The sequence below is a fragment of the Pseudomonas sp. IT-P176 genome (assembly GCF_949767245.1).
Classification (GTDB): domain Bacteria; phylum Pseudomonadota; class Gammaproteobacteria; order Pseudomonadales; family Pseudomonadaceae; genus Aquipseudomonas.
On sequence record NZ_CATKPN010000011.1, the window covers coordinates 57672 to 169457 of the forward strand.

At 61.8% G+C, this 111786-nt stretch carries 113 protein-coding genes, 2 tRNA genes and 1 pseudogene (2 of these 116 running past the window's edge); 53 read left to right on the plus strand and 63 right to left on the minus strand.

The features are described 5' to 3' along the window. The 6 genes from pheT to thrS form a co-directional block, all read right to left on the minus strand. Positions 1-1644: the 5' portion of a phenylalanine--tRNA ligase subunit beta gene (pheT, locus tag ACM6IP_RS00300; RefSeq protein WP_159994800.1), read on the minus strand. The gene continues 735 nt to the left of window position 1, outside the view; only the first 1644 of its 2379 coding nucleotides appear in the window; its start codon is at positions 1642-1644; its stop codon lies beyond the left edge, outside the window. A gap of 26 nt (positions 1645-1670) precedes the next feature. Then, positions 1671-2687 (minus strand): phenylalanine--tRNA ligase subunit alpha, encoded by a 1017-nt coding sequence (pheS, locus tag ACM6IP_RS00305; protein ID WP_095169243.1) that lies wholly within the window; start codon positions 2685-2687, stop codon positions 1671-1673. A 109-nt stretch (positions 2688-2796) separates the two neighbouring features. After that, entirely contained in the window at positions 2797-3153 is a 357-nt protein-coding gene (gene rplT / locus ACM6IP_RS00310) for a 50S ribosomal protein L20 (protein ID WP_003174975.1), read from the minus strand. Between the two features lie 28 nt (positions 3154-3181). Continuing rightward, the gene (gene rpmI, locus ACM6IP_RS00315) at positions 3182-3376 is read right to left on the minus strand and encodes a 50S ribosomal protein L35 (protein WP_002553160.1); all 195 of its coding nucleotides are present in this window, start codon (positions 3374-3376) and stop codon (positions 3182-3184) included. A gap of 60 nt (positions 3377-3436) precedes the next feature. Beyond that, positions 3437-3988: a translation initiation factor IF-3 gene (infC, locus tag ACM6IP_RS00320; protein ID WP_172435341.1), complete on the minus strand. Its 552-nt coding sequence runs from the start codon at positions 3986-3988 to the stop codon at positions 3437-3439. After that, positions 3988-5910 carry a threonine--tRNA ligase gene (thrS, locus tag ACM6IP_RS00325; RefSeq protein ID WP_095169244.1) on the minus strand — a complete coding sequence of 641 codons (1923 nt, stop codon included), beginning with the start codon at positions 5908-5910 and terminating at the stop codon, positions 3988-3990. The genes infC and thrS overlap by 1 nt, the downstream gene beginning before the upstream one ends. Before the next feature lie 385 nt (positions 5911-6295). Between thrS and ACM6IP_RS00330 the strand changes: the two genes are divergently transcribed. Then, a complete protein-coding gene (locus tag ACM6IP_RS00330) occupies positions 6296-6592 on the plus strand; it encodes a hypothetical protein (protein WP_095169245.1) in 297 nt (98 codons plus the stop codon). 296 nt (positions 6593-6888) lie between these two features. Further along, positions 6889-7101 carry a cold-shock protein gene (locus tag ACM6IP_RS00335; RefSeq protein WP_003179963.1) on the plus strand — a complete coding sequence of 71 codons (213 nt, stop codon included), beginning with the start codon at positions 6889-6891 and terminating at the stop codon, positions 7099-7101. A gap of 73 nt (positions 7102-7174) precedes the next feature. On the opposite strand, the gene ACM6IP_RS00340 is transcribed toward ACM6IP_RS00335, so the two are convergent. Together ACM6IP_RS00340 and ACM6IP_RS00345 are read right to left on the minus strand one after the other, a co-directional pair. Further along, positions 7175-7489 carry an I78 family peptidase inhibitor gene (locus ACM6IP_RS00340; protein ID WP_414860677.1) on the minus strand — a complete coding sequence of 105 codons (315 nt, stop codon included), beginning with the start codon at positions 7487-7489 and terminating at the stop codon, positions 7175-7177. A 170-nt stretch (positions 7490-7659) separates the two neighbouring features. Beyond that, positions 7660-7965: a hypothetical protein gene (locus ACM6IP_RS00345; RefSeq protein ID WP_166590579.1), complete on the minus strand. Its 306-nt coding sequence runs from the start codon at positions 7963-7965 to the stop codon at positions 7660-7662. Between the two features lie 132 nt (positions 7966-8097). Between ACM6IP_RS00345 and ACM6IP_RS00350 the strand changes: the two genes are divergently transcribed. Then, positions 8098-8310, plus strand: a complete 213-nt coding sequence (locus ACM6IP_RS00350) for a hypothetical protein (protein WP_095169248.1) — start codon at positions 8098-8100, stop codon at positions 8308-8310. A gap of 32 nt (positions 8311-8342) precedes the next feature. Here the strand turns inward: ACM6IP_RS00350 and ACM6IP_RS00355 are convergent, their stop codons facing one another. From ACM6IP_RS00355 to ACM6IP_RS00390, 8 genes are all read right to left on the minus strand, one after another. Then, entirely contained in the window at positions 8343-9371 is a 1029-nt protein-coding gene (locus ACM6IP_RS00355; protein ID WP_095169249.1) for a nucleoside hydrolase, read from the minus strand. 36 nt (positions 9372-9407) lie between these two features. After that, positions 9408-9812 carry a D-ribose pyranase gene (rbsD, locus tag ACM6IP_RS00360; RefSeq protein WP_095169250.1) on the minus strand — a complete coding sequence of 135 codons (405 nt, stop codon included), beginning with the start codon at positions 9810-9812 and terminating at the stop codon, positions 9408-9410. Continuing rightward, entirely contained in the window at positions 9809-10726 is a 918-nt protein-coding gene (rbsK, locus tag ACM6IP_RS00365; protein WP_414860678.1) for a ribokinase, read from the minus strand. Before rbsK ends, rbsD begins: the two co-directional genes overlap by 4 nt. 23 nt (positions 10727-10749) lie before the next feature. Beyond that, positions 10750-11769 carry a LacI family DNA-binding transcriptional regulator gene (locus ACM6IP_RS00370; RefSeq protein ID WP_414860679.1) on the minus strand — a complete coding sequence of 340 codons (1020 nt, stop codon included), beginning with the start codon at positions 11767-11769 and terminating at the stop codon, positions 10750-10752. 2 nt (positions 11770-11771) lie between these two features. Further along, positions 11772-12749, minus strand: a complete 978-nt coding sequence (locus ACM6IP_RS00375; protein ID WP_095169253.1) for an ABC transporter permease — start codon at positions 12747-12749, stop codon at positions 11772-11774. Continuing rightward, positions 12746-14299 (minus strand): sugar ABC transporter ATP-binding protein, encoded by a 1554-nt coding sequence (locus ACM6IP_RS00380; protein WP_414860680.1) that lies wholly within the window; start codon positions 14297-14299, stop codon positions 12746-12748. The genes ACM6IP_RS00375 and ACM6IP_RS00380 overlap by 4 nt, the downstream gene beginning before the upstream one ends. A gap of 57 nt (positions 14300-14356) precedes the next feature. Then, complete coding sequence (locus tag ACM6IP_RS00385) at positions 14357-15313, minus strand: sugar ABC transporter substrate-binding protein (protein ID WP_095169255.1); 957 nt, start codon at positions 15311-15313, stop codon at positions 14357-14359. Between the two features lie 161 nt (positions 15314-15474). Then, on the minus strand, positions 15475-15921 hold the full coding sequence (locus ACM6IP_RS00390; RefSeq protein ID WP_095169256.1) for a hypothetical protein: 447 nt from the start codon (positions 15919-15921) through the stop codon (positions 15475-15477). 345 nt (positions 15922-16266) lie between these two features. Between ACM6IP_RS00390 and ACM6IP_RS00395 the strand changes: the two genes are divergently transcribed. The 3 genes from ACM6IP_RS00395 to ACM6IP_RS00405 all read left to right on the plus strand — a co-directional run bounded on the left by ACM6IP_RS00395 (position 16267) and on the right by ACM6IP_RS00405 (position 18517). Next, entirely contained in the window at positions 16267-17355 is a 1089-nt protein-coding gene (locus tag ACM6IP_RS00395; RefSeq protein ID WP_095169257.1) for an asparaginase, read from the plus strand. Positions 17356-17544: 189 nt separating this feature from the next. Continuing rightward, positions 17545-17823, plus strand: a complete 279-nt coding sequence (locus ACM6IP_RS00400) for a DUF1654 domain-containing protein (RefSeq protein ID WP_320334549.1) — start codon at positions 17545-17547, stop codon at positions 17821-17823. Positions 17824-17827: 4 nt separating this feature from the next. After that, positions 17828-18517 (plus strand): endonuclease, encoded by a 690-nt coding sequence (locus ACM6IP_RS00405; RefSeq protein ID WP_095169259.1) that lies wholly within the window; start codon positions 17828-17830, stop codon positions 18515-18517. Positions 18518-18556: 39 nt separating this feature from the next. Here the strand turns inward: ACM6IP_RS00405 and ACM6IP_RS00410 are convergent, their stop codons facing one another. Both ACM6IP_RS00410 and ACM6IP_RS00415 read right to left on the minus strand, forming a co-directional pair. Continuing rightward, positions 18557-19468 carry a siderophore-interacting protein gene (locus ACM6IP_RS00410; RefSeq protein ID WP_414860681.1) on the minus strand — a complete coding sequence of 304 codons (912 nt, stop codon included), beginning with the start codon at positions 19466-19468 and terminating at the stop codon, positions 18557-18559. Between the two features lie 72 nt (positions 19469-19540). Next, a complete protein-coding gene (locus ACM6IP_RS00415; protein WP_414860682.1) occupies positions 19541-19906 on the minus strand; it encodes an SPOR domain-containing protein in 366 nt (121 codons plus the stop codon). A 247-nt stretch (positions 19907-20153) separates the two neighbouring features. Here ACM6IP_RS00415 and csrA point away from each other — a divergent pair, with 247 nt between their 5' ends. Then, positions 20154-20345 (plus strand): carbon storage regulator CsrA, encoded by a 192-nt coding sequence (gene csrA, locus ACM6IP_RS00420; RefSeq protein WP_008057174.1) that lies wholly within the window; start codon positions 20154-20156, stop codon positions 20343-20345. Positions 20346-20502: 157 nt separating this feature from the next. Here csrA and ACM6IP_RS00425 read toward each other — a convergent pair whose 3' ends face one another. Then, positions 20503-20958: a DUF2214 family protein gene (locus tag ACM6IP_RS00425; RefSeq protein ID WP_159994786.1), complete on the minus strand. Its 456-nt coding sequence runs from the start codon at positions 20956-20958 to the stop codon at positions 20503-20505. A gap of 208 nt (positions 20959-21166) precedes the next feature. Between ACM6IP_RS00425 and ACM6IP_RS00430 the strand changes: the two genes are divergently transcribed. Further along, positions 21167-21307, plus strand: a complete 141-nt coding sequence (locus ACM6IP_RS00430) for a hypothetical protein (RefSeq protein ID WP_159987304.1) — start codon at positions 21167-21169, stop codon at positions 21305-21307. Positions 21308-21626: 319 nt separating this feature from the next. Here the strand turns inward: ACM6IP_RS00430 and ACM6IP_RS00435 are convergent, their stop codons facing one another. Next, positions 21627-22271: an FMN-dependent NADH-azoreductase gene (locus ACM6IP_RS00435; RefSeq protein WP_414860683.1), complete on the minus strand. Its 645-nt coding sequence runs from the start codon at positions 22269-22271 to the stop codon at positions 21627-21629. Between the two features lie 97 nt (positions 22272-22368). Here ACM6IP_RS00435 and ACM6IP_RS00440 point away from each other — a divergent pair, with 97 nt between their 5' ends. Continuing rightward, complete coding sequence (locus ACM6IP_RS00440) at positions 22369-23226, plus strand: LysR substrate-binding domain-containing protein (RefSeq protein ID WP_414860684.1); 858 nt, start codon at positions 22369-22371, stop codon at positions 23224-23226. 17 nt (positions 23227-23243) lie between these two features. Here the strand turns inward: ACM6IP_RS00440 and ACM6IP_RS00445 are convergent, their stop codons facing one another. Beyond that, the gene (locus ACM6IP_RS00445; RefSeq protein WP_401128297.1) at positions 23244-23648 is read right to left on the minus strand and encodes a hypothetical protein; all 405 of its coding nucleotides are present in this window, start codon (positions 23646-23648) and stop codon (positions 23244-23246) included. A gap of 205 nt (positions 23649-23853) precedes the next feature. Between ACM6IP_RS00445 and ACM6IP_RS00450 the strand changes: the two genes are divergently transcribed. After that, entirely contained in the window at positions 23854-24381 is a 528-nt protein-coding gene (locus ACM6IP_RS00450; protein WP_414860685.1) for a GNAT family N-acetyltransferase, read from the plus strand. Between the two features lie 84 nt (positions 24382-24465). On the opposite strand, the gene ACM6IP_RS00455 is transcribed toward ACM6IP_RS00450, so the two are convergent. Then, a tRNA-Val gene (locus ACM6IP_RS00455) sits at positions 24466-24542 on the minus strand. 183 nt (positions 24543-24725) lie between these two features. Between ACM6IP_RS00455 and ACM6IP_RS00460 the strand changes: the two genes are divergently transcribed. Further along, positions 24726-26009 (plus strand): NAD(P)/FAD-dependent oxidoreductase, encoded by a 1284-nt coding sequence (locus tag ACM6IP_RS00460; RefSeq protein ID WP_414860686.1) that lies wholly within the window; start codon positions 24726-24728, stop codon positions 26007-26009. Positions 26010-26050: 41 nt separating this feature from the next. Here ACM6IP_RS00460 and ACM6IP_RS00465 read toward each other — a convergent pair whose 3' ends face one another. The 3 genes from ACM6IP_RS00465 to ACM6IP_RS00475 all read right to left on the minus strand — a co-directional run bounded on the left by ACM6IP_RS00465 (position 26051) and on the right by ACM6IP_RS00475 (position 29134). Then, entirely contained in the window at positions 26051-27259 is a 1209-nt protein-coding gene (locus ACM6IP_RS00465) for a DSD1 family PLP-dependent enzyme (protein ID WP_414860726.1), read from the minus strand. 71 nt (positions 27260-27330) lie between these two features. Continuing rightward, positions 27331-28662 (minus strand): D-arabinono-1,4-lactone oxidase, encoded by a 1332-nt coding sequence (locus ACM6IP_RS00470; RefSeq protein ID WP_414860727.1) that lies wholly within the window; start codon positions 28660-28662, stop codon positions 27331-27333. 85 nt (positions 28663-28747) lie between these two features. Further along, positions 28748-29134, minus strand: coding sequence for a c-type cytochrome (locus ACM6IP_RS00475; RefSeq protein WP_401128252.1), 387 nt, complete (start codon positions 29132-29134; stop codon positions 28748-28750). A 421-nt stretch (positions 29135-29555) separates the two neighbouring features. Between ACM6IP_RS00475 and ACM6IP_RS00480 the strand changes: the two genes are divergently transcribed. After that, on the plus strand, positions 29556-31181 hold the full coding sequence (locus tag ACM6IP_RS00480; protein WP_414860687.1) for an NADP-dependent glyceraldehyde-3-phosphate dehydrogenase: 1626 nt from the start codon (positions 29556-29558) through the stop codon (positions 31179-31181). 30 nt (positions 31182-31211) lie between these two features. Then, the gene (locus ACM6IP_RS00485; RefSeq protein ID WP_414860688.1) at positions 31212-32291 is read left to right on the plus strand and encodes an FUSC family protein; all 1080 of its coding nucleotides are present in this window, start codon (positions 31212-31214) and stop codon (positions 32289-32291) included. A 7-nt stretch (positions 32292-32298) separates the two neighbouring features. Here ACM6IP_RS00485 and ACM6IP_RS00490 read toward each other — a convergent pair whose 3' ends face one another. Then, on the minus strand, positions 32299-33192 hold the full coding sequence (locus tag ACM6IP_RS00490; protein ID WP_414860689.1) for a DMT family transporter: 894 nt from the start codon (positions 33190-33192) through the stop codon (positions 32299-32301). Between the two features lie 132 nt (positions 33193-33324). Here ACM6IP_RS00490 and ACM6IP_RS00495 point away from each other — a divergent pair, with 132 nt between their 5' ends. Together ACM6IP_RS00495 and ACM6IP_RS00500 are read left to right on the plus strand one after the other, a co-directional pair. Then, entirely contained in the window at positions 33325-33762 is a 438-nt protein-coding gene (locus tag ACM6IP_RS00495; protein ID WP_095169274.1) for an Lrp/AsnC family transcriptional regulator, read from the plus strand. A 57-nt stretch (positions 33763-33819) separates the two neighbouring features. Further along, positions 33820-34149 (plus strand): YceK/YidQ family lipoprotein, encoded by a 330-nt coding sequence (locus ACM6IP_RS00500; protein ID WP_159994760.1) that lies wholly within the window; start codon positions 33820-33822, stop codon positions 34147-34149. 65 nt (positions 34150-34214) lie between these two features. Here the strand turns inward: ACM6IP_RS00500 and ACM6IP_RS00505 are convergent, their stop codons facing one another. Further along, positions 34215-34886 (minus strand): Bax inhibitor-1/YccA family protein, encoded by a 672-nt coding sequence (locus ACM6IP_RS00505; RefSeq protein WP_095169276.1) that lies wholly within the window; start codon positions 34884-34886, stop codon positions 34215-34217. Between the two features lie 124 nt (positions 34887-35010). On the opposite strand from ACM6IP_RS00505, the gene ACM6IP_RS00510 reads away from it, so the two are divergent. The 6 genes from ACM6IP_RS00510 to ACM6IP_RS00535 all read left to right on the plus strand — a co-directional run bounded on the left by ACM6IP_RS00510 (position 35011) and on the right by ACM6IP_RS00535 (position 39492). After that, positions 35011-35098 (plus strand) — tRNA-Ser (locus ACM6IP_RS00510). A gap of 292 nt (positions 35099-35390) precedes the next feature. After that, positions 35391-36035: an NAD-dependent DNA ligase gene (locus ACM6IP_RS00515; protein ID WP_095169277.1), complete on the plus strand. Its 645-nt coding sequence runs from the start codon at positions 35391-35393 to the stop codon at positions 36033-36035. Positions 36036-36097: 62 nt separating this feature from the next. Then, positions 36098-36301 (plus strand): hypothetical protein, encoded by a 204-nt coding sequence (locus ACM6IP_RS00520; protein ID WP_095169278.1) that lies wholly within the window; start codon positions 36098-36100, stop codon positions 36299-36301. Positions 36302-36618: 317 nt separating this feature from the next. Next, the gene (gene msuE / locus ACM6IP_RS00525; protein WP_095169279.1) at positions 36619-37182 is read left to right on the plus strand and encodes an FMN reductase; all 564 of its coding nucleotides are present in this window, start codon (positions 36619-36621) and stop codon (positions 37180-37182) included. Beyond that, entirely contained in the window at positions 37154-38380 is a 1227-nt protein-coding gene (locus ACM6IP_RS00530; protein WP_371917596.1) for an acyl-CoA dehydrogenase family protein, read from the plus strand. Before msuE ends, ACM6IP_RS00530 begins: the two co-directional genes overlap by 29 nt. 8 nt (positions 38381-38388) lie before the next feature. Then, positions 38389-39492 carry a sigma-54 interaction domain-containing protein gene (locus ACM6IP_RS00535; RefSeq protein WP_095169281.1) on the plus strand — a complete coding sequence of 368 codons (1104 nt, stop codon included), beginning with the start codon at positions 38389-38391 and terminating at the stop codon, positions 39490-39492. A 50-nt stretch (positions 39493-39542) separates the two neighbouring features. Here the strand turns inward: ACM6IP_RS00535 and sfnG are convergent, their stop codons facing one another. Next, positions 39543-40643 carry a dimethylsulfone monooxygenase SfnG gene (gene sfnG, locus ACM6IP_RS00540; RefSeq protein WP_414860690.1) on the minus strand — a complete coding sequence of 367 codons (1101 nt, stop codon included), beginning with the start codon at positions 40641-40643 and terminating at the stop codon, positions 39543-39545. 393 nt (positions 40644-41036) lie between these two features. Between sfnG and ACM6IP_RS00545 the strand changes: the two genes are divergently transcribed. Both ACM6IP_RS00545 and ACM6IP_RS00550 read left to right on the plus strand, forming a co-directional pair. After that, the gene (locus ACM6IP_RS00545; protein ID WP_095169283.1) at positions 41037-42269 is read left to right on the plus strand and encodes an acyl-CoA dehydrogenase family protein; all 1233 of its coding nucleotides are present in this window, start codon (positions 41037-41039) and stop codon (positions 42267-42269) included. A 223-nt stretch (positions 42270-42492) separates the two neighbouring features. Beyond that, positions 42493-43170 carry an SOS response-associated peptidase family protein gene (locus ACM6IP_RS00550; RefSeq protein WP_095169284.1) on the plus strand — a complete coding sequence of 226 codons (678 nt, stop codon included), beginning with the start codon at positions 42493-42495 and terminating at the stop codon, positions 43168-43170. Positions 43171-43181: 11 nt separating this feature from the next. Here the strand turns inward: ACM6IP_RS00550 and ACM6IP_RS00555 are convergent, their stop codons facing one another. Continuing rightward, positions 43182-43631, minus strand: a complete 450-nt coding sequence (locus ACM6IP_RS00555) for a GNAT family N-acetyltransferase (RefSeq protein ID WP_095169285.1) — start codon at positions 43629-43631, stop codon at positions 43182-43184. A 145-nt stretch (positions 43632-43776) separates the two neighbouring features. On the opposite strand from ACM6IP_RS00555, the gene ACM6IP_RS00560 reads away from it, so the two are divergent. Both ACM6IP_RS00560 and ACM6IP_RS00565 read left to right on the plus strand, forming a co-directional pair. Continuing rightward, a complete protein-coding gene (locus tag ACM6IP_RS00560) occupies positions 43777-44493 on the plus strand; it encodes an SOS response-associated peptidase family protein (RefSeq protein WP_401128183.1) in 717 nt (238 codons plus the stop codon). Positions 44494-44589: 96 nt separating this feature from the next. Further along, a complete protein-coding gene (locus ACM6IP_RS00565; protein WP_095169287.1) occupies positions 44590-44772 on the plus strand; it encodes a hypothetical protein in 183 nt (60 codons plus the stop codon). A gap of 98 nt (positions 44773-44870) precedes the next feature. On the opposite strand, the gene ACM6IP_RS00570 is transcribed toward ACM6IP_RS00565, so the two are convergent. Continuing rightward, the gene (locus tag ACM6IP_RS00570) at positions 44871-45059 is read right to left on the minus strand and encodes an SPOR domain-containing protein (protein WP_159994750.1); all 189 of its coding nucleotides are present in this window, start codon (positions 45057-45059) and stop codon (positions 44871-44873) included. Between the two features lie 353 nt (positions 45060-45412). Between ACM6IP_RS00570 and ACM6IP_RS00575 the strand changes: the two genes are divergently transcribed. Next, complete coding sequence (locus ACM6IP_RS00575) at positions 45413-45841, plus strand: GNAT family N-acetyltransferase (protein ID WP_414860691.1); 429 nt, start codon at positions 45413-45415, stop codon at positions 45839-45841. Positions 45842-45987: 146 nt separating this feature from the next. On the opposite strand, the gene ACM6IP_RS00580 is transcribed toward ACM6IP_RS00575, so the two are convergent. The 7 genes from ACM6IP_RS00580 to ACM6IP_RS00610 all read right to left on the minus strand — a co-directional run bounded on the left by ACM6IP_RS00580 (position 45988) and on the right by ACM6IP_RS00610 (position 57705). Next, on the minus strand, positions 45988-47517 hold the full coding sequence (locus ACM6IP_RS00580; protein ID WP_414860692.1) for a DHA2 family efflux MFS transporter permease subunit: 1530 nt from the start codon (positions 47515-47517) through the stop codon (positions 45988-45990). A gap of 66 nt (positions 47518-47583) precedes the next feature. Next, positions 47584-48786 carry an HlyD family efflux transporter periplasmic adaptor subunit gene (locus ACM6IP_RS00585; RefSeq protein ID WP_414860693.1) on the minus strand — a complete coding sequence of 401 codons (1203 nt, stop codon included), beginning with the start codon at positions 48784-48786 and terminating at the stop codon, positions 47584-47586. A 15-nt stretch (positions 48787-48801) separates the two neighbouring features. After that, complete coding sequence (locus ACM6IP_RS00590) at positions 48802-50277, minus strand: efflux transporter outer membrane subunit (RefSeq protein ID WP_414860694.1); 1476 nt, start codon at positions 50275-50277, stop codon at positions 48802-48804. Next, positions 50274-50747, minus strand: coding sequence for a MarR family winged helix-turn-helix transcriptional regulator (locus tag ACM6IP_RS00595; RefSeq protein WP_095169293.1), 474 nt, complete (start codon positions 50745-50747; stop codon positions 50274-50276). The genes ACM6IP_RS00590 and ACM6IP_RS00595 overlap by 4 nt, the downstream gene beginning before the upstream one ends. A gap of 846 nt (positions 50748-51593) precedes the next feature. Continuing rightward, positions 51594-55265, minus strand: a complete 3672-nt coding sequence (locus ACM6IP_RS00600; RefSeq protein ID WP_414860695.1) for a translocation/assembly module TamB domain-containing protein — start codon at positions 55263-55265, stop codon at positions 51594-51596. Next, positions 55262-56989, minus strand: coding sequence for an autotransporter assembly complex protein TamA (locus ACM6IP_RS00605; protein WP_414860696.1), 1728 nt, complete (start codon positions 56987-56989; stop codon positions 55262-55264). The genes ACM6IP_RS00600 and ACM6IP_RS00605 overlap by 4 nt, the downstream gene beginning before the upstream one ends. Before the next feature lie 65 nt (positions 56990-57054). After that, the gene (locus ACM6IP_RS00610; protein ID WP_095169296.1) at positions 57055-57705 is read right to left on the minus strand and encodes a GNAT family N-acetyltransferase; all 651 of its coding nucleotides are present in this window, start codon (positions 57703-57705) and stop codon (positions 57055-57057) included. A 174-nt stretch (positions 57706-57879) separates the two neighbouring features. Here ACM6IP_RS00610 and xthA point away from each other — a divergent pair, with 174 nt between their 5' ends. Next, the gene (gene xthA, locus ACM6IP_RS00615) at positions 57880-58692 is read left to right on the plus strand and encodes an exodeoxyribonuclease III (RefSeq protein WP_095169297.1); all 813 of its coding nucleotides are present in this window, start codon (positions 57880-57882) and stop codon (positions 58690-58692) included. 79 nt (positions 58693-58771) lie between these two features. Further along, positions 58772-60109, plus strand: coding sequence for a substrate-binding domain-containing protein (locus ACM6IP_RS00620; RefSeq protein ID WP_414860697.1), 1338 nt, complete (start codon positions 58772-58774; stop codon positions 60107-60109). Between the two features lie 22 nt (positions 60110-60131). On the opposite strand, the gene cobF is transcribed toward ACM6IP_RS00620, so the two are convergent. Together cobF and ACM6IP_RS00630 are read right to left on the minus strand one after the other, a co-directional pair. Next, positions 60132-60890: a precorrin-6A synthase (deacetylating) gene (cobF, locus tag ACM6IP_RS00625; RefSeq protein WP_414860698.1), complete on the minus strand. Its 759-nt coding sequence runs from the start codon at positions 60888-60890 to the stop codon at positions 60132-60134. After that, positions 60887-61474, minus strand: a complete 588-nt coding sequence (locus tag ACM6IP_RS00630) for a histidine phosphatase family protein (protein WP_414860699.1) — start codon at positions 61472-61474, stop codon at positions 60887-60889. Before ACM6IP_RS00630 ends, cobF begins: the two co-directional genes overlap by 4 nt. A 195-nt stretch (positions 61475-61669) precedes the next feature. Here ACM6IP_RS00630 and ACM6IP_RS00635 point away from each other — a divergent pair, with 195 nt between their 5' ends. Genes ACM6IP_RS00635 through ACM6IP_RS00645 form a run of 3 tightly spaced genes read left to right on the plus strand, consistent with a single transcriptional unit; the run spans position 61670 to position 64093 of the window. After that, positions 61670-62686 (plus strand): arginine N-succinyltransferase, encoded by a 1017-nt coding sequence (locus ACM6IP_RS00635; RefSeq protein ID WP_414860700.1) that lies wholly within the window; start codon positions 61670-61672, stop codon positions 62684-62686. A 31-nt stretch (positions 62687-62717) separates the two neighbouring features. Continuing rightward, a complete protein-coding gene (gene astA / locus ACM6IP_RS00640; RefSeq protein WP_414860701.1) occupies positions 62718-63818 on the plus strand; it encodes an arginine N-succinyltransferase in 1101 nt (366 codons plus the stop codon). Positions 63819-63841: 23 nt separating this feature from the next. After that, the gene (locus ACM6IP_RS00645; protein WP_414860702.1) at positions 63842-64093 is read left to right on the plus strand and encodes a helix-hairpin-helix domain-containing protein; all 252 of its coding nucleotides are present in this window, start codon (positions 63842-63844) and stop codon (positions 64091-64093) included. Positions 64094-64246: 153 nt separating this feature from the next. Here ACM6IP_RS00645 and ACM6IP_RS00650 read toward each other — a convergent pair. Next, positions 64247-66118, minus strand: a pseudogene (locus ACM6IP_RS00650) (RHS repeat-associated core domain-containing protein); the annotation flags it as partial. Positions 66119-66290: 172 nt separating this feature from the next. Then, on the minus strand, positions 66291-67175 hold the full coding sequence (locus ACM6IP_RS00655; protein ID WP_414860703.1) for a LysR substrate-binding domain-containing protein: 885 nt from the start codon (positions 67173-67175) through the stop codon (positions 66291-66293). 148 nt (positions 67176-67323) lie between these two features. On the opposite strand from ACM6IP_RS00655, the gene ACM6IP_RS00660 reads away from it, so the two are divergent. Genes ACM6IP_RS00660 through ACM6IP_RS00670 form a run of 3 tightly spaced genes read left to right on the plus strand, consistent with a single transcriptional unit; the run spans position 67324 to position 69922 of the window. Further along, entirely contained in the window at positions 67324-68022 is a 699-nt protein-coding gene (locus ACM6IP_RS00660; protein ID WP_095169306.1) for a CoA transferase subunit A, read from the plus strand. 38 nt (positions 68023-68060) lie between these two features. Beyond that, positions 68061-68720, plus strand: a complete 660-nt coding sequence (locus ACM6IP_RS00665) for a CoA transferase subunit B (RefSeq protein ID WP_414860704.1) — start codon at positions 68061-68063, stop codon at positions 68718-68720. Between the two features lie 20 nt (positions 68721-68740). Then, a complete protein-coding gene (locus ACM6IP_RS00670) occupies positions 68741-69922 on the plus strand; it encodes an acetyl-CoA C-acetyltransferase (protein WP_414860705.1) in 1182 nt (393 codons plus the stop codon). 466 nt (positions 69923-70388) lie between these two features. Here ACM6IP_RS00670 and ACM6IP_RS00675 read toward each other — a convergent pair whose 3' ends face one another. Beyond that, positions 70389-71264, minus strand: coding sequence for a LysR family transcriptional regulator (locus ACM6IP_RS00675; RefSeq protein ID WP_414860706.1), 876 nt, complete (start codon positions 71262-71264; stop codon positions 70389-70391). A 133-nt stretch (positions 71265-71397) separates the two neighbouring features. Between ACM6IP_RS00675 and ACM6IP_RS00680 the strand changes: the two genes are divergently transcribed. Beyond that, on the plus strand, positions 71398-72291 hold the full coding sequence (locus ACM6IP_RS00680; protein ID WP_095170983.1) for a DMT family transporter: 894 nt from the start codon (positions 71398-71400) through the stop codon (positions 72289-72291). A gap of 28 nt (positions 72292-72319) precedes the next feature. On the opposite strand, the gene ACM6IP_RS00685 is transcribed toward ACM6IP_RS00680, so the two are convergent. Beyond that, on the minus strand, positions 72320-72853 hold the full coding sequence (locus tag ACM6IP_RS00685) for a DUF4174 domain-containing protein (RefSeq protein ID WP_095171069.1): 534 nt from the start codon (positions 72851-72853) through the stop codon (positions 72320-72322). A 521-nt stretch (positions 72854-73374) separates the two neighbouring features. Between ACM6IP_RS00685 and ACM6IP_RS00690 the strand changes: the two genes are divergently transcribed. Beyond that, a complete protein-coding gene (locus tag ACM6IP_RS00690; RefSeq protein ID WP_414860707.1) occupies positions 73375-74421 on the plus strand; it encodes a class I SAM-dependent methyltransferase in 1047 nt (348 codons plus the stop codon). A gap of 50 nt (positions 74422-74471) precedes the next feature. Here ACM6IP_RS00690 and ACM6IP_RS00695 read toward each other — a convergent pair whose 3' ends face one another. After that, positions 74472-75257, minus strand: coding sequence for a sulfite exporter TauE/SafE family protein (locus tag ACM6IP_RS00695; protein ID WP_095170987.1), 786 nt, complete (start codon positions 75255-75257; stop codon positions 74472-74474). A gap of 153 nt (positions 75258-75410) precedes the next feature. After that, positions 75411-76148, minus strand: a complete 738-nt coding sequence (locus ACM6IP_RS00700; protein WP_414860708.1) for a tellurite resistance TerB family protein — start codon at positions 76146-76148, stop codon at positions 75411-75413. Positions 76149-76342: 194 nt separating this feature from the next. On the opposite strand from ACM6IP_RS00700, the gene ACM6IP_RS00705 reads away from it, so the two are divergent. The 6 genes from ACM6IP_RS00705 to ACM6IP_RS00730 all read left to right on the plus strand — a co-directional run bounded on the left by ACM6IP_RS00705 (position 76343) and on the right by ACM6IP_RS00730 (position 81738). Then, positions 76343-77128 carry an ABC transporter substrate-binding protein gene (locus tag ACM6IP_RS00705; protein WP_095170990.1) on the plus strand — a complete coding sequence of 262 codons (786 nt, stop codon included), beginning with the start codon at positions 76343-76345 and terminating at the stop codon, positions 77126-77128. A 273-nt stretch (positions 77129-77401) separates the two neighbouring features. Then, positions 77402-78091, plus strand: coding sequence for an ABC transporter permease (locus ACM6IP_RS00710; protein ID WP_095170992.1), 690 nt, complete (start codon positions 77402-77404; stop codon positions 78089-78091). 16 nt (positions 78092-78107) lie between these two features. After that, positions 78108-78803 (plus strand): ABC transporter permease, encoded by a 696-nt coding sequence (locus tag ACM6IP_RS00715; RefSeq protein WP_401128135.1) that lies wholly within the window; start codon positions 78108-78110, stop codon positions 78801-78803. A 9-nt stretch (positions 78804-78812) separates the two neighbouring features. After that, positions 78813-79925, plus strand: coding sequence for a succinylglutamate desuccinylase/aspartoacylase family protein (locus ACM6IP_RS00720; RefSeq protein ID WP_414860709.1), 1113 nt, complete (start codon positions 78813-78815; stop codon positions 79923-79925). Positions 79926-79942: 17 nt separating this feature from the next. Then, positions 79943-80707 (plus strand): ABC transporter ATP-binding protein, encoded by a 765-nt coding sequence (locus tag ACM6IP_RS00725; RefSeq protein ID WP_401128130.1) that lies wholly within the window; start codon positions 79943-79945, stop codon positions 80705-80707. Between the two features lie 122 nt (positions 80708-80829). Beyond that, positions 80830-81738: a MurR/RpiR family transcriptional regulator gene (locus ACM6IP_RS00730; protein WP_095170999.1), complete on the plus strand. Its 909-nt coding sequence runs from the start codon at positions 80830-80832 to the stop codon at positions 81736-81738. Here the strand turns inward: ACM6IP_RS00730 and ACM6IP_RS00735 are convergent. From ACM6IP_RS00735 to ACM6IP_RS00745, 3 genes are all read right to left on the minus strand, one after another. After that, complete coding sequence (locus tag ACM6IP_RS00735; protein WP_095171071.1) at positions 81735-82046, minus strand: AzlD domain-containing protein; 312 nt, start codon at positions 82044-82046, stop codon at positions 81735-81737. The two genes, ACM6IP_RS00730 and ACM6IP_RS00735, sit on opposite strands and share 4 nt — an antisense overlap. Continuing rightward, entirely contained in the window at positions 82046-82744 is a 699-nt protein-coding gene (locus ACM6IP_RS00740) for an AzlC family ABC transporter permease (RefSeq protein WP_159994701.1), read from the minus strand. Before ACM6IP_RS00740 ends, ACM6IP_RS00735 begins: the two co-directional genes overlap by 1 nt. 403 nt (positions 82745-83147) lie before the next feature. Then, positions 83148-84719, minus strand: coding sequence for a murein L,D-transpeptidase (locus tag ACM6IP_RS00745; RefSeq protein ID WP_401128126.1), 1572 nt, complete (start codon positions 84717-84719; stop codon positions 83148-83150). A gap of 145 nt (positions 84720-84864) precedes the next feature. On the opposite strand from ACM6IP_RS00745, the gene ACM6IP_RS00750 reads away from it, so the two are divergent. Both ACM6IP_RS00750 and ACM6IP_RS00755 read left to right on the plus strand, forming a co-directional pair. Next, entirely contained in the window at positions 84865-85578 is a 714-nt protein-coding gene (locus ACM6IP_RS00750) for a murein L,D-transpeptidase catalytic domain family protein (RefSeq protein WP_095171006.1), read from the plus strand. Positions 85579-85631: 53 nt separating this feature from the next. Next, positions 85632-86033: a hypothetical protein gene (locus tag ACM6IP_RS00755; protein WP_166592355.1), complete on the plus strand. Its 402-nt coding sequence runs from the start codon at positions 85632-85634 to the stop codon at positions 86031-86033. A 3-nt stretch (positions 86034-86036) separates the two neighbouring features. On the opposite strand, the gene ACM6IP_RS00760 is transcribed toward ACM6IP_RS00755, so the two are convergent. The 3 genes from ACM6IP_RS00760 to ACM6IP_RS00770 all read right to left on the minus strand — a co-directional run bounded on the left by ACM6IP_RS00760 (position 86037) and on the right by ACM6IP_RS00770 (position 88613). Beyond that, on the minus strand, positions 86037-87137 hold the full coding sequence (locus ACM6IP_RS00760; protein ID WP_414860710.1) for a polyamine ABC transporter substrate-binding protein: 1101 nt from the start codon (positions 87135-87137) through the stop codon (positions 86037-86039). Between the two features lie 89 nt (positions 87138-87226). After that, positions 87227-88042, minus strand: a complete 816-nt coding sequence (locus tag ACM6IP_RS00765) for a carbon-nitrogen hydrolase family protein (RefSeq protein WP_414860711.1) — start codon at positions 88040-88042, stop codon at positions 87227-87229. A 121-nt stretch (positions 88043-88163) separates the two neighbouring features. Then, on the minus strand, positions 88164-88613 hold the full coding sequence (locus ACM6IP_RS00770; protein WP_414860712.1) for a thioesterase family protein: 450 nt from the start codon (positions 88611-88613) through the stop codon (positions 88164-88166). A 224-nt stretch (positions 88614-88837) separates the two neighbouring features. Between ACM6IP_RS00770 and ppnN the strand changes: the two genes are divergently transcribed. Continuing rightward, a complete protein-coding gene (ppnN, locus tag ACM6IP_RS00775) occupies positions 88838-90211 on the plus strand; it encodes a nucleotide 5'-monophosphate nucleosidase PpnN (RefSeq protein WP_095171014.1) in 1374 nt (457 codons plus the stop codon). Between the two features lie 31 nt (positions 90212-90242). Here ppnN and thpR read toward each other — a convergent pair whose 3' ends face one another. From thpR to ACM6IP_RS00790, 3 genes are read right to left on the minus strand one after another with little or no spacing between them, the layout of a single operon-like run. After that, on the minus strand, positions 90243-90779 hold the full coding sequence (gene thpR / locus ACM6IP_RS00780) for an RNA 2',3'-cyclic phosphodiesterase (RefSeq protein ID WP_414860713.1): 537 nt from the start codon (positions 90777-90779) through the stop codon (positions 90243-90245). A 3-nt stretch (positions 90780-90782) separates the two neighbouring features. Beyond that, complete coding sequence (locus ACM6IP_RS00785) at positions 90783-91358, minus strand: YceI family protein (protein WP_414860714.1); 576 nt, start codon at positions 91356-91358, stop codon at positions 90783-90785. Between the two features lie 19 nt (positions 91359-91377). Further along, positions 91378-91923, minus strand: a complete 546-nt coding sequence (locus ACM6IP_RS00790; RefSeq protein ID WP_095171025.1) for a cytochrome b — start codon at positions 91921-91923, stop codon at positions 91378-91380. Positions 91924-92088: 165 nt separating this feature from the next. Between ACM6IP_RS00790 and ACM6IP_RS00795 the strand changes: the two genes are divergently transcribed. After that, positions 92089-92766, plus strand: a complete 678-nt coding sequence (locus ACM6IP_RS00795; RefSeq protein ID WP_095171027.1) for a type 1 glutamine amidotransferase domain-containing protein — start codon at positions 92089-92091, stop codon at positions 92764-92766. Between the two features lie 96 nt (positions 92767-92862). Then, positions 92863-93804 (plus strand): class I SAM-dependent methyltransferase, encoded by a 942-nt coding sequence (locus ACM6IP_RS00800; RefSeq protein WP_320334072.1) that lies wholly within the window; start codon positions 92863-92865, stop codon positions 93802-93804. A 17-nt stretch (positions 93805-93821) separates the two neighbouring features. Here the strand turns inward: ACM6IP_RS00800 and ACM6IP_RS00805 are convergent, their stop codons facing one another. The 3 genes from ACM6IP_RS00805 to ACM6IP_RS00815 form a co-directional block, all read right to left on the minus strand. Further along, complete coding sequence (locus ACM6IP_RS00805; protein WP_320334071.1) at positions 93822-96386, minus strand: EAL domain-containing protein; 2565 nt, start codon at positions 96384-96386, stop codon at positions 93822-93824. A 505-nt stretch (positions 96387-96891) separates the two neighbouring features. Continuing rightward, positions 96892-97584 carry a GNAT family N-acetyltransferase gene (locus ACM6IP_RS00810; protein WP_414860715.1) on the minus strand — a complete coding sequence of 231 codons (693 nt, stop codon included), beginning with the start codon at positions 97582-97584 and terminating at the stop codon, positions 96892-96894. Positions 97585-97630: 46 nt separating this feature from the next. Further along, the gene (locus ACM6IP_RS00815; protein WP_159994687.1) at positions 97631-98155 is read right to left on the minus strand and encodes a DUF3087 domain-containing protein; all 525 of its coding nucleotides are present in this window, start codon (positions 98153-98155) and stop codon (positions 97631-97633) included. 190 nt (positions 98156-98345) lie between these two features. Between ACM6IP_RS00815 and ACM6IP_RS00820 the strand changes: the two genes are divergently transcribed. Continuing rightward, positions 98346-98663, plus strand: coding sequence for a DUF2388 domain-containing protein (locus ACM6IP_RS00820; protein WP_095171038.1), 318 nt, complete (start codon positions 98346-98348; stop codon positions 98661-98663). A gap of 180 nt (positions 98664-98843) precedes the next feature. On the opposite strand, the gene ACM6IP_RS00825 is transcribed toward ACM6IP_RS00820, so the two are convergent. The 5 genes from ACM6IP_RS00825 to ACM6IP_RS00845 form a co-directional block, all read right to left on the minus strand. Beyond that, complete coding sequence (locus tag ACM6IP_RS00825; RefSeq protein WP_414860716.1) at positions 98844-99539, minus strand: tRNA (adenine(22)-N(1))-methyltransferase; 696 nt, start codon at positions 99537-99539, stop codon at positions 98844-98846. Between the two features lie 17 nt (positions 99540-99556). Then, positions 99557-100105: a cupin domain-containing protein gene (locus ACM6IP_RS00830; protein WP_027618083.1), complete on the minus strand. Its 549-nt coding sequence runs from the start codon at positions 100103-100105 to the stop codon at positions 99557-99559. Between the two features lie 201 nt (positions 100106-100306). Continuing rightward, positions 100307-101587, minus strand: a complete 1281-nt coding sequence (locus ACM6IP_RS00835) for an NAD(P)/FAD-dependent oxidoreductase (RefSeq protein WP_414860717.1) — start codon at positions 101585-101587, stop codon at positions 100307-100309. A gap of 57 nt (positions 101588-101644) precedes the next feature. After that, a complete protein-coding gene (locus ACM6IP_RS00840; RefSeq protein WP_414860718.1) occupies positions 101645-103135 on the minus strand; it encodes an aldehyde dehydrogenase in 1491 nt (496 codons plus the stop codon). A 143-nt stretch (positions 103136-103278) separates the two neighbouring features. Further along, positions 103279-104655, minus strand: a complete 1377-nt coding sequence (locus ACM6IP_RS00845) for a glutamine synthetase family protein (RefSeq protein ID WP_095171042.1) — start codon at positions 104653-104655, stop codon at positions 103279-103281. A gap of 280 nt (positions 104656-104935) precedes the next feature. Here ACM6IP_RS00845 and ACM6IP_RS00850 point away from each other — a divergent pair, with 280 nt between their 5' ends. The 5 genes from ACM6IP_RS00850 to ACM6IP_RS00870 all read left to right on the plus strand — a co-directional run bounded on the left by ACM6IP_RS00850 (position 104936) and on the right by ACM6IP_RS00870 (position 110054). Continuing rightward, the gene (locus ACM6IP_RS00850; protein ID WP_414860719.1) at positions 104936-105697 is read left to right on the plus strand and encodes a gamma-glutamyl-gamma-aminobutyrate hydrolase family protein; all 762 of its coding nucleotides are present in this window, start codon (positions 104936-104938) and stop codon (positions 105695-105697) included. Between the two features lie 236 nt (positions 105698-105933). Continuing rightward, the gene (locus ACM6IP_RS00855) at positions 105934-107076 is read left to right on the plus strand and encodes an ABC transporter ATP-binding protein (protein ID WP_095171046.1); all 1143 of its coding nucleotides are present in this window, start codon (positions 105934-105936) and stop codon (positions 107074-107076) included. Between the two features lie 29 nt (positions 107077-107105). After that, positions 107106-107987, plus strand: a complete 882-nt coding sequence (locus ACM6IP_RS00860; protein WP_174244614.1) for an ABC transporter permease subunit — start codon at positions 107106-107108, stop codon at positions 107985-107987. Beyond that, positions 107984-108868: an ABC transporter permease subunit gene (locus ACM6IP_RS00865; RefSeq protein ID WP_095171050.1), complete on the plus strand. Its 885-nt coding sequence runs from the start codon at positions 107984-107986 to the stop codon at positions 108866-108868. Before ACM6IP_RS00860 ends, ACM6IP_RS00865 begins: the two co-directional genes overlap by 4 nt. 88 nt (positions 108869-108956) lie before the next feature. Next, entirely contained in the window at positions 108957-110054 is a 1098-nt protein-coding gene (locus ACM6IP_RS00870; protein ID WP_095171052.1) for a polyamine ABC transporter substrate-binding protein, read from the plus strand. A gap of 316 nt (positions 110055-110370) precedes the next feature. Here the strand turns inward: ACM6IP_RS00870 and ACM6IP_RS00875 are convergent, their stop codons facing one another. Then, positions 110371-111786 carry the 3' portion of a DNA polymerase II gene (locus ACM6IP_RS00875; RefSeq protein WP_414860720.1) on the minus strand. 948 nt of this gene lie beyond the right edge of the window, so the window shows 1416 of its 2364 coding nt (coding positions 949-2364); the start codon falls outside the window, past its right edge; it ends in the stop codon at positions 110371-110373.

Genomic DNA, 111786 nt, shown 5'->3' on the forward strand with positions numbered 1-111786 from the left:
CAAGGACGAGCGCATGGCTGCCATGTCGTTGGAGATCGGGTTGGCCAGCAGCAGCGGTTCAACGCCCGGATTGAACAGTTCGAACTGTTTCGGATCGATGAAGCTGTAGGTGATCGCTTCCTGATAACCACGGGCTACCAGTAGACGACGCAACTCAGGCAGGTCGCTACGGGCTTCGGCCTTGGCTTGTGGTGCCAGGCGCGCTTGCGGGTAACGGACCGGCAGGCGGTTGTAGCCGTACAGGCGGGCCAGCTCTTCGATCAGGTCGACTTCCAGGCTGATATCGAAGCGATGGCTTGGCACTTCAACGCGCCACTGCCCTGCCCCGTCCGCCGCGATAGTCAGGCCCAGGGCGCTGAGCAGCCGCTCGACTTCGACCGGATCCATTTCCATGCCGAGCATCTGGGTGATGCGCTGGGCACGCAGGGTGATCGGCGCGATTGACGGCAGGTACTGCGCGTTGACGGTCTCGATGATCGGGCCGGCATCGCCGCCGGTGATGTCCAGCAGCAGGCCAGTGGCGCGCTCCATGGCTTCACGGGCCAGTTGCCAGTCCACGCCGCGCTCGTAGCGGTGCGAGGCATCGGTGTGCAGGCCGTAGGAACGGGCCTTGCCAGCAACCGCGATTTGGTCGAAGAACGCGCTTTCCAGGAAAATGTCCCGCGTCGTGGCGGATACGCCACTGTGCTCGCCACCCATCACACCGGCGATTGCCAGGGCACGGGTATGGTCGGCGATGACCAGGGTGTCGGCGCGCAGGCTGACTTCCTGACCGTCGAGCAGGACCAGTTTTTCGCCTTCTTCAGCCATGCGCACGCGGATCCCGCCGTTGATTTCGGCAAGATCGAAGGCATGCAGCGGTTGGCCGAGCTCGAGCATCACGTAGTTGGTGATGTCGACGGCGGCATCGATGCTGCGCACATCGGCGCGGCGCAGACGCTCGACCATCCACAGCGGCGTTGGCTTGGACAGGTCGACGTTACGGATTACCCGGCCCAGGTAACGCGGGCAGGCGGCGGGTGCCAGCACTTCTACCGAGCGCACTTCGTCGTGCACGGCAGGCACGGCAGCCACCACTGGACGGGTTACCGCAGCGGCGTACAGCGCGCCCACTTCACGGGCCAGGCCAGCCAGGGACAGGCAGTCGCCGCGGTTCGGGGTCAGGTCGACCTCGATGCTGGCGTCTTCCAGGCCCAGGTAGACCCGGAAGTCTTCGCCTACCGGCGCATCGGCCGGCAGTTCCATCAGGCCGTCATTGCCCTCGCCCACCTGCAGTTCGGCTTGCGAGCACAACATGCCGTTGGACTCGACGCCACGCAGCTTGGCTTTCTTGATCTTGAAGTCACCTGGCAGTTCGGCACCGATCATGGCGAACGGAATCTTCAGGCCCGGGCGCACGTTCGGCGCTCCGCACACGACCTGGAAGGTTTCGGCACCGTTGCTGACCTGGCACACGCGCAGCTTGTCAGCGTCCGGGTGTTGCTCGGTGCTCAGCACCTCGCCCACTACGACGCCATTAAACACACCGGCGGCCGGGGTAACGCTATCGACCTCAAGACCGGCCATCGACAGACGAGCAACCAGCTCGTCGCGACTTACCTGCGGGCTTACCCAGCCGCGCAGCCATTGTTCACTGAATTTCATCCTGCTCTCCTAAAAATTCGTTACGACTAGCGAAATTGCGCAAGGAACCGCAAGTCGTTGTCGAAGAACAGACGCAAGTCGTTCACGCCGTAACGCAGCATGGCCAGACGCTCCACGCCCATGCCGAAGGCAAAGCCTGAGAACTCTTCCGGATCAATGCCGGACATGCGCAGCACGTTCGGGTGCACCATGCCGCAGCCCATCACTTCCAGCCAGCCGGTCTGCTTGCAGACGCGGCAGCCTTTACCGCTGCACATCACGCATTCCATGTCGACTTCAGCGGATGGCTCGGTGAACGGGAAGTACGAAGGACGGAAACGCACGGCCAGTTCTTTTTCGAAGAACACCCGCAGGAACTCTTCGATGGTGCCTTTGAGGTCGGCGAAGTTGATATCGCGATCGACCAGCAGGCCTTCGACCTGGTGGAACATCGGCGAGTGGGTGATATCCGAGTCACTACGGTACACACGGCCTGGGCAGACGATGCGGATCGGCGGCTGTTTCGACTCCATGGTGCGGACCTGTACCGGCGAGGTATGGGTGCGCAACAGCATGTTGGCGTTGAAATAGAAGGTGTCGTGCATCGACCGGGCCGGGTGGTGGCCTGGGATGTTGAGCGCCTCGAAGTTGTGATAGTCGTCTTCGACCTCAGGGCCTTCGGCAATGCCGTAGCCAATGTGGGTGAAGAACTGTTCGATACGCTCCAGAGTCCGGGTAACCGGATGCAGACCGCCTGAGGTCTGGCCGCGGCCAGGCAGGGTCACGTCAATGGACTCGGCGGACAGTTTGGCAGCCAGGTCGGCGGCTTCAAACAGCACCTTGCGCGCATTGAGAACCTCTGTGACACGCTCCTTGGCAACGTTGATCAGGGCGCCGACTTGCGGACGCTCTTCTGCCGGCAAATTCCCCAGGGTCTTCATCACCTGAGTCAATTCGCCCTTCTTGCCAAGGTAGTGAACCCGGATTTGCTCCAGGGCATTGATATCTTCAGCGCTTTGCACAGCCTCTAGTGCTTGAGAGACGAGCGCATCCAGGTTTTCCATGTACAGACTCCAGATACAAAATAGGGGAAGAGCTTGAAGGCTCTTCCCCTATTTATGACGTTTACCACCTTGGGCTACAGGAGTAACCCAGGGTGACTGTCGGGGGTACTTAAGCCAAGGTGGCTTTAGCTTTCTCGACAATCGCAGCAAACACCGCTTTTTCGTTCACGGCCAGTTCAGCCAGAACCTTACGGTCGATTTCGATGGACGCTTTTTTCAGGCCAGCGATGAAACGGCTGTAGGACAGACCGTTAACACGAGCACCAGCATTGATACGAGCGATCCACAGAGCGCGGAACTGACGTTTTTTCTGACGACGGTCACGGTAGGCGTATTGGCCAGCCTTGATTACCGCTTGCTTGGCAACACGGAATACGCGTGAACGCGCGCCGTAGTAGCCTTTAGCAAGTTTCAGAATTTTTTTGTGACGCTTACGGGCAATGACGCCACGCTTTACACGAGCCATGAGTTACTTCCTCTATTCTTGACTAAAATTAACGAAGGCGCAGCATGCGCTCGACTTTTGCCACGTCAGACGGATGCAGCAAGCTGCTACCGCGCAGTTGACGCTTACGCTTGGTCGACATTTTAGTCAGGATGTGGCTCTTGAAAGCGTGCTTGTGCTTGATACCGTTAGCAGTTTTCAGAAACCGCTTAGCAGCACCACTTTTCGTTTTCATTTTTGGCATGTTCGGATACTCCGCATTCAGTTGATAAACATAATCAGAAGGCCTGCCGTGCCCTGATGATTACTTCTTCTTTTTCGGGGCGATGACCATGATCAGTTGGCGTCCTTCCATCTTAGGATGCTGTTCGACCGAACCGTACTCGAGCAAGTCACCTTCAACTCGCTTGAGGAGTTCCATCCCCAGCTCCTGGTGGGCCATCTCACGGCCGCGGAATCGCAAGGATACCTTGGCCCTGTCCCCATCACTCAGGAAACGTACCAGGTTGCGCAGTTTTACCTGGTAATCCCCTTCCTCCGTCCCTGGACGAAACTTGATTTCTTTAACCTGGATCTGCTTCTGGTTTTTCTTGGCCGCAGCAATCTGCTTCTTCTTTTCGAAGATCGACTTGCCGTAGTCCATCAGCTTGCAGACAGGAGGTACTGCATCGGCGGAAATTTCCACCAAATCGAGCTTGGCTTCTTCAGCCTTAAGAAGCGCGTCTTCAATTGACACAATCCCAAGCTGCTCGCCCTCAGCCCCAATTAACCGAACCTCGCGTGCCGAGATATTCTCGTTGATCGGGGCTTTCGGTGCAGCTCGTTTATCTTGTCTCATTTCACGCTTAATAATAATTACTCCGAATCTGGGCGACCACGCCGGGAAACCGCTTGCGCGAGAAACTCAGCGAACTGGGCGACGGGCATCGAGCCCAGGTCAGCACCTTCACGAGTACGCACAGCGACAGTCTGCATCTCGACTTCCCGATCTCCGATAACCAAGAGATAGGGAACCTTGAGCAAAGTATGCTCGCGGATTTTAAAGCCGATCTTTTCATTTCTCAAGTCGGACTTGGCACGAAAACCGCTTTGATTGAGAGTTTTTTCAACTTCAGCGGCAAAATCTGCCTGTTTATCAGTGATATTCATGATCACTGCCTGGGTCGGAGCCAGCCACGCAGGGAACGCGCCCTCGTAATGCTCGATCAGAATCCCGACAAATCGCTCGAAGGAACCCAGGATCGCCCGGTGCAACATGACCGGGTGCTTGCGACTGTTGTCTTCGGAGACGTATTCGGCTCCCAGACGGATCGGCAGGTTAAAATCGAGCTGCAAGGTACCACATTGCCAGACGCGACCGAGGCAATCTTTTAGCGAGAACTCGATCTTCGGACCGTAGAACGCACCCTCACCCGGCTGCAGATCGTACGCAAGGCCCGCGCTGTCTAGCGCTGCGGCCAGTGCCGACTCGGCGCGATCCCACAGCTCGTCGGAACCGACGCGTTTTTCCGGACGAGTGGACAGCTTCATTTCGACTTCGGTGAAGCCGAAATCGCGATAAACGTCCATGGTCAGCTTGATGAACGCAGCGGACTCGGCCTGCATCTGCTCTTCGGTGCAGAAGATATGGGCGTCGTCCTGAGTGAAGCCGCGCACCCGCATGATGCCGTGCAGCGCACCCGATGGCTCGTTCCGGTGGCAGGCACCGAACTCGGCCAGGCGCATCGGCAACTCGCGGTAGCTCTTCAGGCCCTGGTTGAACACCTGCACGTGGCATGGGCAGTTCATTGGCTTGATGGCGTAGTCGCGGTTTTCCGACTGGGTGGTGAACATGTTGTCGGCGTAGTTGGCCCAGTGCCCGGATTTCTCCCACAAGCTACGGTCAACGACCTGTGGAGTCTTGATCTCCAGGTAGCCGTTGTCGCGCTGCACCTGGCGCATGTACTGCTCGAGCACCTGGTACAGGGTCCAGCCGTTCGGGTGCCAGAACACCATACCCGGTGCTTCTTCCTGGAGATGGAACAGGTTCAAGCGCTTGCCGATCTTGCGGTGGTCGCGTTTCTCGGCTTCTTCGATGCGCTGGATGTAGGCCGCCAGTTGCTTCTTGTCAGCCCAGGCAGTGCCGTAGACGCGCTGCAACTGCTCGTTCTTGGCATCACCGCGCCAGTAGGCGCCGGACAGCTTGGTCAGCTTGAAGGACTTCAGGAAGCGGGTGTTCGGCACGTGCGGGCCGCGGCACATGTCGACATATTCTTCGTGATAGTACAGGCCCATGGCCTGCTCGTTCGGCATGTCCTCGACCAGGCGCAGCTTGTAGTCTTCGCCACGCTGGGTGAACACGTCGATCACACCGGCACGCGGGGTGACTTTCTTGATTACGTCGTAATCTTTCTCGATCAGCTGGTGCATACGCTGTTCGATGGCCGCCAGGTCGTCCGGGGTGAAAGGACGCTCGTAGGCGATATCGTAATAGAAGCCTTCGTCGATGACCGGACCGATCACCATTTTCGCCGTCGGGTACAGCTGCTTGACCGCGTGGCCAATCAGGTGCGCGCAAGAGTGGCGAATAATCTCCAGCCCCTCTTCATCTTTGGGCGTGATGATTTGCAGGGTGGCGTCGCTGTCGATGACATCACAGGCGTCGACCAGCTTGCCGTTGACCTTGCCGGCCAGGGTGGCCTTGGCCAGGCCAGCACCAATGGATGCCGCGACTTCAGCTACGGATACCGGATGATCGAACGAACGTTGACTGCCGTCGGGAAGAGTAATAGTGGGCATGGCGCCTCCTCTCCTAGTGGTGACCCCTACCAAAGGTCACGTGGGTTGGGATGAGCAGCCAGTACGCGATTCAGTCCAGGCCATCCAATGATGAACGCCTGCCTTACAGCGGCAGGAGCCTTGCGGCCAACCGGGAACCGAACCAGAGTGACTGGAGATCAAATCAGGGTTCTTCGGGTATCAACCGCGCCTGGCGAATACATCGTCCAGGGCCTGAAAATTCCCAAGCGTGGGATGCTAGCACAGATGAACGGTCATCGCCGCGCGCTTGTTGCGTTGCCGCGGATTTGCGCGGATTTGCCGCCACAAGTGAACTTGAGATGTACGAACCCCCTCAAATGCCCTGAGAATCGCGACACCTTACTGACCCACAGGAGTTTCCGTCATGCGCCTTATCCGTCTTTTTGCCCTTGCCGCGCCATTGGCCATGCTGCTTCCGCTGAGCGCCCAAGCAGCCTGGCCTGCAGGCGCGCGTGATGCCTTCATGAAGGATTGCACCCCGGCTGCCGCCCAAACCATCGGCGAGGCAAACGCGAAGAAACACTGCGCCTGCGGTGCCGACGAGTTGAACAAGAAGTTCACCACCCAGGAAATCACTCAACTGATGAGCAAGCAGACCCCGCCTTCACCTGAACTGGTGAAAAAGGCGCAAGTCGCAATTGCCGCCTGCAAGGCCCAGTAAACAGCGTTTCGAGGGGGTGTTTTTACCCCGAAAAGTGGCCTGAAACGGCGAAAAAACTGCCAGAACCAACAATTTATGCAGGTTTTACAGCTTTTTTTATCGCTTTTATTTTTGGCTGAAACCCTTGTAAACCGGGGCTTTCAGGCAATTTCAGCGAGAAAGAAAGCGCAACGGCAGAGCAAACCGTGCTGCTGGGGGGGTTCCAAGTCGAACATTTCGACTATGATACCCCGGTGTGCCCAGTTGGCCTGAGCAGCACAGTACTACTGAAAATATATGTTTCTTGGAGATACACCATGTCTAATCGCCAAACCGGCACCGTTAAATGGTTCAACGATGAAAAAGGCTTCGGCTTCATCACTCCTCAAGGTGGCGGTGACGACCTGTTCGTACACTTCAAAGCTATCGAAAGCGACGGTTTCAAAAGCCTGAAAGAAGGCCAAACCGTTTCCTTCGTGGCTGAGAAAGGCCAAAAGGGTATGCAAGCTGCACAAGTTCGCCCAGAGTAATTTCCCGGCGCACTAAAAAAACCCCGTCCATGTGACGGGGTTTTTTATGGGCGTTATTCCAGCCGCTGCGCTGTCAGCCGCAGTTGACCCGGGTAATTACCAGGCTAGCATCGGTGTTCAGGTTCAAGCGATCGGAACGGTATTCCAGGGTGATCATGTCGTTTGGCCGCAGGATCCGCGCGCTCTGTGAGCCGGAACGGGTGCGAGCCTCTTCGAGCAATTGTGGCGAAGCTTTCTTGCCGATGGTGAATTCGGCGGCTTTGGCCTCACAGCGACCGGTGCCCGCCCCTGCCACTACGGGGTCTTTTGCCGACTCGGTGGTGCTGCTGCAACCTGCCAACATGACCGCGGCCAGCACAGTACCCAATGACGCGAGCTTCCAAGGCATGAAGCCTCCTTACAATAATTAAGCTGAATTCGTGCGACAACCGACCACCATTGAGACGTTTGGTTCATGGTTGCGGCCATCACCTTGCCCTCAAACGCGTCGAGCGCGCAAGTTTGCCCGAGCCATCGCGCGCCGCTCAGCGCACAATCGTCACTGAATATGAACAGGTTTCAATAGACGTCGATGTAGTCGTAGGGCGGATTTGGCCAGTTCTCCTTCAGCGCGTTGAAGATCTGCATGACCCACACTTCATCGCTGGCGGCGATTCGTCCGACGTAACCCGAGCCCTTGGCCCAGGTCTCCAGGCGAAACAGCAGGCCGTCGATCTCGCTGCCGCCGACAACGCCCGAGGAAATGTAGGCGATACCGCCCTTGGTCACCCGCAATTGGGTGTGCTCATCGTCGCTGGCAGCCGCGAGCAACTGGCGTACCGCCTCCAGGCTCAAGCCGTCCGGGGTGTTCAAATCAATCTGCACAGCAGGGTCCTTGGACAGTAATCGAAGACCAAGTGTCGCATAGCCCTCCTTTGATGCCTAAGTCGGAGTGCCAAATGCGCGGCAAAATGGTTAACTCCTCTCTCAGACTTTTCCGACTTCACGAGCGCCATCATGACCACCGTAAGTATCGACGCCGACATCAAAGCCAAATGGCCACAGGGCCATAGCTCCTACAGCCCTGGCAGTCCGGAAGAGCTTGCAATCATCAGTATCGATCTACTGGTCAAGGAACTGGGGGCCGACGCGGCCCACACCTTCATCGCCCAGATTTTCGAGAAGTACCCTTCCGAGCACAAGGGCAGCAGCGCCTTGGAGCGCGAGTAACCCCCACAGGCTGGTACCCACGGGGACAAGCCTTATTTCAGGCGCGCCAGGCGCTCGGTCAGCAGGTCGAAGAAGCCCTGGGCATCGCCGCTTTCCACCCAGAAGGCATTTTTTGGCGCCTTGAGGCCGTCATACCAGTCGACGATGGTCTGGCCGAAGGTCGGGCCTTCGCGGCTGTCGACCACGACATTCACGGCGCGCCCACTGAACAGCTCAGGCTTGAGCAGGTAGGCGATCACGGTAGCGTCATGCACCGGGCCGCCTGTCATGCCGTAATGCTCCATGTCGCCCTTGACGTATTCATTGAGAATATCGCCCACCAGCTTGCTGGCCTTATTGTTCAGCGCGGCAATCTGCTGCAGGCGCGCCTCGCTGGTGAGGATCTTGTGGGTCACGTCCAGCGGCAGGTAGGTCAGCTTCACGCCGCTCTTTTGCACCACCTCGGCCGCCTGCGGGTCGGCGAACAGGTTGAACTCGGCCACCGGGGTGATGTTGCCGCCATTGAAGTGGGCACCCCCCATCACCACCACTTCCTTGATGCCCTGCGTGATGTCCGGAGCCTGGATCAGTGCCAGTGCCAGGTTGGTCTGCGGCCCCAGCATGGCGATGGTAATGCTGTGAGGCTTGGCGGCACGCAGGGTGTCGATCAGGTAGTTGACCGCATGGCCTTCGGTCAGCCCGGCCTTGGGCTCATGCACCGCCACCCCCGACAAGCCTTCCTTGCCATGAATGTCCTCGGCATAGATCGGCGTGCGCAGCAGCGGCTTCGGCGCGCCGGCATACACCGGCACCTCTTCGCGCCCTGCCCACTCCCGGGCCAGCCGCGCGTTGCGCGAGGTCTTGTCCAGGCGCACGTTACCGGCAACGGTGGTCAGGGCGCGAATGTTCAGCTCCTCGGGCGATGCCAGGGCAAACAGCAGCGCCACCACATCGTCGGCACCCGGGTCGGTGTCGATGATCAGGTCAATCCGGGGTGCCGCGTGAGCAGCTGTAGCGGTAAGCAAGGACAAAAGCAGCAGGCTCCTGAGCACATGATGAATCTGTTGAGCATAGCGGTGCATGGCGCACTCCTTGTGCGTGAATGAAACGGATCAGGTTCAGAACGTCACCCCGGCCACCAGCACGATGTTGCTGTACGGCTGGCATTCGCCGGTGCGCACAATCGCCCGTGCCCGGCGGCTGAGTTGCTTGAATTCTTCGTGACTGAGCAAGCGCCGCTCGCCGATCGCTCCCTCGGCCGTCAACGCCTCGAGCACCGGCAGTGCCAGCGGCTGCTTGAGCAGGATTTCTTCGGCCAGCACGTGGCTTTCGACCTGCATCTCGCTGAGCACCACCTTCAAGGTGCTGACAAAATCAGGAATGCCCTGGGTCAGGGCCAGGTCGATCAATTCGACACCGGGCGGCACCGGCAGACCGGCATCGCCGATCACCAGCATGTCGCCATGTCCCAGCGAGGCGATCAGCCGTGACAGGGCGACGTTGAGCAGTGGGGTCTTTTTCATGGCGCGACAAATCCTTGAACGTCGGACAGGCGAGGAATCGAAGGTTGCGCGCCGGCACGGGTCACCGACAGCGCAGCCGCCACCTGACCAAAACCAATGGCCTCGGCTTCGCTTTTGCCGCTGGCCAATGCCGCGGCAAAACCACCGACAAACGTGTCGCCGGCTGCCGTGGTGTCGAGCGCCTTTACCCGCGGTGCCGGGAAGTGCTGAAAACCCTGGCCATTGGCAAACAACGAACCCTCGGCGCCGAGGGTGATGATGACCTTGCCGGCCCCCATGGCGATCAACTGGGTAGCCGCGGCCTTGGCCGTTTGCAGAGAATCCACGGGCAGCCCGCTGAGCGCCGCGGCTTCGCTCTCGTTGGGAATCAGGTAGTCGATGCTCGCGTACCACTCCGCCGGCAGCGCACCGCTGGCCGGTGCCGGATTGAGGATCACCGTCTTGCCCAGTTCGCGACCACGGCGCAGCACATGCCCCACCGTTTCATACGGCACTTCCAGCTGACAGATCAGCACATCGGCCGCCTGCAGGACCGCGTCAAACTGCTCGACCACGGGCGGCGTCAACGCGCCATTGGCACCGGCTACTATCACGATTGCGTTCTGACTGAGGTCGTCGACCACAATCAGTGCCACGCCACTGCTACCCTCGACAGTGCTGAGCGCCTGGCAATCAATCTGCTCGGCCAGCAAAGCCTCGCTCAGCTCCCTGCCATAGGCATCGCTGCCAACACAGCCGACCATCGCCACCTGCGCGCCCAGGCGTGCCGCGGCCACCGCCTGGTTGGCGCCCTTGCCGCCCGAGACCGTGGCGAACGACTGCCCGATCAAGGTTTCGCCGCCACGGGGCAAGCGCGGCGCACGGGTCACCAGGTCCATGTTCAAACTACCTACAACCACTACTTTCGCTGGCATGTATCGATACTCATCAAGTCGCTTCAGCGCAAAGAGTCGAAGACGCCGGACAACGGCGCAGTCGACTCTCGCAGGACAATGCTGGGCGTCACGATCTGCTGATCGGTCGCCAGTTGGGGGGCCGCGATCCGGCGCAACAGCACTTGCGCCGCCATCTCTCCCAGTTGCAGGATCGACTGGCCGACCGTGGTCAGCGCCGGATAGACGTAGCGGCTCATTTGAATGTCGTCGAAACCGATCACCGACAGCTCGCTCGGCACCCGGATGTTGCGTTCAGCAGCCGCGCGCAGCACGCCGATGCCCATCATGTCGTTGCCGGCGAATATCGCCGTCGGTGGGTTGCTCGTCAGCAGCGTAGCCGCCGCGTTGTAACCGCCGGTGCTGGTGAAGTCACTTTCGAGCATGCGCTCGGTCGGCACCTGCACCCCCGCCTCTTTCAACGCCCGGCAGAAACCGGCCAGGCGCATCTGGGCGACGCTGGTGTGCGCCGGACCACCGATGCAGGCGATGTCACGATGGCCCAATTGCAGCAGGTGCTGGGTTGCCAGGTAGGCTCCGTACTCGTGATCGATGCGCACCAGGTCCGCATCCAGCCCTTCCAACCCGCGGTCGACAATTACCATCGGCGTACGCACGCCCGCCAGGCCCTGGGCCAGCCCGCTGTCACCACCGGCGGAGGCGACGATCAGGCCGTCGATGCGCTTTTCCAGAAGCACCCGCAGGTAGCTGCGCTGCTTGTCCGGGTTATCGTCGGAATTGCACAGAATCACGCAGTAGCCATTACGCTCGCAGTAGTCCTCGATGCCCCGGGCCAATTCCGCGAAGTACGGGTTGAGGCTGTTGGGCACCAACAGGCCGATGGTCGCGGTGGTCTTGGCCTTGAGCGAGCGAGCCACGGCGCTGGGCACGTAGTCCAGGCGCTGGATCGCCGCCTCGACTTTCAGCCTGACCTCCTCGCTCACCGGACGGGTCTTGTTCAGTACATGCGACACCGTGGTGTAGGAAATCCCCGCGAGCGCCGCCACATCCTTGATCGTTGCCATGCTTAGCTCCGGCGCCGGGCGCGTTGGCTGCGATAGGTGTCGAGCACCACCGCAATCACGATCACGGCACCGGTAATGATGCGCTTGGTCGGTTCAGTGGCGCCAATCTGCGCGAGCCCTGCTGCCAGTACGGAAATGATCAGCACGCCGAAGAAGGTACTGATCACCGAACCGCGCCCGCCCATCAGGCTAGTCCCGCCGATCACCACGGCCGCGATGACTTGCAGCTCCAGGCCGGAACCGGCATTCGGGTCAGCCGCCTCCAGGCGCGAGATCTGGAACAGCGCCGCGACTCCAGCCAGCAACCCCATCAGGCTGAACACCAGAATCTTGTACGGCTTGGGATTGATCCCCGCCAGGCGCACTGCCTCTTCGTTGGTGCCGATGCCAATCAGGTAGCGCCCAAACACGGTACGAGTCAGCACCGCCTGGGCGATGAAGATGATCAGCAGGGCGATGATGAACGACGGCGAGATACCAAAGGCTATTGGATTGGACAGCCAGGCGAAGGCATCGCCGATGTAGGCGGTACGCGAGCCGGTCATCTGGTAGGCCACGCCGCGGGCCATTTCCAGCACCCCCAGCGACACGATGAACGAGGGAATGCGCCAGGCTACGGTGATCGAGCCGGTAATGGTCCCGGCCAGTGCCGCAGCGGCCATGCCCAGCAGCGCTGCCGGCAGGACACTCCAGCCCCAGCCGAGGATCGCCACGCTGACCGTGGATGCCGCCAGGGCCAGCACCGAGCCCACCGACAGGTCGATCCCGCCGATGATCAGCACGAACGTCATGCCGACCGCCAACACCATCAAGTCGGGAATCTGGTTGGCCAGGGTGCTGAAGGTGTCGTACGACAGGAAATGACTGCTCAATGCCGAGAACAGCGCAATCATCGCCAGCAAGGCACCTGCCAGGCCCAGATAGGTACCCAGGCCGTAAAAGTTGCCACTACGTTTGCCAGCGGACACTGCAGTTTTCATGGAAGATCCCTAGGCGCTGCTTCGTTGAGCAACGCATCACGTTTTTGGTAGCCGGCAAAAGCGGCGGCAAGCAAATCATCCTGGCTCCAGCTGTCGCGCTCGAAGGTCTCGACCAGCCGCCCCGCCGACAACACGCCGATACGGTCACAAATCAGCATCAGTTCTCGCAGGTCGCTGGAAACCACCACCAGCGCCTTGCCTTGACGCGTCAGGTCGCCGAGCAAGGCGTAGATATCAAACTTGGCCCCGACGTCGATACCGCGAGTCGGCTCATCGAACATCAACACCGTACACTCGCGCTCGAGCCAGCGGCCGATCACCACCTTCTGCTGGTTACCGCCGGACAGTTCGCCCACCAGTTGGGTCGGGCTGGAACTGCGAATGCGCATGGCATCGATCTGCCGTTGTGCCAGCGCGGTCTCTGCGCCCGGGTTGACGATCCCGCCCCTGGAAATCTCCGGCATGTTGCCCAAGGCGATGTTGGCACTGATCGACTGCGTCAGCAGCAGGCCCTCGCCCTTGCGGTCCTCGGTGATCAGCGCGATCCCGTGGCCCACCGCATCGGCCGGCGAGCGGATGTTCACCACCTGCGCAGGAGACCCCAGGGCCACCGTGCCGCTGTCCGCCGCGTCGGCGCCGAAAATCAGGCGCAGCAGCTCGGTACGCCCGGCCCCGATCAAGCCGGAAATGCCGAAGATTTCCCCGGCGCGCACCGTGAAAGACACATCCAGCACCTTGTCCGCCCGACTCAAGCCATTGACGGTGAGCGCCGCGGCCCCCATCTGCCGAGGCCCCAGGTCAATGTGCTCACCCAGCTCGCGGCCGACCATCAGGTTGACCAGTTGCTCGCTGTTGTAGTTGGCCATCGGCTCGACGCAGACCAGTTGGCCGTCGCGCAACACCGCAATGCGCTGGGCCACCCGTGCCAGCTCTTCGAGCCGATGGGAGATATAAATGATCGCCACGCCCCGGGCTTGCAGGCGACTGATCTGTTCAAACAGCATCTCGACTTCACGGGCCGTCAGCATGGCTGTCGGCTCGTCGAGAATCAGCACATGGCAGTCGCCGATCAGGTTGCGGGCGATTTCGACCATTTGCTGATGACCAATGCCCAGCTCTCCCACCAGCGTGTCCGGGTCGATTGCATCGAGGCCGACCTGCGCCATGGCCTCGATCGCCGCACTGCGCAGGCGCTTGCGACTGATCCAGCCGCCGTTGCTGGGCAGGTTGTCGAGAAACAGGTTTTCCGCCACCGACAAGGTCGGTAGCAGGTTGAGCTCCTGCATGACCATGCGGATCCCCAAGGCTTCGGCCTGGGCACGACTGCCCGGGCGATACTCCTGGCCCTGGAACTGCATATGCCCGGTAGTCGGGGTGACCAGGCCGCCGATAATCTTCGACAGCGTGCTTTTGCCGGCACCGTTCTCACCGGTCAGCGCCAGCACTTCGCCGCGCATCAGCGTCAGGTCAATGCCGGCCAACACCGGTTGCGCATACGTCTTGCCGATACCGCTGACCGCAAGGACCGCGCTCGAGGCACTCACTGACATAACAAACTCTCCATGCGCTCGCCCGCACGGGCGAGCGCCATTGTGATGCCAGACAGGTTATTGGGTGACCAGTTCAACCGGCGTTTCGATCACGCCTTGTGGGCCACTGTCGACCTTTTCGCCCTTGAGGATCTTCAGCGCGGTTTCGATGCCAAACACCGCCTGTTTCGCTGCGAACTGGTCGGCGGTGGCCAGGACACGACCGTCCTTGAGCATCGGTTTGATGGCATTGATGTTGTCATAACCCACCACTTGCACCTTGCCCGCCTTGCCGGCTGCTCGCACTGCGGAAACGGCGCCTACCGCCATGCTGTCGTTACCGGCCAGCAGGGCCTTGATCTGTGGGTATTCGCTGAGCATCGAGGAGGCAACCTGATTGCCCTTGTTGATCTCCCAATCACCGGATTGCAGAGACACCACCTTGATCTGCGCCGCCTCCATCGCATCCTTGAAGCCCGCGGTCCGTGCCTGGGCGTTGGTGGTGGTGGAAACCCCTTCGATGATGCCGACTTCGTCACCGGCCTTGAGTTGCTTGGCCAGGTATTCCCCAACCAGGCGTGCGCCCTTGCGGTTGTCCGGACCGACAAAAGGCACGCTGATGTTCTTGCTCTTGAGCACATCCGGGTCGAGCTGGTTATCAATGTTGATCACGGTGATACCGGCGTCGACGGCCTTCTTGATCACCGGCACCATCGCCTTGGAGTCGGCGGGTGCGATCACCAGCGCATTGACCTTGGAAACGATCATCTGCTCGACAATACGAATCTGGTTAGCGGTGTCGGTTTCGTCCTTGATCCCGTTGGAGACCAGGTCAAAATCGCCAGGGTGTTGTTTCTGGTAGGCCTTGGCGCCATCTTCCATGGTCAGGAAGAACTCGTTGGCCAGGGATTTCATGACCAGGGCGACCTTGGGTTTTTCAGGGGTGTCGGCGAAAGCCGAAGAGAGGGGCACAGCGGTGGCGGCGGCAGCCAGCATAGCGACAGCAAGAAGACGTCCAGCGAATGGCAGCTTCATGGGTTCACTCCGATCTTATGATTATTGTGAGCAACGCGCGCATCGCCCGCAGCACCACAGCCATTGCTGTTCTTCACAGGCACCGCTGCGCAAACGTTTGCGTAGACCGAACTATGCGAACCCTGCCGCTATTTGTCAACGACTGGCCAAGGCCTGGACACTCAAGCGGTGGTGTTGACCAACCCGCCCGACGAACCTTTGCCCAGCTCCTTGGCCAGGGCCGCCGCAGTTTGCATCAGGGCTGCGCTGGTTGAGGCAATCTGCCCTTGAATGCCCGCGACCATCGTCGCCTTGGCTTCAGGCGCCAGATTGGACGCAGCCTGGGCAGCAGCCAACTGCTCCTGTTGCTTTTGCAATAACGCCTGCAACTCCTTCATGCGCTTTTGCAGGGCTTGCACCAGGACATTGCCACCGGACTCTGCGGAGGACGGACTTGGCTCGGCCTGTTGCCTGGAGCTGACCACTGGTTTGCCAGCGCCCTCCTCCTCGACCGGCAGCACTTCGCCCGAGGCGTTTGCCAGTGCCTTGTCGGACGTCTGGACAATCACCAGGGGTTTGTCGCTGACACGAACCGTCAGGCCAGGGGTTGAACCGATTGCAATGGTCATCTGAGCTCCTTGGAAAAATGATCCTTCAAGGAACATCGGCCGGCGCAGCGTTTTCTTGAGTGCCATCCATTGCCAGTGACGTAGGAAGATTACCCAAACTCAGTAGGACTTTTCGGACAACCGAACGCCGTTCGCAGATTTCGTCGGAATTCCGGACACGCCTCGTTACATTGCCCTCAAGAATCTATATTTAATCGTTACAAATCAATTACTTATAAGTTTATTGAGTCTTCTTCACGGCTGGTACAAATCCTGCTCTAACCCCCTACCCCCGGCATACAGATCGGCCTGGGGGAATCTAGATGAACCTGCATCAGCACCGTCATCACTATTAGAGAGAAAATAATGAAATCTGCCTTCAACACCCTTGTTCCGGGCGCCTTGGCCCTCCTGCTGCTTCTGCCGACAGCCCTGCAGGCAAAAGAAGTCGCCAACCAGCAAAAACTGGCGAATGTGGTGATCCTCGCTACCGGCGGCACCATTGCCGGCGCTGGCGCCAGTGCCGCCAACAGCGCGACCTACCAGGCCGCCAAAGTCGGGATCGAGCAACTGATCGCCGGCGTACCCGAGCTGAGCCAAGTGGCCAATGTTCGTGGTGAGCAAGTGATGCAAATCGCCTCCGAGAGCATCACCAATGAAAACCTGCTGCAACTGGGCCGCCGCGTGGCCGAGCTGGCTGACAGCAAGGACGTCGACGGCATCGTCATCACCCACGGCACCGACACCCTGGAAGAAACCGCCTACTTCCTCAACCTGGTGGAAAAAACCGACAAGCCAATCGTCGTGGTCGGCTCGATGCGTCCAGGCACTGCCATGTCGGCAGACGGCATGCTCAACCTGTACAACGCCGTCGCGGTAGCCGGCAGCAAGGACGCACGCGGCAAGGGCGTGCTGGTGACCATGAACGACGAGATCCAGTCGGGTCGTGATGTCAGCAAAATGGTCAACATCAAGACTGAAGCGTTCAAGAGCCCATGGGGCCCGCTGGGCATGGTCGTCGAAGGCAAATCCTACTGGTTCCGCCTGCCGGCCAAGCGCCACACCATGGATTCGGAATTCGATATCAAGACCATCAAGAGCCTGCCTGACGTAGAGATCGCCTACTCCTACGGCAACGTCAGCGACACCGCGTACAAGGCCCTGGCTCAATCCGGCGCCAAGGCGATCATCCACGCCGGCACCGGCAATGGCTCGGTATCTTCGCGTGTCGTGCCGTCCCTGCAAGCCCTGCGCAAGGATGGCGTGCAGATCATCCGTTCTTCCCACGTCAATGCCGGCGGTTTTGTCCTGCGTAACGCAGAGCAGCCAGACGACAAATACGACTGGGTCGTGGCGCATGACCTGAACCCGCAAAAAGCCCGGATCCTGGCCATGGTTGCCCTGACCAAGACATCCGACAGCAAAGAGCTGCAACGGATGTTCTGGGAATACTGATTGATTGCGTGCGACCCGCCCGGGTTGCACGCTTGCCCTCCTGACTCGCCCGCCCGGGCGAGTCAGCGCCAACCCTGGCGCCAGCACTGCAAAAAAAACCTGCGGACGCACACTAAAACGCAAAACCTGTGGTCTGAGAGATCTTCTTGATTTTAAGCAGTTGCGAAAATGCTTACAGTTAAATACTGTATGCACGTACAGCTTAATAAGGACTACCCCGTGGCCACCTCCCAAGCAAACAGCAACCCACCTGGTTCTTACGAACGCATGGGTCTACGCATTCAAAAAATCATCAATTCGCCGAACGCACAAAAAGCCAAGGCTGCACTGATCTTCCGTCTCCCCGATGAGCCGATTGATGAGTGGGAACGCCTGCTTGAGGAAATCGCCGAGAACGACAACGTCACCCTCGCCCACCGCGACGACGGTGGCGTGCAGATTTTCTGGGTAGTGCCGAAGGAAGATTGAGTCGATGATGGTTCGTTGTTTTGCTTTGCTGCTACTCCTGGTGGCGGCCAGCGCACACGCGCAGGCGCCACGTACGTTTAACGAAGCGAAAAAGATCGCCTGGACGCTCTACGCGCCGCAGTCCACCGAGTTCTACTGCGGCTGTAAGTACACCGGCAATCGGGTCGACCTCGCGGCCTGTGGCTACGTGCCACGGAAAAACGCCAACCGCGCGGCACGTATTGAATGGGAACACATAGTGCCGGCCTGGCAGATCGGCCATCTGCGTCAGTGCTGGCAGGAAGGCGGACGGCAGAACTGTACCCGCCATGATCCGACCTACCAGCGCGCCGAGGCCGACTTGCACAACCTGGTGCCCAGCATCGGCGAGGTCAACGGCGACCGCAGCAATTTCAGTTTCGGCTGGCTGCCGGTAAAAAGCGGGCAATATGGTTCGTGCCTGACCCAGGTCGACTTCAAGGCCAAGAAGGTCATGCCGCGCCCCTCCATCCGCGGCATGATCGCCCGCACCTACTTCTACATGAGCAAGCAGTACGGCTTGCGTCTGTCCAAGCAGGATCGGCAATTGTACGAGGCCTGGAACAAGACCTACCCGGTGCAAGTCTGGGAGCGCCAGCGTAACCAGAAGGTGGCTTGCGTCATGGGTCGCGCCAACGAGTTTGTCGGCCCGGTAGACATGAAGCTCTGCAGTTAAGACGAGGCCCGGGGCATAGCGCCCCGGGCCCCTGACAAGCTAGCTTCCAGCCTTGTTGTAACGCCAGTACCCCATGAGGTTGAGCATTTGCCGAGGAATCTGCCGCTCACCGACCAGGTACTTGCGCACACTCATGACAGCAGCACTCTCCCCAGCGATCCAGGCATAAAAAACAGCACCCTGGGCGGAACCGGTTTCCCAGAGAATCTCCTGGTCGATATCGATGTCGGGCAATGCCCCAGGGTCGCCAACTGCTGAATTGAAATCCGGTAGTTGGGCGCTCTGCACGGCCTCAACCATCAGCATGCCCGCAGCGCCAGACGCACGCTCATCACGGATCAGCCATTGCACCTCGAGCCCCGGCCACTGGGGCACCGGCAACCGGTCAGCGGCCGCCTGCACTTCGAAAAACGCCTGAGTCGCGGGCGGCGCGTGCTGCCCGGCCAACTCTTCAAGTATGCCCAGTGCCGCTGGCAGTGCGGTGGCATCGGCCATCAGCAGCAACTGCCCCAGCTCCATGAGCGGCTTCCATTCGAAACCACCGGTTTGCTCGGCGCTGAAACGCCGGTCAGGTGCCACGATCTGCAGGCTCGCGCCCGGCTGGGCATACAGTGCCCAGCGTGAAGCCGGACCTGTTTCGCCATGCAGGACAAAGTCGATATCCACCTCGCCCTGCGCAGGACGCAGGTGGCGAATGGTGTAGGTGCGCATCGCCGGGCGTTGCGCCAGAGGCAGGGAGCGGTAGCCGGTGTGCCAGTCCGCATCATGGGCCAGCCTGGCAAGGCTGCCATCGGCGGCCGGGAAAAACAGCTTTACCCGCTGGTCCGGCGCCCAGGTGGCCATGCCGGCCACCATGGGGCCGGCCAGCGTCACGCGCATCAGATGCGGGCTCAGCACCTGCTTTCGTTGCAGGACGGCGTCGAACACTGTGTAAGGGGCAGCGCGGGCCATGGGGACCTCCCTGAGGGTGATGAGTCGTTATCCCCTATAGACGGATAACGTCACTCACCCTTTAGGCAGGCATTACTTGACGCTGTTGTGCTCGATGACCAGGGTCTCGATGTTCTGTTTCTTCGCCTTGACCAGGGCGGCGGCCACCTGGGCCTGGCGTGACTCAGCCTCAGCCTTGGAATTGAATGGCCCTACCAGCACACGTTGTTTGCCGTCTTGCGTGACGACGTAGGAAACAAAGCTATGCTCGATCAACCACCCGGTCAGATCGCTGACAGCCTGCGGAGTCGAACCTTGCACCAACACATCCCACTGCGGCACAGCGACCTCTGCCGGACCGGCCACAACCGCCGCCTGGGGCTTCTTCGGCCCTTGCCCGGCCTGCTCACCGCACCCGGTCAGCGCCAATACCGCGATCACCCACATCAATTTGCGCACAGCTTTTCCCCCTGAATGCCAAAGGCGCAGATCTTATCACTCAAAAATGCCTCTCAACCCAAGCAAACAGGGGATAAAACAACGAGAATGATGATTGCAGCCTCTGTATAGTCGCACCCCGGGAATTAATGCAGCGTCTACGCGTCAGAAAGAAGCACCCAAACCGTGACACTTCGCACTAATCTATACGTATTACCGACATCTGCACGTGTGTCAGGTGCCCTACAAAGCTATCAAGGAGAAGATCATGCTGATACTCACCCGCAAAGTCGGTGAAAGCATAAACATCGGTGACGACATTACCATCACCATTCTGGGCGTTAGCGGCCAGCAGGTCAGAATCGGCATCAATGCCCCGAAAGACGTTGCGGTGCATCGAGAAGAAATCTACCAGCGCATCCAGGCAGGCCTGACTGCCCCGGAAAAACCGCAAACCTGAGCCTGAACAGCAATCAGTAGCCAGCCTGCTTTTTAGAGTAATGGCTGGCTAAAGATTCTGCGCCTCACCAACAACGTCGATACTAACGGGATCTCCCCAGACGACGCTGTCAGCCGATTCTCTTTTCTCCCGTCGAAACCGACGCCCGCCCAAGCCGTCAGCCGAACGTCACTGCGCGTGCCATGCCCGTGGCTGCTACCACCATCAACACAATCAACAACGCCTCGACATGACAGATACGGGCAAACAGCGCTGTGCGCCCGACATCGATCGGAGCCTGCCGGCCCAATGCGATCCGCCATTTGATCAACGCCAGCATGGGCGCAATTTCCAGCAGCAAAATGATGATGAACAAACTCATTTTCAGGTGGAACAACGGCTGGTGCAGATAGTAGTCCGTGCCCTTTTCGTAGCCGCCAAAGGCCCGCAACCCTCCCGTCAGCAACAGGACGATCGCCGAAACGCCCCAGAAGTTGTCGGCCAGCAACACGCTGCGGGCCCCGCCGCCATCGGCCGTCACTCGTCGAAAAGCCGTGGCACGGGCCAGCACCGCCCACAACGCGAGGCCATAGGCCAATAGATGAACCGCCGCAAGCAACCAGTGAACAGCCATGGGTTTGACTCCCCTTTCAGGACGGAAAAAACAGCTGCGTCAGTAGTAGTTCATCGCGCCGGACTTCGCTTGCCAGGCGCTAATCGCAGCCCGATTTAAATCAACACCAAAGATAAATCCCTCCGAACAAAACGACTTGTCCTACATCCTGAGATGGCGTAATGGAACTACGATTGCCGGACCACCCCTGCAAGGATTTGCAACACTTGTGATCATCTACGCTGCCACCGCATTTTCCACCCTGGTTGTCATCACGCTCGGCATGGCCGCCTGTGGCTGGTACCGCCATCTGCATCATCACGAATACGAGCCGCTGCCTTCCAGCAGCGAACAGGTAAACCTTCGGTAAAAACGGTTGCCCATCGGAATTTCAGCCCACGACCTTGATCTAGTGGCAAGTTGCCGCTATTGCTTAGACTCACGTTCACGCGGGTCAGAGGAGGCGAGCATGGTTCCAAGATTTGTTGTAGTGCCGGCGATTCCTGCCCAGACCCAATCCTTGCGCACAGGCAAACGCTCCTACTGCAAGGCATCCCCCACAGGATTTAACCTCTACGACAACCGGGACAAGCTGCGCTTGCAACACACCTACCCCAGCCGCTTGGAGGCCGAGGCCGCATGCCAGCGACTCAACGCCGAACGCCTACCGCACCTGACGTCAGTGCCCCTTAACTGTGACAAAGGCTGTCCGCCAAACGCCTGACCTGCTCAGTCGCAGCCTCGCGAGCCGGTAAATCCTGCGCCTCGCCCAAGATGGTTTTCTCGATAATCACTGCGTGGGAATCACTGATCCCGATAAATTGCAGCCAAGCCGCCACGTAAGGCTCCTGGAAGTCGAAGTACTGTGCCGGCGTGCTCGACTGCGACGAAAAATCCAGGCCGCGGGCGTAGACCACCACAGCCTTCTTGTTATGCAGCAAGCCATACAAGCCACGCTCGGGGTCGAACCCGAACAACAGGTCTTTCTGCGACACCAGGTCGATGAAGTGCTTGAGCTTGTAAGGGATACTGAAATTCCACAACGGCACGGACAGGACCAGCAGGTCTGCACGATGCAGCGGCTCGGCCAACGCCCTCAAGGTACTCCAGGCGGCTTGCTGCGCGGGCGTCAAGGCTGTGCCCGCGAGCCCGGCGTACTTGGCGTCCATGGCATGCTGGTCAAACTCCGGGAGTGCCATGGCCCACAGGTCGAGGGTGACGATTTCGGTGTCCGGGTGATGCTCCTGATAACGCGCGATGAAACTGCGGGCAACCTGCAGGGATGCCGAACGCTGTTTACGGGGCGAACACTCAATATGTACAAGCCTAGCCATGGATGACCTCGAGGATGGGAATCTGGAGGGCATTGCAACATAGCGCCACTTGAAATATAAATCGTGATTAATTGCTCAATTGATCACGAATAGAACTATGTTCGACATCCTGCTACTCAAGACTTTTGTCACTGTGGTCGATGAAGCCGGCTTCAGCCGCGCCGCCGACAAACTGAACCTGACCCAGTCCGCGGTCAGCGGTCATTTGCGACGCCTGGAAGAGCAGATCGGCAAACCGCTGCTCAAACGCACTACCCGCTCCCAGCAATTGACGCCCGACGGCGAACGCCTGATCGGCTATGCCCGCACGATCCTCGCGCTGAACCGGGACGCCTGGGCGGAGTTGACTCGCACGCCCTTTCACGGGCGACTGCGAATCGGGCTGTCCGAGGATTTTGTCGAGGCGCGACTGTTGCGCACGCTGCAAGCTTTCGCCGCACAGTACCCGGGCCTGGAAATCGACATCCAGGTGGGCATCCCCGGCACCTTGCTTAACCAGATGAAGCAAGGCCATCTGGAGTTGGTGATCGGCTCGGTCTGTGAAACCGACGAGCCGGGCCAACTGCTGTGGCAAGAACCCCTGGTGTGGGCAGGTCCGGCGCAGCCTGTGACCTCGCTACCCAGCCCCCTGCCCCTGGCGCTCTTCCCAGAGCCGTGCCCTTATCGCGAGGTGGCGCTGACGCGCCTGGCCCAGGCGGGCATCCCCCAACGTACGGCAATGTCCTGCACCAGCACTGCCGGATTGCGAGCTGCGGTGTTGGCAGGTTTTGCGCTGGCACCGATGGCGGCCAGTCAATTGGGCCAGGGGCTGACGGCGCTGGGTGCCGAGCATGGCTTGCCGGACTTGCCTGATGCGCAGTTCCGGCTGTTTGCCGCGCCTGAAGCGGATCAACCGATAGTGGCCGCGATATCGGCACTGATTGTCGAATATTGCGCGACGCGAAGGGAACCGTAACAGCCCAGGCTTGAGCCCTACAGGGTGATCGACGTTGCCGGATAAAACAGCGTATTGAGCACTAACAGGATCATCCAGAAACCAATCTCCAGGGTTTCGGTAATGGGCTGGATACGCTTCACCGCACCATACACATGCACCACGAACATCAGCGTGAACACCACAAACAGCATGTCAAACGCATAGCTGAAACTGGTGCCGGTAGTTGCAGAACGCAACATCGCCACTTCCACCACCAGGATGAACGCCCCCAGGCAGCGGCCAAAATAGATCGTCAGGTGCTGCTGCTCGGGAATCGTCCAACGCATCGCCCGAGCCCAGGCAATGGGCGCGATAAAGATCGGCAGGGCAAAAAACAGCGTGGTGACGATCATCAAGGTGGTGATGTAGTGCTGACTGTATTGCGCGTAGTGACCGAGCATGGCGGACTCCTTTTCCTTGAGGGCAGCCTCTGCGGGCTGAAGCGCAGAATTGCAGCCACCAAGACGGGCGTCCAATGTGAAGTGGTCGCTCAAGACCAAAGAGAATGGGCTTGGGTAGAAGGGATTAGTACTGAAGTCGCTCGCTCTTGTATTCGTCTGCCTCTCCCGGTATTGATCAGTATCAACCCAATGCAGGAAGCAGGCAGTGATCACCATTCGAGAAGCCACCAGGGAAGACATCCACGTACTTCGCAACCTCGGTATCGAGACGTACCGAGAGCACTTTTCTGACCTGTGGACCGCCGCAGGAATGCAGCACTTCCTCAACGAGGACTTCTCAATCTGCGAACTTGAGAAATCCATCGAAGAACCCACCCACTACAACTGGCTCCTGGTATTCGACGAGGAAGGCCGAGCCATAGGTTTTTCAAAGGTCAACTGGTCCAGATCGATCCCTGTGTCTGGCGAGATTGGTGCTGAACTGCAGAAAATTTACTTCCTCAAGTCTCAGGCGGGCAAAGGCTACGGCAAGCAGCTTCTGCAGTTCATTCAGCAGTCAGCAAAAACCCGCAAGGAAAGCGCCCTATGGCTGGATGTGCTGAAGTCCAACAGCCATGCCCAGCGTTTTTATGAAAGTTGCGGATTTCAGGTACTGGGCGAAATTCCCTTTCGTACTGACAAGGCTGACATCGGGATGGTGGTGATGTGCTGCGCGCTTTATCAGTCGGAATGACTAGCTGGCATTAATCGCAGCCAACAAAAAAGGGCCCACCTTTCGGTGAGCCCTTCTAGACCGCCCAGCAGAGCGGATTTTGTTTGGTAGGCGCGATTGGACTCGAACCAACGACCCCCACCATGTCAAGGTGGTGCTCTAACCAACTGAGCTACGTGCCTGCTGTGAGGCGGCATTCTACGGAATTGCGCAGGGGTGTCAACACCTTTTTTTCACCTAACCCTATGAATATGCAAAATATTTAATTTTGCTGCGGCAAACCGGGGTTTGCGCCCGCTGGCAGTGGATTTTTAACTCAGGTAGGATCGCTGCATTCGTAAAATATATTAAACAGAGGCTTCGGGATGGCGAACACTCCTTATCCGCAATCCTATTACGCTGCGTCTGCCAACCCTGTGCCGGCGCGCCCTGCGCTGCAAGATGAGGTAGAAACCGACGTCTGCGTGATTGGCGCGGGCTACACCGGGTTGTCCAGCGCGCTGTTCCTGCTGGAGAGCGGGTTTCGGGTGACGGTGCTGGAGGCTGCCAAGGTCGGTTTTGGCGCCTCGGGTCGCAATGGCGGACAGATCGTCAACAGCTATAGTCGCGACATCGATGTGATCGAACGCAGTGTCGGCCCCAAGCAGGCGCAATTGCTGGGGCAAATGGCTTTTGAAGGTGGGCGGATCATTCGTGACCGTGTCGCCAGGTACCAGATCCAGTGCGACCTCAAGGATGGCGGTGTGTTTGCCGCCATCACCGGCAAACAGATGGGTCACCTGGAGGCGCAGAAACGTTTGTGGGAGCGCTACGGCCACAGCCAGCTCGAACTGCTCGACAAGACCCGCATCCGCGAAGTCGTGGCCTGCGAGCAGTATGTGGGCGGCATGCTCGACATGAGCGGCGGCCACATCCACCCGCTCAACCTGGCGCTGGGCGAAGCCGCTGCCGTCGAATCCCTGGGCGGCTCGATTTATGAGCAATCGCCGGCGGTGCGTATCGAGCGCGGTGCCAACCCGGTAGTGCACACGCCGACGGGCAAGGTGCGAGCCAAGTTCATCATCGTTGCCGGCAATGCCTACCTGGGCAACCTGGTCCCGGAGCTCGCCGCCAAATCGATGCCCTGCGGCACCCAAGTGATCACCACCGAACCCTTGGGCGAAGCCCTGGCCAACAGCCTGCTGCCCCAGGACTACTGCGTCGAAGACTGCAACTACCTGCTCGACTACTACCGCCTCACGGGGGACAAGCGCCTGATTTTCGGTGGCGGCGTGGTCTATGGCGCGCGGGATCCGGCGAACATCGAGGCGATCATCCGGCCGAAAATGCTCAAGGCCTTCCCCCAACTCAAGGACGTAAAGATTGACTACGCCTGGACCGGTAATTTCCTCCTGACCTTGTCACGCTTACCTCAGGTCGGGCGCCTGGGCGACAACATCTACTACTCCCAAGGCTGCAGCGGCCACGGCGTCACCTACACCCACCTGGCCGGCAAAGTGCTGGCCGAGGCCTTGCGTGGCCAGGCCGAGCGGTTCGATGCCTTCGCCGACCTGCCGCACTACCCCTTCCCCGGCGGCCAGTTGCTGCGCACCCCGTTCGCCGCACTGGGTGCGTGGTACTACGGCCTGCGCGATAAGTTCGACTTCTGATCCCACCCTACGGGCGCGGCTTTATAGCTGCGCCCAGGCGTTCAGGAATATACCGGCCAAGTCTCGACGATCTTGCCGCCACGCACCGCCAGCAAATCGCCAAACTGCAGCAACACCGACTCGGTCTGGGTTGGTCGCAGGAACACCTGGTCATCTACTGCCAGGCCCACCGCCTGCGAGCCATTGACCATTTCCTGATTTGAACTGCGCCCGTACAGCCCGTTGCTCTGCAACCCGGCCGGCGATTCGAACTCGGCCATCCAGTTACCGCCATAGATGAAGTAGGTCTCACGCTGGTTGATGTCCCACCACGACAACAGCCTGGACTTGCCGTCCAGTGCGGGAATCTGCACCGCCCCCGTACGCTTCAACACCGGGGTCGCGATCCAGGTCGCCGGCACGTGCTCGACCAGCGAGGGCAAATCGTAATGGGTCGGCTTGAGCATCGCCGTACCCACCGACACCTCGCTGCTCAGCGACTCCTGCTGATGCATGCGATAGCTGGGACTGCCCGCGGTATTGAGCGTCAGGTCCGGGCGCCAGAGGTCGGCAAACTGTTGCCGAGTGAAGTCGACGTAGCCGTTGTACTGAGTCATGACCTTGGCAAACAGCTCATCGGCACTGCCGAGGATGCCCGGCACCCCCATGCCGACAAAGGGGTCGTAGCCCATGAACCCGGCAAACTGCAGGTGCTGCGCGTTGGCACGGATCAGCCCCAGCATCTGCCCCAGGGTGGCCGTGTCTGCCACGCCGCCGCGATGCAGGCCGACATCCAGCTCGATGTTCACCCGCAATTGGGTACCCAATCCCCGGGCCAATGCCAGGTACTGTTGCAGATGCTCCGGAGTATCGAGCAACCATTGCAACTGCCGCGCCGGATCGAACGCGCCTTTGTGGGCTTGATAGAACAGCTCGGCCGAACGCACCGGCAGCGGCTTGCCCAAGAGGATGTCGGACTCGGGGAAAACCAGTGCATCATGATTGAGAAACGGCTGATGAAACGACATCAGTCGCTGGGTTCCCGCGCGCTTGCAGATGTAGGCCAACAGCCCCGGTGACGGCAGGGATTTCTCCACGAGGCGCAGGTGCTTGCCACCGCGCTTGACCGACTGCATCACCACATCGATGTTGTGGTCCAGGCGATCCAGATCGATCAGCAGCACCGGGCGCATCGGGCCGTGCTCCTTCAACTGCTGATTCAGGGCCCTGAAGTACTCGGAATAGGCGCTGCCCCGGTCGCCGGGGCGCAGCAACACACCCACGCCCAACAGCAACACGCCAAGCCCTGCGGCCCCAGCGAGGAAATTGCGTCGATCGATGCTCATCCACTGACTCCCAGGATCGATGACAAATGCGCGTTGAGGAACTTGCCGCCAGGGTCTAACGCATCGCGAACCTCACGAAACTCCTGCCAGCGCGGGTACAGCGCTTGCAGGTTACGCGCGTTCAAACTGTGCAACTTGCCCCAATGCGGGCGGCCGGCGTACTTCCAGAAAATCGGCTCGATGGCCGCGAAGAAGTTGTGATGGTCCATCTGGTAATGCTGATGCACCGAGATCGAACAACTGTCGCGCCCCTCGAACATGCTCAGAGGGATGTCATCCGCTTTGACGTAGCGGTACTCGATGGGAAACCAGGTGCGCAGGTCCTTGTCCGTGATCAGTTTGATGATCTCGCGCAGGCAGGCCGGGCCATGTTCGGCCGGCACCGAGTACTCCATTTCGTTGAAACGTACCGTGCGCACATTGGCATAGATGTCGAAGGAGTCACCGACCCGATCATCAAAATTGGCAATGTGCCGCAGACTATTGAGCAAGGTACGACGGGCATCAGGGAAATCACTGACGTACTTGTCGAACTTCTCGATGAGGTTGACGAATTCATTGCCCCCCTCCTCCTCGGCACTGATCGGCGGGGTCACAGGATCGGTGGTTTCGTTGAGGGCCATCGACAAGGCGTAGTCCGAATGGGTGACCACCAGCATTTCCCAGTGCTGGTTGTCGCGGGTGTGTTTTTCCACGTCCTCCAGCAGTTCTTCAGTCTTGGCGATCCACTGGTGTTCGCGCAGGCGGTAGGCGGGGCGATTCTGCATGCGGATCTTGCTGACCACCCCCAATGCCCCCAGCGACACCCGCGCCGCGTTGAATACCTGCGGGTTGTGGCTGCTGTCGCAGTCAAGCACCTCCCCCGTGGCCGTGACCAGTTGCAAACCGGCGACGTAGGCGGAATAGGAGGGAAACTGTTTGCCGGTGCCATGGGTCGAGGTGGAGATCGCACCTGCCAGGGTCTGGTAGTCGATATCGGCCATGTTGCTCAGGCCCTGGCCGACTTCCTTCAAGGCCAGGCCCATGCGCGACATCGGCGTGCCGGCGCCAAATTCGGCCTGCAGGGTCTGTGGATCATGATTGAGCAGGCCGCTGAAGTTGCTCAGCGACAACAAGGTGCCATCGGTGGGCACCAGGGCGCTGAACGAGTGCGCCGAACCCACCGGGCGAATCTTGCCCGGGGCGCGGCCGATCACCTGCACCAGTTCATCCAGATCCTTCGGCGCCAGGCGAGCCTCGGGCAGGCAGCTCTGGGCACCCGACCAGTTGCGCCAGGGAATCAGGCGTGGCGCGCGCACCAACTGTGCCAGCACCGGGTTGCTGCTCAAGGCCGTCAGGGCGCCGACCAGGCTGGCCCGCTGCAAAAGCTGGCGTCGTGTGAGGTCCATCGTCATCAATCCCACCTTGTGCTTTTTATTGGAGGTGTTGGCCGGACATGAAGCTGATCAGCGCCAGGAAATCGGCTTCGCTGCATTGCATGCACATGCCCATCGGGGGCATGCCGTTGTGGCCGTTGATGGTGTGATCCAGCAGGCTGTCCACGCCTTGTTGCAGGCGCGGCTGCCACGCTACCTGGTCGCCGGTCAGCGGCGCGCCCGAGGCCGGGTTGGCGTGGCACAACTTGCAACTGGTGTCGTAGGTGCGCGCCAACCCGGCATCGGCGGGCATGCTCGCGGCTGCGGCCACGCGATCAGGTGCGCTCTTTGGCTCCTCGCCGCAGCCACCCAGCCCCCCGAGCACCAGCACCAGCGCCGCCCCACGCCAGGAAAACCGCCACTCGGCTCGAATCAGTGCCCACATAAGTTTCCTCACTTGTTCTGCGCCGCGGCCTGGCGCATTTTTTGTTGTAAAGACCGGCCACTGAACACTAAGGCAGTCGCTGCCTGGGGTTGAGGGCATTGGGGGTCAACAAGGGGGCTTTCGAGGCCATGCGCGTCGAGCTGCCTCCGACCAAGGCGTGACGGTTTGTTACACCCGCAGCGCGCCAAATCGACTACTCTTGGGCCAGACGTTTACAGCCAAACCGCTCTAGAATGCACTTTAGCGGGGAGGTAGCCGACCTTGTAGCAGCTGGCGAAGCCTGCGTTCGAGTGCGCACGAAGTGGATTGATCACCAGCAGCTTGCTAGGCGTATAACCCATAGAGCGATATTTTGCCTGCACGCCGTCTGCCGACCCCAGGTCCTCAGCCAGCGTGCCCACATCCAGTACGGGGTAGTTTCATGAGCACACAAAACATTCTCAGCACACTGTTTCCTGCTCTCGCCGACATCCCCGAGCCGTACCGCCCAGGTGAACCGATCGAGCAACGCGAGTACCTGGTGGAGGGCACCCTGCGCACGTGGGACGGCCCACTGGCGGTGGTTCGCAGCCCGGTGTACCTGGACGTCGACGGGGTCGACGAACAAGTCATTCTCGGCAGCACCCCGCTGCTCGATGCCGAAACCGCCCTCACCGCCCTCGACGCCGCCGTGCGCGCCTACGACCGGGGCCAGGGCAGTTGGCCGACGATGCGCGTGGCCGAGCGGATCCAGCATGTGGAGGCGTTCCTGGGGCGCATGCGCGAACAGCGCGCGGCCGTGGTCAAGCTGTTGATGTGGGAAATCGGCAAGAACCTCAAGGACTCGGAAAAAGAGTTCGACCGCACCTGCGACTACATCGTCGACACCATCAACGCCCTCAAGGAGCTGGACCGTCGCTCCAGCCGCTTTGAACTGGAGCAGGACACCCTCGGCCAGATCCGCCGCGTACCTCTGGGCGTCGCCCTGTGCATGGGGCCTTACAACTACCCGCTCAACGAGACCTTCACCACCCTGATCCCGGCGTTGATCATGGGCAATACCGTGGTGTTCAAGCCCGCCAAGCTGGGAGTGCTGCTGATTCGCCCGCTGCTGGAAGCCTTCCGCGACAGCTTCCCGGCCGGGGTGATCAACGTGATCTACGGCAGTGGCCGCGAGACCGTCAGCGCGCTGATGGCCAGCGGCAAGATCGACATCTTTGCCTTTATCGGCACCAACAAGGCTGCCAGCGACCTGAAGAAGCTGCACCCCAAGCCCCACCGCTTGCGTGCCGCCCTGGGGCTGGATGCCAAGAACCCTGGCATCGTGCTGCCCGAGGTTGATCTGGACAACGCGGTCAACGAAGCCGTCACCGGCTCGCTGTCGTTCAACGGCCAGCGCTGCACCGCGTTGAAAATCCTGTTTGTGCATGAAGAGGTGGTCGACCGCTTCATCGAGAAATTCAACCACAAGCTCGCCACCCTCAAGCCCGGCATGCCATGGGAAAACGGCGTGGCACTGACGCCACTGCCGGAGTCGGGCAAGGTCGACTACCTGCACGGCCTGGTGGATGACGCCGTACGCAAAGGCGCCAAGGTGATCAACGCCAACGGCGGCCAGGCCCGTGGTTCGTTCTTCTACCCGGCGGTGCTGTACCCGGTGACCACCGACATGCGCGTCTATCAGGAAGAGCAGTTCGGCCCGGTGGTGCCTATCGTGCCTTATCGTGATCTGGATACGGTGATCGACTACGTCCTGGAGTCAGACTTCGGTCAACAGCTGAGCGTATTCGGCACCAACGCCGCCGAAGTGGGACGCCTGGTGGACACCTTTGCCAATCAGGTCGGCCGCATTAACATCAACGCCCAGTGCCAGCGTGGCCCGGACACCTTCCCGTTCAACGGAAGGAAGAATTCGGCTGAAGGCACGCTGTCGGTACACGACGCCTTGCGTACGTTCTCGATTCGTACCCTGGTGGCGACCAAGTTCCAGGAGAGCAACAAAACCTTGATCAGCGACATCATCCGCGGACGGGAGTCGAGCTTCCTGACGACCGACTACATTTTCTAGCACACGACTCAAGGACACCCCGGCAACCCGATGACCGCCTTTCGCTCACTGCGCCTGCCACCCTTGTTGCGGCGCCTGCTACGGCCCTTGCTGGACCCGTACCGGCGCTACCGCAACGCCCGGGTGATCCACGCCATCCGGGTCTCGCTGGGCCTGCTGGCGACCATCCTGCTGACCACGGGGATCAACCTGCCCCATGGCGAATGGGCGTCCGTCACCATGCTGGTGGTGATCGGTGGCCTGCAACACCACGGCAACATCGGTAAAAAAGCCGCCGAGCGCGCCTATGGCACATTGATCGGGGCCGCCGTGGGGTTGCTGCTGGTGCTACAGCAGGCCTGGCTTGGCCTGCCGTGGCTGACCTACTTCGGCATGTCGGTGGTCTGCGGCTTCTTCTCCTACCACGCCATTGGCAAGGGCGGTTATACCGCGCTGCTGTCGGCGATCACCGTGTTCATCGTCGCCGGCCACGGCGACAACCATGTCACCGATGGACTGTGGCGTACCGTGGATATCCTCATCGGCATCGTCCTGGCCCTGGCATTTTCCTTCGCCCTGCCGCTGTATGCGGTGTACTCCTGGCGTTACAAACTGGCTGGGGCACTGAGTGACTGCGCAAGCATCTACAGCCGGATCATCAGCGGGCAGTCGGTAACCGACGACCACTACCTCAAACTCCTCGGGCGCTTGAACGGCGTGATGGTGCAACTGCGCTCGCTGATGCCCTCGGTGTCCAAGGAAGTACGCATCTCCATGACCGAACTGGACGCCCTGCAACGCAACTTGCGGCTGTGCATCAGCACCCTGGAAATCCTCGCCAACACCCGCCCCGACACCCGCGATGAACACGCCATGGCGCAGATGCAACTGGCGCTCAAAGCCGAGCATCGCGAGATTCGCCGCCTGCTGATCGGCATGGCGCGCGCCCTGCAATCGGGCGCCACCGAGCGCCTTGAACGCAACAGCAGTGAGCCGCTGCTGCAAAACGCGATGGAGGCGCCGGTGTACAGCGCTCTGGACGGCTACCGGTTGTTGACCCGGCAACTGGCAAACAACCTCAACGAGATGCGCCAGCGCCTGGTCAAGTCGGCACCCCACTGGAAGATCTGAGAAGCGCTCAGGAGGTCACGGCTTTGCGAGTGGCGCTGCCCCAACCTTGTTGCATGCCGGCAGCCGCCAGCAGAATCGCCGCCACTCCGATCCATTGCAGCAGCTCCAGGCGATGACCAAAAGCCAGCCAGTCGACCAGAATGGCAGCGATCGGGTAGATGAACGACAGCGCTCCGGTCAACGCGGTCGGCAGCTTCTGGATCGCGCCGTACAACAGCACGTACATCACCCCGGTGTGGACAATGCCCAGGGTCAGCAGGCTGGCCCAGGCCGTCGAGTGTTGTGGCAACGCCGACCAATTGGCCCAGGGCGCCAGCAACAGCACGCCGGTGCAGACCTGGATCAGCGCAATCAAGTGCGGCGGCGTGCCGGTCAGGCGCTTGATGATCAGCGCAGCAAAGGCGTACAGCAGCGCCGCGCCCAACGCCAGGGCAATCCCCAGCAGGTACTGATCGCCGCCCGCGCCCTGCTCGCCATGGGCACTGACGATCGCCAGCATCCCGAGAAACGCCAGCCCCAGCCAGGACAGCTTTTGCAGGCTGATCTTCTCGCCGAGAAACAACACCGCCAGCCCCACCAGCATGAACGGCTGCACGTTGTACACCGCGGTGCCGATGGCAATCGAAGCCCGCGAGTAGGAAGCAAACAGCAGCACCCAGTTACCGACAATCGCCACCCCGCTGAGTACGGCCAACAGGAAGGTGGTGCGACTCAGCAGGCCCGGACGCAAAAAACCGAACATCGCGCAAATCAGCAACAGGGTCGCGGCGCCGAACACGCAGCGCCAGAACACCACATCCAGTACCGGCTGGCCGCTGACCAGCACGAACCAGCCGATGGTTCCGGAAATCAGCATGGCGGCGGTCATTTCCAGCGAGCCGCGGCGAAGGGTGTTGTCCATGATCAGGTTCCTCGTTGTGAGCGCAAAGTATGGCGCTGAGGTATCTGCCGCCTCCATGGCCAAATGCAGGCTAAACTGCGTATTCACCTTTTTTATCAAGGCAATTTTGAGTTATTGCCTAAGAGGCTTCAGATGACTGACGACATTGATCAACTGCTGATCAGCGCCCTGATGCAGGACTCCCGGCGCTCGCTCAAGGCCCTGGCGCAGATCAGCGGCCTGTCCTCACCCAGCGTCGCCGAGCGCCTGCGCCGCCTCGAAGAGCGCGGCGTACTCACCGGCTACACCGTCGAAATCGACCCCAAGAGTTTTGGCTACCAGTTGCAAGCCATCGTGCGCATCCGCCCACTGCCCGGCCAGTTGCAGCATGTCGAACGACAGATCCAGGCCATCCCCGAGTTCACCGAATGTGACAAGGTCACCGGCGACGACTGCTTCATCGCGCGCCTGCACGTGCGCTCGATGGAACAGCTCGACACCCTGCTCGACCGCCTCAACAGCTACGCCGAGACCAACACCGCGATCGTCAAGAAAACCCCGGTCAAACGCCGCCTGCCGCCGATGGCGTGAGTGTGGTCCGACGCACAACGGCGTAGAGTGCAATTTTTCCGGCGAAGGATTGGCGGCATGAAAATTCACGGCGTGCTCCTGGCAACGATGCTGCTGTCAGGCTGCGGAACGGTACAGACGGTGGTGCGCAGCGACGAAGCGGCGGCAGCCAGCCTCAAGGAACAGAAAAGCTACTGCGGCGCCGTACCCCGAATCTACAGCGGGGTGACTTATGACTTCTGCACTCTCTACGCACCGCTGAAGGAAGGCATCGACGCGCAAAAACACGACAACGGCACCATCATAGTGTTGATCGATGCGCTGATTTCCGGCGTGCTGGACACCGCCCTGCTGCCATACACCATCTACCGGCAACAGGCTGACGGCAGCATCATCGTCACCGAGTGAAGCCCGGCCGAATGCCAGGCAAAAAAAACCCGCCGAAGCGGGTTTTTTAGTATCAGGAGCGCCGATCAATCATCGCGGCTCATGATGCCGAACAGCTGCAACAAGCTGACGAACAGGTTGTAGATCGATACATACAGGCTGATGGTCGCCATGATGTAGTTACGCTCGCCGCCATGGATGATGGCGCTGGTCTGGAACAGGATGCAGACCGAGGAGAACAGCACGAAGCCAGCGCTGATCGCCAGTTGCAGGCCGCTGATCTGGAAGAACATGCTCGCCAGCACCGCGCCCAGCAGGACGAAGAAACCTGCTGTGATGAAACCACCGAGGAAGCTCATGTCCTTGCGGGTAATCAGCACATAGGCCGACAGGCCGCCGAACACCAGCGCAGTCATGGCGAAGGCCGAGCTGACCACTTCAGCGCCGCCCTGCATGCCCAGGTAACGGTTAAGGATCGGGCCGAGCAGAAAGCCCATGAAACCGGTCAGGGCAAAAGCCGACACCAGGCCCCAGGCCGAATCACGAAGTTTGTTGGTGAGGAAGAACAGGCCATAGAAGCCGATCAGCACCACAAAGATGTTCGGATAACCGACCCGCATCTGCTGCGCCACGAACGCCATCACACCGCTGAAGGCCAGGGTAAGGGCGAGCAAGCCGTACGTGTTGCGCAGGACGCGGCTAACCTCTAGCTGCTCAGCCTGCACGCTGTTATTAACTGCGTAATCCTGTTCGCGCATGGCGACACTCCTGTAGGTTTGAAACGTTCAGTCGCAAAGATCATAACAGACGCTCTGTAACTAGCTATGCAGAGAGTTTGACAGTGTGTTTCATTCGGGTATTATGGCGCCCGCAAAGCAGTTTGGAAGCGTGGCCGAGTGGTTTAAGGCAACGGTCTTGAAAACCGTCGATGGGCAACTATCCTAGAGTTCGAATCTCTACGCTTCCGCCACATTTATACGACAAAGCCCTGATTTTTCAGGGCTTTGTCGTTTCTGGGGTTTGGCTTTCCTGTCACCCCTGCGCTGATTTTCCCTGATGGAACAGCCAGAAATCATCGTTGATTCCCGGTCATCTCCCTGGCGTCCTGCCAATCGAACACCCATCCCAATCGCCCTGATTCATGACAACAAACTGAAGCGCGTAACATGCTATTAGAAACAAATCCGGCCGGGTTGATGCAGCCATCTGGCGCGGTGGATACTTAAAGCTCTCGCTGCACCACATCACGACAAGGAATTCAGATGACCGACATTCACGGCGAATTCGAGCGAAGCAAGTACTTCCATCGCTCGCGGATCGACAGGCGTTCAGCGGATGCACTCGTTGGCTTGGCAGCAGGCCTCGCCGCCGACGGCGTCGTATCGACCGCCGAAGGGCTGTTCCTCAGGGATTGGCTGGAAACGAATCTGGCCCACCTTGATGATCCGGTCATCAACCTGCTTTATTCACGCCTCGCCAATATGCTCCTGGACGGGGTGCTGGATGCAGATGAATCCCTTGAGCTAATCGGTCTGCTGCAAGGGTTTTCTGGCCTGAGCAGCGAAAAACCCAAGGCTGGCGATCACACCTTCACCCCGCCCAATGACCTCCCCTTCAATCACCCTGAACCCGCTATCACTTGGGACGGCAATTTGTTTGTTTTCACCGGAATCATGGCCTATGGACCGCGTAAAGACTGCCAGGTCCTGGTGGAGGAGCGTGGCGGCATTATTGGCGGCGGGGTCAGCAAGAAAATTCATTACCTGGTGGTTGGCAGTATTGGCAATGACCAGTGGCGCCATAGCACCTATGGGACAAAGATAATCAAAGCGGTCGAACTCAGAGAGGCCGGCTCCCCTATCGCCATCATCGGTGAGCAGCAATGGCAGCGTGCCCTTTTTGGCTGACGTATTGAGCTGGACAGTCCGACGCGATCTGCTGCAACGCGATGCCCTGCAAGGGTTCCTGAATGCCAAACAAACCACCGGAAAGCAAAGTGACAACAACCGCTGCCGACATTGAGCGATCTATCCAGGCCCTGAACAAAATGGCCGAACGTCTTTGGGGCGATGGCAGGGAGGCTGAGGCGAAAGCCCTTCTGGATGCATTGGACGCGCTGAACCGAGCCCTGGATCGAATAAGGATTGGCGAGAGTCGCAGAGTGCTTCATTGAGATTCCCCAGGATCAGCCCGTACTCGATCAATCGCGGTCCGAAAAGGGCCAATGCGGGCTTTAAGCTAATAACTAAAAAGTATTTATTGAGTGTTTTTTAGATCATCTACATTCCCCTCACGAGCTGCGCAATGTTGTCCCAGCAACAGCGATCCCCGCTGTTGCCAGGGCAACAGTCGCCCAACAGTTCGCTGCCCAAGCAACAGCAGTTGCCCTGTAAAAACACCATAAGCGTTTGATTTATATGATTATTCAAACCATGGAACGACTCTTGCTCTGACGGCTGTACATCCCCTACTCGCACAGGAACACAGCCCATGAGCACCCCACTAAAAGTCGTCGCCGTTTCCGGTGGTACCTTTCGCCCTTCGCGCACTCTGGTGCTGGTCCAGGCCATTGTTGCGGAGCTGGCTCGCTACCTGCCCATCGACAGCCGCATCATCGAACTGGGCGACATTGTCCGTCCGCTGGGCAGCGCCCTGTCCCGTCAGGAGCTGCCGGAAACCGTCGAGTTCGAGTTGCAAGCCATCGAATCGGCGGACCTGCTGGTGGTGGCGGCGCCGGTCTACCGTGGTTCGTACCCGGGCCAGTTCAAGCACCTGTTCGACCTGATTGGCCACGATGCACTGATCGACACCCCGGTATTGCTGGCGGCCACGGGTGGCAGCGATCGGCATGCGCTGGTAATCGATCACCAGTTACGCCCGCTGTTCAGCTTCTTCCAGTCCGTGACCCTGCCCTTGGGCGTGTATGCCTCGCAGGCTGATTTCAGTGACTACCAGATCACCAGTGAAGCGCTGAACACCCGCATCCGCCTGGCCGTGGAACGGGCTGCGCCGCTGTTCAGCGCCCATGCCGCCGACCTGCGCAAGACAGCCTGAGGAGCCGCTCGTGACCGCCATCAATCGATCTCGACTGCAAACCCCGCTGCAGATCGCCCGCACCCTCGCGGCCGAGTTTTCCCGCACCGCCGCCGAACGCGACCAAGTGGGTGGCACACCGAAGGCCGAGCGCGATGCGTTGCGCCGCAGCGGCCTGCTGGCGATGAAAATCGACCCGCAGTACGGCGGCCTGGGCGCCAGTTGGAGCGACACCCTGGAGGTGGTCCGCGAGTTCGCCAGGGTCGACAGTTCGATCGCCCATGTATTCGGCTTCCAACACCTGATGCTGGCCACGGTGCGCCTGTTTTCCCGGCCCGAACAATGGCAGCCGTGGTTCGAGCAGACCGCGCGCAACAACTGGTTCTGGGGCAATGCCCTGAACCCGCTGGACACCCGCACCCTGTCCAAACAGTTTGCCGGCTACCGCGAGTTCTCCGGGCGCAAGAGTTTCTGCTCCGGCTCCGCCGATTCGGAAATGCTGATTGCCTCGGCGCTGCATGAGTCCACCCACGGCAAGCTGTTGATCGCCGCCATCCCCAGTCATCGCACCGGTATCACCTTGCATGGTGACTGGGACAACATCGGCCAACGCCAGACCGACAGCGGCAGCGCCACCTTTGAACGGGTGCGCGTGGAAGAAAACGAACTGCTGCTCGATCCCGGGCCGCTGAGCACACCCTTTGCCTGCCTGCGCCCGCTGATTGCCCAACTGACCTTCACCAATATCTTCCTCGGCATCGCCGAAGGTGCCTTCGAAGAGGCGCGCAACTACACCCTCAAGGAAACCCGCCCCTGGTTCAAGGCCAGCGTCGAGCAGGCCAACCAGGACCCCTATGTGCTGCGCCATTACGGCGAGTTCTGGGTCGGGCTCCAGAGCGTGCGCCTGCTCACCGAGCGCGCCAACGCCTTGCTCGACCAGGCCTGGAGCAAAGAACAACGGCTCGACGCCGAGGAGCGTGGCCAACTGGCGCTGGCCATCGCTACGGCCAAGGTCGCCGCCACCCGCACTGGCCTGGACCTGGCTAGCCGCCTGTTCGAAGTCACCGGCGCCCGTGCCACCCACGCCGCGCTGCGCCTGGACCGGCATTGGCGCAACCTGCGCACCCAGACCCTGCACGACCCCGTGGACTACAAGCTCCACGAACTGGGTGACTGGGCGCTCAACACGGCCCTGCCCACTCCGACCTTTTACTCATAGGCCCGACCATGCAACTACTCACGCTGCCGCCCTCTCCTGCCCTGGCCACCTCGATACGCGCCACCGCGCAAGTGTTCGAAGACCCCAAATCACAGGCACTGCTGGCGCACCTGCAACAAGTCGCCCCCAGTGATGCCAGCGTGTTGATCATCGGCGAAACCGGGACCGGCAAGGAACTGGTGGCCCGTCACCTGCACAACCTCAGCGCCCGGCGCAACAAGCCGTTTATCGCGGTCAACTGCGGCGCGTTCTCCGAAAGCCTGGTGGAGGCCGAACTGTTCGGTCATGAAAAAGGCGCCTTCACCGGTGCCCTCAGCGCCAAGGCCGGCTGGTTCGAGGAGGCCAACGGCGGCACCCTGTTCCTCGACGAGATCGGCGATTTGCCGATGCCGATCCAGGTCAAGTTGCTGCGGGTGCTGCAGGAGCGTGAAGTGGTGCGCCTGGGTTCGCGTAAAAGCATTCCGATCGATGTGCGGGTGCTGGCGGCAACCAACGTGCAGCTGGAAAAAGCCATCAACGCCGGACACTTTCGCGAGGACCTGTACTACCGGCTGAACGTGGTCAGCCTGGAGCTGAGTCCACTGCGCGAGCGGCCCGGGGATATTCTGCCGCTGATCCGGCACTTCATCGCCGAATACAGCCGCCGCCTGGGCTACGGCGAAGTGGCGCTGGACAGCGAGGCCGAGCAGAAGCTGGTGGGCTACTCCTGGCCGGGCAATATCCGCGAGCTGGAAAACGTCATTCACCACACCCTGCTGATCTGCCGCAATCACCTGATCCGCGTCCACGACCTGCACCTGTCCAACTTGCGTATCGAGCGCCAGGACGCCAGCAGCAGCGCCACCGACGACAGCGCCGACGCTTTGTTGCAGCAAGCCTTCCAGCGCCTGTTCGAGGAAGAAAGCGGCGCCCTTCACGAGCGGGTCGAGCACGCGTTGCTGCGCGCGGCCTATCAGTTCAGCCACTACAACCAGGTGCACACCGCGAGCCTGCTGGGCCTGAGTCGCAACATCACCCGAGCCATGCTGATCAAGGTCGGTGAGTTGGTGGTCAACAAGCGCCGCCCGACCCAGGATGGCCAGGCGGTGAAAGTTGCCAACCTGTCGATCTGAGCCAGGCCACCGCGCTCATTCGGGCAAAACAATGCCGACTCTGGTGTCCTTTACGCCAATGCCGCGGCCTGGGGCGCGAGCGCCTCGCGCTCCAGCTCACGCACCAGCGGCAACACCTTGCGACCGAAGTACTCCACCTCTTCGTGAAAGTGCAGGAAACCACTGAGCACCAGGTCCACGCCCACGGCCTTGAGGGCGACGATCCGCTCGGCAATCTGCTGTGGCGTACCGATCAGATTGGTCTTGAAGCCATCGTTGTACTGCACCAGGTCTTCGAAGGTCGACTTGGCCCAGTTACCCTCGCCTTCGGGGCTGGAGGCACCGGCATTTTTCGCCTCGCCACCAAAACCGTTGACCGCTTCCGGGTCGGCCTTGGCGATGATTTCCTGCAATACCGCGCGCGCCTGCGCTTCGGTTTCACGGGCGATGACAAAGGCATTCACGCCGATTTTCACCGAGTGGCCATTGATCGCCGCCTTCGCGCGGATATCGTCGACCTGGGCCTTGATCCCTTCCACCGTGTTGCCGTTGGTGAAGTACCAGTCGGAGACACGCGAAGCCATGTCCCGCGCCGCGCGTGAGCTGCCCCCCTGGAAAATTTCCGGGTGCGGTTGCTGCAACGGCTTGGGTTTGAGCGTGTAGTTGTGGAAGCGGTAGAAATCACCGTGAAAACTGAAGTTGTCCTGGGTCCAGATGCCCTTCAGCGCCCGGATGAACTCTTCGGAACGACGATAGCGCTCATCATGGTCCAGCCACGGCTCGCCGATCGCGCGGAACTCGCCCTTGAACCAGCCCGAGACAATATTGACCGCCACCCGGCCATTGGTGAACTGGTCGATAGTCGCCAACTGTTTGGCCGCCAACACCGGACTCCAGGGACCCGGCAGGATCGCGGCGATGACCTTGAGCTTTTCGGTAGCGGCCAACAGCGCGTGGCTGATGGTCACCGATTCGTGCTGGTTTTCTGCGCCATAACCGGCGGTGAAGCGGATCTGCGACAAGGCGTATTCGAAGCCGGCCCGTTCGGCGATCTGCGCCAGCTTGCGGTTGTAGTCGATATCCCAACTGGTGCGCTGTTCGATCTTGCTGACCACCAGCCCGCCGCTGACATTGGGCACCCAGTAGGCAAATTTGATGTTGTCGTGGCTCATTGCATGTACTCCTGCTGGCAGAGGCCACCGCGGCACCTGCAACAGGACTAGAGCAGCAACCGTGCCACCTTAATTAACCATTATTAATCAAATAGTTATGTGTATTTTCTGCGAAAGCCAAGTGTCGCCCAGCGCACAGGCTGTTGATCAACTGTTGCGCGCACAACACTGGCGTGCGAAGCCCTGCGCCGCGATGCGCCCTGGTCGTTGTTGCCGGGCGGTCAGCACTTCAGCAAGTTGCCCGCCAGGCGACAGCCGTGAGCAGCGCAAATCCCGCCGAATCCCCTGTTATCGCGGGGTTTGCCACGCCAGGCACGACCTGTGCACTGGCAGCAGGACGCAACAGCTGCACTGCGTTGTTGCTTCTCTTGCCTTCGATTAAGGAACTGCCCCATGACCATCCAGCAGCAGCACCTGCCCCTTGCCAGTGGCGCCGACTACCAGGCCCTGGCCGAGCGCTTCCGACCGATCTTCGCGCGCATCGCTGCCGGCGCCCTGCAGCGCGAGCACAGTCGCAGCCTGCCCTTTGAGCCTGTGCAGTGGCTCAAGGAAGCCGGCTTTGGTGCCGTGCGCGTACCCGTGCAGTACGGTGGCGCGGGGGCGACCCTGCCGCAATTGTTCGAACTGCTGATCGAGCTGGCCGCCGCCGACTCCAACCTGCCCCAGGCGTTGCGCGGGCACTTCGCGTTTGTCGAGGACCGCCTCAACGCCCAGGCCGACACGCCGCAGGACCTCTGGTTCGAACGTTTTGTCCAGGGTGAGCTGGTCGGCAACGCCTGGACCGAAGTCGGCAGCGTGAAGATCGGCGAGGTCGGCACCCGCGTCTCGCGCCTGGGTGAGCAGTGGGTGGTCAGCGGCACCAAGTACTACAGCACCGGCAGCATCTTTGCCGACTGGATCGACCTCTACGCCCAGCGCGATGACAACGGTGCCGACGTGATCGCCGCCGTGCGTGTGCAACAGCCGGGCATCAGCCAGAGCGACGATTGGGACGGTTTTGGCCAACGCACCACCGGCAGCGGCACCTCAGTGTTCGTCAACGCAGTGGTGGAGCCCGAGAATCTGTTGGACTTCGCCACCCGCTTCAAATACCAGACGGCCTTTTATCAACTGGTGCTGCTGGCGGTCCAGACCGGTGCCGGGCGCGCCGCCGTGCTCGATATCAGCGAAGAAGTGCGCACCCGCAAACGCGTCTTCAGCACCGGCAACGCCAGCCACGTCAGTCAGGATGTCCAGGTGCAGCAAGTGCTGGGCAAGGCTTCGGCGCAGGTCTACGCCGCCCACGCCACCACCCTGCGCGCGGCGACGGCCTTGCAGTTGGCGTATGAAAGCCGCTTCGCCCAGGACCCGGTCGCTGAACGCGCCGCCAACATCGCCGCCGAACTGGAGTCGGCCCAGGCCCAGGTGGTCATCGCCGACCTGGTGCTGCGCGCCACCAGCGACCTGTTCAACGCCCTCAGCGCCTCGGCCACCAGCACCACCAAGGCCTTCGATCGACACTGGCGCAACGCGCGCACCGCCGCCTCGCACAACCCGCTGATCTACAAGGAACGGATCATCGGCGACTGGGAAATCAACGGCACCGAACCGCCGTACGTCTGGCAGATCGGTGCGGGGTCTAAATAAGACGGGGCTTGTAGGAGCAAGGCTTGCCCGCGATGGCGAACCTTCGTCTGCCATCGCGGGCAAGCCGCGCTCCTACAGAGGTGCGTTGCACCTAACTTACCCCACTGGTGAAGATTGGCCCTGGATTTGCAGTGACTGTAATCGTTATGACCCACTACCCGGTCAAGATCGGGAAAACAGCGGGTCTACTTCGGGCAGCTAGCATCCGACGGGCAGGTGAACTATGTGTGGTCATTTTGTTCAGCACGAGGGCATGGCGGCCTTCATCGCAGCGTTAAACCCCAAAGGCGCGGTGCCTACCGGCTACCAGAACCAGTCGCTGCGGCCATTCAACGTCGCGCCAGCCAAGTGCGCGCAGGTCCTGCACGGTTGCGAGGACGGGCTTCATATTGATGCCGTGCGTTGGGGTTGGGCGCCTTTTGGGGCACGCGGCAAGCAACCTGATTCAGTGCAGATGCCGGTGGAAACCGTTTCGACGCAGACCGATTTCAGGTTGCTCTGGCCCAATGGCCGGGCCGTAGTGCCCAGCGATGGCTGGTACGAGTGGGTGGATGATGCGCAAGCGCCGCATACCCCGCACCTGTATTTCATGCGCCTGCGAAGTCGTCAGCCGATGTTCTTTGCCGCACTGGCCCACATCCATCGTGGAGATGCACCGCACCAGGGGGGCGGCTTTGTGATCCTGACCACCGCTGGTGACACGCGCATAACCCGCATTCACCACCGCAGGCCACTGGTGCTGGCAGCGGACCATGCCAACGAATGGCTTGACCCGATGCTCTCGCCCCAGCGCGCCGAAGAAATCGCCAGGCACCATTGCCTGCCCTGTGCAGATTTTGAGTGGCTTCAGGTCAACCTGGCCCTGGACAACACCGCCAGTCATTTGCGCCGCTCCGCATGAGCCCGCCGGTGTCAGGCCAGTGGCCGGCGTTTTTCATAACGCACATCCCGGGCATCCACCCTGGCCACCACCGTCCAGCCCAGGCGCTGATAAAAGCCATTGGCGCGGATTTCCTGACGGCCATCGGTCACCAGGAAAATGCGCTCATGGGCCCGGAACAGTTCGGCTTCGGCGGCGGCCATCAACAGGCGCCCCAGGCCTCTATTTTCATAGGCCGGGCGGACAAACATGGCAAACACCTCGCCTTCGTCGCGGTCAATCATGGAAAACGCCACCGGCCGTTCATCGACCTCTGCGATCCACACACAAGGCCCCTCCTTGATCGCCGAATTCAACACTTGCGCGGTTATACCCAGCGCGTCCATCTGCTCCCGGCTCAAGTGGTTCTGCGCCACTGAAGTGCGAATCTCGAACAGGCTTTCGACATCCTCCACCGTGGCCATTCGCGTGCGCACACTCATCTGCCCATCTCCTGAAGATCGTGCGCCATTGTAGAAAGGCGCCGGGGGCGGGATAAACAGATTGATTGTTGGAGATCTGTAACCCAGGCCAAAACCCTGCGCTCGCCCTTGGACTAAGCTCAAAGCTCCAGCGGAGGGCTTTCCAATGTGCGGAAGACTTTCACAGTACCGGGGTATTCACGACTTTGTCGCAGCCCTCGGCATGCCCAACGCCCTGGTCAACACCCTGGGCGACGATGCACTGGCGCAGTACAACGTCGCGCCGACCACCCAGGTCGCCCTGATTCATCTCGAGGGAGAAACCCTGCACGCCGATCGCGTGCGTTGGGGATGGCGACCCCATTGGTCCACCGACCACTCCTTGCCAATCAACGCCCGGGTAGAAAAAGTGGCCCACGGCGCGTTCTTCCGGGCGATCTGGCCGCATCGCGCCATCACCCCCATCGACAACTGGTTCGAGTGGGTCTACGAAGGCGGTCCGAACAAACAGCCGTACCTGATCCGGCGCCGCGACCGGGCGCCGATCCTTTGCGCTGCCATTGGCCAATACCCGGCGGGCGGGCGCGAGCCGCGAGCCGATGACGGCTTTGTGATCATCACCGCGGACAGCGTGGGCGGCCTGGTCGACCTGCATGACCGGCGCCCGCTGGTGCTGTCACCGGAACTGGCCCGGGAATGGCTCAACCTGGGGATGCCCAAGGAACGTGCCGAGCAGATGGTGCTGCACGAAGCGGAGCCTGCCGAGGCCTTTGAATGGTTCAAGGTCGACAGTGCCGTGGGCAACGTGCGCAACCACCAACCGGGGTTGATCACGCCCATCGGCAAAGTCCTCAGGGGCGGCGATGAAAAGGGCAATGGCTGACCCGCCCGCGCCTGGCGAGTGACGGGATTCTCGACTAGCCTGTGCGCGGTATGCCCTGCAGCCCTTCTCGTGCACCATCTTGTCTGGGAGACGAAGATGAACCCGATTCAACAGGCCGAGCGGACCTATCGCACCTGGTCCAACCCGATTCTGCTGGAGCTCAAGGAACGCCAGCATCAACTGGCTCCCACCGACCGTCAGGCCCTGCAGAACGTGCTGATAGAGCGCCGACTGCTCGACACCGGCAACCCGACCGGCCCTGACCGGCGCAAATCATGATGTAGCTTCAACTGGCCGGTTCGCGATGGACTGCAGCACGCCGCGGGGATTGAACACGCCCGCGGGTTGCTTGAGGTCCATCGCGAGCCAGCGCGTGCCTAGCGGTTGGCAGTCGGTGCCGTGCGGGGTTTGTAGCCCGGCAGTGAGGCGGCGAATGCCAGCGCCTCTTCCCGGGTGGCAAAGGTGCCGATCCGGTCGCGCTGCGTGCAGACCCGCCAGGGGCCACTGTTGACACTCACCAGTTCATAACCGTTCATGTGCATTTTATTCAGCATGGGCATACTCATAGCCACCTCCATTGAAGTCGATAAGCCCGCACTCAACTTACACCCGACGCTTCTCGTCGTGGACACCAGCGGGTGAACGGTCGAGAGGCCGACGCACGAGCCATACCGCTTTGAGAGGGCCAGCCCGCCAAGGTGCTGGCCGGCGGACGAACGGTCGGGCAGATGAAAAATTCTTCACCCTGCCCGCCCAACTGGCCCCTTATAGTCAGCACGCACATCCAAGGAACATTCAGCCCGCATCCCCCCATGCGGGCTTTTTTTGCACGTAAAACGCCCTGGGCGACTTTCCTACAACCCGTTCCACACGCTAGGCTGCGCCTGCATCCCCCTTCCCCGACACAAGGACGTCGACCATGCCCGTGCGCATCGAAGTAACCCAAGACCCGCAACCCGCAGAACGCCAGGCCATTCTCGACCCGTTGCGCGCCCACAACATTGCCAATGCCGGTGACGGTCACTATCAGGAAATCGCCTTGCTGGTGCGCGATGAACACAGCGAAGCGATCCTCGGTGGGCTCTACGGGAAAATGTTTTACCAATGGCTGTTCATCGACCTGCTGTCCGTGCAGGAACAGCTACGTGGCCAGGGCATAGGCGCCCGGCTGATGCACATGGCCGAGCAACTGGCCCGGGACAAAGGCTGCATCGGCATGTACCTCGACACCTTCGAATTCCAGGCGCCTGGGTTCTACAGCAAACTGGGCTTCACCGAAGTCGGACAGATTGTCGACTATCCGCCGGGGAGCAAGCGCTACTTCTTCCAGAAGCGCCTGATCGACTGAGCCTCGCAAGCGCGGTGTGTCACGTACCATAAATGCTGGCTATGCCGGCCTTATAGCGGCATAGGTATCTACACAACTGTGGTGCGACGTTGTGTAGATACCGATACTCATCGTGGGCAAGCCGTGCTCCTACAGCGGTAAGCCGTTCAATGCCCACTCGCTTCGGGTCCGGCCTTCGCTGAAAACGGCGGTTTGGCCAGCCATACCAGCAGGATCAAGCCGACAAACCCCCAGCCCAGCAGCGTGAAGTAGTCCACGGTGGACAGCATGTAGGCCTGGCTGGTCAGGACCTGGTCGAGCTGGGCGTAAGCCGGGGTGCCGGCGCCCCCCAGGGTATTGAGGGCGTCGCGGGTGGCCGGGTCGAAGGTGCTCAGGTGTTCACTCAGGTAGGCGTGATGCTGGTCGGCCCGGCGGATCCAGATCCAGGTGGTCAGAGAGGCCGCGAAGCTGCCGCCCAGGGTCCGCAGGAAGGTCGCCAGTCCGGCGCCGTCGGCGATCTGCTGGGGTGGCAGGTCCGACATCAGGATACTCAGGGTCGGCATGAAGAATAGCGCCACGCCAATGCCCATGAACAGCTGCACCAGCGCTACGTGCTGGAAGTCCACCTCATTGGTGAACCCGGCGCGCATGAAGCAGCTCAGGCCAATCGCCAGGAACGCCAGTCCGGCCAGCAGGCGCAGGTCGAACTTGTGCGCGTACTTGCCGACAAATGGCGACATCAGCACCGGCAGGATACCGATCGGTGCCACCGCCAGGCCGGCCCAGGTCGCGGTATAGCCCATTTGGGTCTGCAGCCACTGCGGCAGGATCAGGTTGATGCCGAAGAACCCGGCGTAGCCCAAGACCAGCACAATGGTGCCAATGCGAAAGTTGCGATGGGCAAACAGCCGCAGATTGACCACCGGGTGCTTGTCAGTCATTTCCCAGATCACGAACACCGCCAGGGCAATCACCGAAATGGCCGCGCCAATCAGGATGAAATTCGACTCGAACCAGTCCAGGTCATTGCCCTTGTCGAGGATGATCTGCAATGCCCCCACGCCGACGATCAGGCTGATCAACCCCACGTAGTCCATCGGCTGGTGACTGGTGACCACAGGACGGGCCTTGAGCTGCTGGCGGACGACCATCACCGCGAAGATCCCGATGGGCACGTTGATGAAAAAGATCCACGGCCAGCTGTAGCTGTCGGTGATCCAGCCCCCGAGGATAGGCCCGGCAATCGGCGCCACCACCGTGACCATCGCCAGCAACGCCAGGGCCATGCCGCGCCTGGCCGGCGGATAGACTGCGATCAGCAAGGTCTGGGTCATCGGGTACAGAGGACCGGCCACCAGCCCTTGCAGCACACGAAAGCCGATCAACTCCGGCATCGAGGTGGAAATACCGCACAGGAACGAGGCCAGCACGAACAGGATGGTCGCCCACAGGAACAACTTGACCTCGCCAAAGCGCCGGCTCAGCCAGCCGGTCAGCGGCAAGGCAATCGCGTTGCTCACGGCAAACGAGGTAATCACCCAGGTGCCCTGCTCCGAGCTCACACCCAAGTTGCCGGAAATCGTCGGCAACGCCACGTTGGCGATGGTGGTGTCGAGCACCTGCATGAAGGTCGCCAGCGACAGGCCGATGGTCGCGAGCAGCAGGCTGGGCGGGGTGAAAGACGCGTTATTGCTCATCGCGAATCCTTTGAATCGAGGCAGGCGCTGCGCCCTGGAGGCGGCGCAGCGGTCGGATTGGCGAAATCAGCGTTGAGCAGTTTTACTCGCCACTGAACTGTTGTCGTGGATCAGGCGACTGATCAGCGCGTCGGCGTCGGCCAACTGGCGCTCATAGATGGAAGTACTGAACGAAGCCTTTTGCGGCGGTTGCTGCGCCAGCACCGGGCCGCTCTGGTCGCGCAGGTCGACCTTGACCAGGGTCGATAGGCCGACGCGCAACGGATGCTTGGCCAGTTGCTCGGTGTTGATGTGGATGCGTACCGGCACTCGCTGCACGATCTTGATCCAGTTACCGGTGGCGTTCTGCGCTGGCAACAAGGCAAACGCACTGCCGGTGCCCGCACCGAGGCTGTCGATGGTGCCGCTGTACTTCACATCGCTGCCATAGAGGTCGGCTTCGATGTCCACCGCTTGACCGATGCGCATGTCGCGCAGCTGGGTTTCCTTGAAATTGGCGTCGATCCACAACTGGTCGAGGGGGATCACCGCCATCAAGGCAGTGCCCGGCTGCACCCGTTGCCCCAGTTGCACGGTGCGCTTGGCCACGTAGCCGGTGACCGGGGCGATCAGGGTGCTGCGGGCCTTCGTCAGGTAGGCCTGGCGCAATTGCGCAGCAGCCGCCTGCACGTCCGGATGGGAGGACACCACGGTGTCGTCCACCAATGCGCTGCTGGTCTGGAATTGTTGCTGGGCATTGGCCAGGGCGTTTTGCGCCGAGGTCAGGTCATCCCGGGCATGGGACAGTTCTTCCTGGGAAATCGCCCCGCCGGCGGCGAGACTTTTGCGTCGGCTGTAGTTTTCCTGGGCCTTCTGCACTTCCGCCTTCTGCGCATTGACCTGGGCTTTCATGCCATCGACATTGCTGTACAGGCCACGTACCTGGCGCACCGTGCGAGCCAGGTTGGCCTGGGCACTTTGCAGGCCGACTTCGGCGTCGTTGGGGTCGAAGTTGACGAGCACCTGGCCTTCCTGGACCAGGTCGCCCTCGTCCGCGCCGATGCTGACCACGGTGCCGGTGACCAGCGGGGTAATTGCCACCACGTTGCCGTTCACATAGGCGTCATCGGTGCTTTCGCTCCAGCGCCCGTAGAGGTGATGCCAGCCCCAGACGCCGAGGCAGCCCAGGACCACCAGCAGTGTCAGCACCAGCAGCATGAACTTGCGTTTACCGGGATTGCCCGTGTCTTGGGCGGTTTCAGGAGTCGGGGTGTTCTGCACGTTGGCCATGACTAGTACCTTGAATTATTGATTGCGCGTGGCAGGCGCCGGGGATGGGCCGGCCGCAGCCAGGCTGTCGCCATGAAAGCCGCCACCCAGGGCCTGCATCAGTTGGATCGACAGATCGATCTGTTCGGCATTGAGGTTCGCCAACTGACGCTCGGCGCCGAGCAGTTGCTGCTCGATGCTAAGCACGTCCAGGTAGTTGCCGACGCCGGAGCCATAGCGCTCCAGCACGGTGTTGTAGGAGTCCTGGGCAATGTCGGTGGCGTGTTGCTGGGCGACGATCTGCCGACCGACGTCACGCAACTGGGACAGGCTGTCGCTGACTTCCCCCAGCGCCTTGACCAGGCTCTTGTTGTACTGCGCCACCGCCAGGTCGTAGTCGGCATCCTTGGCATCGAGGTCGGCGCGCAGGCGACCACCGTCGAAAATCGGCAGGGAAATCGTCGGGGCGACGTTGAAGAAGCGGCTGGTCGAACCAAACATCGCGTTGCCCAGCAACGACTCGACCCCGGCCGCGGCGCTCAGGTTGAGGTTGGGGTAGAAAGTGGTCTTGCCGGCATCAATACTCTTGCTCGCCGCCTCGACTCGCCAGCGCGCCGCGACCAGGTCCGGGCGGCGGCCCAGCAGTTCGGCGGGCAACACCGAGGGCAAGGCCACGGCGCTGGCTTGCAGAATGTGCGGCCGGGTGATTTCGTTACCCCGATCCGGGCCTTTGCCGAGCAGCACTGCGAGGGCGATTTTGGCGCTCTGCAGGTTTTTCTCGGCATCGATCAGCGAAGCCTCGGAGCTCGCCTCCAGGCTCTGGTTCTGCTGGTACTGATACTGGCTGTCGATGCCGGCGCTGAGGCGCCGCTGGCTCAGGGTCAGCAATTGCCGGGTGCGCTTGAGGTCTTCAGTGGCCAGGTCGTGGACGATATGGGCCTGGCCCAGGTCGCTGTAGGCGCGGGCAACGTCGGCGGCCAGAGTCAACTGTGCCGCCTGGCGATCGACCTCGGCGGCCCGGGCCTGGCCCAACGCAGCTTCCCAGGCGTCACGCTGGCCGCCCCACAGATCGAAGGTGTAATTGAAGGTCGCGCCGAGGCTGCGCATGGTGTCGTAGGAGTCACCCTGCAAGGTCGGGTCCTGATACTGGGCCAACCGCTCGCGGCGGATACCGGCGCTGGCATCCAGGGTCGGCATGCGCGCAGCATTCGCCGCACCGGCAGCGGCACTGGCCTGATGGGCCCGGGCGCTGGCGATCTGCATGTCCGGGCTGTCACGCAGGGCTTCGCGGATCAACCCGTCCAGTTGCGGATCGCCCAGGCTCTGCCACCAGTCGTTTTTCGGCCATGCCGCCGCCGACAGCGTCACACCGTTGAGGGATTGCCCGGCCTGCAGGGCTTTTGCATCAAGGCTCACACCTTCGGTGGTCAGGCCGCTGTAGTTGGCACACCCGGCCAGGCTCATGGCCATCAGCACCAGGGCCAGTCGGGAACCCAGAGTTTTATCGCTCATTGGTCACCTACCCGAAGCACGGTGATGGGATCACCGGCGGCCAGCAAAATTTTCTTGAGGATGGCTTCCAGGGTCTGCAACTCCTCGGAGTCGAGGGCGCCGGCCAACTGGTTCATCGCGTTGACGCCAATGCCCGGCAACTTGTCGGCCAGCACCTGGCCTTCCTCGGTCAGGCCCAGGCGCACCAGGCGCCGGTCATCTGCACAGCGTTGGCGGACCAGCAGGCCTTTGTGCTCCAGACGGTCGAGCATGCGGGTCATCGAACCGCTATCCAGGGACAGATGGCGGCACAACTCGGCCGGGGTGTCGACGCCGTACTGGGCCATGATGATCAACACCTTGAACTGCGCGGCAGTAATGCCGTGGGGTTCCATGTGGGTGTCGATGATCCGATCCTTGAGCAAGGCGGCGCGCCCCAGCAGGAGACCGAGGTGGCAATTGCGAAAGTTTTCCGGGGAGAAATGTTTCATCTGACGACCTATTGGCTGCCTAGGCAGTGAATATGTGTCGAGATATTACTGCCTAGGCAGTGAATGTCAAATGAAATCGTTAGCAAGCTTTGCAATTTATAAAATAGGCAGTCGCCGGACCGCTATCGCGAACAAGCGAAGCGCCGCCCGGCTCTCCCACAGGGAATACGACACCAGAAAAAGCCAGGCCGACTTTGACGCTTGATCCACCTGCACCGTCGGCAGGATGAGTAAAGGTTTAAATAAGGGAAATCGGTGCGTTGAAGGGCGGCGAGGACTGCGTCCTCGAACGCAGCCTCGCGGGCTCGACAGCTGCTACGGGGGATTGGGGTATTGCCGAGAAATGCGGTTTGGCGGAGATCGTCATCGCGGGCAAGCCCGCTCCCACAAGGGAACGCGACACCAGGGCAAACAGGCCGGCCGGTAGGCCGCCTCGTTCGCTCTTACCACTCAGGCCGACTGTCAGGTCGCCGTGCTCTTGCTTTTGATCTTGATCCACCCGCCCCTTCGGCAGGCTGAGCGAAGGTGTCCATCCGGGGGGAGGCGCGTAGCGCCGTGCGGCGGAGCCGCATGCATCGAGAGGAGGTGCAGCGAAGCAAACCGGAGGCGATGCCCCCGGATGGATACCGTAGCGAAGGTACCCCGAGCCTTAGCGAGGGGCCGAACGCTGGGGCAAGACTTTTTGGGTACTTTTGTGTCGTTTGACAAAAGTGCCTCGCCGTAAGGGCGAAACCTTAAGCCGCCATTACCGCAGCAACGGATATACCCACAAGACCAAGACCAAGACCAAGACCAAGACCAAGACCAAACGATAACAGCTCCTTTCAGCTCAACAAAGCCGAGCCCTCAGAAATCCCGCTTATAGAAGATGTCCAGCGAGCTGGCGATCCCGCTGGCGGCTTCCAGATAGACCTTTTTGCTCAGCTTGTAGCGCAAGGCAATGGTGTTGGCCGGCTCAAACACACCAACGCCATAACGCAGGCTGAGCTTCTCGGTAATGTCACCACTGGCGACCACACTGGTGGCGGTGCCGCTGCCCTCGGTGTCGAGCTGGAAATCATCGATGCCAAGGTTCTTCGCCAAGCTCCCGGTGAGGTCCGAGCTGCCCATCAACCCCAGGCCCAGCGCCGCTTGCGCAAGCATGTTGTTGTCTTCACCGTTGGTGCTCAGCGGACGGCCGAGCACCAGGTAGGACAATGCTTGCTCCTGGCTCATCGCCGGCTCCGAGAAAATCTGCGTAGTCGGCTGCTCGGCGCTGCCGCTCAGGCGGATACCGGCAATGATGTCGTCGGTCTGGCGAATCGCTTCGATGTCCAGGTACGGCTGGTCGATGGGCCCGGCAAACAGCAGCCGTGCACGGCGTACAGTCAGGCGCTGGCCGTAGGCGCGGTAACGCCCGTCGTTGAGCCACAATTCGCCCCGGGTGTCGAGGTTGTCGCCGATATGCACGTGCCCCTTGAGGTTGGCGGTCAGGCCAAAACCGGCAAAGCTGAGCCGGTCTTCGCCGACTATCACTTCGACATCCATGGCCATGGCCATAGGTGCCTTGCCCTCTTCGGTCTGGTGCCCGACGATCACCGTGTCATCGGAGACCTTGACCGTCGATGGCGGCAACTCGCGCACCGTGATCTCGCCCTTGGGCACCAGCACCTTGCCGGTGATCGCCAGCTTGTCATCCTTGATCGAGATCTTCAGGTCCGGCGCCACTTCCAGGGCCGCGTAGGGTTCGACGCTCACCGGCAGTTGGCTGCCCCGCAGGCTGAGGTCGACCACCAGGGCCTGCCCCCAGTCCACCTGGCCCGTGAGGCTGCCCTGCCCGCTCTTGCCGCTTTTCCAGCCACCGTTGAGCTGCACGCTTTCGCCGGCAATCTGCGCCTGCAACTGCAGGGCCTCGAACCGCGTCGGCAGTTGTGGCCCGGAAATCTCACCCTCGCTCAAGGTCAGGTTACCGTTGACCTTGGGCGCCAATAGCCCGCCGGACAAAGTACCGCTGCCGTTCAGGCGGCCGGCCAGTTTCTCGACCATTGGCACAAACGGCCGCGCCACCGAGAGGTCCAGCCCACTGAGGCGGAACGAGCCGCTCAGGGGTTTGTTTTTAGGCAGCGGGTTGATCTGCGCCTGCACCATCAGCTCACCCAGTTTGCCGCCGACAAAATTCAGTTGGGTGTCGATACGCTTGGGGTTGAGGGTGCTGGTGAGTTTCAGTGTCTGGTAAGGGAAATCCAGCCACTGGTCCTTTTCCTTCATGCGCAAGGTGCCGCCACTCGCGTCCACCAGCACCTGGCCTTTCGGCCCGCTGGCCGGCAGGTCCAGTTGCACGTCGGCGTTGAGCTTGCCCTGCCAGGCGAAATCCTTGGGCAGCCATTGCGCCAGGCTGTCGATGGGGAATTGCTTGAGGTGATAGCGCAGTTTCGGCTCGGGCATCAGGCGCTGATCCTCGCCACACAAACTGGCGGGGCCAGACGTCCAGCAGTGAGCGCCGAAGGTCAGCTTGCCATCGGCCAGGCGTTCGATTTTCGCCGGACCCTGCAGTTGCCAGTCCTGGCCGCCGGCCTGAATGTCGCCGCTGGCCAGGCGTCCACGCCAGTTGCCTTGGTCCAGGTTGCCGTCCAGGCCCAGCGCCAATTTCAGCAATGGGCCTTGCAGGTCCAGTTGCAGCTTCTGCTGCTTGAGGGTGCCCGTGCCAGTGGCCGTCAGGGTGCCCAGTGAGTTGTCGCCGACCGTTATGCCGCTGCCCTTGAGGTCGATCTGCGCCCGCTGTGCGCTGTCGAGAGTGGCGTCGAGGTTGAGGCTTTTCAGGCGATTGTCGTCCAGGGCCAACTGCACACCCTGCAGGGCGAGCTTGCCCTGGGGCGCCTGCAATGTGCCTGCGACGTCGAGCCGGCCATTGAGCTGACCGCGTAACTGCGGCCACAGCTGGCCCAAACGCGGGGCCTTGATATCGAGTTGGCCGCTGAGTGTTTGCTGCAGGCTGGCGCTGCCATCGATGCGGTTCTCGCCCAGGCGGATCTGCAAGGCACTGAGGTTCCAGCGCTCGCCCGCGCCGTCGGCCTTGGCTTGCAACACCGCCGGCTGGCCACGCAGCTTGCCCTTGAGGTCAAGGTCGGCACTCAGGCTCAGTTGTTCATTGCGCATCTCGCCCTTGCTGCGCAAAGGCCCGGCCAGGGTGCCCGGCAGCTCCGCCAGCCAGTACGCCGGGTTGAGCGCCGACAGGTCAAGCGCGGTGTCCCAGGCGATGCCGTCGGCAAACTTCAGGTTCAAATGCCCGGCGGCCTTGCCCTGCCCTGCGACCAATTGCAGTTGCGGCAGGAAGATTTGCGTCAGGTCGCCACTGAACGGGCTGCTCAGGCTGAAGGCCCCGGCAGGACCGTCCAGCGCCGCCTTGAAGTTGCCAAGGTAGTTACCGTCGCGGTACGCCACCTCACCGTTGAAGCTGCGCAGCGCCACCTCTGGCTCATCGATCAGCGGATACAAACGGTGCCAGGGGAAATCCAGCCAGTCGATCTTCGCCTCGGCGACCAGGCCCTCGGACCAATCGACCTGGCCGGTCAGCTTGAGGCTTTGCTGATCGTTGGCGTTGAGATCCAGCCCGGCGATCTGTGCACCCTTGGCGTCGACCTTGCCTTGCAGCAGCAGGGCCACCGGTCCGTCCTCGGCCGGCAAGCTGGCCTTGCCCAGTAGTTGATAGCCGTTCTTCAGGTCACCGCTACCGCTGAGCTCAAGCTGATTGAGTTGCAGTGTGTCCGGCAGGTCGGCACTGGCTTTGAAACCATCGGCGGTGATGCGCACCTTGGCCGGCAGGTTGTCGGCCAGCGGCTGCAGCTCGCCGGTCAGACGGCCCTGCAGGTAACCGCTGCTGTCGGCCTCGAGGTTGAGGGTTTGCAGCAGGTTGCCATTGACCTTCAGCGTCAGAGCCAAGGGCGTGTTGCCGGGCATCGGCATAGTCAGATTGCCGCTGGCACTCAGCGGCCAGTTGCCGGTCGGTTGCAGCAGCCCGGTCAGTTCCAGGTGCAGGTCATCGCGTTGCAGACGCAACGAGTCGATCTGCAACCCTTGCGCCGTCCAGTACGCTACCAGTTGCAGGTCCTTGAGTTGCTCGCTGCCGTCCAGCAGCAGGCTGCCGATTCGCACCTCGCCCAGCTCGATCGCCAGCGGCAGTTTCAACTCCGGCAAGCTGATCGGCCCGCTGCTTGGCTCGGTACTCGGCGCAAACTGCAGGACCACCTGCTCGGCGTGCAATTGCTCGATGCACAGGGTCATGCGCGTCAGGCACAACGGCGACCAGGCCAGCAGTGGCTTGATCAGCTCAACTCGGTCCTGGCCCTGCTGCCACAGCACATGATCGGCACTCCACTGGCCGGCCAGGCGGCCCTGGAAATTCTCCACGGTCAAACCCGGCACCTGACTCAGTGCCCAGCGGCTGCCGGCCTGGGTTCCCAACAGGCTCACCACCGCCAGCAGCACCAAGACCACCAGTGACAGCACGGCCAGCAACGCTATTTTCAAACCACGCTTCACAGCTCAGGCCCCATGGAAAAGTGCAGACGAATACCGCCGGGGTCATCCAGCGCATGGGCCAGGTCGAGACGAATCGGGCCGACTGGCGAAACCCAGCGCACACCCATGCCGACCCCAGTCTTGAGGTTCGGCAGTTCGAAGTCGTTGAACGAGTTGCCTTGGTCGACAAAGGTTGCGACTCGCCATTTTTCGGCAACCGAGTATTGGTACTCCAGGCTGCCGGAGACCATGTAGCGTCCGCCTACGCGGTCGCCGTCGGAGTTTTCCGGCGACAGGCTCTGGTAGTCATAACCGCGCACGCTCTGGTCGCCACCGGCAAAGAAGCGCAGCGATGGCGGAATCGATTTGTAGCCATTGGTGGCCGAACCCCCGATCTGTGCACGCGCGAGGAATCGGTGGTTGTCCAGCACCGTGGTCAGGCCCTTGGCCAGGGCGGTGCCGTATAACAGGTTGTTGTCCGAGCCCAGCCCTTCCTTGGCCACCTTGCTGTCAAATTGCAGGCGATAACCGTTGTGCGGATCGATCCGGTTGTCACTGCGCAGGTAGGAGTAACTCACGCCCGGCATCAACAGGTTACTGATCCCCGAGTCATCGCCCAGGCGATACTCCTCGTGCTGCCATTTCAACGAGATCACCCGTTGCCAGCCGCTGGGCAGCTTGCTGTGCCATTCCGGCCCCAGGGTCAGCAGTTTGCTCAAGCTGTCGGTGTTGGCCAGTTCTTCATTTTGATAGCCCCCGGCAAACCGCAACTTGTCGGTCAACGGCGGGTCCAACGGCACGTCGTACCACAGGCCGACGTTCTGCCGTGGCGCCGAGAGCTCGGCCTCCCAGCCATAGCTGTGGCCTTCGGGATTGACCCAGTGGCGTGTCCAGTTGGCCTTGGCTCGCGGCCCGACGTCCGTCGAATAACCCAGACCCAGGCCCATGGTCCGGGGTTTACGGGTGTCGAGGGTGACGGCCACCGGAATTACATCGTTGGCGGCAGTGGTCGGCGCGGCATCCACCCGCACGGACTCGAAATAGCCCGACGATTGCAGGGCCTGGTTAAGCTCGGCGATCAACTCGGAATCATAAGGCGCGCCACTTTTGAACGGCACCATGCGTTGCAGCAGGTCCTCGTCGAAGGGCGTATCGCCGGCAAAACTGACCTTGCCTAGCGCATAACGCGGGCCGCTGTCATAGACCAGGTCGATGTCGGCAACACCGGCCCGAGGGTCGACGGAAAGCTTCTGGCTGGTAAAGCGACCACTGAAAAAGCCGAAGCGCGAGGCCTGGTTCTGGATCAGCCGCTTGGCGTCTTCATAGTGGCCGTGATTGAGCACGGCGCCGGGCTTGAGCACGTCGCTCTGGGGCACACGAAAGGACTTGAGGGTGGCGGCCGGCCCCAGGATCTGGATAGTCACGTAGCGCAGGCGTACCGGCTCGCCGGGGTCGATATTCAACACCAGTCGGGGTGACTTGCCGTCTTTGACTTCGCTTTCGATTTGCGGCTGGTAGTAACCCAAGGCCTGGGCGGCCTTGCGCGCCTGCTCCTCGGCACCGCGACTGAAGCGCAACAGGGCTTCTTCATCGCGTTCGCCGAGATCGCCGATATAGCCTTCGATGTTGGCCTTCAGCTCGTCATTGGACGGTTTGATCCTGACGTCCAATTCACTTTGCGCCAGGGCCGCTGCGCTGCTGATCAGCATGAGCATGCCACTGGTAAATCTTCCTGGAAACTTCATAGGCGCGGATGCTATCACGAGCTTGGGAGCGTGATAGAGCGAACATTCTGAACAAAAGTTCGACCTTAGGCTGTTGCGCTATGTAACACCTGGGGATTGGCGTGGAAAAACACGTGCTCAAGTACAGGCCCTACCGCCACCTCGCCAATCTCCTCATACCCCTGACGCTTATAGAACTCCAGATAACGCGGATTCCCGGTGTCGAGCACCACCCCCTGGGAATGCTCGTCTACCGCGCACCAATTGTGCACCGCTTGCAACAGTTGCTCGCCGAAATGCTGGCCCTGGAATTGCGGATGAATCCCCAGCAACGGCAGCACGTGCACCGAGTCCGATGGCACGCAGGCAGCCACGGCCGCGTGATAGTCCAGATAGCGCCGGGTGCAGCGAAAACCCGTGCTGAGCACCATGCGCAGGCGCCAGGCCCAGCTTTCGGTAATGCCCAGGCGCCGCTGCGGCGGCGCGATCAGCGCGATGCCGATCAAGCGGTCATTGACCAGCAGGCCGATGGCGGGCAGATCCTGGAGAAAATGCTGCTTGACCAGTTCGCGCACCGTCGCCCGTACCCGCTGCTCATAGCCGGGGCGCTCGGCCTCAAAAAGAAACTTGAAGGTGGGTTCGTGGCGATAGGCCTGGTACAGCAATGAGCGCGCTTCACGCGAGTAGCCGCTGTCGAGCCGATGGATGTCCGCGATGGCGGTCGATGTTTCAGGCATGAGGTTTATCTCCCCTTGGCGCGGCGCAAATGACCCCGCTCTTGTAAGTACGAGCCCGGCACTGCTGTGATCGTTCCCACGCCCACAGACATTAGCAGCGCATAGGAACTACTGCCACGCTGGCTCCGATCCTACATGTCAGCTAGCATCGCAGTTTTGCCAGGACTGCCGACCATGAAGATCGTCTCGTTCAACATCAACGGCCTGCGCGCCCGCCCCCATCAATTGGCGGCACTGATCGAGAAGCACCAGCCAGACGTCATCGGCCTGCAGGAAACCAAGGTCCACGACGACCAGTTCCCGCTCGCCGAAGTCCAGGCGCTGGGCTACCACGTGTATTACCACGGCCAGAAAGGTCACTACGGCGTCGCCATGCTTTCGCGCCAGGAACCACTGGCGATCCACAAGGGGTTTGCCAGCGATGAAGAAGACGCCCAGCGCCGCTTCATCTGGGGCACCTTCGCCGACGCCAACGGGACGCCGGTGACCATCATGAACGGCTATTTCCCACAGGGTGAAAGCCGCGACCACCCCACCAAGTTCCCGGCCAAGGCGCGGTTCTACAGTGACCTGCAAAACCTGTTGGAAACTCAGTTCAGCAACGACCAGGCGCTGGTGGTGATGGGCGATGTCAACATCTCCCCAGAGGACTGCGACATCGGCATCGGCCCGGACAACATGAAGCGCTGGCTGAAGACCGGCAAGTGCAGCTTCCTGCCTGAGGAACGCGAGTGGATGGCCCGCCTGAAAAACTGGGGCCTGGTGGACAGCTTCCGCCACCTCAACCCGGACGTTGCCGACCGCTTCAGCTGGTTCGACTACCGCAGCCGCGGCTTTGAAGACGAGCCCAAGCGTGGCCTGCGCATCGACTTGATCATGGCGTCCCAAGGCTTGCTGCCACGGATCAAGGCCGCCGGTGTCGACTACGACCTGCGCGGCATGGAAAAACCTTCGGACCATGCGCCGATCTGGCTGGAGCTGAGCTAGGCCGCTGCCTGTCACATCTGCGTAACCTGAATGTCTTAATGTCCCGGCACCTCCCCTGCCCGCCAAAGGTGCCGGCTCCATGTTGCGTGCCCTGTTGCCGCTGCTGTTATGCAGCCTGATGTCCCCGTCGGCCTTCGCCACCGCATTGCCGCTGCCCGGTAACGGCGTGGTGTTGCGTATCCAGGGTTCCAACACCATTGGGGCGGCGCTGGGGCCGGCACTGGCCAAGGGGTTGATGGAAGAACAAGGTTTGCTCAAGGTGCACAGCGAACCCCGTGACAACCCCAACGAACAGCGGCTGGTGGGCCAGACGGCCCAAGGGCAACGGGTGATTATCGAGATCGCCGCCCACGGCTCCAGCACCGGTTTCCTCGCCCTGCACACCACCAGCGCCGATCTGGCGGCCTCTTCGCGTCCAATCAAGGACAGCGAACTGGTGGCACTGGAAGGCCTTGGCGACTTGAAAAGCCCTACGGCCGAACAAGTGATCGCCATCGACGGCCTGGCCATTATCCTGCACCCGCACAACCCGTTGAACCAGTTGAACACCGAGCAACTGGCGCGGATTTTCAGCGGTGAGGTTCGCACCTGGGAAGAACTCGGCGGCGTCGGCGGACCGATTCATCTCTACGCGCGCGATGATCAGTCGGGCACCTACGATACCTTCAAGGACCTGGTACTCAGTGGCCGCGGTAAAACCCTTGCCCGCTCGGCAAGCCGCTTCGAATCCAGTGAACAGTTGTCCGACGCCGTCAGTCAGGACCGCCAGGGCATTGGTTTCATCGGCCTGCCCTACGTGCGCCAGGCCAAGGCGGTGGCGATCGTCGACGGTGCCTCGCAGCCCATGCTGCCACTCACCAGCCTGATCGCCACCGAGGACTATCCACTGTCGCGGCGGCTGTACTTCTATGTGCCGCCGACCGCGCACAATCCCTGGGCCACCGCACTGATAGGTTTTACCCAAAGCCGCCAGGGCCAGGCGCTGGTGGCTGCCAACGGGTTTGTCGCGCAGACCGTGCACGCCATGGATGTCACGGCCAGCCGGCAGATGCCCGAGGGTTATCAGGCGCTGGCTGCCAAGGCGCAACGGCTGACGGTCAACTTTCGTTTCGAGGAAGGCAGCGCCAGCCTCGACAACAAGGCACGCCAGGACCTGTCCCGGGTACTCGACTACCTCAAGCAGCACGGCAAGCTCGACAGACAGGTGAGCCTGGTGGGATTCGGTGACGCCAAGACCGATCCGGAACGCGCCGCCCTGCTCTCGAAACTGCGGGCCATGGCGGTGCGCCGTGAACTGGTGAAAAACGGCGTGGTGCTGCGTGACATTCGCGGTTTTGGTGCGCAGATGCCGGTGGCCGCCAACAGTGACGACGAAGGCCGGATCAAGAATCGCCGGGTCGAGGTCTGGGTCTACTGACGCCCTGGCCGGTGTACGGCAGCTAGTCGGGCTGGCGGATCAGGTAGGTGTCCATGATCCAGCCGTTGGCTAGTCGCGCCGCCTGCCTGACCTGCTCGATCTGGTCGGCGACGTCCTTGAGTTTACCGGCGATGAGGATTTCATCCGCGGTGCCCAGGTAGGCGCCCCAGTAGATTTGCTGCTCCTGATCCGCCACCTGCTGGTAGGCATCTTGCGCGTCCAGCATCACCACCAGACTGTCGGCCGCACTCACCTGCCCCGCTGCCAGGCGTCGCCCGGTGGTGATCTCGACGGCGCCGCCGATGCGGTTCAACGCCACTTTGTGCCGCGCCGCCAGGGCCTGGACGCTGCTGATACCAGGGATCACCTCATAGTCAAAGGTGCAGCGACCAGCGTCGAGAATTGCCTGCAGGATACGCAGGGTGCTGTCGTACAAACCCGGATCCCCCCACACCAGAAACGCCGCACATTCATCGTCGGCCATTTGCTCGTTGATCAGCCGCTCGAAGGTCTGCTGCTTGTCGCTATTGAGCGCCTGCACACTGGCGCTGTAGTCGAGAGTATCAGGCCTGCGTTGTGGACTGTGGGCCTCGACGAAACGGTAACCCGGCTGACTGATATAGCGGGCACAGATTTCCCGCCGCAGGTCGATCAGGCTGTCCTTGCTCGGGCCCTTGTCCATCAGGAAAAACACATCGACCCGGTTCAATGCCTTGACCGCTTGCATCGTGATGTAGTCAGGGTCGCCGGCACCAATGCCGATCACCAGGAGCTGTTTCATGCCAGGGGTTCCTCGACGGGCGCGCCACTGTCCATCAGGCGCAGGCGCCAGCGGCCGTTGAAACGCAGTTCGGTGGCGGACAAGGGTTCGACATCAATCATCTGGAAGGCGCTGGGCGAGCACTGCAGCACATGAATCATGGCTGCACGAATCACCCACGGGTGAGTCACGGCCAGGTAATGCCCGGGGTGACTGCCCAGGCTGTCGAGCCAGCACCCCACCCGCTGGATCAGTTGCACCACCGACTCCCCGCCATGGGGTGCCGAATGCGGATCGTCGAGCCAGGCCTGCAGCGCCAGTGGCTCGTGTTGTTGCAGGTGGTCGATGGACAAGCCGCGCCAACGACCGAAATCACAGTCATCCAACGCCGGCACATGGCGCAGGTCATTGCCGAACAACGCAGCGGTCTGCCGCACACGCATCTCGCCACCGCCGAGTAATCGCGGGGGCCGCTTGAAGGCGCCGGCGCGACTGCCGCGGACCGCCTGCCAGTCCATTTCCAATGGTTCGTCCAGAGGCAATCGCGCCCGCTTCTGGGCGACGGTGCGGGCGTGGCAAATCAAGGTCAAACGGGTTACCGACACGCAGGTTCACTCGCAGGCTGTGACAGGAAAAACTCGCCGAACGGCTAGCATAATGCTGCGTCACCTGGGGATGATCAACTAGTATGGCCCGCGGTCGACGGAGGTTGACCCAGCGCACTTGCAACGCGTGGAACCCGACAGTGATCGTCAAGCCTGGCCAGCGTGGCCCGGTCGTTCTGATACAGGAGTTTATCCATGCTGGTCCTACGCCCAGTCGAGCCATCCGATCTGCCCCAGTTACAGCAACTGGCGCGAGAGAGCCTGGTAGGGGTCACGTCCTTGCCGGACGACAGCCACTGCCTGCTGCAGAAAATCCGCGACTCCCAGCGCTCGTTTGCCAGCCCGGTACAGAGCAATGGCCGGGAGAACTACTGCTTTGTCCTGCACGACCTGGAGCACCAGCGTTTGCTCGGCTGCGCGGAAATCGTCGCCACCGCCGGCTACCAGCAACCGTTCTACAGCCTGCGCAACCGCCCATTCATCAGCGCGTCCCGGGAACTGAACGTACACCATGGCGTACCGGCGCTGTCGTTGTGCCAGGACCTCAGCCCCCACACCCTGCTGCGCGGCCTGCACATCGACGCAGAACTGCAGCACACGGCTTTCTGCGAACTACTCTCGCGAGCCCGGCTGATGTTCATTGCCGCGCATCCCCAACGGTTTGCCGAAACGGTGATTACCGAGATCGTCGGCTACAGCGACGCGGCGGGCGAGTCACCCTTCTGGAATGCCCTGGGCAAGCACTTTTTCAACCTGTCCTACGTCGAGGCCGAACGCCTCTGTGGGCTGCAGGACCGCAGTTTTCTCGCCGAGCTGATGCCCCATTATCCGATTTATGTACCGATGCTCACGCCAGACGCCCAGGCATGCATTGGCCGGGTCCATCCCGCAGGCCAGGAAGCCTTCGACATCCTCGAGCGCGAAGGCTTCGAAACCAACAGCTACGTCGACCTGTTCGACGCCGGCCCGACGCTGTTTGCACGCACCCCCAGCATCCGCTCGATTGCCCACAGCCGCACGGCGACCGCCCGCCGAGGCACCGCGCACGCGGGCCAGACCACCTACCTGATCTGCAATGACGCCGTGGATGACTTTCGCGCGATGGTGGTCGAACTGGACTGGAGCGCCGACGAGCCGGTGACCCTCGACCCCGCCACCCTGGCGGCCTTGCATCTGACTGACGGCAGCCCGCTGCGATTGGTCGCCCTATGAGGCCGGTGTTGAGTGGCCAGGGAACCGGCCGATGATCGTGCGCCCGGTACACAGCGGCGACCTGTCGGCCGTGCTGGCCCTGGCACAATGTGCAGGCCCCGGGTTCACCACCCTGCCGGCCAACGAAGAGCGCCTGGCCCACCGGATCCGCTGGGCCCAACGGACCTTTGCCAGTCAGGTTGAACGGGCGGACGCCGACTACCTGTTCGTGCTCGAGGACGACGACCAGCAAGTGCTCGGGGTCAGCGCGCTGGGCGGCGCCGTAGGCCTGCGCGAGCCCTGGTACAACTACCGTGTCGGGCTGACAGTCAATCGGTCCGCAAGCCTGGGTATCGAACAACAGTTACCGACGCTGTTTCTTAACAATGACATGACTGGCCAATCGGAGGTCTGCTCGTTGTTCCTGCACCCGGCGCATCGACTGGGCCACAACGGCCGACTGCTGTCGCTCGCACGCCTGCTGTTTGTCGCCGAGTACCCGCAGTTGTTCGGCGACAAACTGATTGCCGAGTTACGTGGCAGCGCCGACGCGCAAGGGTGTTCACCGTTCTGGGACAGCCTGGGTCGACACTTTTTTCGACAAGACTTCCGGCATGCCGATCATCTGTCGGGGCTGGGCAACAAAACGTTGATCGCCGAGTTGATCCCGCGTCAGCCGCTGTACACCTGCCTGCTCACCGAGCAGGCCCGGGACGTCATCGGCAAGGCCCATGAAAACGCCGAGCCGGCCCGCAGGATCCTGGATGCCGAGGGGTTCGTCCATCAGGGTTATGTCGACATCTTTGATGCGGGACCGGTGATCGAAGCCCCGGTCGGGACTATCCGCGCGGTGCGCGATAGCCAGCCGCTGAGCCTGTTGATCGGTTCACCTGATGACCAGGCGCCGGTGTGGCTGATCCACAACCGCCGCCTGGAAAACTGCCGCATCACCGTCGCCCGCGCACAGCGTGATGGCAGCAACCTGCTGGTGGATCGGTCGACCGCCCGCCGCCTGCAATTGCAACCGGGCAACCTGGTGCGCGCGGTCGCCCTCTACGCCGAACAGCAACAGACTGCAGCGGCAGTCCTTTCAGGGGCAGCAGGTTTATCCCAGAAGCACACGCCATCGTCGACGAGCATTGCGCTACAGTGACGCTCACCAAAAAAGGAGCCCGTATGGGATTTTCAACGGAAGAAAAACAAACACTGTTAAGCGTCAAGGGGGTCGGCCCGACGGTGGTCCAGCGCCTTGAACAACTGGGGTTCACCACCTTGCTGCAACTGAGCCAGGCCAATGCCCGCGAGATCGTGGTCCAGGCGTCGGCAGTGGTCGGCTCCACCTGCTGGAAGAACAGCCCGCAGGCACGTGCCGCGATTGAGGCGGCGATCGCCAAGGCACGACAATCCAGTGATGCAAGCCAGGCCTGAGTGCTGGCAGATTGACAACAAAAAGCCCGCATCTGGCGGGCTTTTTGTCTATGGGGTCAAATCCTTTTGTCCGTTCAATCTGCACCTGCGAATGTCAGAATTTCGTGAAAAAAAGCCCCCGTGCAGGAAAAAAGGACAGACGGCCCTCCCTCCTCACCACCGCTCGCCGATGCCTCGTATCAGGGCTTGCGGCAATTGCGGCTCAGCCTCATCCACCACCGCCCTGGCCAACGGATCATGCACTTGCAGTAGCGGCTTGCGGCCATCACCTCCCGGGCAGCTGCTGAGTCCCAGGGGGTTGACCCAAGTCGTTGGATTCACTGCGTACTGATAGGCGTTGAGGCCAGCCGCCAGGCGGTTCGGGGCCGGTGTCAGGTAACGCCCCAGGTGCGGGCAATAGTAGCGATGGCGGTTGTAGTGCAAGCCCGTTTCCTCGTCGCAGTACTGCCCCTGGAAACGCAGCGGCTGCTCCACAGGCTCGTGGCCCAAATGCTCAAGACCGACTATTTGGCCGCCGGCCTGATAGGTCGCCGCCCAGACGATTTCGCCATGGCTGTCCGTCAATTCCTGGGGGGTACCGAGATGATCGAGCTGATAGTAGAACCGGCGGCTATCGCCTGCAGCGCCTCTCTCGACCAGGGCCAACGGGCGGAAAGTGTCGGGTTCATAAAGATAGTGACGTTGATGATCGCCGCTGATTTCGCCAACCAGCCGTTGCCCTTGCCAGACGAACTCGGTGGTACTGCCATCGACAGTCTTGGCACTGCGCCGGCCAAAAGGGTCATAGCGGTAGCTGGCCCGGCTTCCATTGGGCAGGACCACCGCGTTCAAGCGATGCTGGCAGTCATAGTGGTAATGGGTCACCTGCGCAGGTTGATCGTCCCGGCGTACGCGGATCAGGTTGCCAAAGGCATCGTAGTCGTAATGGCAGTCGCCAGGATCCGGTAGGCGATTGCCACACGGGTCGTACGCGAACCGTTGCCCCGGCGCGCCCCGTGAGTGTCGCACCCGGACCAGGCGGTTGCCGGCGTCGTAATAAAAACTGCGCTGACCGTGGTGGCTGTCGGCGATGCTCGCCAGGTTGCCGCTGACCCCATAACTGTAGTGCCGCAAGTACAGCGGACGCTGTGGCTGATTGACGGCGTGGGCCTGCAGGCGACCCCGTGCGTCGTAGTGATACTGACTGAGCAACCGGCCCTGTTGGCGCTGCTGCTCCTGCCCGCGCTCGAAGCGATGGCTGGACAGCTGCTCACCGTTGTAACCAATGGTTGCGAGGCTGCCATCGGTGGCGAAGTGATAATCGACCCAGTGGTTGTCCGGTAACTGCATGCGCTCGAGCTGGCCGCTGGCGTTGTAGCTGTAGCGCAAGCAGGCCCAGCCCTGCTGCTCGCTGAGCAGCCGTCCCTGCAGATCGTAGGTGAAGATCAGTGGCCAGTCGCTGTCATCGTCGACTCGGCTCAGGCGCCCCTTTGGGTCGTAGTCATAGGCCACCCGGCTGGCGTCGGGCAATGTCTTGAGCAGCAGGCGCCCCGTCCTGTCACGCTGGTACGCCGTGACCAGGGCACAGCCGTCAGTCGCCCATTGGCTTTTCTGCAGCAGATGGCCCTGGTGATCATAGGCAAATGTGAAGCGCCGTCCGTCAAAAGTCCGCTCCTGCTCGATCCGCCCATTGGCGCCCCGCTCCAGCCGATACACCTCACCGACTGGGTTTTCGATCTCCGACAACAACCCACTGCTACGGTCATGGCGATAGTACAACTGGCTACCATCCGGATTGATCCGTCGGCTGATCAGGTGCAGGTGGCGGTCGTACTCGTAACGTGTGACCTGGCCCAGTTCATCCTGCTCGGCACTGACCTTGCCGTAGGCGTTATAGCTGAAGGTCCGGGTGGCACCATCGGCCGCCAATACTTGTCGCAATCGGCCCTCGGCGTCATGTCGGTAGCGGGTGACCTGGCCGTGGGGGTCGATCTGTTCGCAGATATCGCCGTGGGCATTGCGCCGGTAGGTCCAGCGCAGGCCGTCGACGGTCAAGATAAAGCAGGGTTCATGGGCAGGTATGAGCATCCGTTGTCTCTCTGCAGAACGAGGGTCAGTGATTCTGCGCGAGCGTCCAGAAGTGTTGAACGGGTCGGGGTAAAATCAGAATTGCCCTGGACGATTCGAGACCCATCGTGCAGGTATCAGGGCACAAGGACTACAGACGTACCTCACCCTTGAGGATGTCGAACAGCGCCTGGGCGGCTGCCGACAGTTCGTGGCCGGGCTTGGTCAGGATGCCGATGGCGCGCTCGACCACCGGTTCACCCAAGGTGATGCAATGGGCACCCAGTTCGCGCATTTGCGCGGCACACAAGGCTGGCACGGCGCTGACCCCCAGGCCGCTGGCGACCATGCGCCCGACCGTCGCCAGTTGGTGACTTTCAAAGGCCACCGGCAGGCGGGTCTGGCGCGCTTGCAGGTGCTCTTCGAGCATCACCCGCACCGTCGACGGACGCTGCAAGGTAATGAAGGGCTGCTCCAGCAGGGTGTTCCAGTCGATTTCGCTGAGACCGGCCAGCGGCGAATCACTGGGCACCACCGCGACAAAACGGTCGACATAGAGCGCCGAGAACTGCAGCGATGAACTCTGCATCGGCTCGAACGCCACGCCCAGCTCCACCTGACGGTCGCGCACCATCTCCAGCACCTGCTCGTTGATCACGTCGTTCACCGTGACGTTGACTTTCGGGTAACGCGCGCGGAAGGTCTTGAGGATCGGCGGCAGCAGGTTGCCGGCAAACGAAGGCATCGCCGCCAGGGTCACTCGCCCGCGCTGCAGGGTGAAACGCTGGCGCATTTCGTCCTCGGCGTTGTCCCAGTCGGCAATCAGGCGCCGGGCCAGGGGCAGCAGGGACTCGCCTTCGGGGGTCAGCGCGACATTACGCGTGGTGCGGCTGAACAATCGTCCGCCGAGGCTTTCTTCCAGGGCCTTGATGGTCAGGCTCAGCGCCGACTGCGACAGGTGCAGCCGCTCACAGGCCACGGCGAAGCTCAAACTCTGGGCCACGGCGAGAAACGCGCGGATCTGCTTGACGGTCATCTGCGTTCCTTATTATGAAGTACGTCACGGATTAACGAGTTTAATCTATTAATCCACCTTAAAAATCAACTTATCAAATGAATCGGATGGCGCAACACTCAACCCCATACGGCTAGCCAGCCGCCCACAAAGAATAAAAGAGGTGCATATGGCAGGTTTCGACAAGCGCGTGAGTTCCTATGAAGAGGCCCTCGCCGGCCTTGAAGACGGCATGACCGTGATCGCTGGCGGTTTCGGCTTGTGCGGCATTCCGGAAAACCTGATTGCCGAGATCAAACGCAAGGGCACGCGCGACCTGACCGTGGTTTCCAACAACTGCGGCGTCGACGGTTTTGGCCTCGGCGTGCTGCTCGAAGACCGGCAGATCAGCAAGGTGGTGGCGTCCTACGTCGGTGAAAACGCCCTGTTCGAGAAACAACTGCTGAGCGGTGAAATCGAAGTGGTGCTGACCCCACAAGGCACCCTGGCAGAAAAAATGCGCGCTGGCGGCGCGGGTATCCCTGCATTCTTCACTGCTACCGGCGTCGGCACGCCCGTGGCCGAAGGCAAGGAAGTGCGTGAGTTCCATGGCCGCCCGTACCTGATGGAAGAGTCCATCACCGGCGACTTCGCCATCGTCAAAGGCTGGAAAGCCGACCACTTCGGCAACGTGGTCTATCGCCACACCGCCCAGAACTTCAACCCGCTGGCCGCCACTGCCGGCAAGATCACCGTGGTCGAAGTCGAAGAGATCGTCGAGCCTGGCGAGCTGGACCCTGCGCACATCCATACCCCTGGCATCTACGTTGACCGGGTGATCTGCGGCACGTTCGAAAAACGCATCGAACAGCGCACCGTGCGCAAGTGATCCACGCCCCCAGCCCGACGAACAACGGAGAATAAAAAATGGCTCTTACCCGCGAACAAATGGCTCAACGCATCGCCCGCGAAATGCAGGACGGCTACTACGTGAACCTGGGCATCGGCATTCCGACCCTGGTTGCCAACTACATTCCCGAAGGCATGGAAGTCATGCTGCAGTCGGAAAACGGCCTGCTCGGCATGGGCGCTTTCCCGACAGATGATCAGGTCGACGCCGACATGATCAACGCCGGCAAACAAACGGTGACCGCGCGTATTGGCGCATCGATTTTCTCTTCCGCCGAATCCTTCGCGATGATTCGCGGCGGCCACATCGACCTGACCGTGCTCGGCGCGTTCGAAGTCGACGTACAAGGCAACATCGCCTCCTGGATGATCCCGGGCAAACTGGTCAAGGGCATGGGCGGCGCAATGGACCTGGTAGCCGGTGCCGACAACATCATCGTCACCATGACCCACGCCTCCAAGGACGGTGAGTCCAAGCTGCTGAGCCATTGCAGCCTGCCACTGACCGGCGCCAACTGCATCAAGCGGGTCCTGACTGACCTGGCCTACCTGGAAATCGAAAACGGCGCCTTCATCCTCAAGGAACGCGCACCAGGGGTCAGCGTCGAGGAAATCGTCAGCAAGACTGCCGGTAAACTGATCGTTCCCGAACACGTTCCCGAAATGCAGTTCGCCTGAACCCTTTGAGGAGAAATACGATGCAAGAAGTCGTGATTGTCGCCGCCACCCGGACTGCCATCGGCAGCTTCCAGGGTTCGCTGGCCAGCATCCCGGCGCCGGAACTCGGTGCCGCGGTGATTCGCCAGTTGCTGGCACAGACCGGTCTGGCCGCCGACCAGGTGGATGAAGTGATCCTCGGCCAGGTCCTGACCGCAGGCTCGGGCCAGAACCCCGCGCGCCAGGCCTCGATTCTCGCCGGTCTGCCCCACGCGGTGCCGGCGCTGACCCTGAACAAAGTCTGCGGTTCGGGCCTCAAGGCCCTGCACCTGGGCGCCCAGGCGATCCGCTGCGGCGACGCCGACGTGATCATCGCCGGCGGCATGGAAAACATGAGCCTGGCGCCGTATGTGTTGCCAGCCGCCCGCACCGGCCTGCGCATGGGTCACGCGAAGATGGTCGACAGCATGATCAGCGACGGCCTGTGGGATGCGTTCAACGATTACCACATGGGTATCACCGCCGAGAACCTGGTGGACAAGTACAGCCTCAGCCGTGAGGAACAGGACGCCTTCGCCGCCGCCTCCCAGCAGAAGGCCACGGCCGCCATCGAAGCCGGGCGTTTTGCCGACGAGATCACGCCGATCCTGATTCCCCAGCGCAAAGGCGATCCGCTGACCTTCGCGGTCGATGAACAACCGCGCGCCGAGACCACCGCCGCCTCCCTGGCCAAGCTCAAGCCGGCGTTCAAGAAAGACGGTAGCGTCACCGCCGGCAACGCCTCTTCGCTCAACGACGGCGCCGCTGCCGTGCTGTTGATGAGCGCTGAAAAAGCCAAGCAACTGGGCCTGCCAGTACTGGCGAAGATCGCCGCCTACGCCAATGCCGGTGTCGACCCGGCGATCATGGGCATCGGCCCGGTATCGGCCACCCGCCGCTGCCTGGACAAGGCTGGCTGGAACCTGGCGCAACTGGACCTGATCGAAGCCAACGAAGCATTCGCCGCGCAGTCCCTGGCGGTTGGCAAAGAGCTGCAGTGGGATGCGAGCAAGGTCAACGTCAACGGTGGCGCGATTGCCCTCGGCCACCCGATCGGCGCCTCGGGCTGCCGCGTGCTGGTGTCGTTGCTGCACGAGATGATCAAGCGCGACGCCAAGAAAGGCCTGGCTACCCTGTGCATCGGTGGCGGCCAAGGCGTGGCATTGGCCATCGAACGGGACTGATTCAACCCGCAGTTGTGGGAGCGGGCCATTCAGCCTGACACACCGCTATCGCTGGCAAGCCAGCTCCCACAGGTTGAGTGGGCGTACCCAAAATCTTCGAACACCCAGAACCACTGTGGGAGCGGGCTTGCCCGCGATGGGGCCGGTCCATTCAACATTGATGGTGCCTGACATACCGCCATCGCTGGCAAGCCAGCTCCCACAGGTTGAGTGGGTGTACCCAAAATCTTCGAACACCCAGAACCACTGTGGGAGCGGGCTTGCCCGCGATGGGGCCGGCCCATTCAACATCGATAGTGCCTGACATACCGCCATCGCGGGCAAGCCAGCTCCCACAGGTTGAGTAGGTGTACCCAAAATCTTCGAACACCCCAGAACCACTGTGGGAGCGGGCTTGCCCGCGATGGGGCCGGCCCATTCAACATCGATGGTGCCTGACTCACCGCCATCGCGAGCAAGCCCGCACCTACAAGCTGGCAGTCGCAAACTCTTCCTGCAGCATCGCGACGAACGCTTCCCGGGCCGGGTGATGCCGGGAGTGTTCGTGCCAATAGAACAGGTTGTCGATGGCCGTCAGCTCCGGGAATTCGTAGCTGGCCCAGCCGGCGCCCGGTCCGTACTGTTCGAAAATCCCCCTGGGCACCAGCGCCACGCCGGCCCCCGCACTGACGCAACCGACAATGCTGCCGTAACTGGCAATGCTGATGATCGGCAAGGCCTCCCCCTGCCCTAGCAGCCAGCGCTCCAGCGTTGCCCGGTACGGGCACCCCGAGGGCCACATGAAGATCGACTTGCCGCGCAGGTCGGCGGCCTCGCGCAACGGTCCCAGAGACGGCGACGCGATCAGCACCAGGTCTTCGCGGTACATGAGCTTGCGCTTGAGCAGTGGTCGCTCGACGTCGACCGCCACAATCACCCCGTCGAGCTTGTGCAGGAGCGTGTCCTCGAGCAACTGCGCCCAAGGCCCGGTCGTCAGCTCCAGGGCGACCGCCGGATAACGCCTATGGAATCGGGCCAACAACCTGGGCAGGCGGCCGCTGGCCGATGATTCGATCGCGCCGATGCGCAGCGGCCCGGACGGCGGCGCTCCCGGATCCACGGCACGCTTGGCTTCCTCGGACAGTGCCAGGATCTGCGCAGCGTAGGTCAGGAAGATTTCACCGGCCGGGCTGATCTGCAACCCCCGCCCCGCCCGGTAAAACAGCTCGACGCCCAGTTCGCTTTCCAGCGACTTGAGGCGCGCGGTGATGTTCGAGGGCACGCAATGCAGCAGCTGCGCAGCACGGGCAATGCTGCCGGTCTCGAAAACCGTCTTGAACATGCGAATCTGCGCCAGCTCCATACATCACCAAAAGTGAACATTCACCTCATGTTAAGTCAGTTGTAGTGAATAGGTAAGGCTCCAATACTCAAGGGGCAGAAGCCGTCACCTCGTCGCGGTCTTCGTTGCGCACCTGACCTGGCAGGCCGACCTGATGCCCACTCGTTCAACCCTGAAGATTCTCCTGGCCGTGCTGTTTGTGATCGTCTGCTGGGGTTACTCGCCGACCGGCATCCGCATCGGCCTGACCGCCTATGAACCCGGACACCTGGCGTTGTTGCGGTTCCTCGTGGCCTCGTTGTTGATGGCGTTGATCGCAGCCTGCAAGGGCATCGAGCTACCGCGCCTGCGCGACCTGCCACTGTTGCTCATGCTGGGATTGTTTGCCGTGAGCCTGCACCACATTGCGCTGAATTTCGGTCAACGCGGGGTCAGTGCCGGCGCCGCCAGCGTGCTGGCGCAGTCAACCCCGTTGTTCAGCGCGCTGCTGGCACATTTCATCTTCAACGACCGCGTCAGCGCCTGGCGTTGGGGATGTGTGGTGCTGGGGATGTGTGGCGCCGGCATCGTGGTCGCCGGTGATCGCGGCCTGGGCAGCATCGACCCCCACGGCCTGTTGATCCTGCTGGCCGCGCTGTCCTGGAGCCTGTACTTCGCCCTGCACAAACGCCATTGCCAGCGTTACAGCGGCCTGACCATGGTCTGCTACACGGTATGGTCCGGCACCCTGCTGTTGCTGGTGTTCCTTCCGGGCCTGGGCGCTGCGGTGGCCAGGGCACCGGTGCAGGTTCACCTGGCGGTGACGATTCTCGGGGTGTTCCCCAGTGCCCTGGCCTATCTGGCCTGGGCCTTTGTCTTGCGCCAGGTCGAGGCCAGCCGCGCCGCCATGGCGCTGTACCTGACACCTCCCACCGCCATGTTGATTGCCGCCGCCCTGCTGGGAGAACGGCCGGGATTGATGGTGATGGTGGGAGCGCTGGTGGTGTTGATCAGCGTGCTGGCGATGAACCTGGAGCAGCGGTGGGGGGTGGCCTGGTCAAGTCGATGACCTATGCAGGAGCACCCCCGCTCGAGTTTCAATCATCCAGCGGCTGTGGTGGTTTCGCCGGCTTGGCAGGCTTGGCGGCCTTGGTGCCTTTGGCTGGCGTTTCGGCGACCGCAGGTGCCGGTGGTGCCGCTTCTTTCTCGGCGGCAGGCAACTGGTCGACGGTCTCGAACAGCGCCTTGGCGTCTATCGGGCCCAGGTGTTCGAGTTTCTTCTCGCCGTCCTTGCCCACCAGGATGACCTTGGTCTCACCGCTGACCCCCAGTTTCAGTTCGCGAATCAACGCCATGGTGGTTTGCGCATCCAGGTCCTTGCCATCGCGCTGGCCCATCAACTGGACCACGGTGTAGAGCACCATGCTGCGGTCCTGGAAGGCTTTTTTGGTGGCCGGGTCGTCGAGGGATTTTTTCAGGTTGACCAGCGTCGGGTCGATGCTGCTGGGGGCGATGACAATCAGCGGCCGGCTCTTGCCGCGTTCCTGGGCCAGAGGCGTGTCGTTGTCGGCAGCGAACAAGGGGCCCGCGACAGCCAGCAAAGTAGCGAGGGTCAATGACCGAATGAGCATGCGCATCTCCTTTTGATTTTCACGCTTATGATTGCGCATCAAGGCGAAAGATCCAGTTTTGATGTGGGAAATTTCTATCGCCATGTTGCCAAGCTTAGGTCAGCAGGGTTAATCCGCCACTGCCCACCAGCCTCAAAGGAACGGGCATAGCGTGCAAAGCGCCAGGCAAGACCAACGGCCAGGCGCATCTATACAACGCGTACTACACTGTTAGTGTTCCCAATAGGGGGACGTAGCCAAATCCGCGTCCGTCAGCAGCGTGCCTGCCCATTACCACGTTCATGACGCTGGAACCAATGGCCACTTCGTAAGCGTCCTGTGGGGCCCTGCCCCACAGCGACAACTCTGCAGGACGACGACTTCGCGTCCAACACGCCCGGACATGGTCTATGCCCGGGCATTCGCGTGGCAGGCAGTTCGCCCACGGTCGTCCCGATCATCCATCCGACCATCGCCTGACAGGCTGCTGTCGCTGCATGGTGTGCCTGGTTCAGCGGTGGCCTTTTTCAGGAGGCGCGGTTATGGACGAAGGCAAACTGCAGGACTTCATGGGCAAGCTGGTGACCGACATGGGCGGTGCCGCGATGCTCGCCAATGTGATCGTCGGCGAAGAGCTGGGCCTGTATCGAGCCATGGCGGACAGCCTGCCGGTGACCCCCGAGGCACTGGCCACCAAGACCGGCTGCAATGCCCGGCTGTTGCGTGAATGGCTCAGCGCCCATGCGGCATCAGGCTACATGGAGCATGTCGACGGGCAGTTCCGCCTGCCGGAAGAACAGGCCATGGCGCTCGCCCACGAGGACTCCCCGGTGTATGTCGCAGGTGGTGCCGGGGTAATAGCCGCCCTGTACCACGACAAGGACAAACTGCTGGCGGCCATGCGCGGCGACGGTGCATTGGCCTGGGGCGATCACCACCCATGCATGTTCAGTGGTACCGAACGCTTCTTCCGACCCGGCTACCGCGCCCACCTGGTGGATGAATGGCTGCCCGCCCTGGAAGGCGTGGTCGACAAGCTCAAAGCCGGCGCCAAGGTGGCGGATATCGGTTGCGGCCACGGGGCTTCCACCGTGGTCATGGCCAAGGCCTTCCCGGCCTCGACCTTTGTTGGCTTCGACTACCACGCACCCTCCATCGCCACCGCCAACCAACGCGCCGAAGAAGGCGGCGTGGCCGACCGCGCGCAGTTCATCCAGGGCACCGCCAAAAACTACCCGGGCCACGACTACGACCTGGTCTGCTATTTCGACTGCCTGCACGACATGGGCGACCCGGTGGGCGCGGCCAAGCACGCCTATCGATCGCTCAAGGCCGATGGCAGCGTGCTGTTGGTGGAACCTTACGCCAGCGATCAACTGGACCAGAACAGCACCCCGGTAGGTCGCTTGTTCTACGCCGCCTCGACCTTCATCTGCACGCCCAACTCGCTGTCCCAGGAAGTGGGCCTGGGGCTGGGGGCGCAAGCGGGTGAGGCACGGTTGCGGGACGTGTTCAGCGAAGCCGGGTTCAAACACTTCCGCCGCGCGGCGGAAACCCCGTTCAACCTGATTCTGGAGGCGCGCAAGTAACTGGAGAATGGCCAGGCACTGCGGCAACAGTGCCCGGCCAGCGCCCTGAATCAGAACGCCAGCTTGTAGCCGATGAACACCAGCATGGCCGCCAGGCACGGACGCAGCACGCCGTCGGAGACTTTGCCGGTCAGGTGACTGCCGATGTAGATCCCCGGCAGCGACCCCATCAGCAGGAACCCCAGCAGGTGCCAGTCCATGTTGCCCATGCTCGCGTGGCCAAGGCCGGCGACCAGGGTCAAGGGCACGGCGTGGGCGATTTCGGTACCCACCAAACGTTTGGTGGCCAGGAACGGGTACAGCAGGAATAGCGCCACAGTGCCCAGGGCACCGGCGCCAATGGACGTCAGCGCCACCATCACCCCGAGCAACGCCCCGGTGCCGATGGTCAGCAGATTGAGTTTGCGCTCGCTCAGGTGATAGTGATCGCCCGCGTGTTTATGGGCGAAGGCCAGTAACTGCTTCTTGAAGAAAATCGCCAGCGCGGTCAGCAACAGCACAAAACCCAGGGCCTGCTTGATGATCGCGTTGGTCGCCTGGGCGTCGTTGTTGAAGAAGGTGAGAAACAGCAGGGTCAGGGCCACGGCCGGCACACTGCCTGCGGTCAGCCAGCCGGTGATTTTCCAGTCGATGTTCTTGTTCTTCTGATGAACCAGCACCCCACCGGACTTGGTGATCGCCGCGTACAGCAGGTCGGTGCCGACGGCGGTGGCCGGGTTGATACCGAACCACAGCAGAATCGGGGTCATCAACGAGCCGCCACCAATACCGGTCATACCGACAATAAATCCGACAACCAAGCCTGCAACTACAAAACCCAAATTACCGAAATCCATTGCCATACCTTACAGAACCAGCGTGACGAGCAAAAACTGGCAGGCAGCATAGCGATTTTTCTTATAACCACTTATATCAATGTGATCTGACTTTATAACCACGCGTGCAGCCCCCCTGCCTCAATCCCGGCTGCTCCTACAGGGGGCTTGTGTTCACACGCCAGCCTGTTTCTCCAGTTGCACCTGCAATTGCGGATCGAGCTTCAACGCTGCGGCCAACTCGTCGAGGTAGGCGCGCTCGGCATCCTGCTGGCTATCGACCAGCATCACGCTGGCCAGGTACATTTCCGCAGCGATGGCCGGGTCGGTGGCCGATTGCGCGACGTCATTGGCGTCCAGCGGCTTAGCGACTTCGTCATCGAGCCACTGTTGCAGGTCGGGGTCGTCGGTGTGCCGGCCGATCTCGGTGCTGATCATCTGCTTCTCTTGGTCGTCAATACGCCCGTCAGCCTTGGCGGCGGCGATCAGTGCCCGCAACACGGCATGGCTATGGGCTTCGATCTGCGGCCCGGCGAGCAACTGGTCAACGGTCTGCGGCGCCTGTTGCGGGGCTGAAGCCTGGCTGCGTTGCCAGGCTTGATAGGCCTGGAACGCCATCATCCCCAGGGACGCCAGCGCGGCGTAGTTGGTGCCGCTGGAGCGACCCTGGGTCGTACCGCCGCCGGCCCCCGCCCCACCCAGCAATCCCCCCAGCCCGCCCAGCAGGCCACCCAAACCACCGAGGCCACCGGCACCAGCAGCGGCGCCACCACCGCCTGCGCCCAACAGGCCGCCGAGCAACCCGCCCAGGTCACCCAGACCGCCTTGCCCACCCGCGGCACCACCGCCCTGTTGGCCCTGCGCGCCCTGGCCGGCGCGCAGTAATTGTTCAAGCAGATCGCTGGTATTCATGGCAGTGCCCTCTTCGATGGCAGGAGTTCAGTCAGGCAACTCTAGCCCCACACAGCCATTGCGCCATGACCGTCTGGCTGACATAAAGCGCCAAACTGATATTTTTATTTTCACTGTATTGATTAATGAATTATTTCATGTCAATCATAGACCCATAAGAAGGGCATCCGCCCCCTACTCACGGAGTCAACACGATGAACACGACCGGACTTCTGGCTGCTCTGGCCTTCTGTGCCGCCAGCACCCTCGCCCACGCCGACGACAGCACCTTGCGCATTGGCATCGAAGCCGCCTACCCGCCGTTTTCCTTCAAGACCCCGGAAGGTGAGATCAGCGGATTCGACTATGACGTCGGCAATGCGCTGTGTGATGAGATGAAGATCAAGTGCCAGTGGGTGGTCCTGGCCTTCGATGGGATGATCCCGTCGCTCAAGGTGCGCAAGGTCGATGCGATTCTGTCATCGATGTCGATCACCCCCGATCGTCTGAAGTCCGTCGACTTCACCAAGAAGTACTACCACACCCCCGGCAAGCTCGCGATGAAGGACGACGTGGTAATCAACGACCCGTTGCTGGATCTCAAGGGCAAGAAGGTCGGCGTGCAGCGTGCCTCGACCTACGACCGCTACGCCACCGAGCAACTGGCCCCGGCCGGGGTCGAGGTGGTGCGCTACTCCTCGCAAAGCGAAGCCTCGCTGGACCTCGCCTCAGGTCGCCTGGACGCGACCCTGGCGGACATCGTCAACACCGACGAAGCCTTTATCAAGACCCCGGCCGGCAAGGGTTTTGCCCTGGTGGGCCCGGACATCAACGACCCCAAGTACTTCGGCCGGGGTGCAGGGATTGCCTTGCGCAAAGGTGACACGGCCAACGCCGAGCGCCTGAACGCCGCGATCGACACCCTGCGCACCAACGGCAAATACCAGCAGATCATGGGCAAGTACTTCGCCTATGACATCTACGGTTCGACTGCTGAGTAAAGGTGGGTAAAGCAACTGCAGAGTTGCTTGCATGGCCGTCATCGCGGGCAAGCCCGCTCCCACCGGGGCATGGGTGGAATACAGATGTGAGTTCGCCCCCGATCCAATGTGGGAGCGGGCTCGCCCGCGATGGCGGTGGGCCTGCCGACATCGATGTTGAAGGTGCCAGCCTCATCGCGGGCAAGCCCGCTCCCACAGGTTTCACCCCTTGTCTGATCGTCATCAACCCCTGTCGTCCCGCACGCCCAACACGTGTCGGGTGAGGATTTCATCATGTTGCACGGCTACGGATCGAGCATTCTCGATGGCGCCTGGCTGTCGATCAACCTGGCCCTGAGTGCCATGGCGTTGGCCATTACCCTGGGCCTGCTCGGCGCGGCGTTTCGCCTGTCGCCGGTCAAGTGGCTGGCGAATCTGGGCGAGGCCTATACCACGGTGATTCGTGGCATCCCCGACCTGGTACTGATCCTGCTGATTTTCTACGGCGGCCAGGACCTGGTGAACCGTATTGCCCAAGGCGTTGGCTACGAGCAGTACATCGACATCAACCCGTTTGTCGCGGGGGTCTGCACTATGGGGTTCATCTTCGGAGCCTACCTGTCGGAAACCTTTCGCGGCGCCTTCATGGCCATTCCCGCGGGCCAGGGCGAAGCCGGCCGGGCCTATGGCCTGAGCGGCTGGCAGGTGTTCTGGCGGATCCTGGTGCCACAGATGATCCGCTTCGCCATTCCCGGTTTCACCAACAACTGGTTGGTACTGACCAAGTCCACCGCGCTGATTTCGGTGATCGGCCTGCAGGACATGATGTTCAAGGCCAAGAACGCCGCCGATGCGACCCATGAACCCTTCACGTTTTACCTCGCGGTTGCGGCGCTGTACCTGGTGATCACCAGTGTCTCGCTGGTGCTGCTGCGCACCCTGGAAAAACGTTATTCGGTCGGCATCAAAGCCGCCGACCTGTGACCGGGAGACCCTGACCATGCTCGACTACACCTTGATCTGGGACAGCCTGCCGCTGTACTTCGGCGGCGCCCTGCTGACCCTCAAGCTGCTGCTGATTTCCCTGGCCCTGGGCCTGATTTTGGCGGTGCCCCTGGCCCTGATGCGCGTCTCCCGGGCGCCCTGGCTCAACGCACCGGCCTGGCTCTACACCTACGTCATCCGGGGCACCCCGATGCTGGTGCAGTTATTCCTGATCTACTACGGCCTGGCGCAATTCGAGGCGGTGCGTCACAGCGTGCTCTGGCCGTACCTGTCCAGCGCGACCTTCTGTGCCTGCCTGGCCTTCGCCCTCAACACCAGTGCCTACAGCGCCGAACTGCTGGCGGGGAGCCTGAGGTCGACCCCCGGCGGCGAGATCGAAGCCGCCAAGGCCATGGGCATGTCGCGCCTGACCCTGTACCGACGCATCCTGCTGCCCTCGGCGCTGCGCCGGGTGCTACCGCAGTACAGCAACGAAGTGTTGATGATGCTGCAAACCACCAGCCTGGCCTCCATCGTCACCCTGGTGGACATCACCGGCGCGGCGCGCACGGTCAGTTCGCGCTACTACATGCCGTTCGAAGCCTTCATCACCGCCGCCCTGATGTACCTGGCCCTGACGTTCATCCTCGTGCGCCTGTTCAAGCTCGCCGAGCGCCACTGGCTGGCGCACCTGGCCCCACGTAAACACTAAGGAATTGCCATGCAGCACATTCAACACGTCCTGCCCTGGAGCGCCAGCGGCACGCAACGCACCCTCTCGGTGTTCCGCTTCGGCAGCGGCCCGCGCAAGGCTTATATCCAGGCGTCCCTACACGCCGACGAACTGCCCGGCATGCGTGTCGCGGTCGAACTCAAGCGCCGGCTGCGCGAACTCGAAGCACAAGGCCGCCTGAATGGGGTCATCGAACTGGTGCCGATGGCCAATCCGATTGGCATCGGACAGATGTTCCAGGCCACCCACCAGGGGCGCTTCGAATTCAACAGCGGCAAGAATTTCAACCGCGACTTCCCGGCACTCGCCGATGCGGTGGCCGAACGGGTCGCCGGCCAACTGGGCAGCGATGCCGAGAGCAACGTGGGATTGATTCGCGAGGCCATGGTCCAAGCACTCAATCAACTGCCGGGCGCCGCGTCGGAACTCGACGGCCTGCGCGTGCTGCTGATGCAGCACGCTTGCACCGCCGATGTGGTGCTGGACCTGCACTGCGACTTCGAGTCGATCATGCTGCTCTACGCCCTGCCCCAGAACTGGCCACGGGTACGCTCGCTGGCCGCGCGCCTGGCGGCCGGCGCGGTGCTGCTGGCCGAGGACGCTGGCGGCAATGCCTTCGATGAAGCTTGCGCGGTGCCATGGCTGCACCTGGCCGAACGTTTCCCGCAGGCCAACATTCCCCTGGCCTGTGTGGCGACCACTGTGGAACTGCGAGGCATGCTCGACACCGAGGGCGATACCTGCGCGCTGGATGCCGAACAGATCCTCGGCTACCTGGCCGAAGTCGGCCTGATCAGCGGTGACTGGCCAACCGCGCCGGTCGAATGCTGTGAAGCGACGCCCTTTGCCGGAGCCCAGTACGCCTATGCGCCGCACCCGGGCGTGGTGAGTTTCCTGCAACCGGTGGGCGCCCGCGTCAAGGTCGGCGACCCGTTGTTCGAGGTGCTCGACCCCCTGACCGACCGCCACAGCGTGGTCACCGCCAGCACCGATGGCATCCTTTACGCCCGCGAACGCCTGCGTTTTGCCCAGCCCGGGTTGTGGTTGGCCAAGGTCGCAGGCAGCACCCCCATTCGCCAGGGTCGCTTGCTCAGCGACTGACTCCCGAGACCAAGACCATGAACACACTGGAAATTCGCGACCTGCACAAATCCTATGGCAGCGTCGAAGTACTCAAGGGCGTTTCACTCCAGGCCAGGGCCGGCGATGTGATCAGCATCATCGGCTCCAGCGGTTCGGGCAAAAGCACCTTCCTGCGCTGCATCAACCTGCTGGAGCAACCCAACGCCGGCGAGATCGTGCTCAACGGCGAACCGCTCAAGCTGCTGGCCAACAAGACCGGCGGGCTCAAGGCTGCCGACCCCAGGCAACTGCAGCGCATGCGCTCGCGCCTGGCCATGGTGTTCCAGCACTTCAACCTGTGGTCGCACATGAGCGCCCTGGAAAACGTCATGGAGGCCCCGGTGCATGTGCTGGGGATGGACAAGAAGGCGGCGCGGGAAAAGGCCGAGCACTACCTGGATAAAGTCGGCGTCTCCCATCGCAGGGGCGCCTACCCGGCCCATATGTCCGGGGGCGAGCAGCAGCGTGTGGCGATCGCCCGGGCGCTGGCCATGGAGCCTGAGGTGATGCTGTTCGATGAGCCGACTTCGGCCCTCGACCCGGAACTGGTGGGCGAAGTGCTCAAGGTCATGCAGGACCTGGCCCTGGAGGGCCGGACCATGGTGGTGGTGACCCACGAAATGGGCTTTGCCCGGGAAGTGTCGAACCAGTTGGTGTTCCTGCACAAAGGCGTGGTCGAGGAACGGGGCGTGCCTCGTGACGTGCTCGCCAACCCCCAGTCCGAACGCCTGCAACAGTTCCTGGCCGGCAGTTTGAAGTAATGCGCTGATCGGTGCCGGCCGTCGCGAACGCAGTGCCGATGCGCTTCGGCTACACTGGCGCCCACTTATGTCGAGGGGGCGCTGTCGACCCCTTGAACCCTTTGGTAGATGGCGAGCCGGTTATGTCTGATTCCCCGAAAAACACCACGGTCTATGCCTCCCCGGTGATGCGCAAGCTGGCGCAGATCCTCGCGGACCTGCCGCCTTCACTGCGCAAGGTCGCCGACTTCATCCTGCGCCACCCGCTCAAGGCCGCGACCCTGACCATCGAGGAAATGGCCGCCGAGACCGCCACCTCCCCCGCGGCGGTCAATCGCCTGGCCAAGGCCCTGGACGTCGGAGGCTACAGCGGCATGAAGGCCGAGCTGGTGACCACCTTGCAGCAGATGGTCTCGCCCGTGGACAAGCTGCGCAACGAACTGGCGCAACGTCCCGGTGGCGCGTTCGGCCTGCACGAGCAGATCCAGAGCGCCACCAGCAACCTCGATACCGCCGGCAGCAACAATCACCCCGACACATTCGAGGCCGTGGTCACGTGCCTGATCCAGGCACGCAAGATCTACATCCTCGGTTTTGGCAACAGCGTCTACCTGGCCGGCCTGGCCGCCTCGACACTGATGCCGTTCTGCGCCGACGCCACGGCCATCAGCATGGAAGGCGGCAACGAAAACGCCGCCTACCGCCTGGCCGCCATCACCCGGGACGACGTGCTGCTGGCGATCTCCCTGCCCCGCTACTCCCTGGACACCCTGCAACTGTCGCGCTTTGCCCACGAGCGAGGCGCTACGGTGCTGGCGATCACCGACTCCCCGGCCTCACCCCTGACCCACGTCGCCCGGCACGTGCTGTTCGCCCCGGCCGATCATCCGGTGTTGACCAGCTCCTACATCGCCGTGCTGGCGCTGATCGAAGGGCTGGTCGCCGGGGTCATGGCACGCAACAAGGAAGCGGTGAAATTGGCCACTGAACTCACCGAAAGCGTGATGAGCTACCTGCACATCCCCGGCAGCAGCAAACCTGGCAAGCCTTAGAGCCACCAGCGCAGCAGGAAAAAGAACGCCATGCTCAGCAGCATGCTGATCAGGGTGCTGCGGGTGTAGAGCACCAGGCCGATGGCGACCAGCGAGCTGAGCAGGTAGGGGTTGTCCCACTGCAGGTTCAGTTGCTGCTCGGGCATGAACACGATCGGCCCGCAGATCGCGGTCAGCATGCCAGGCACGGCAAAGCCGAGGAACTGGCGCGCGTTGCTGCTCAGGCGCACCGGCAGACGGGGTTCGAGGAACAGGTAGCGGTTGAGAAACACCAGCAGGCCCATGCCGAATATGACTGCCCAGACCATCATGTGCGTGCTCCCTGGAACTTGTTGCAGACAAAACCGGCGGTCATCCCCAGCAACCCGGCCAGCACCAGCGCCGAGCCCACTTGCCAGTAGGCGAACAGCACCGAGCAGAACAGCGAGACCGCCACGCAGACCACGGTGGGAATATTGCGCACCACCGGGGTGATCAAGGCGATGAAGGTGGCGGCGATGGAGAAGTCCAGCCCCAGGTGTTCAAGCCCCGGGATGCTGCTGCCCAGCACGATGCCGGCCAGGGTGAACAGGTTCCAGGCGATATAAAACGTCAGCCCCACCCCCAGCGCGTACCAGCGATTGAACTGCTGGCGGTCGAACTGACTGGTGAGGGCGAACAACTCATCGGTCAGCAAAAAACCCAGGCCAACCCGCCAGCGCGCCGGTAAAGGTGACACCACCGGGCGCAGGCTCATGCCGTACAGCAGGTGTTGCGAGGTCAGCAGCAAGGTGGTCAGCAGAATCGAGAAAATCCCCGCACCGCCCTTGAGCATGCCGATCGCCACCAGTTGCGCGGCGCCGGCAAAGACAATGCTCGACAGGCCCTGGCCCTGCAGGGGCGTGAGGTTGGCTTCGATGGCCATGGAGCCGGCCAGCAGCCCCCACGGCGCCGTCGCCAGGGACAACGGCATCACGGCCGCGGCACCGCGCAGGAAGGCACTGCGCGGCAGGAGAGTGTCAGACATAGTGCTCTACAACAAAAAGAGGGGATCTGAATGTGCCAGCCAAACGCCGGGCTGTCTTGAACAATCTTGCGCAATTCGCGGCAAGCCCCGCTGACGCCATCGCGGGCAAGCCTTGCCCCTACGGTCCTCGGGGTGCCGCATGCCATATGGACACAAAGGACTCTGTGGGAGCGAGCTTGCTCGCGATGGACGTCAACGATTACGCGAAAATCCAGGACGAGTGCGGTGTGCTCGAGACCATCGCGGGCAAGCCCGCTCCCACAAGCATCCGGGATAAACCTGGCACTCGGCAGGAGCAAATACGGACGCCGCAGAAGCTCGGCAAGCCTTGCTCCTACGGTCCTCGGGGCGCTGCAACCATGGGGACAGCCAGGACTTTGTGGGGTTAATGTCCCTGGGTTGTCTACAGGGTCACGCCCAGCGCGTTCAACAGCACCGGGTCGCGGCTGTAGATGTCCGGGGCGTACAACAGACGGCCGTGGCTGTCAGCCTGCACCGTCCAGTACGTCAGCAGGATCGGCACCGGTGTCGTCAGCCTGAACTCATGCGTCAGCCCGGTGGCCAGCAATTCGTTGGTGCGCAAGCGCTCCGCCGGGCTGAGCAGCATGTCGCGTAACTGCAAGGCATGCTCGACCCGCACGCAACCTGAACTGAACGCCCGCGGGCCCTTCTCGAACAAGGCCTGGCTTGGGGTGTCGTGCAGGTACACCGAGAACGGATTGGGGAAGCGCACCGCCATCTGCCCCAGGGGGTTTCGCGGGCCGGCGCTCTGGCGCAGGAGGATATTGCCCGGGTTGTCCCAGTCGATCTCGTCCACCGCCAGGGGATTGCCGTTGCGGTCCAGCACCTGCAGGTTCTGACGGCTGAGGAACGACTGGTCGCGGCGGATCTGCGGCAACTTGTCCTCGCGCATGATGGTCGGCGGTACGGTCCAGGTCGGGTTCAGGGTCAGCCGCGTGACCCGGGATTTCAACAACGGGGTTTGCCGTTCGGCGCGGCCGACCTGGGTGCGTGTCTGCCACACCGGCACCCCGCCCTGGAACAGGGTCAACTGGGCCGCGGCAATGTTCACCAGCAGGCTGTCGGGTTCCATGTCCTGCGCCAGCCAGCGAAAACGTTCGAGGTTGATCCGCAGTTGCTCACGGCGCAGTGCCGGGCTGATGTTGAGCTCCGCCAGGGTGCCGGCGCCGATGACCCCATCGGCTTGCAGCGAGTGGTCGAGCTGGAAGTTTTTCACCGCGCTGGCCAACTGCGCGCTGTAGTCGCTGCCGACATGGGCCGGCACGCTGGGCAGGTAGCCCTCGCTGACCAGGCGCTGGGCCAACCCGGGGACTCTGGGGTCCTGCATGCCCGGGCGCAACAAGGCGCCCGCGGGCAATTGCGGCCAGTGCGGTAACGGCTGTTGACGCTGCGCCGCGTACACCAGGCGCAAGCTGCGGTACTGCTCAAGTGACGGGCGTGCGGCCTCGAAGGCGGCACCCAGGTCATGCACGCCGGGGCCAGCAATCGCCAGCAACTGGGCCGTGCGATCATCCGCGGGCGGCTGCGCATGCCACAGTGGCTCGAAGCGGCTTTGCTGCAGGCGCCCGTAATGCAACTCACGCAGGGCCTGCAGGTAACGCAGGCTGATGCCGATGTCGGTGCACAACAGGCCACCGACCGCATCCGCCGGCGGCAGGCTGTAGCGATTGGGGTCCAGGCCATCATCGACCAGCAACTGGAACTGCGCCAGCAAGGCCGCGACCCGGGCCTCGTCGGTCCACACCGGCAGATAGTCGTGCTGCTGGTAGAAGGCCTGCAACAATGCCTGCGCCGAGGCGTCCGGGCGCAGCTTCAGGCCCGGGCAATCCACCGGCACCTGGGTCACGGCCAATTGCATCGGCCCGGGGTGGTCTGCCAACTCGTTCTGGGCAGTCGCGACCAATGGCACAGCGAGCAGGCAAAGGCTCAAGTAAGATGCGTGCTTTTTGAACAACTGCTTTACTCCAATCCATGGCCGTCACGATTTGACGGTCGACCTCTGCAGCAGGTGCGGCAAGCAATCAGGCGAGCCCAACATGGGCCGCCAGGGGCACGACAGGAAGTCGGGAGCCAACAATAGCATTGAGGACTCTCTTCGCATGTTTACCCTTTTGCGCCGGCTTGGCCTGGCACTGATCACCCTGGGCGCCATCTGTACTCCGGCGTTCGCCGCCAATACCTCACAACAGGCGTTATACAACAGCCTCGCCCACGCCGCCCCGGAACTCAATCCCCAAGCACTAAAAAGCGCCCTGAGCGCCATGCAATGTGCGGTCAGCAGCGGTGCCCAGCGCGCCGAGCACCTGGCAGTGATCGACTACTCCCAGCCTTCGACCGCGCGCCGCCTGTGGATATTCGACCTGCGCAAAAAATCCCTGGTGCTGCGCGACCTGGTGGCCCATGGGCAAATGTCCGGGGAAAACTTCGCCACCCAATTCTCCAATCGCATGGGCAGCTACCAGTCGAGCCTGGGCCTGTTCCGCACCCAGGAAAGCTATCAGGGCGCCCACGGTTATTCGTTGCGCATGGACGGCCTGGAGCCGGGCTTCAACGACCTGGCCCGCGATCGCGCGATCGTGATCCATGCCGCCGATTACGTGAACCCATTGTGGAGTGAGCGTCAGGGCCGGATCGGCCGCAGCCAGGGTTGCCCGGCGGTACGCCCGCAGGTGGCGCGCCAGGTGATCGATAAACTCAAGGATGGCCAGTTCATGTTTTCCTGGTACCCGGACCAGCGCTGGCTGAAGTCCTCGCCCTACCTCAACTGCCAGCCGCGCCAGGTGGCCAGTATCCTGAGTGCCAACAAGGGGTAACGGGTCACCGCCAGGACAAGCAAAAGCACGCGCATCTGGCTATGCTGCAAGCCATGACAGCCTCATTGCCGATTCGCCAACCCTGCCCACCCGGCGCCTGCGATTGCGGGCGTGAGGCCTTGCTCGACCTGCCCGGCGCCGACCCGCGCATCCTCTACCTGACCCGCCAGGAAGAAAAACGCTTGCTCGAGCGCCTGGAGAACCTCAAGAGCCTTGCCGACCTGGAGCATCTGCAGCAACGGATGTTCGAGCAGCTGGGCATCGGCGTGGAAATCAGCCCCAGCTTCCACGAGGTGCGCAGCATGCGCGGCATCGGCATTCGCCTACGCGACCAACCGGGGCTGTGCCGCAAGACCCGACAAGCGATCCCGGCGGCGATTCGCCGGGGCCTGGAAAACCATCCGCAAATCGCCTACGAACTGCTCAACGCCAACGACCTGCTGCGTGATGCCTGAGGCTCAACTACCCGTCTTGACCTTGCTCCAGACCCGGGTACGCACCCGTTCCATCTTCAGCGGCAAGGGTTCCAGCGGGTACAGGGTGGCCATGGTCTGCGGGCTCGGGTAGACCCCCGGATTGTCGCGCACCTTCTGCTCCACCAGCGCCGTGGCGTCCTTGTTGGCATTCGGGTAGCCGAGGTAGTTGGAGGTCGCCGCGATCACGTCGGGGCGCAGCATGTAGTTGATGAAGCTCAGGCCCTGTTGCGGGTGCGGTGCGTCTTTGAGCAGCACCAGGTTCTCGACCCAGACCGGCGCGCCCTCGCGGGGGATGCGGTACACCAGGTTGCGCCCATTGCCGGCCTTGGCCGACGCCAGTTGCGCGTCATACACCCCACCCGACCAACCGAGCACCACGCAGACATTGCCATTGGCCAGGTCCGAGATAAACCGCGAAGAGTCGAAGTAACGAATGTACGGCCGGATCTTCAGCAACAGCGCCTCGGCCTTGCGGTAGTCCTCGGGGTTCTGGCTGTTGTAGGGCAGCCCGAGGTAATGCAGGGCAATCGGGATGATCTCGCCGGGCGAATCGAGCATGGCCACCCCGCACTGGCTGAGTTTGGCGATGTTCTCCTGCTTGAAGATCAGGTCCCAGGAATCCACCGGGGCGTCGGTGCCCAGCAGCGCCTTGACCTGGTCCGCATCGTAGCCGACCCCGGTGGTGCCCCACAGGTAGGGTGCCGCGTAGTGGTTGCCCGGATCATTGTGCTGGACCTTGGCGAGGATCTCCGGGTCCAGGTGGGGCAGGTTCGGCAACTGGCTGCGGTCCAGTTCCTGGAGCACCCCGGCCTTGATCAGGTTGGGCAGCAGTTCGCTGCTGGCCACCACCACGTCATACCCGCTGCGCCCGGCCATGAGCTTGCTTTGCATCACATCGCCGTTGTCGAACACGTCGTAGATCGTGGCGACCCCGGTTTCCTGCTGAAAGTTTTTGGTCGCATCCGGAGCGATGTAGTCGTACCAGTTGTAGATCGAGACGCTGGGCTCGGCGGCGTTGACGCCGCTTATTGCCAGGCTGAGCACGGCGGCCGCGGCCAGTTGCAGACTGCACAGTGGTTTCATCGCAAGACTCCAGGACAACGGCATGCGCACGCTGCCGGCTACCGGTAAAGGTTAAGGAACGCGCCGTCTGCGGCGCTGATGCAAAAGACTCAGTCAATCAGCAGTTCGCGGCGCCCATCGGCGTGGTCGATCTGCCGGCAGGCCAGTGGTAGGCGCCGGTCCTTGAGGTAGTCGTAGTCCTTGCGTGAACGTTGCAGTTCGCTGAAATCCAGCTCCACCACCTGCCGACATTCCTCGCGCCCGGCCTCGAACAGCAGCCGTCCCGAGGGATCGACCACCGAACTGGCACCCGCAAAGACCAGGCCGCCATCGCCTGCCCCACAACGATTGACCAACACCGCAAACGCCTGGTTTTCCTGGGCTCGGGCGAGGATCGCGGTGCGGTGCACCGGGCCGAAGGGGTCCATGTTGGCGTTGCAGACCAGCATCAGGTCGACCCCCAGTTGCGCCAGCGCACGGGCCGGCTCCGGGAACTCGATGTCGTAGCAGATCAGCAGCCCGACCCGCACGCCCTTGTACAGGGTCGTGCCGAAACGATCGCCGGGTTGCACCACACCACGCTCCGACGGCCACAGGTGGGTCTTGCGGTAGCGCAAGGCAATGCCCTGGGGGGTCAGCAGCAACGAGGTATTGTAGAAATCTTCGCCATCACGCTCGGCGATGCCCACGACCGCCGCCATATCCCGCTCGCGCAAGGCCTGCAGCACCGCCTGAACGCTGGGCCCATCGGCCGCCTCGGCCACTTCGCCGAGTTGCGCGGCGCTGGCAAAGCCCATCAATTGGGTCTCGGGGAACACCAGCAAGTCGGTGTCCGGGGCGCAGGTGGCAATGGCGTGCAGCGTGCGTTGCAGGTTGTACGCCGTGTCACCATCGCGACCGGCCAGTTGTACCAGTTCAATCTTCATGGGTTGTCCTTCGAGCTATCCGACCAGGCAGCCCGTTTTCAGGCTGTGGCCGAGTATGGGGCGCCAGCCAGGGCTGGCGTAATCCCGTCGAAGGGGTACCCCTGAAGGGGTAGAGGCGGTTTCAGTGCGGCGCAGGCATGGCGGCAAACAGCACGTTGACCTCGGGAAACCGCGAGATGAAGTCCGCCGGCATCGGTGCCACCTTGCCGGCGCCGTAGTCGAAGAACACAAACCCCGACTTGGCCAGCGCCACCAGCGTGCCATCGACTGGCCGGGTGATGCGAAAGATGATGTCGCCCCCGTACTTGTTGAGGTCCATCAACCCCACTTCGAACAGCAAGCGATCACGGGCGTGGGCTTCGGCGCGATAGACCGTCGTCAGGTCCGTGACAATGATGCCCTCCTCACTCACGCCATACTCGAACAGCATCCGCGCCCGGGCTTCGGAGATCATCGAGATCATCGAGTCGTTGGCCAGGTGGTTGGCGGCGTTGACGTCGGTCACCCGCACGGTCAGGGCGGTGGCGTGGAAAAACGGATTGTGGGGAAACTCCAGGTGCAGGCGGGCCATGGCGGGTCTCGTGGCAGGAAAAGAGGCAGCCACTGTTAGTCAGGCGCGGGAAATTTGGGACAGCGCTATCAGACAAATTGCGATCACATGCACCACTGCTCATGGATATTTGCATTCAACGGCGCTCGCCTAGAAGATGACGGCAGCACGATCGCTTCGGCGCTGACTATCCTGATGTAATTGAGCCCGTCGGGCTCGCGACCATCGTTCTCAGGGAATCCAGAATGACAGCAAGACAAGTAATCAATGCGTCGGTGAGCCCAAAAGGCAGCCTGGAAACACTGTCCCAACGCGAAGTACAACAACTGAGCGCCGCGGGTACAGGCAGCATCTACTCGCTCTTTCGCCAGTGCGCCCTGGCCATCCTCAATACCGGCGCCCATGTCGACAACGCCAAGACCATCCTCGAAGCCTACCGCGACTTCGAGATCCGCATTCACCAGCAGGACCGTGGCGTACGCCTCGAACTGCTGAACGCCCCGGCCGATGCCTTCGTCGACGGCGAGATGATCGCCAGCACCCGCGAGATGCTGTTCAGCGCCCTACGCGACATCGTCTACACCGAGAATGAGCTGGACAGCCAGCGCATCGACCTCAGTACTTCGCAAGGCATCAGCGACTACGTCTTCCACCTGCTGCGCAACGCCCGCACCCTGCGCCCCGGTGTCGAGCCGAAGATCGTCGTGTGCTGGGGCGGTCACTCCATCAGCACCGAGGAATACCAGTACACCAAGAAAGTCGGCCACGAACTGGGCTTGCGCAGCCTGGACGTCTGCACCGGTTGCGGACCGGGCGTGATGAAAGGCCCGATGAAGGGCGCAACCATTTCCCACGCCAAACAGCGAATCACCAACGGCCGCTACCTGGGCCTGACGGAGCCGGGGATCATCGCCGCCGAGGCACCGAACCCGATCGTCAACGAACTGGTGATCCTGCCGGACATCGAGAAACGCCTGGAAGCCTTCGTCCGCGTCGGCCACGGCATCATCATTTTCCCCGGCGGCGCCGGCACGGCCGAGGAGTTCCTGTACCTGCTCGGGATCCTGATGCACCCGGACAACCGCGACCTGCCCTTCCCGGTGATCCTCACTGGCCCGCGCAGTGCCGCGCCGTACTTCCAGCAACTGCATGCCTTCGTCGGCGCCACCCTGGGCGAAGAAGCGCAAAGCCACTACGAGATCATCATCGACGACCCGGCCCAGGTGGCCCGGCAGATGGTCCAGGGGCTCAAGGCGGTCAAGCAGTTCCGCCGCGAGCGCAACGACGCCTTCCACTTCAACTGGCTGCTGAAGATCGACGAGGGTTTCCAGCGTCCGTTCGACCCGACCCACGAAAACATGGCCAGCCTGCAACTGCGCCTCGACCTGCCCGCCCATGAACGGGCGGCCAACCTGCGCCGGGCGTTCTCCGGGATCGTTGCCGGCAACGTCAAGGACATGGGTATTCGCTTGATCGAGGAACATGGCCCTTACGAGATCCATGGCGATGCGGCAATCATGCAACCGCTGGACAAACTGCTGCAGGCCTTTGTTGCCCAGCACCGGATGAAACTGCCCGGCGGCGCGGCGTACGTGCCGTGCTACCGCGTTATCAGCTAGCAAGCGGCGTAACCGCTGGCGCAGGCGCCGCTCAAGGCTCAAGCGGCCACTGCGCCAACGCTCGGTAACGCCCCTTGTGGGACTCGAACAACACGAAGTGCCGGGCATCGAGCACAAAGTCCGGAGCGCTGTCGGCTTCGGGCACCGGCGCGTGAAAGTCGCGAACCAGGCTCAGGTGCGCACGGTATTCCCGAGGCGCATCGACAAAACCCAGCGCCAGCATCGCCTGTTGCAAGGCATACACCAGTTGCAGCAAGGCTGGCGCTGGCTCGCTGGGCACCAGTAACAGCATCCCGGCGCGGTGCCAGGCCTGCAATTGGTCGAGCCTGACCCGCAACGGTTCGCCGGGCACGCGCACTTGGGCGGCGGCCGCGCAAATGCCGGGGAGTTGAGTCACGGCTACTTCGCCGAGAAACATCAGGGTCAGGTGAAAGTTCTGCGCGGCAATCGGCCGCCCTTCAAGGTGCCCCAGGCTACTGCGCCATTGAGCAATGGCCCGGCGCTGCGGTGGCTCACAAGGCAAGGCGAAAAACAGTCGCTTGCTGGGCAGCTCCGGTTGCTTGCGCATCGTTCACCTCGACACTTCCTGCTCGGGCGCCACCACCCGAAAACGGATGCTGATTTCGTTGGAGACCACACCGTAGTCCGCCCACTCGCCATCACCAATATTGAAGTCGCCACGCTTGAGAATGAAGGTGCCGTCAAAAATACCGATGCCGCTTTCCGGCTTCAGGGCGATCCGTGCACCGACCTCACGGGTCAGGCCCTTGAGCGTCAGTTGGCCGTCAACCTGGTACAGGTTATCGCCCAGGGCGGTGACGCTTTGCGATTCGAACCGGGCCTGGGGATAGACCGCCGTGTCGAACCAACCGGGCTTTTGCAATTCGCTATTGGCGTCGGGGTTGCCGGCGTCAATGCTGGTCAGCTCGATGATGATCCCGGCATGCGCCGCCGAGGGGTTGGTCGAGTCGAAATCGATGGTCGCCTCGAACCGGCTGAAAGTGCCGTAGACCCGGGCGCCCATCTGGTTGTAGGTGAAGCTGACCTGGCTGGCGCTCGGGTTGACTTGCCGGTACTGCGCCGCACTCGACGAGCCGCACGCGAGCATGGCGAGCACCAGGGTGACGGTCGCTGTTCGATGGTTCATGACAGGCTCCAGCCGGCAGTCAGGGATCAGCTTTTTGGCGGAACGCCAGCATGCGGCGCAGCACGTCATCGCGGTCGATGAAGTGATGCTTGAGCGCCGCACCGGTATGCAGCAGGACCAGCGCCAGCAGGCCGTAATTCAGGCTTTGATGCAGCGTCAGCAAGCGCTCGCCCAGGGCTTCGTCCTTGGCCAGCAGGTCCGGCAGGGGCAAGATGCCGAACCAGGCAGTCTGGAAACCCTTGGCTGAACTCATCAGCCAGCCGCTCAAGGGGATGATCAGCATCAGCCCATACATCAGGCCGTGGGTCAGCCGCGAGACTCGACGCAACAACACCGGCACGCTGGCGGGTAGCGGTGGCGCGGCATGGCTCAGGCGCCAGCCGAGGCGGATCAGCACCAGCAGGAACAGGCTGACCCCGGCCCACTTGTGCCACGAATAAAGCTTGAGCTTGGTCGGCGACAGGGCCAGGTCCGGCATGTAGAGACCCAGGGCAAAGGTGCCGATCAGTCCCAGCGCTACCAACCAGTGCAGGTACACCGCCGTGCGGGTGTAGCTATCGTTCATGAGTGCTCCGTACCGATCGCTACAGTGTTGATCCACCCTGGCACTTGTGCAAATGCGCGCATGACCCTTGGTCCTTTAGTGCTGGCATTCCTGGCGCTGGCGACCATAGTTAGACGTCCCGGGCTTGCTGGCCTGGGGGCTTATCAATGGCAATCAGAGGTCACGATGAACATCCTGATGGTACTGACTTCCCACGACCGGCTCGGCGACACCGGCGAGAAGACCGGGTTCTGGCTGGAAGAGTTCGCCGCACCCTACTACGTGTTCAAGGACGCCGGGGTCAACGTGACCCTGGCCTCGCCCAAGGGCGGGCAACCGCCGCTCGACCCGAAGAGCGACGCCCCCGACGCACAGACCGAGGCTACCCAGCGCTTTCGCGAGGACCCGGTGGCCTTCCAGGCGCTGGCCCACACCGAGCCGCTGGCCCAGATCAAGGCCAGCGACTTTGACGCGGTGTTCTACCCGGGCGGTCATGGTCCGCTGTGGGACCTGGCCGAAGACCGCGACTCCATCGCCCTGATCGAAGCGCTGTATGGCGCCGGCAAACCGGTGGCCGCGGTGTGCCATGCGCCAGGGGTGTTGCGCCACACCCAGGCCCAGGGGCAGCCGCTGGTCAAAGGCAAGTCGGTGACCGGCTTCACCAATTCCGAGGAAGCGGCCGTCGGCCTGACCGAGGTGGTGCCGTTCCTGGTGGAGGACATGCTCAAGGCCCACGGCGCGCACTACTCCAAGGGCGAGGACTGGCAGTCGTATGTGGTGGCCGACGGCAACCTGATCACCGGGCAGAACCCGGGGTCATCGGCAGCGACGGCCGAGGCGACCTTGCAACACCTGGGACTCTGAGCCCTGCCGCTGGCGGGATTTGTGGCCAATGCTGCAAGTCCCGGCGGCTCATTTATGTATAAAATGCCGCCCCTTTGACTTGCCGGCCCCTGCTCGATGACCCCTGACGCCCTCGCCACCCTGCACGACCATCTGTTGACGGCCCTGGCAGCCCCACCCGCAGAAACCCGCCGCCTGTTTCACGGACGCGGGCGTTGCTGGCCGGGCCTGGAGCAACTGACCGTGGACTGGCTACAGGGCATTGTGCTGGTCGCGCTGTTCAAGGAACCCGAACCGCAGCAGTTGCAGGCCTTGCAACAGATGCTGCGGCAGATCAGCCAGACGCCGCAGTGGCAGGCGAGCGCGGCCCACACGTTGCTGTTGCAACACCGCTATCTGCCACAAAGCACCACCGAGTGGCTGCTGGGGCCGGAAATCGACGAGTGGACGCTGACCGAAGGCGGCCTGCGCTATCGCATCGACCTGGGTAAAAAGCAGAACGCCGGCTTGTTCCTCGACATGCGCTACGGGCGCAACTGGGTCAAGGCCCAGGCCCAGGGCAAGCGGGTGTTGAACCTGTTCGCCTACACCTGCGGCTTCTCGGTGGCGGCCATCGAGGGCGGCGCCGAGCATGTGGTCAACCTCGACATGTCCCGTGCCGCCCTGAGTCGCGGGCGCGACAACCACCGCCTGAACGGCCACGACCTGAGCCAGGTGAGCTTCCTCGGCCACGACCTGTTCAAATCCTGGGGCAAGGTGATCAATAACGGACCTTACGACCTGGTGATCATCGATCCGCCGTCGTTCCAGAAAGGCAGCTTCCTGCTGACCAAGGACTATCAACGGGTGTTGCGTCGCCTGCCGGAACTGCTCGCGCCGCAGGGCACGGTGCTGGCCTGTATGAACGACCCGGCCTTCGGCGCCGACTTCCTGATCGACGGCGTCACCCGCGAAGCCCCGAGCCTGCGTTTCGTCGAACGCCTGGACAACCCGCCGGAGTTTCCGGATATCGATGTGCAAAGCGGCTTGAAGGCGTTGGTCTTCACCCTGGCGGACTGAAAGGCGCAGCCCTGGGCTTACTCCAGCGCCGCCAACGGGCTCTCGTGGCTCATGGGCGGCACCATGCCCTGGCACGCCAGCAACCATTGCCTGAACGCCCCGGCCGGAAGCGGTACCGAGAAGAAGTAGCCCTGCCCGACCTCGTAGCCTTGCGCCTTGAGGATGTCGCGCTGGGCCGCGTGCTCGATGCCTTCGGCCACCACCAGCAAGGACAGGCCCCTGCCGATGCCAATCACCGATTCGCTGAGGGCGCGGCAGGAGGCATCGCACTCCAGGTCATCGACAAAACTCTTGTCCAGCTTCAGCTCACTGATCGGCAGGTGGCGCAAGTAACCCAGGCTGGAATAACCGGTGCCAAAGTCATCGATGGCCAGGCGCACCCCCAAGGCATGCAGCTCTTTCAAGGTTTGCTCGGTGCCGGGGCTGTTGGACAGCAACACCCCCTCCGTGACCTCCACGCACAAATCCGCCGCCTGCAATTCGTAGCGTTGCAACTGCTGGGTAATCTGCGCTGCCAGATTGAGATTGTGAAAGTTGATCGGCGACAGGTTGATCGACAGCGACGGCACCGTCAGGCCCTGCTCGCGCCACTGCGCCAACTGACCGCAGGCGGTTTGCAGCACCCACTGGCTCAGCTCATTGATCAGCCCGCACTCCTCGGCCAGGGGGATGAAGCGCTCCGGCGAGATAATGCCCAGGGTTGGATGATCCCAACGCGCCAACGCCTCCACTCCCACCAAGGTCCCGCTGTGCAGATTGATCTGCGGTTGATACACCAGCTCCAGGCCCTCACCAGCAAGGGCCATGCGCAGCGCCGTCTCGAGAATCAGGCGACTCTGGGCGATCCGGTTCATCTCTTCGAGGAAAAAACTGAAGCTGCCGCGTTCGGCGCGCTTGGCCTGGTACATCGCAATGTCGGCGCACTGCAGCAAGCTTTCCATGTCCTGGCCGTCACCGGGAAACAGGCTGATGCCGATGCTGGCCGACAACACCACCGAGGTCCCGGCAATGGGCGCCGGAAAACTCAGTACGCGCTTGAGCCGTTCAAGAAACCGCGTGACCTGGGTCGCGTTGCGTCGCGGCAAAACCAGCACGAACTCATCCCCGGACAAGCGCCCGACGATGTCCGACTCACGCAGCACACTGCTCAGGCGCTGGGCCATGACTTGCAACAGTTCGTCGCCGGCCGCATGGCCAAGGGCATCATTGACCTGCTTGAAGCGATCCAGGTCGACAAACAGCACTGCCAGTTCGGCCTGCTCCCTGGCCACTTCGGCAATGGTTCGTTGCGCCTTGGCCAGCAGCAGGTTGCGGTTGGGCAAGCCGGTCAAGCCATCGTAATACGCCATCCGGCGAATGGCCTGGCGCGCTTCCTCACGCTCCAGCGCCAACATGCACAGGTGCGTACCGGCGGTCACCAGGTGCGCATGCAAGGTATCGGGCCCGCGGCACTCGCGAAAATACAGGGCGAAGGTGGCGGCCACGCGGCCGCAGCTGTTGCGCACCGGAATCGACCAGCACGCGCGCAACCCCGCCTTCTCGGCCAGCGCCTTGTAGTCCGCCCACAGCGGGTCGTGATTGATGTCGGTGACCAGCACCGGCTTGCCCCGGTAGGCCGCCGTGCCGCAGGAACCGGCAATCGGCCCGATCGACAGGCCTTCGATTGCCCGCGAGTACTCTACTGGCAAGCCGGGGCTGGCCAGCGGGTGCAGGATGCCATTGGAGTCGACGCTGAGGATCGAGACGATGACTTCCGGGGCGATGCGTTCGATTTCCTGGCACATCAGGGCCAGTACGTTTTCCAGCGACTCTTCCTTGAGCAGCGCGCCGACCACCTTGTCCTGCAGCACCTCATGCAATTTGAAGCGGGTGATGTCGGTGAGCACGATCACCGTGTTGTCGACCTGCCCCCGGGCATCGAACACCGGGGCCGAGGACACATGCACCCACAGCCGTTGGCCGTTGCGCTTGCTGATCAAGGCGCTGACTTCATGGGGCTCGCCACCGAACATCCGCTCCAGTTCAGGTAGCACCGGCACATCGACCTCGGTGTCGAGCACAAAAAACATCAGTGGCGACAGCCCAAGAACTTCTTCGCGGCTGTAGCCGAGCAGTTGCACCAGGCCGTCATTGACGTAGAGCAGGCGCGCAGCGGCGTCGACAATGCAGGTGGCCGAGCGGGTGGCATTGACCGACAGCGACAGCAGGCGGTGTTCGATGTCCTGGAGGCGGGTCTGGGTGATGTCCTTGAGAAAAGCCGCATAGAGGGTGCGGCCCTGCAGGGTGATCCTGGAGACGGACAGCGCGCCCCAGCGTGCCTGCCCATCCTTGCCCAGGATACTCAGGTCGTGGCTGCAACCGGGATCATCGGCCGTGCGCAGGGTTTCGGGAAACAGGCTGTCGACGTGACTGCCCACTACGTCCTGTCGGGGACAACCCCAGAACCGTTCGGCAGCGGCATTAAAAAACATCACTCGGCTCTGGTCGTCGATGACCACTACCGCGTCGCCCCATTGCTCCAGGGTCTGCACGAAGAAGTCTTGCGCATCAATGCGCCGGGCCCGCCTGACTCTCGTGTCCATTGCAGTCACTTGTCCACTGCCACCATCGCCCAGCATCCTGGCCGCGTGTGGGGCGCCATAAGAACCCTCGGAACCGGAAGGAACCCATCTTCGCAGAGACGCTACATATTCTTGATTGATAGTGAATGACGGCAGTTATTCACTTTAGTTCGCCAAGCACAGCGCGACGCTTGCCAGTTGAAATCACAGGATAGACGCGAAGTGACGAGCCCATGAAAAATACCTCGGTCGCGCCGCTCCAGCGGTCTGCCACAGGCGACTAATGGTACTTGAGTGCACCCTGCCACCTTCCTACGATGAAACTACGCCACTGCTTGTTTTCTGCGGCAGCGGCGTGAGTGGCGAGTGCTCTGAACCCCAATCAAGCTTGCCACTGGCTCTACGTACAACTTGAGCCTCGGGGCTCTACTTTCTCCCCATCAAAGAGCTTTGAGGCTCTTTTTTGAGCAAGCCAAACGGGGTCCGGTGTAGGCGCTGGCTTGCTGGCACCTGCACAGGCGGTTTGCTAGCCAACGTCGTGACCCAACCGCCCCTGCACAAACACCCGCGCCCTGGCCGTCAGTTGATCCAGATGGCGGTCGCGCTGTTTTTCCGCGTCGAGCATCGCCCGCTTGCCATTCTTCTGCAGCAGGTAGGTGTGGATCTGCCGCACTTCGGTGGAGCGGTAGATAGGCGCGATATCCAGTACCGCGATCAGGCCGTCTGTCACGCGGTCGTGGGTGTTCATCAGCACCTGCGGTCCGCGCACGCCCAGGACCTGCAAGCCCATTGCCTCGAAGTACGGCACCTTGGCCACGGCGCAGGTCAGTTCGGCATGCGGGTAGCGGCCGAGCATGTCCTGGACCATGGCGCGGGCGATACCATGGCGACGATGGCTGGCGTGTACGGCCATGAAGGCCACGCCGCAGGCATGCGGATCATCCTTGACCGGCAGGTACAGCAAAAAGCCGACGACCTTCGAGGGGTCCTCGGCGTCCAGCGCGACGATCAATTCGACGCTTAGGCCCTGGGTGCCATCGAGGGCCTGCAGGTAGAGGTGGACCTCGTAGCCCACTGCGTATTGATAGATCGCGAACAACGGGTTGCTCGGTGGCAAGGCGACGCTGCTGATGTCGGTCAGGTTGTCGACCACCAGTTGCAGGATCTGGTCGGTCACGTGCTCGGAGCACGGGGTATCGAAGTGGCTAAGGGTAAACATCAATCGGGGCTCCGAGGGGAAAGTCCTGGAAAAAGGCAGGCAATGATCAGGCCTGGGTTTTCAGCGCCGTCAGCCACTCGGGGTGCAGGCGGGTCTGTTCGGTCTCCAGCCCCAGCGCCTCCATGGCTGCTTTGTGCTGGTCCATTTCACGCACCAGTTGCGCATGGCTGCTGGAGTTGGCGTCCAGCTCGTGCATCTGCGCCAGCCCCAGGTGGTAAAAGCGCAGCAGCTTCATCGCGCTCGGGTTGCCGGCGGCGACCGCATCGGTGACCTGGTGCATGACGTTGGTGATGCGCATCAGGCTGCGCTTGAGCTGCCAGCCGTAGACGGCGGCGGCCATCCAGGGTTGCGACCAGAACTTGAGTTTCATCAGCGCCGCGCTGACCAGCACCGCCGCGATTACCCCGCCGAGGTTGTAGCGAAAGTTATCGCCACCCGGCTCGCCCAGCACCATCACCGCCAGCGTCGACAAAGCCATCGCCAGCACAATGAACAGCACGGCAATGATCAGGGTGCTGCGGCGCGTCTGCTGGCGAAAAGTTTCGGGGTTCCACGGCTTGATCTCAAACATCAGGGGGCAGCGCTCTTTGGCAAGGTGAACGGAGAATTGCCGGGCATTATCGCCCGTAGCGCCGGTAACAGACACGTTTAATCCACATCGCCATCTGGTCCTCGCTTGATCTGCGGAACTCCTGAGCCGCACCGCGCATCATATGGGTATGTGACACACCCTTTGGCTTCACGCTTTTGGAGGACTCACCATGCGCCGTCTACTGCTCGTTCCAACGCTTGCGCTCTGCCTGCCCTTCGGATCGGCCATGGCCGATGTCGATGCCAAGGATGTCGCCACTTCAGCGGGAGTCTCTGCGTCGCTGTACTCGACCTTCAAGGACGACAAGATCGTCGTCCCCGCCCGCGATGACCTCTCCAGTTTCGTCGCCAGCGGCGGCACCATCCGCGGCGCCTACCTGGAATCCGTGCTCAAGCAGATGCGCCAGGACCACCCTGGCCTCAATGCCACGGACGAAGAACTGGCCCAGGCGCTGCTGACGCAGACCCCGCCTTCACCAGGCCAGTAAGACCCACTTAACTTAAGTGGGAGCGAGCCTGCTCGCGATGGCGGTGTGTCAGGCACCATCGATGTGGGTTGTACTGGCCCCATCGCGAGCAGGCCGCAAGCGGGCGCTCGCTCCCACAACGGTTTTGCCGGCTTGCAGATTTTGCGTACACCCACCAAACCCGTAGCAGCTGTCGGGCGTTCAGGCCAGCAGTTGGTTGATCCAACGCACCTGGCGGGTGATGTCCTGTACTTTTTCCGCGGGTACCGCCGAGCCGGCCTGGGTGAAGTGGGCCAGGGTCTGCTGCTTGTGGCGCAGCAGGCGCTGCCACTTGAGCAGGAATGCCGGGGTGCGTGCCTGCATCTGCAGGGGGCCGAAGTACAGTTGCTCGGGGCTGTAGCTCACCGGGCCGGTGCGCTCGGCAACGATGATTTCGTAGTCGAAGCGGTTTTCCCGCAGCACTTCCTCGCAGAGGATGGAATAACTATTGTCCATCAGCCATTGCCGCAGTGGCTGCTCCCCGCCGTTGGGTTGCAGGATCAGTCGCTCCTGGCCACTGAGGCGAGTCTTGCCACGCTCGAGAATGTCGCGGATGGTCTCACCGCCCATGCCGCAGATCGTCAGCGCGGTGATCCCGTCAGCAGGTTCGAGCGCCGCCAAGCCATTGGCCAAGCGTACGCTGATGCATGCCTGCAGGCCGTTGTCGCGCACCGTACGCTGGGCCGAGTGGAACGGTGTCGCGGCCAGTTCGCCGGCCACCGCCGCCGTGATGGCGCCACGGCGCATCAATGCCACCGGCAAGTAGCCGTGGTCGGAGCCGATATCGGCCAGGCGCGCACCGGCTGGCACATGGGCCGCCACGCGCTCCAGGCGCATGGACAAGGTGTGTTGGTTCAATGTTCAGCGCCTTGCGATCAAAAGTTGGCGGGCGTGTTCGCACTGATGATTTCCGCCTCGTCCGCGCCGATGTTGCGAAACCGGTGCGGCAGCGTGGTCGGAAAGTAATAACCATCCCCGGCGTTCAACACGCTGACCTGGCCATCCACGGTGAGTTCCACGGTACCCCGCGTCACCAACCCGCACTCCTCGCCTTCGGCGTGCACGATCGGCTCTTCGCCCGAGCTGGCGCCCGGTGCGTATTGCTCGCGCAGCAGGCGCATCTGGCGGCTGGGCACCGAGGCGCCGATCAGCAGCAGGCGCAGGCCGTGGCGACCGAGGTCGGGCTGTTCGTTGGCGCGGAAGATGTATTGGTGTTCGCGCGGTGGCTGGTCGAAGGTGAAGAAGTCCGCCAGGGACATGGGGATGCCCTCCAGCAGTTTTTTCAGTGAGCTGACGGAAGGACTGACCCGATTCTGTTCGATCAGGGAGATGGTGGCATTGGTGACGCCGCTACGCCGGGCCAGCTCGCGCTGGGACAGCTTGTAGCTTTCGCGTACTAATTTGAGTCGAGAGCCCGTGTCCATGACAGCCTTATGTGAGAAAAACTTAAGGGTAGTGTGGGGGGATGGCGGGCGACTTGTGTCGCGAAAATCGCCGTTCCTCTGTCCCGAAGACGTGAAAGGCGGCTATTAAATCACGTTTTCCGCCCACGGCTCAGCAGCTTGCAGAAAGGCCGGATAAAAAACCGACGACCTTCCTCAAGACGGCCGTCGGCGAGCGTCAGACTAGATACCGAAACGGTCACGCATCGCGTAGTACACCGCGCCCATGGCGGTCAGTGGGGCCTGGAAGGTGCGGCCACCGAACATCGGCATGTGTGGCAGGGAGGCGAAGGCGTCGAAACGCTCGGCGTCGCCACGGATCATTTCCGCGATCAGCTTGCCGGCCAGGTGCGAACAGGTCACCCCGTGGCCGCTGTAGCCCTGCATGTAATAGGCGTTTTTCTCGATGCGGCCAAATTGCGGCATGCGTGACATGGTCAGCAGGAAGTTGCCGGTCCAGCGGTAGTCGATCTTCACGTCCTTGAGCTGGGGGAAGGTCTTGAGGATTTTCGGCCGGATCAGTTGCTCGATGTCGTCCGGTTCGCGCGCACCGTAGACCACACCGCCACCATAGAGCAGACGGTTGTCGGCAGTCAGGCGGTAGTAGTCGAGCAGGTAGTTACAGTCTTCGACGCAGTAGTTGTTGCTGATCAGGCTCCTGGCGACTTTTTCCGACAGGGGCTCGGTGACCACGATCTGCGAACCGCAGGGCATGCTCTTGCGGGTGACGCGGTTGTCGAGGTCTTGCGGCAGGTAGGCGTTGCCGGCGATCAACAGGTACTTGGCGCGCACCACGCCCTTGGCCGTGCGCACGACTATGGGTTCGCCGTAGGTGATTTCCACCGCTGCCGACTGCTCGAAGATTTTTCCGCCAAGACCGAGGATGGCAGCCGCTTCGCCCAGGGCCAGGTTCAGCGGATGGACGTGGCCACCCTGCATGTCCAGCAGGCCACCGACATAGTTGCGGGTCCCGACTTCCTTGGCGATCTCTTGCGCGTCGAGCATCCGCAGGTGGTGGTTGCCGTAGCGCTCCCAACCGTTCTTCTGTTCGGCCAGGCCCTTGAGTTGTTTCTTGTTCAGCGCGGCGAAAATGCCACCGGGCTTGTAGTCGCACTGGATGTCGTATTGCTTGATCCGCGAGCGGATGATGTCCGCGCCTTCGAAAATCATGCTGCCCAGCACTTCGGCGGTCTTTTCGCCGTAGCGCTGCTCGATCACATCGACGTCGCGGCTGTAGGAATTGACCAGTTGCCCGCCGTTGCGCCCGCTGGCGCCGTAGCCGACCTTGGCGGCTTCGAGCACCGTGACGCTGTAGCCCGCTTCGCTGAGGAACAACGCCGAGGACAGGCCGGTGTAGCCGGCGCCGATCACACAGACGTCGCATTCCACCAACTCTTCGAGCACCGGGAAGTCGATGATCTCGTTGCGGGTGGCGGCGTAGTAGCTGTTTACATGTTTTTGCATGATTGAGTTCCCGCGCGGTGACACGCCAAAGGCCTGTCACCGCGACTGTCTAATAGGTCAGAGCTTGATCCAGGTGGCTTTGAGCTCGGTGTACTTGTCGAAGGCGTGCAGGGACTTGTCGCGACCGTTGCCCGACTGCTTGAACCCACCGAAGGGCGCGGTCATGTCACCGCCGTCGTACTGGTTGACCCACACGCTGCCGGCGCGCAGGCCCCGGGCGAAGGTGTGGGCCTTGCTCAGGTCGCGGGTCCAGACCCCGGCGGCCAAACCGAAGATGCTGTCGTTGGCGATCTGCAACGCTTCTTCTGCAGTGTCGAAGGTGATCAGCGACAACACTGGGCCGAAGATTTCTTCGCGGGCGATGGTCATGGCGTTGCTCACACCGTCGAAAATCGTCGGCTCCACGTACTGGCCACCGCTGTCCTCGAGGGTGCGGTTGCCGCCGGCGATCAGCTCGGCACCTTGCTCGCGGCCGATGGCGATGTAGCGCAGGATGTTGTCCAACTGACGTTGATCGACCACCGCGCCGACCCGGCTTGTCGGGTCCAGCGCGTGCCCGGGTTGCCAGGCTTGCAGGGCCTCCACCAGCAGCGGGATGAACTGCTGGCGAATCGAGCGTTCCACCAGCAGGCGTGAGCCGGCGGTGCAGACTTCGCCCTGGTTGAAGGCGATGGCACTGGCCGCCGCCTGCGCCGCCGCGCGCAGATCCGGCGCATCGGCAAACACTACGTTCGGACTCTTGCCGCCAGCTTCTAGCCAGACGCGCTTGAGGTTGCTTTGCCCGGCGTAGATCAGCAGCTGCTTGGCAACCGCGGTCGAGCCGGTGAAGGCCAGGACGTCGACGTCCATGTGCAGCGCCAGTGCCTTGCCGACGGTGTGGCCGTAACCCGGCAGGACGTTGAACACGCCCTTGGGGATGCCAGCCTCTAGCGCTAGTTGGGCGATGCGGATGGCCGTCAGCGGGGACTTTTCCGACGGCTTGAGGATGAACGAGTTGCCTGCCGCCAGGGCCGGGGCGAACTTCCAGCTGGCCATGATCAACGGGAAGTTCCACGGCACGATGGCCGCCACCACGCCGGACGCTTCGCGGGTCACCAGGCCCAGTTGATCGTGGGGCGTAGCGGCGACTTCGTCGTAGAGTTTGTCGATGGCTTCGGCACTCCAGCGGATCGCGTTGGCGGTCGCTGGAATGTCGATGGCCATGGAGTCGCTGATGGGCTTGCCCATGTCCAGGGTTTCCAGCAGCGCCAATTCTTCCTGGTGCGCCAGGATCAGGTCGGCGAAGCGGATCAGGACGCGCTTGCGCTCAGCGGGGGCCAGCTTGCACCAGATACCGGATTCGAACGCCTGGCGGGCGACGAACACGGCGGCATTGGCATCGGCTTCATCGGTGCTGGCGACGTTGGCCAGGAAGCGCCCGTCAACCGGGCTGATGCATTCGAAGGTGGCGCCGCTGAGTGCCGGACGGTATTGACCATCGATGAAGGCGCGGCCTTCGATGCTTAAGGACTGGAAGCGTTGCTCCCAGTCGCTGCGAGTGTTTGTCATGGTTGTGACTCGACGCAGGGGAATAGGCTGTGGTCGGACTGAATGCCAGTCCCTTGAGGATTTGCAATGCAATCGCTGTGGGAGCGGGCTTGCCCGCGATTGCGATATCGCGGGCGAGCCCGTTCCCACAGGCACACCAACCATCAGACCGTATGCAGGTACCAGTTGTACTCAAGGTCGGAGATGGAGTTCTCGAACTCGGCCAGCTCGCTTTCCTTGCACGCCACGAACACGTCGATGTACAGCGGGTCGATGTACTTGGCCATGACTTCGCTGTCGTCCAGCTCACGCAGGGCATCGCGCAGGTTGTTCGGCAGGCTCTGCTCGTTCTGCTCGTAGCTGTTGCCTTCGACCGGCGCACCCGGCTCGATCTGGTTGGTCAAGCCGTGGTGAATACCGGCCAGCACCGAAGCCATCAGCAGGTACGGGTTGGCGTCGGCACCGGCCACGCGGTGTTCGATGCGCACGGCGTCCGGCGAACCGGTCGGCACGCGCACGGCCACGGTGCGGTTGTCGATACCCCAGCTCGGCGAGTTCGGCACGTAGAACTGTGCGCCGAACCGGCGGTAGGAGTTGACGTTCGGGCAGAGGAAGGCCATCTGCGCGGGCAGGGTCTCCAGCACACCGCCGATGGCGTGACGCAATGCGGCGTTCTGCTCGGGATCCTCGCTGGCGAAGATGTTGTTGCCGGCCTTGTCGAGGATCGAGATGTGCACGTGCAAACCGTTGCCCGCCTGGCCCGGATACGGCTTGGCCATGAAGGTGGTGTCCATCTCATGGTCGTAGGCGATGTTCTTCACCAGGCGCTTGAGCAGGACCGCATAGTCGCAGGCCTTGATCGGGTCGCTGACGTGATGCAGGTTGACTTCGAATTGCGCCGGGGCACTTTCCTTGACGATGGCATCGGCCGGGATACCCTGCTCTTTCGCGCCTTCGAGGATGTCCTGCAGGCAGTCGACGTATTCGTCGAGGTCGTCGATCAGGTAAACCTGGGTCGATACCGGGCGCTTGCCGGAAACCGGTGAGCGTGGCGACTGCGGACGGCCGTTCACGTTGTCCTGGTCGATCAGGTAGAACTCCAGTTCAAACGCCGCGCAAATGGTCAGGCCGAGGTCGTCGAACTTGCGCACCACGTTGGCCAGCACTTCACGCGGGTCAGCGAAGAACGGCTGGCCTTCGATCTCGTGCATGGTCATCAGCAGTTGCGCGGTTGGGCGCTTCTGCCAGGGCTCGATGCTCAGGGTGCCGGGAATCGGGTAGCAGATGCGGTCGGCGTCGCCGATATCCAGGCCCAGGCCGGTGCTTTCCACCGTGGAACCATTGATGTCGAGGGCGAACAGCGAGGCCGGCAGGTTGATGCCTTTCTCATAGACCTTATGAAGACTGGTGCGCTCGATACGCTTGCCGCGCACCACACCGTTCATATCCGCAATCAGAAGGTCGACGTACAAAACCTCAGGATATTTCTTAAGGAATGCGTTTGCTTCGTTGAGTTGAACGGTACGCAGGGGGACCGACATGATGCACCTATTAGCTGTTAATTATTATGTTCACTGCACTTTCGGACCTCAGTCAATCCGAAAGGCAAAGTGAAGTCAATAGCGGACAAATAGGCTTTTTTGTTGATTTTATTGGTCACCACAGCCAGCCATCGCTCAATAATCACCCGCAAACCCACAGCCAATCTGAGTTCCAGCGATCCAGCCGTTTAGAATTATTTACATGAGAGTTGTTAAAAAAAATCAACGAGGCTAAGCTCTGGAAAAGCTCGTTCAAGTGTGAAACTTCGAGGTGATAAAAATGGCATTCAAGCCATTGATCGGCGTTACTGCGTGCGTCAAACAGATTGGCCTGCACCCCTACCACGTCAGCGGTGACAAGTACTTGCGTGCTGTCAGCGTCGCGGCGCTGGGGCTGCCTGTGGTCATTCCTTCCCTGGGCAACCTGACTGAAATCGACGACCTGCTCGGTCAACTCGACGGTCTGTTGCTGACCGGCTCACCATCGAACGTGGAGCCTTTGCACTATCAAGGCCCGGCCAGCGCTCCCGGCACGGATCACGATCCGGCGCGGGACGCCACCACCCTTCCTCTATTGCGTGCTGCCATCGCGGCGGGCGTTCCGGTGCTCGGGATCTGCCGGGGCTTCCAGGAAATGAACGTCGCGTTCGGCGGCAGCCTGCACCAGAAGGTGCATGAGTTGCCGGGCATGCTCGATCACCGCGAAGCAAATCACCCGGACCTGGCGGTGCAATACGCACCGGCCCACGCGGTCAGCGTGCAGCCGGGCGGTGTATTCGAGGCGCTGGAGCTGCCCGCGACATTCCAGGTCAACTCGATTCACAGCCAGGGTATCGACCGGTTGGCGCCAGGCCTGCGTGCCGAGGCCATCGCGCCGGACGGCTTGATCGAGGCGGTCTCGGTGACGCACAGCAAGGCCTTCGCCCTCGGCGTGCAATGGCACCCGGAATGGCAAGTGCTGGACAATCCTGCGTACCTGACGATTTTCCAGGCGTTCGGCGCAGCTTGCCGGCAACGGGCGACGCTGCGTCACGCACGCTGAGCTAAACCACAACCCGGTATTTCTACCCCCGCGAGTCTGGCGGGCGTGCCTTCGCGCGCCCGTTTCTCGCAATAGCCATACACCGCAATAACAACAAGCACGACCAGGCAGCCAGGACGGCGGTGCCGAACCAGTCGAATCGCCATGCGCACCTCCAGGTGGCACCTGGCGATTGGCAATCAACTATTAAGTCAGGCCGCGTTGGCCCGGCGACTGAAACCTGTTGGGAGTTTCACATGGCAAACGCCTCCAGCATTTACAGGAAGGCTCTTGAGGGTCATCAGCAACCGAAAAAGGTGCTGGTACGAGTCGATCGTGTCACCAAGAAGTTCGACGAAACCACGGCGGTGGACGATGTGTCCCTGGACATCCATCAAGGCGAAATCTTCGCCCTGCTCGGCGGCTCCGGTTCGGGCAAGTCGACCCTGCTGCGCATGCTCGCTGGATTCGAGCGCCCCACCGAAGGACGGATCCTGCTCGACGGCGTCGACATCACCGACATGCCGCCCTACGAGCGGCCGATCAACATGATGTTCCAGTCCTACGCCCTGTTCCCGCACATGACGGTGGCGCAGAACATCGCCTTTGGCCTCAAGCAGGACCGTTTGCCCGCCAGCGAAATCGACGCCCGCGTCGAGGAGATGCTGCGCCTGGTGCACATGACCCAATACGCCAAGCGCAAGCCACACCAACTGTCCGGTGGCCAGCGCCAACGTGTCGCCCTCGCCCGCTCCCTGGCCAAGCGGCCCAAGCTGCTGCTGCTCGACGAGCCGATGGGGGCGCTGGATAAAAAACTGCGCTCGCAGATGCAGCTGGAACTGGTGGAAATCATCGAGCGGGTCGGCGTGACCTGCGTGATGGTGACCCACGATCAGGAAGAGGCCATGACCATGGCCGAACGTATCGCCATCATGCACCTGGGCTGGATCGCGCAAATCGGCAGCCCGGTGGACATCTATGAGGCCCCGGTGAGCCGCATGGTCTGCGAGTTCATCGGCAACGTGAACGCCTTCGACGGGACGGTGGTGGAAGACCTGGAAGGCCACGCGATCATTCACTGCCCGGACCTGGAGCAGCAGATCTACGTCGGCCATGGCGTCAGCACCTCGGTGCAGGACAAGTCGATCACCTACGCCATCCGCCCGGAAAAAATGCTGGTCAGCAGCACAAAACCCGAGAGTCGCTACAACTGGTCCCGGGGTAAGGTGCAGGACATTGCCTACCTCGGCGGGCACTCGGTGTTCTATGTCGAGCTGCCTGGCGGCAAGGTCGTCCAGTCGTTCATGGCCAACGCCGAGCGCCGCGGCGCCCGACCGACCTGGGACGATCAGGTCTACGTCTGGTGGGAAGACGACAGCGGCGTGGTACTGCGCGCATGAACACACTCACTCAGCAGTTCCAGCGGTTTCTGCCCAGTGGGCGCAAAGTCGTGATCGGCCTGCCGTTCCTGTGGCTGTTCCTGTTCTTCATGCTGCCGTTCTTCCTGGTGATGAAGATCAGTTTTTCCGAAGCCGCACTGGCTATTCCGCCCTACTCCGAGATCTACAGCTTCGCCGAGCAGAAGTTCGAACTGATGCTCAACCTGGGCAACTACACGATGCTCGCCGCCGATGAGTTGTATATCTCGGCGTACCTGGGCTCGTTGAAAGTCGCCTTGCTCAGCACCGTGATGTGCCTGGTGCTTGGCTTCCCGATGGCCTATGCGATTTCCAAGGCCAGCAAGGAGGCGCAGAACGTGCTGTTGCTGCTGATCATGATGCCGACCTGGACGGCGATCCTGATTCGCGTCTATGCGTGGATGGGCATCTTGAGCAACAACGGCCTGCTCAATGGCTTCCTGATGTGGACCGGCTTGACCTCGCACCCGATCGAAATCCTCAACACCAACACTGCGGTGTACATCGGCGTGGTCTACGCCTACCTGCCGTTCATGGTGCTGCCGCTGTACGCCAACCTGGTCAAGCATGACCAGAGCCTGCTGGAAGCCGCGTCCGACCTGGGTTCGAGCACCTTCAACAGCTTCTGGAAGATCACCGTGCCGCTGGCCAGGAACGGCATCATCGCAGGCTGCATGCTGGTGTTCATCCCGGTGGTGGGCGAGTTCGTGATTCCGGAACTGCTGGGCGGCCCGGAAACCCTGATGATCGGTCGCGTGCTGTGGCAAGAGTTCTTCAACAACCGTGACTGGCCGGTGGCATCCGCCCTGGCGGTGGTGATGCTGGCGATCCTGATCGTGCCGATCATTCTGTTCAACCGCAGCCAGGCCAAAGAGATGGAGGGACGGGCATGAAGCGTTTCGGATTTTCCCGATTGATGCTGGTATTGGGCTTGGCGTTCATCTACCTGCCCATGCTGATTCTGGTGATTTACTCGTTCAACGCCTCGAAACTGGTAACGGTCTGGGGCGGCTGGTCGGTGAAGTGGTACGTCGGCCTGCTGGACAACAGCCAACTGATGGGCTCGGTACTGCGCTCGCTGGAAATCGCCTGCTACACCGCGATTGCCGCGGTGGCGCTGGGGACGTTGGCCGCGTTCGTGCTGACCCGGGTCACCCGCTTCAAGGGTCGCACCCTGTTTGGCGGCCTGGTCACCGCGCCGTTGGTGATGCCAGAAGTGATCACCGGCCTGTCGTTGTTGCTGCTGTTCGTGGCCATGGCACAGATGATCGGCTGGCCGATGGAACGTGGCATCGTCACCATCTGGATCGCCCACACCACATTTTGTGCCGCCTATGTGGCAGTGGTAGTCTCCGCGCGTTTGCGTGAACTGGACCTGTCGATCGAAGAAGCGGCGATGGACCTGGGGGCACGGCCGTTGAAGGTGTTCTTCCTGATCACCATCCCGATGATCGCGCCCTCGCTGGCAGCGGGCGGCATGATGTCGTTCGCCTTGTCGCTGGATGACCTGGTGCTGGCCAGCTTCGTCTCGGGTCCGGGGTCCACGACCTTGCCGATGGAAGTGTTCTCGGCGGTGCGTCTTGGGGTCAAACCCGAGATCAACGCGGTGGCCAGCCTGATTTTGCTGGCAGTATCGCTGGTGACCTTCCTGGTCTGGTACTTCAGCCGCAAGGCCGAAGCCAATCGCAAACGGGCGATCCAGGACGCCATGGACCAGACCGCCAGTGAATCCTGGCAGCCCGCCGCCAAGCCCATGACCGGCGCAACGGCCTGATGCCCGCTGGCGAGAGAGCACGCTTGCTCGCCAGCGGTTTTACCCACGCTTTACGTTATTCGTATAAGAAGAAAATGGAGCTGTACCGATGAAAATGCTTGGCAGGACTCTGCTGACACTGTCCTTATTGGGCGCGATTGCCACGGGCGCCCAGGCCAATGACAAGGTTCTGCGCGTCTACAACTGGTCCGACTATATCGCCCCGGACACCGTCAAGAAGTTCGAAGACGAGACGGGCATCAGCGTGACCTACGATGTCTTCGACAGCAACGAAACCCTTGAGGCACGTCTGCTCGCCGGTAAATCCGGGTACGACATCGTGGTGCCGTCCAACAGCTTCCTGGCCAAGCAGATCAAGGCCGGGGTCTACCAGACGCTGGACAAGTCAAAACTGTCGAACTGGAAGAACCTCAACCCGGTGCTGCTGAAAAACGCAGCGGCCAGCGACCCGGACAACGGCCACGCTTTCCCCTACATGTGGGGCTCGATCGGCATCGGCTTCAACCCGGACAAGGTTCGCGAAGTATTGGGCGCCGACGCCCCGGTGAATTCCTGGGACCTGCTGTTCAAGCCCGAGAACGCGGCCAAGCTCAAGGCCTGCGGCATCAGCTTCCTCGACTCGCCCACCGAAATGCTCCCGGCCGCCCTGCACTACCTGGGCTACCCGGTGAACACCCAGGACAAGCAGCAGATCAGCGAGGCCGAAGCGCTGTTCATGAAGATTCGCCCGTCGGTGGCGTACTTCCATTCGTCCAAGTACATCTCCGACCTGGCCAACGGCAATATCTGCGTGGCGGTCGGTTATTCCGGCGACGTGCTGCAAGCCAAGGCCCGCGCCGAGGAAGCCGGGGGCAAGGTCAAGGTCGACTACAGCATTCCCAAAGAAGGCGCCGGCAGCTTCTATGACATGGTCGCCATCCCACGGGATGCGGCCAACGTCGACAATGCCTACCAGTTCATGAACTTCCTGATGCGCCCGGACATCATGGCCGAGATCACCAACAGCGTCGGCTACAGTAACGCCAACGCGGCCGCGACTCCGCTGGTGGATGAAGCGATTCGCAACGACCCGGGTTCGTATCCGTCGCAAGCGGTAATGGCGACCCTGTATGCCGTGCCGGACATGCCCATCGCCACGCAACGGATCATGACCCGCGGCTGGACCCGGGTAAAACTCGGCAAGTAAACCTGCCGCGCCCGTCGGGGGCGCGGCGTGCAACACCGTTCATGCAGCAGCGCTGTTGCCACACGAACGGACTCACCGGGCTCCCTCGGTCACGGTGATTCAGGCGCCCTTCGGGTAATGCCGATCAGTTAAGGAAAAACGACCACCTATGTGGGAGCGAGCTTGCTCGCGATGGACGTGAACGATAACGCGTAAATGGATAAACACGCGGCGCTTTCAAGTTCATCGCGAGCAAGCTCGCTCCCACAATGGTCGGCGTCGCTTAACTGATCGGCATTACGCCCTTCGGGGCGCTTTTTTACGTCTGCAGCCTTGCCTAGAACAAGCCCATCTGCCCGCCAACCAGGGTGCTGAAGTCGTCGTCGACAAACGGCAGGATCGCATCCGCCACCGGCTGCAGTTGGCGGCTGACGTAATGCTCATAGTCGATCGGCGCGCTGCGGGTTTCCAGGGGTTCGGGACCGGCGACGGTGATCAGGTAGCTGATCCAGCCACCCCGCTGGTACTGGCGCGGTCGCCCCTGCTGGGCGTTGTACTCGTCGGCGATGCGTGCCGCCCGCACATGGGGCGGTACGTTGCGTTCATAGTCGTCCAGGGGCCGACGCAGGCGCTTGCGGTAGATCAGCAATGGGTCCTGCTCGCCGGCTACGGTGGCGCGGACGAACTCACGCACATAGTCCTGATAGGGCTGGCGGTGGAAGATGCGCGAGTAGAGTTCCTGCTGGAACTGCCGGGCCAGCGGCGACCAGTCGGTGCGCACGGTCTCCAGGCCTTTGTAGACCATTTGCTCGCTGCCGTCGGCATGCATCACCAAACCGGCGTAGCGCTTCTTGCTGCCCTCCTCTGCCCCCCGGATGGTCGGCATCAGGAAGCGCCGGAAATGGGTTTCGTATTGCAGCTCCAGCACACTGTGCAAGCCGAACTCGGCCAGCAGGTGTTCGCGCCACCACTGGTTGACGTGGGCCACCAGGGCGTGACCGATTTGCGCCGCTTCTTCCTGGCCGTGGGCCCGGCGCAACCAGACGAACGTGGAGTCGGTGTCGCCGTAGATCACCGCATGACCCTGGGCTTCGATCAGTTGCCGGGTGCGCTGCATGATCTCGTGCCCACGCAAGGTGATCGAGGATGCCAGGCGGGTGTCGAAGAAACGGCAGCCGCTGGAGCCCAGCACGCCGTAGAAGGCGTTCATGATGATCTTCAGCGCCTGGGATAGCGGAGCGTTCTGTTCACGCTTGGCCACTTCCCGGCCTTCGGAAACGCGCGCGACGATGGCCGGCAGGCAATGCCGGGTCCGCGAGAACCGCGCCCCGCGAAAACCTGGCACCGACTCACTGTCGTCCGGGTGACGCAGGCCTTCGATCAGGCCTACGGGATCAATCAGGAAGGTGCGGATGATCGAGGGGTACAGGCTCTTGTAGTCGAGTACCAGCACCGACTCGTACAGGCCCGGCTGCGAATCCATGACAAACCCGCCGGGGCTGGCCTGGGGTGGGCGCTCGCCCTGGTTCGGCGCAACAAACCCCTGGCGATGCATCAGCGGCATGTACAGGTGGGTGAAGGCCGCCACCGAGCCGCCACTGCGGTCGGCGGGCAGTCCGGTGACACTGGCCCGCTCCAGCAGGAAGGTCAGCAGTTCGGTCTTGGCGAAGATCCGCGTTACCAGCTCACAGTCCTTGAGGTTGTAGCGCGCCAGGGCCGGCTTGTCCTCGGCGAACATGCGGTTGATTTCGTC

Coding starts and splice junctions, on each gene's coding strand:
- pheS (WP_095169243.1), bottom strand. CDS start 2,687: ATGGAAAACCTGGATGCGCTCGTCTCTCAAGCACTAGAGGCTGTGCAA.
- rplT (WP_003174975.1), bottom strand. CDS start 3,153: ATGGCTCGTGTAAAGCGTGGCGTCATTGCCCGTAAGCGTCACAAAAAA.
- rpmI (WP_002553160.1), bottom strand. CDS start 3,376: ATGCCAAAAATGAAAACGAAAAGTGGTGCTGCTAAGCGGTTTCTGAAA.
- thrS (WP_095169244.1), bottom strand. CDS start 5,910: ATGCCCACTATTACTCTTCCCGACGGCAGTCAACGTTCGTTCGATCAT.
- ACM6IP_RS00330 (WP_095169245.1), top strand. CDS start 6,296: ATGCGCCTTATCCGTCTTTTTGCCCTTGCCGCGCCATTGGCCATGCTG.
- ACM6IP_RS00335 (WP_003179963.1), top strand. CDS start 6,889: ATGTCTAATCGCCAAACCGGCACCGTTAAATGGTTCAACGATGAAAAA.
- ACM6IP_RS00340 (WP_414860677.1), bottom strand. CDS start 7,489: ATGCCTTGGAAGCTCGCGTCATTGGGTACTGTGCTGGCCGCGGTCATG.
- ACM6IP_RS00350 (WP_095169248.1), top strand. CDS start 8,098: ATGACCACCGTAAGTATCGACGCCGACATCAAAGCCAAATGGCCACAG.
- ACM6IP_RS00355 (WP_095169249.1), bottom strand. CDS start 9,371: ATGCACCGCTATGCTCAACAGATTCATCATGTGCTCAGGAGCCTGCTG.
- rbsD (WP_095169250.1), bottom strand. CDS start 9,812: ATGAAAAAGACCCCACTGCTCAACGTCGCCCTGTCACGGCTGATCGCC.
- rbsK (WP_414860678.1), bottom strand. CDS start 10,726: ATGCCAGCGAAAGTAGTGGTTGTAGGTAGTTTGAACATGGACCTGGTG.
- ACM6IP_RS00370 (WP_414860679.1), bottom strand. CDS start 11,769: ATGGCAACGATCAAGGATGTGGCGGCGCTCGCGGGGATTTCCTACACC.
- ACM6IP_RS00375 (WP_095169253.1), bottom strand. CDS start 12,749: ATGAAAACTGCAGTGTCCGCTGGCAAACGTAGTGGCAACTTTTACGGC.
- ACM6IP_RS00380 (WP_414860680.1), bottom strand. CDS start 14,299: ATGTCAGTGAGTGCCTCGAGCGCGGTCCTTGCGGTCAGCGGTATCGGC.
- ACM6IP_RS00385 (WP_095169255.1), bottom strand. CDS start 15,313: ATGAAGCTGCCATTCGCTGGACGTCTTCTTGCTGTCGCTATGCTGGCT.
- ACM6IP_RS00390 (WP_095169256.1), bottom strand. CDS start 15,921: ATGACCATTGCAATCGGTTCAACCCCTGGCCTGACGGTTCGTGTCAGC.
- ACM6IP_RS00395 (WP_095169257.1), top strand. CDS start 16,267: ATGAAATCTGCCTTCAACACCCTTGTTCCGGGCGCCTTGGCCCTCCTG.
- ACM6IP_RS00400 (WP_320334549.1), top strand. CDS start 17,545: ATGCACGTACAGCTTAATAAGGACTACCCCGTGGCCACCTCCCAAGCA.
- ACM6IP_RS00405 (WP_095169259.1), top strand. CDS start 17,828: ATGATGGTTCGTTGTTTTGCTTTGCTGCTACTCCTGGTGGCGGCCAGC.
- ACM6IP_RS00410 (WP_414860681.1), bottom strand. CDS start 19,468: ATGGCCCGCGCTGCCCCTTACACAGTGTTCGACGCCGTCCTGCAACGA.
- csrA (WP_008057174.1), top strand. CDS start 20,154: ATGCTGATACTCACCCGCAAAGTCGGTGAAAGCATAAACATCGGTGAC.
- ACM6IP_RS00425 (WP_159994786.1), bottom strand. CDS start 20,958: ATGGCTGTTCACTGGTTGCTTGCGGCGGTTCATCTATTGGCCTATGGC.
- ACM6IP_RS00435 (WP_414860683.1), bottom strand. CDS start 22,271: ATGGCTAGGCTTGTACATATTGAGTGTTCGCCCCGTAAACAGCGTTCG.
- ACM6IP_RS00440 (WP_414860684.1), top strand. CDS start 22,369: ATGTTCGACATCCTGCTACTCAAGACTTTTGTCACTGTGGTCGATGAA.
- ACM6IP_RS00445 (WP_401128297.1), bottom strand. CDS start 23,648: ATGCTCGGTCACTACGCGCAATACAGTCAGCACTACATCACCACCTTG.
- ACM6IP_RS00460 (WP_414860686.1), top strand. CDS start 24,726: ATGGCGAACACTCCTTATCCGCAATCCTATTACGCTGCGTCTGCCAAC.
- ACM6IP_RS00475 (WP_401128252.1), bottom strand. CDS start 29,134: ATGTGGGCACTGATTCGAGCCGAGTGGCGGTTTTCCTGGCGTGGGGCG.
- ACM6IP_RS00480 (WP_414860687.1), top strand. CDS start 29,556: ATGAGCACACAAAACATTCTCAGCACACTGTTTCCTGCTCTCGCCGAC.
- ACM6IP_RS00485 (WP_414860688.1), top strand. CDS start 31,212: ATGACCGCCTTTCGCTCACTGCGCCTGCCACCCTTGTTGCGGCGCCTG.
- ACM6IP_RS00490 (WP_414860689.1), bottom strand. CDS start 33,192: ATGGACAACACCCTTCGCCGCGGCTCGCTGGAAATGACCGCCGCCATG.
- ACM6IP_RS00495 (WP_095169274.1), top strand. CDS start 33,325: ATGACTGACGACATTGATCAACTGCTGATCAGCGCCCTGATGCAGGAC.
- ACM6IP_RS00500 (WP_159994760.1), top strand. CDS start 33,820: ATGAAAATTCACGGCGTGCTCCTGGCAACGATGCTGCTGTCAGGCTGC.
- ACM6IP_RS00505 (WP_095169276.1), bottom strand. CDS start 34,886: ATGCGCGAACAGGATTACGCAGTTAATAACAGCGTGCAGGCTGAGCAG.
- ACM6IP_RS00515 (WP_095169277.1), top strand. CDS start 35,391: ATGACCGACATTCACGGCGAATTCGAGCGAAGCAAGTACTTCCATCGC.
- ACM6IP_RS00520 (WP_095169278.1), top strand. CDS start 36,098: ATGCCAAACAAACCACCGGAAAGCAAAGTGACAACAACCGCTGCCGAC.
- msuE (WP_095169279.1), top strand. CDS start 36,619: ATGAGCACCCCACTAAAAGTCGTCGCCGTTTCCGGTGGTACCTTTCGC.
- ACM6IP_RS00530 (WP_371917596.1), top strand. CDS start 37,154: ATGCCGCCGACCTGCGCAAGACAGCCTGAGGAGCCGCTCGTGACCGCC.
- ACM6IP_RS00535 (WP_095169281.1), top strand. CDS start 38,389: ATGCAACTACTCACGCTGCCGCCCTCTCCTGCCCTGGCCACCTCGATA.
- sfnG (WP_414860690.1), bottom strand. CDS start 40,643: ATGAGCCACGACAACATCAAATTTGCCTACTGGGTGCCCAATGTCAGC.
- ACM6IP_RS00545 (WP_095169283.1), top strand. CDS start 41,037: ATGACCATCCAGCAGCAGCACCTGCCCCTTGCCAGTGGCGCCGACTAC.
- ACM6IP_RS00550 (WP_095169284.1), top strand. CDS start 42,493: ATGTGTGGTCATTTTGTTCAGCACGAGGGCATGGCGGCCTTCATCGCA.
- ACM6IP_RS00555 (WP_095169285.1), bottom strand. CDS start 43,631: ATGAGTGTGCGCACGCGAATGGCCACGGTGGAGGATGTCGAAAGCCTG.
- ACM6IP_RS00560 (WP_401128183.1), top strand. CDS start 43,777: ATGTGCGGAAGACTTTCACAGTACCGGGGTATTCACGACTTTGTCGCA.
- ACM6IP_RS00565 (WP_095169287.1), top strand. CDS start 44,590: ATGAACCCGATTCAACAGGCCGAGCGGACCTATCGCACCTGGTCCAAC.
- ACM6IP_RS00570 (WP_159994750.1), bottom strand. CDS start 45,059: ATGAGTATGCCCATGCTGAATAAAATGCACATGAACGGTTATGAACTG.
- ACM6IP_RS00575 (WP_414860691.1), top strand. CDS start 45,413: ATGCCCGTGCGCATCGAAGTAACCCAAGACCCGCAACCCGCAGAACGC.
- ACM6IP_RS00580 (WP_414860692.1), bottom strand. CDS start 47,517: ATGAGCAATAACGCGTCTTTCACCCCGCCCAGCCTGCTGCTCGCGACC.
- ACM6IP_RS00585 (WP_414860693.1), bottom strand. CDS start 48,786: ATGGCCAACGTGCAGAACACCCCGACTCCTGAAACCGCCCAAGACACG.
- ACM6IP_RS00590 (WP_414860694.1), bottom strand. CDS start 50,277: ATGAGCGATAAAACTCTGGGTTCCCGACTGGCCCTGGTGCTGATGGCC.
- ACM6IP_RS00595 (WP_095169293.1), bottom strand. CDS start 50,747: ATGAAACATTTCTCCCCGGAAAACTTTCGCAATTGCCACCTCGGTCTC.
- ACM6IP_RS00605 (WP_414860696.1), bottom strand. CDS start 56,989: ATGAAGTTTCCAGGAAGATTTACCAGTGGCATGCTCATGCTGATCAGC.
- ACM6IP_RS00610 (WP_095169296.1), bottom strand. CDS start 57,705: ATGCCTGAAACATCGACCGCCATCGCGGACATCCATCGGCTCGACAGC.
- xthA (WP_095169297.1), top strand. CDS start 57,880: ATGAAGATCGTCTCGTTCAACATCAACGGCCTGCGCGCCCGCCCCCAT.
- ACM6IP_RS00620 (WP_414860697.1), top strand. CDS start 58,772: ATGTTGCGTGCCCTGTTGCCGCTGCTGTTATGCAGCCTGATGTCCCCG.
- cobF (WP_414860698.1), bottom strand. CDS start 60,890: ATGAAACAGCTCCTGGTGATCGGCATTGGTGCCGGCGACCCTGACTAC.
- ACM6IP_RS00635 (WP_414860700.1), top strand. CDS start 61,670: ATGCTGGTCCTACGCCCAGTCGAGCCATCCGATCTGCCCCAGTTACAG.
- astA (WP_414860701.1), top strand. CDS start 62,718: ATGATCGTGCGCCCGGTACACAGCGGCGACCTGTCGGCCGTGCTGGCC.
- ACM6IP_RS00645 (WP_414860702.1), top strand. CDS start 63,842: ATGGGATTTTCAACGGAAGAAAAACAAACACTGTTAAGCGTCAAGGGG.
- ACM6IP_RS00655 (WP_414860703.1), bottom strand. CDS start 67,175: ATGACCGTCAAGCAGATCCGCGCGTTTCTCGCCGTGGCCCAGAGTTTG.
- ACM6IP_RS00660 (WP_095169306.1), top strand. CDS start 67,324: ATGGCAGGTTTCGACAAGCGCGTGAGTTCCTATGAAGAGGCCCTCGCC.
- ACM6IP_RS00665 (WP_414860704.1), top strand. CDS start 68,061: ATGGCTCTTACCCGCGAACAAATGGCTCAACGCATCGCCCGCGAAATG.
- ACM6IP_RS00670 (WP_414860705.1), top strand. CDS start 68,741: ATGCAAGAAGTCGTGATTGTCGCCGCCACCCGGACTGCCATCGGCAGC.
- ACM6IP_RS00675 (WP_414860706.1), bottom strand. CDS start 71,264: ATGGAGCTGGCGCAGATTCGCATGTTCAAGACGGTTTTCGAGACCGGC.
- ACM6IP_RS00680 (WP_095170983.1), top strand. CDS start 71,398: ATGCCCACTCGTTCAACCCTGAAGATTCTCCTGGCCGTGCTGTTTGTG.
- ACM6IP_RS00685 (WP_095171069.1), bottom strand. CDS start 72,853: ATGCTCATTCGGTCATTGACCCTCGCTACTTTGCTGGCTGTCGCGGGC.
- ACM6IP_RS00690 (WP_414860707.1), top strand. CDS start 73,375: ATGGACGAAGGCAAACTGCAGGACTTCATGGGCAAGCTGGTGACCGAC.
- ACM6IP_RS00695 (WP_095170987.1), bottom strand. CDS start 75,257: ATGGATTTCGGTAATTTGGGTTTTGTAGTTGCAGGCTTGGTTGTCGGA.
- ACM6IP_RS00700 (WP_414860708.1), bottom strand. CDS start 76,148: ATGAATACCAGCGATCTGCTTGAACAATTACTGCGCGCCGGCCAGGGC.
- ACM6IP_RS00705 (WP_095170990.1), top strand. CDS start 76,343: ATGAACACGACCGGACTTCTGGCTGCTCTGGCCTTCTGTGCCGCCAGC.
- ACM6IP_RS00710 (WP_095170992.1), top strand. CDS start 77,402: ATGTTGCACGGCTACGGATCGAGCATTCTCGATGGCGCCTGGCTGTCG.
- ACM6IP_RS00715 (WP_401128135.1), top strand. CDS start 78,108: ATGCTCGACTACACCTTGATCTGGGACAGCCTGCCGCTGTACTTCGGC.
- ACM6IP_RS00720 (WP_414860709.1), top strand. CDS start 78,813: ATGCAGCACATTCAACACGTCCTGCCCTGGAGCGCCAGCGGCACGCAA.
- ACM6IP_RS00725 (WP_401128130.1), top strand. CDS start 79,943: ATGAACACACTGGAAATTCGCGACCTGCACAAATCCTATGGCAGCGTC.
- ACM6IP_RS00730 (WP_095170999.1), top strand. CDS start 80,830: ATGTCTGATTCCCCGAAAAACACCACGGTCTATGCCTCCCCGGTGATG.
- ACM6IP_RS00735 (WP_095171071.1), bottom strand. CDS start 82,046: ATGGTCTGGGCAGTCATATTCGGCATGGGCCTGCTGGTGTTTCTCAAC.
- ACM6IP_RS00740 (WP_159994701.1), bottom strand. CDS start 82,744: ATGTCTGACACTCTCCTGCCGCGCAGTGCCTTCCTGCGCGGTGCCGCG.
- ACM6IP_RS00750 (WP_095171006.1), top strand. CDS start 84,865: ATGTTTACCCTTTTGCGCCGGCTTGGCCTGGCACTGATCACCCTGGGC.
- ACM6IP_RS00755 (WP_166592355.1), top strand. CDS start 85,632: ATGACAGCCTCATTGCCGATTCGCCAACCCTGCCCACCCGGCGCCTGC.
- ACM6IP_RS00760 (WP_414860710.1), bottom strand. CDS start 87,137: ATGAAACCACTGTGCAGTCTGCAACTGGCCGCGGCCGCCGTGCTCAGC.
- ACM6IP_RS00765 (WP_414860711.1), bottom strand. CDS start 88,042: ATGAAGATTGAACTGGTACAACTGGCCGGTCGCGATGGTGACACGGCG.
- ACM6IP_RS00770 (WP_414860712.1), bottom strand. CDS start 88,613: ATGGCCCGCCTGCACCTGGAGTTTCCCCACAATCCGTTTTTCCACGCC.
- ppnN (WP_095171014.1), top strand. CDS start 88,838: ATGACAGCAAGACAAGTAATCAATGCGTCGGTGAGCCCAAAAGGCAGC.
- thpR (WP_414860713.1), bottom strand. CDS start 90,779: ATGCGCAAGCAACCGGAGCTGCCCAGCAAGCGACTGTTTTTCGCCTTG.
- ACM6IP_RS00785 (WP_414860714.1), bottom strand. CDS start 91,358: ATGAACCATCGAACAGCGACCGTCACCCTGGTGCTCGCCATGCTCGCG.
- ACM6IP_RS00790 (WP_095171025.1), bottom strand. CDS start 91,923: ATGAACGATAGCTACACCCGCACGGCGGTGTACCTGCACTGGTTGGTA.
- ACM6IP_RS00795 (WP_095171027.1), top strand. CDS start 92,089: ATGAACATCCTGATGGTACTGACTTCCCACGACCGGCTCGGCGACACC.
- ACM6IP_RS00800 (WP_320334072.1), top strand. CDS start 92,863: ATGACCCCTGACGCCCTCGCCACCCTGCACGACCATCTGTTGACGGCC.
- ACM6IP_RS00805 (WP_320334071.1), bottom strand. CDS start 96,386: ATGGACACGAGAGTCAGGCGGGCCCGGCGCATTGATGCGCAAGACTTC.
- ACM6IP_RS00810 (WP_414860715.1), bottom strand. CDS start 97,584: ATGTTTACCCTTAGCCACTTCGATACCCCGTGCTCCGAGCACGTGACC.
- ACM6IP_RS00815 (WP_159994687.1), bottom strand. CDS start 98,155: ATGTTTGAGATCAAGCCGTGGAACCCCGAAACTTTTCGCCAGCAGACG.
- ACM6IP_RS00820 (WP_095171038.1), top strand. CDS start 98,346: ATGCGCCGTCTACTGCTCGTTCCAACGCTTGCGCTCTGCCTGCCCTTC.
- ACM6IP_RS00830 (WP_027618083.1), bottom strand. CDS start 100,105: ATGGACACGGGCTCTCGACTCAAATTAGTACGCGAAAGCTACAAGCTG.
- ACM6IP_RS00835 (WP_414860717.1), bottom strand. CDS start 101,587: ATGCAAAAACATGTAAACAGCTACTACGCCGCCACCCGCAACGAGATC.
- ACM6IP_RS00840 (WP_414860718.1), bottom strand. CDS start 103,135: ATGACAAACACTCGCAGCGACTGGGAGCAACGCTTCCAGTCCTTAAGC.
- ACM6IP_RS00845 (WP_095171042.1), bottom strand. CDS start 104,655: ATGTCGGTCCCCCTGCGTACCGTTCAACTCAACGAAGCAAACGCATTC.
- ACM6IP_RS00850 (WP_414860719.1), top strand. CDS start 104,936: ATGGCATTCAAGCCATTGATCGGCGTTACTGCGTGCGTCAAACAGATT.
- ACM6IP_RS00855 (WP_095171046.1), top strand. CDS start 105,934: ATGGCAAACGCCTCCAGCATTTACAGGAAGGCTCTTGAGGGTCATCAG.
- ACM6IP_RS00865 (WP_095171050.1), top strand. CDS start 107,984: ATGAAGCGTTTCGGATTTTCCCGATTGATGCTGGTATTGGGCTTGGCG.
- ACM6IP_RS00870 (WP_095171052.1), top strand. CDS start 108,957: ATGAAAATGCTTGGCAGGACTCTGCTGACACTGTCCTTATTGGGCGCG.